Origin of the sequence: Thalassobaculum salexigens DSM 19539 (genome assembly GCF_000423805.1) — a bacterium.
Classification (GTDB): domain Bacteria; phylum Pseudomonadota; class Alphaproteobacteria; order Thalassobaculales; family Thalassobaculaceae; genus Thalassobaculum; species Thalassobaculum litoreum.
The window spans coordinates 11,316-126,658 of record NZ_KE384093.1 but is presented as its reverse complement, the minus strand read 5'-3'; the positions used below and the strand labels follow the sequence as shown (position 1 = coordinate 126,658).

Annotated in this window: 102 protein-coding genes (1 of these 102 only partly in view); 65 read left to right on the top strand and 37 right to left on the bottom strand. The window is 67.6% G+C overall.

What is annotated here, in order from left to right:
• From G578_RS24775 to def, 7 genes are all read right to left on the bottom strand, one after another.
• A protein-coding gene (locus tag G578_RS24775; RefSeq protein ID WP_051243990.1) for a GNAT family N-acetyltransferase crosses the window boundary here: on the bottom strand, positions 1-455 show its 5' portion. It extends 61 nt beyond the left edge of the window; only the first 455 of its 516 coding nucleotides appear in the window; the start codon lies at positions 453-455; the stop codon falls past the left edge of the window.
• Positions 445-1,179 (bottom strand): ABC transporter permease, encoded by a 735-nt coding sequence (locus tag G578_RS24770; RefSeq protein ID WP_051243987.1) that lies wholly within the window; start codon positions 1,177-1,179, stop codon positions 445-447. Before G578_RS24770 ends, G578_RS24775 begins: the two co-directional genes overlap by 11 nt.
• Before the next feature lie 3 nt (positions 1,180-1,182).
• A complete protein-coding gene (locus tag G578_RS0104830; protein ID WP_028793275.1) occupies positions 1,183-1,896 on the bottom strand; it encodes an ABC transporter permease in 714 nt (237 codons plus the stop codon).
• Between the two features lie 83 nt (positions 1,897-1,979).
• Entirely contained in the window at positions 1,980-2,837 is an 858-nt protein-coding gene (locus G578_RS0104825; protein ID WP_028793274.1) for a transporter substrate-binding domain-containing protein, read from the bottom strand.
• Positions 2,838-2,893: 56 nt separating this feature from the next.
• Positions 2,894-3,667, bottom strand: coding sequence for an ABC transporter ATP-binding protein (locus G578_RS0104820; protein WP_028793273.1), 774 nt, complete (start codon positions 3,665-3,667; stop codon positions 2,894-2,896).
• 165 nt (positions 3,668-3,832) lie between these two features.
• Entirely contained in the window at positions 3,833-4,513 is a 681-nt protein-coding gene (locus tag G578_RS24765) for a COQ9 family protein (RefSeq protein ID WP_051243984.1), read from the bottom strand.
• On the bottom strand, positions 4,510-5,106 hold the full coding sequence (gene def, locus G578_RS0104810) for a peptide deformylase (protein ID WP_028793272.1): 597 nt from the start codon (positions 5,104-5,106) through the stop codon (positions 4,510-4,512). Before def ends, G578_RS24765 begins: the two co-directional genes overlap by 4 nt.
• A gap of 169 nt (positions 5,107-5,275) precedes the next feature.
• Between def and rpsU the strand changes: the two genes are divergently transcribed.
• The 4 genes from rpsU to G578_RS0104790 all read left to right on the top strand — a co-directional run bounded on the left by rpsU (position 5,276) and on the right by G578_RS0104790 (position 7,571).
• On the top strand, positions 5,276-5,479 hold the full coding sequence (rpsU, locus tag G578_RS0104805) for a 30S ribosomal protein S21 (RefSeq protein WP_028793271.1): 204 nt from the start codon (positions 5,276-5,278) through the stop codon (positions 5,477-5,479).
• Between the two features lie 387 nt (positions 5,480-5,866).
• On the top strand, positions 5,867-6,532 hold the full coding sequence (gene nthA / locus G578_RS0104800; RefSeq protein ID WP_028793270.1) for a nitrile hydratase subunit alpha: 666 nt from the start codon (positions 5,867-5,869) through the stop codon (positions 6,530-6,532).
• Entirely contained in the window at positions 6,529-7,179 is a 651-nt protein-coding gene (gene nthB, locus G578_RS0104795; protein ID WP_028793269.1) for a nitrile hydratase subunit beta, read from the top strand. Before nthA ends, nthB begins: the two co-directional genes overlap by 4 nt.
• Positions 7,176-7,571 (top strand): nitrile hydratase accessory protein, encoded by a 396-nt coding sequence (locus tag G578_RS0104790; protein ID WP_245565562.1) that lies wholly within the window; start codon positions 7,176-7,178, stop codon positions 7,569-7,571. The genes nthB and G578_RS0104790 overlap by 4 nt, the downstream gene beginning before the upstream one ends.
• A 2-nt stretch (positions 7,572-7,573) precedes the next feature.
• Here the strand turns inward: G578_RS0104790 and G578_RS24760 are convergent, their stop codons facing one another.
• From G578_RS24760 to G578_RS24755, 3 genes are all read right to left on the bottom strand, one after another.
• The gene (locus G578_RS24760) at positions 7,574-8,320 is read right to left on the bottom strand and encodes a DUF1223 domain-containing protein (protein WP_038013633.1); all 747 of its coding nucleotides are present in this window, start codon (positions 8,318-8,320) and stop codon (positions 7,574-7,576) included.
• A 17-nt stretch (positions 8,321-8,337) separates the two neighbouring features.
• A complete protein-coding gene (locus G578_RS0104780; protein ID WP_028793267.1) occupies positions 8,338-8,973 on the bottom strand; it encodes a hypothetical protein in 636 nt (211 codons plus the stop codon).
• Positions 8,974-9,052: 79 nt separating this feature from the next.
• A complete protein-coding gene (locus G578_RS24755) occupies positions 9,053-9,682 on the bottom strand; it encodes a TetR/AcrR family transcriptional regulator (RefSeq protein WP_051243981.1) in 630 nt (209 codons plus the stop codon).
• Positions 9,683-9,800: 118 nt separating this feature from the next.
• Here G578_RS24755 and G578_RS0104770 point away from each other — a divergent pair, with 118 nt between their 5' ends.
• Entirely contained in the window at positions 9,801-10,610 is an 810-nt protein-coding gene (locus G578_RS0104770; RefSeq protein ID WP_028793266.1) for a MipA/OmpV family protein, read from the top strand.
• A 76-nt stretch (positions 10,611-10,686) separates the two neighbouring features.
• Here the strand turns inward: G578_RS0104770 and acnA are convergent, their stop codons facing one another.
• Positions 10,687-13,374, bottom strand: a complete 2,688-nt coding sequence (gene acnA / locus G578_RS0104765; RefSeq protein ID WP_028793265.1) for an aconitate hydratase AcnA — start codon at positions 13,372-13,374, stop codon at positions 10,687-10,689.
• A 231-nt stretch (positions 13,375-13,605) separates the two neighbouring features.
• On the opposite strand from acnA, the gene G578_RS0104760 reads away from it, so the two are divergent.
• The 11 genes from G578_RS0104760 to G578_RS0104710 all read left to right on the top strand — a co-directional run bounded on the left by G578_RS0104760 (position 13,606) and on the right by G578_RS0104710 (position 28,693).
• Positions 13,606-14,061 carry an HPr kinase/phosphorylase gene (locus tag G578_RS0104760; RefSeq protein WP_245565561.1) on the top strand — a complete coding sequence of 152 codons (456 nt, stop codon included), beginning with the start codon at positions 13,606-13,608 and terminating at the stop codon, positions 14,059-14,061.
• Positions 14,058-14,939, top strand: coding sequence for an RNase adapter RapZ (gene rapZ / locus G578_RS24750; protein ID WP_051243976.1), 882 nt, complete (start codon positions 14,058-14,060; stop codon positions 14,937-14,939). The genes G578_RS0104760 and rapZ overlap by 4 nt, the downstream gene beginning before the upstream one ends.
• A 22-nt stretch (positions 14,940-14,961) precedes the next feature.
• Positions 14,962-15,369 (top strand): PTS sugar transporter subunit IIA, encoded by a 408-nt coding sequence (locus G578_RS0104750; RefSeq protein WP_028793263.1) that lies wholly within the window; start codon positions 14,962-14,964, stop codon positions 15,367-15,369.
• 17 nt (positions 15,370-15,386) lie between these two features.
• Entirely contained in the window at positions 15,387-15,656 is a 270-nt protein-coding gene (locus tag G578_RS0104745) for an HPr family phosphocarrier protein (protein WP_028793262.1), read from the top strand.
• Complete coding sequence (gene ptsP, locus G578_RS0104740; protein WP_028793261.1) at positions 15,643-17,436, top strand: phosphoenolpyruvate--protein phosphotransferase; 1,794 nt, start codon at positions 15,643-15,645, stop codon at positions 17,434-17,436. The genes G578_RS0104745 and ptsP overlap by 14 nt, the downstream gene beginning before the upstream one ends.
• A gap of 5 nt (positions 17,437-17,441) precedes the next feature.
• Entirely contained in the window at positions 17,442-19,127 is a 1,686-nt protein-coding gene (locus G578_RS0104735; protein WP_038013629.1) for a tetratricopeptide repeat protein, read from the top strand.
• Positions 19,128-19,206: 79 nt separating this feature from the next.
• On the top strand, positions 19,207-20,379 hold the full coding sequence (locus G578_RS0104730; RefSeq protein ID WP_028793259.1) for an aminotransferase: 1,173 nt from the start codon (positions 19,207-19,209) through the stop codon (positions 20,377-20,379).
• 123 nt (positions 20,380-20,502) lie between these two features.
• Positions 20,503-23,811, top strand: coding sequence for a hypothetical protein (locus G578_RS24745; RefSeq protein WP_038013626.1), 3,309 nt, complete (start codon positions 20,503-20,505; stop codon positions 23,809-23,811).
• Positions 23,812-23,819: 8 nt separating this feature from the next.
• Positions 23,820-24,308, top strand: coding sequence for a GNAT family N-acetyltransferase (locus G578_RS24740; RefSeq protein WP_051243970.1), 489 nt, complete (start codon positions 23,820-23,822; stop codon positions 24,306-24,308).
• A gap of 160 nt (positions 24,309-24,468) precedes the next feature.
• Positions 24,469-25,764 (top strand): adenosylhomocysteinase, encoded by a 1,296-nt coding sequence (ahcY, locus tag G578_RS0104715; RefSeq protein WP_028793258.1) that lies wholly within the window; start codon positions 24,469-24,471, stop codon positions 25,762-25,764.
• Positions 25,765-26,164: 400 nt separating this feature from the next.
• Positions 26,165-28,693 (top strand): PAS domain S-box protein, encoded by a 2,529-nt coding sequence (locus G578_RS0104710; RefSeq protein WP_028793257.1) that lies wholly within the window; start codon positions 26,165-26,167, stop codon positions 28,691-28,693.
• 26 nt (positions 28,694-28,719) lie between these two features.
• Here the strand turns inward: G578_RS0104710 and G578_RS0104705 are convergent, their stop codons facing one another.
• The gene (locus G578_RS0104705) at positions 28,720-29,169 is read right to left on the bottom strand and encodes an Lrp/AsnC family transcriptional regulator (RefSeq protein ID WP_028793256.1); all 450 of its coding nucleotides are present in this window, start codon (positions 29,167-29,169) and stop codon (positions 28,720-28,722) included.
• Positions 29,170-29,433: 264 nt separating this feature from the next.
• On the opposite strand from G578_RS0104705, the gene cysG reads away from it, so the two are divergent.
• The 7 genes from cysG (at position 29,434) to G578_RS0104670 (ending at position 38,397) form a co-directional block, all read left to right on the top strand.
• On the top strand, positions 29,434-30,855 hold the full coding sequence (cysG, locus tag G578_RS24735; protein ID WP_084618691.1) for a siroheme synthase CysG: 1,422 nt from the start codon (positions 29,434-29,436) through the stop codon (positions 30,853-30,855).
• Between the two features lie 14 nt (positions 30,856-30,869).
• Positions 30,870-31,184: a DUF2849 domain-containing protein gene (locus tag G578_RS30140; RefSeq protein ID WP_028793255.1), complete on the top strand. Its 315-nt coding sequence runs from the start codon at positions 30,870-30,872 to the stop codon at positions 31,182-31,184.
• Positions 31,185-31,187: 3 nt separating this feature from the next.
• Complete coding sequence (locus tag G578_RS0104690) at positions 31,188-32,846, top strand: nitrite/sulfite reductase (RefSeq protein ID WP_028793254.1); 1,659 nt, start codon at positions 31,188-31,190, stop codon at positions 32,844-32,846.
• Positions 32,827-33,393: a DUF934 domain-containing protein gene (locus G578_RS24730; RefSeq protein WP_051243964.1), complete on the top strand. Its 567-nt coding sequence runs from the start codon at positions 32,827-32,829 to the stop codon at positions 33,391-33,393. The genes G578_RS0104690 and G578_RS24730 overlap by 20 nt, the downstream gene beginning before the upstream one ends.
• 186 nt (positions 33,394-33,579) lie before the next feature.
• Positions 33,580-34,587, top strand: coding sequence for a TAXI family TRAP transporter solute-binding subunit (locus G578_RS0104680; RefSeq protein ID WP_084618690.1), 1,008 nt, complete (start codon positions 33,580-33,582; stop codon positions 34,585-34,587).
• Between the two features lie 22 nt (positions 34,588-34,609).
• A complete protein-coding gene (locus G578_RS0104675) occupies positions 34,610-36,571 on the top strand; it encodes a TRAP transporter permease (protein WP_028793252.1) in 1,962 nt (653 codons plus the stop codon).
• A gap of 26 nt (positions 36,572-36,597) precedes the next feature.
• Positions 36,598-38,397 (top strand): gamma-glutamyltransferase family protein, encoded by a 1,800-nt coding sequence (locus tag G578_RS0104670; protein ID WP_028793251.1) that lies wholly within the window; start codon positions 36,598-36,600, stop codon positions 38,395-38,397.
• Positions 38,398-38,406: 9 nt separating this feature from the next.
• On the opposite strand, the gene amt is transcribed toward G578_RS0104670, so the two are convergent.
• Positions 38,407-40,458: an ammonium transporter gene (gene amt, locus G578_RS24725; RefSeq protein WP_051243961.1), complete on the bottom strand. Its 2,052-nt coding sequence runs from the start codon at positions 40,456-40,458 to the stop codon at positions 38,407-38,409.
• Between the two features lie 314 nt (positions 40,459-40,772).
• Here amt and G578_RS0104660 point away from each other — a divergent pair, with 314 nt between their 5' ends.
• The 9 genes from G578_RS0104660 (at position 40,773) to G578_RS30135 (ending at position 52,026) form a co-directional block, all read left to right on the top strand.
• Positions 40,773-41,207 (top strand): RICIN domain-containing protein, encoded by a 435-nt coding sequence (locus tag G578_RS0104660; protein ID WP_028793250.1) that lies wholly within the window; start codon positions 40,773-40,775, stop codon positions 41,205-41,207.
• Between the two features lie 257 nt (positions 41,208-41,464).
• Positions 41,465-42,556, top strand: coding sequence for an efflux RND transporter periplasmic adaptor subunit (locus tag G578_RS0104655; RefSeq protein ID WP_028793249.1), 1,092 nt, complete (start codon positions 41,465-41,467; stop codon positions 42,554-42,556).
• A gap of 1 nt (position 42,557) precedes the next feature.
• A complete protein-coding gene (locus G578_RS0104650) occupies positions 42,558-45,641 on the top strand; it encodes an efflux RND transporter permease subunit (protein ID WP_028793248.1) in 3,084 nt (1,027 codons plus the stop codon).
• Positions 45,642-45,717: 76 nt separating this feature from the next.
• Positions 45,718-46,797 carry a phosphotransferase family protein gene (locus G578_RS0104645; RefSeq protein ID WP_028793247.1) on the top strand — a complete coding sequence of 360 codons (1,080 nt, stop codon included), beginning with the start codon at positions 45,718-45,720 and terminating at the stop codon, positions 46,795-46,797.
• A gap of 39 nt (positions 46,798-46,836) precedes the next feature.
• Positions 46,837-48,018, top strand: coding sequence for an acyl-CoA dehydrogenase family protein (locus tag G578_RS0104640; protein WP_028793246.1), 1,182 nt, complete (start codon positions 46,837-46,839; stop codon positions 48,016-48,018).
• Positions 48,019-48,088: 70 nt separating this feature from the next.
• Positions 48,089-49,708: an acetate--CoA ligase gene (locus G578_RS24720; RefSeq protein WP_051243959.1), complete on the top strand. Its 1,620-nt coding sequence runs from the start codon at positions 48,089-48,091 to the stop codon at positions 49,706-49,708.
• Entirely contained in the window at positions 49,705-50,445 is a 741-nt protein-coding gene (locus tag G578_RS0104630; RefSeq protein ID WP_028793245.1) for a FadR/GntR family transcriptional regulator, read from the top strand. The genes G578_RS24720 and G578_RS0104630 overlap by 4 nt, the downstream gene beginning before the upstream one ends.
• 38 nt (positions 50,446-50,483) lie before the next feature.
• Positions 50,484-50,936: a DUF2946 family protein gene (locus G578_RS0104625; protein WP_028793244.1), complete on the top strand. Its 453-nt coding sequence runs from the start codon at positions 50,484-50,486 to the stop codon at positions 50,934-50,936.
• An 85-nt stretch (positions 50,937-51,021) separates the two neighbouring features.
• Complete coding sequence (locus G578_RS30135) at positions 51,022-52,026, top strand: DUF1775 domain-containing protein (RefSeq protein WP_028793243.1); 1,005 nt, start codon at positions 51,022-51,024, stop codon at positions 52,024-52,026.
• 52 nt (positions 52,027-52,078) lie between these two features.
• Here G578_RS30135 and metC read toward each other — a convergent pair whose 3' ends face one another.
• Both metC and G578_RS0104610 read right to left on the bottom strand, forming a co-directional pair.
• The gene (gene metC / locus G578_RS0104615; protein ID WP_028793242.1) at positions 52,079-53,242 is read right to left on the bottom strand and encodes a cystathionine beta-lyase; all 1,164 of its coding nucleotides are present in this window, start codon (positions 53,240-53,242) and stop codon (positions 52,079-52,081) included.
• Between the two features lie 99 nt (positions 53,243-53,341).
• A complete protein-coding gene (locus G578_RS0104610; RefSeq protein ID WP_028793241.1) occupies positions 53,342-54,217 on the bottom strand; it encodes a LysR substrate-binding domain-containing protein in 876 nt (291 codons plus the stop codon).
• A 129-nt stretch (positions 54,218-54,346) separates the two neighbouring features.
• On the opposite strand from G578_RS0104610, the gene G578_RS28975 reads away from it, so the two are divergent.
• From G578_RS28975 to G578_RS0104595, 3 genes are read left to right on the top strand one after another with little or no spacing between them, the layout of a single operon-like run.
• Positions 54,347-54,520 carry a CbtB domain-containing protein gene (locus G578_RS28975; protein ID WP_084618688.1) on the top strand — a complete coding sequence of 58 codons (174 nt, stop codon included), beginning with the start codon at positions 54,347-54,349 and terminating at the stop codon, positions 54,518-54,520.
• A 30-nt stretch (positions 54,521-54,550) separates the two neighbouring features.
• Positions 54,551-55,237, top strand: coding sequence for a CbtA family protein (locus G578_RS0104600; RefSeq protein WP_028793240.1), 687 nt, complete (start codon positions 54,551-54,553; stop codon positions 55,235-55,237).
• Positions 55,238-55,244: 7 nt separating this feature from the next.
• Positions 55,245-55,709: a hypothetical protein gene (locus G578_RS0104595; protein ID WP_028793239.1), complete on the top strand. Its 465-nt coding sequence runs from the start codon at positions 55,245-55,247 to the stop codon at positions 55,707-55,709.
• Here G578_RS0104595 and G578_RS0104590 read toward each other — a convergent pair.
• The 7 genes from G578_RS0104590 to G578_RS0104560 all read right to left on the bottom strand — a co-directional run bounded on the left by G578_RS0104590 (position 55,706) and on the right by G578_RS0104560 (position 63,256).
• Entirely contained in the window at positions 55,706-56,608 is a 903-nt protein-coding gene (locus G578_RS0104590) for a LysR family transcriptional regulator (RefSeq protein WP_028793238.1), read from the bottom strand. The two genes, G578_RS0104595 and G578_RS0104590, sit on opposite strands and share 4 nt — an antisense overlap.
• 7 nt (positions 56,609-56,615) lie before the next feature.
• Positions 56,616-57,551, bottom strand: coding sequence for a hydroxymethylglutaryl-CoA lyase (locus tag G578_RS0104585; protein ID WP_028793237.1), 936 nt, complete (start codon positions 57,549-57,551; stop codon positions 56,616-56,618).
• A complete protein-coding gene (locus G578_RS0104580) occupies positions 57,548-58,786 on the bottom strand; it encodes a CaiB/BaiF CoA transferase family protein (protein WP_028793236.1) in 1,239 nt (412 codons plus the stop codon). Before G578_RS0104580 ends, G578_RS0104585 begins: the two co-directional genes overlap by 4 nt.
• 123 nt (positions 58,787-58,909) lie before the next feature.
• Positions 58,910-59,752, bottom strand: coding sequence for a universal stress protein (locus G578_RS0104575; RefSeq protein ID WP_028793235.1), 843 nt, complete (start codon positions 59,750-59,752; stop codon positions 58,910-58,912).
• Positions 59,753-59,855: 103 nt separating this feature from the next.
• Positions 59,856-60,824 carry a response regulator gene (locus tag G578_RS28190; protein ID WP_051243953.1) on the bottom strand — a complete coding sequence of 323 codons (969 nt, stop codon included), beginning with the start codon at positions 60,822-60,824 and terminating at the stop codon, positions 59,856-59,858.
• Positions 60,825-60,837: 13 nt separating this feature from the next.
• Positions 60,838-62,733, bottom strand: coding sequence for an ATP-binding protein (locus G578_RS28185; RefSeq protein ID WP_028793234.1), 1,896 nt, complete (start codon positions 62,731-62,733; stop codon positions 60,838-60,840).
• A gap of 1 nt (position 62,734) precedes the next feature.
• Positions 62,735-63,256, bottom strand: a complete 522-nt coding sequence (locus tag G578_RS0104560; protein ID WP_051243950.1) for a putative pterin-binding protein — start codon at positions 63,254-63,256, stop codon at positions 62,735-62,737.
• 217 nt (positions 63,257-63,473) lie between these two features.
• On the opposite strand from G578_RS0104560, the gene G578_RS0104555 reads away from it, so the two are divergent.
• Positions 63,474-64,169: a response regulator transcription factor gene (locus G578_RS0104555; RefSeq protein ID WP_028793232.1), complete on the top strand. Its 696-nt coding sequence runs from the start codon at positions 63,474-63,476 to the stop codon at positions 64,167-64,169.
• A gap of 86 nt (positions 64,170-64,255) precedes the next feature.
• Here the strand turns inward: G578_RS0104555 and G578_RS24705 are convergent, their stop codons facing one another.
• Positions 64,256-65,413: an HDOD domain-containing protein gene (locus tag G578_RS24705; protein ID WP_051243947.1), complete on the bottom strand. Its 1,158-nt coding sequence runs from the start codon at positions 65,411-65,413 to the stop codon at positions 64,256-64,258.
• A gap of 150 nt (positions 65,414-65,563) precedes the next feature.
• Between G578_RS24705 and G578_RS0104545 the strand changes: the two genes are divergently transcribed.
• From G578_RS0104545 to G578_RS28180, 5 genes are all read left to right on the top strand, one after another.
• Positions 65,564-66,286: a winged helix-turn-helix domain-containing protein gene (locus tag G578_RS0104545; protein ID WP_028793231.1), complete on the top strand. Its 723-nt coding sequence runs from the start codon at positions 65,564-65,566 to the stop codon at positions 66,284-66,286.
• 188 nt (positions 66,287-66,474) lie between these two features.
• On the top strand, positions 66,475-67,290 hold the full coding sequence (locus tag G578_RS0104540; RefSeq protein WP_028793230.1) for a flagellin: 816 nt from the start codon (positions 66,475-66,477) through the stop codon (positions 67,288-67,290).
• Positions 67,291-67,370: 80 nt separating this feature from the next.
• Positions 67,371-67,769: a flagellar biosynthesis regulator FlaF gene (locus G578_RS0104535; RefSeq protein ID WP_028793229.1), complete on the top strand. Its 399-nt coding sequence runs from the start codon at positions 67,371-67,373 to the stop codon at positions 67,767-67,769.
• Positions 67,770-67,857: 88 nt separating this feature from the next.
• Entirely contained in the window at positions 67,858-68,868 is a 1,011-nt protein-coding gene (locus G578_RS0104530) for a DNA-binding response regulator (RefSeq protein WP_028793228.1), read from the top strand.
• A 194-nt stretch (positions 68,869-69,062) separates the two neighbouring features.
• Entirely contained in the window at positions 69,063-70,913 is a 1,851-nt protein-coding gene (locus tag G578_RS28180; protein ID WP_051243944.1) for a HAMP domain-containing sensor histidine kinase, read from the top strand.
• 59 nt (positions 70,914-70,972) lie between these two features.
• On the opposite strand, the gene G578_RS0104520 is transcribed toward G578_RS28180, so the two are convergent.
• Positions 70,973-73,429 (bottom strand): heavy metal translocating P-type ATPase, encoded by a 2,457-nt coding sequence (locus G578_RS0104520; RefSeq protein ID WP_028793227.1) that lies wholly within the window; start codon positions 73,427-73,429, stop codon positions 70,973-70,975.
• An 82-nt stretch (positions 73,430-73,511) separates the two neighbouring features.
• Positions 73,512-74,255, bottom strand: a complete 744-nt coding sequence (locus G578_RS0104515) for a MauE/DoxX family redox-associated membrane protein (RefSeq protein ID WP_028793226.1) — start codon at positions 74,253-74,255, stop codon at positions 73,512-73,514.
• Positions 74,256-74,399: 144 nt separating this feature from the next.
• On the opposite strand from G578_RS0104515, the gene cueR reads away from it, so the two are divergent.
• Positions 74,400-74,789, top strand: coding sequence for a Cu(I)-responsive transcriptional regulator (gene cueR, locus G578_RS0104510; RefSeq protein WP_028793225.1), 390 nt, complete (start codon positions 74,400-74,402; stop codon positions 74,787-74,789).
• A 320-nt stretch (positions 74,790-75,109) separates the two neighbouring features.
• Here cueR and G578_RS0104505 read toward each other — a convergent pair whose 3' ends face one another.
• The 8 genes from G578_RS0104505 to G578_RS0104470 all read right to left on the bottom strand — a co-directional run bounded on the left by G578_RS0104505 (position 75,110) and on the right by G578_RS0104470 (position 84,152).
• A complete protein-coding gene (locus G578_RS0104505; protein WP_028793224.1) occupies positions 75,110-76,555 on the bottom strand; it encodes an aldehyde dehydrogenase family protein in 1,446 nt (481 codons plus the stop codon).
• 145 nt (positions 76,556-76,700) lie between these two features.
• A complete protein-coding gene (locus tag G578_RS0104500) occupies positions 76,701-77,693 on the bottom strand; it encodes a hypothetical protein (RefSeq protein ID WP_028793223.1) in 993 nt (330 codons plus the stop codon).
• A gap of 82 nt (positions 77,694-77,775) precedes the next feature.
• On the bottom strand, positions 77,776-78,690 hold the full coding sequence (locus tag G578_RS24695; RefSeq protein WP_038013625.1) for a polysaccharide deacetylase family protein: 915 nt from the start codon (positions 78,688-78,690) through the stop codon (positions 77,776-77,778).
• A 23-nt stretch (positions 78,691-78,713) separates the two neighbouring features.
• A complete protein-coding gene (locus tag G578_RS0104490) occupies positions 78,714-79,808 on the bottom strand; it encodes an ABC transporter ATP-binding protein (RefSeq protein ID WP_156907206.1) in 1,095 nt (364 codons plus the stop codon).
• A 13-nt stretch (positions 79,809-79,821) separates the two neighbouring features.
• Positions 79,822-80,712, bottom strand: coding sequence for an ABC transporter permease (locus G578_RS0104485; RefSeq protein WP_038013624.1), 891 nt, complete (start codon positions 80,710-80,712; stop codon positions 79,822-79,824).
• Positions 80,713-80,723: 11 nt separating this feature from the next.
• Positions 80,724-81,638, bottom strand: coding sequence for an ABC transporter permease (locus tag G578_RS0104480; protein WP_051243940.1), 915 nt, complete (start codon positions 81,636-81,638; stop codon positions 80,724-80,726).
• A 6-nt stretch (positions 81,639-81,644) separates the two neighbouring features.
• The gene (locus G578_RS0104475) at positions 81,645-82,808 is read right to left on the bottom strand and encodes an ABC transporter substrate-binding protein (protein WP_028793219.1); all 1,164 of its coding nucleotides are present in this window, start codon (positions 82,806-82,808) and stop codon (positions 81,645-81,647) included.
• Between the two features lie 201 nt (positions 82,809-83,009).
• The gene (locus G578_RS0104470) at positions 83,010-84,152 is read right to left on the bottom strand and encodes a DUF3616 domain-containing protein (protein ID WP_169400821.1); all 1,143 of its coding nucleotides are present in this window, start codon (positions 84,150-84,152) and stop codon (positions 83,010-83,012) included.
• A 182-nt stretch (positions 84,153-84,334) separates the two neighbouring features.
• Between G578_RS0104470 and G578_RS0104465 the strand changes: the two genes are divergently transcribed.
• The 3 genes from G578_RS0104465 to G578_RS0104455 all read left to right on the top strand — a co-directional run bounded on the left by G578_RS0104465 (position 84,335) and on the right by G578_RS0104455 (position 86,935).
• Positions 84,335-85,000 (top strand): FAD-binding oxidoreductase, encoded by a 666-nt coding sequence (locus tag G578_RS0104465; RefSeq protein WP_028793217.1) that lies wholly within the window; start codon positions 84,335-84,337, stop codon positions 84,998-85,000.
• A gap of 91 nt (positions 85,001-85,091) precedes the next feature.
• Complete coding sequence (locus tag G578_RS30285) at positions 85,092-85,928, top strand: SH3 domain-containing protein (protein WP_051243937.1); 837 nt, start codon at positions 85,092-85,094, stop codon at positions 85,926-85,928.
• Complete coding sequence (locus G578_RS0104455) at positions 85,928-86,935, top strand: hypothetical protein (RefSeq protein ID WP_028793216.1); 1,008 nt, start codon at positions 85,928-85,930, stop codon at positions 86,933-86,935. The genes G578_RS30285 and G578_RS0104455 overlap by 1 nt, the downstream gene beginning before the upstream one ends.
• A gap of 75 nt (positions 86,936-87,010) precedes the next feature.
• Here G578_RS0104455 and G578_RS0104450 read toward each other — a convergent pair whose 3' ends face one another.
• From G578_RS0104450 to G578_RS0104435, 4 genes are read right to left on the bottom strand one after another with little or no spacing between them, the layout of a single operon-like run.
• Positions 87,011-88,129 (bottom strand): CaiB/BaiF CoA transferase family protein, encoded by a 1,119-nt coding sequence (locus G578_RS0104450; RefSeq protein WP_245565559.1) that lies wholly within the window; start codon positions 88,127-88,129, stop codon positions 87,011-87,013.
• Positions 88,129-89,286, bottom strand: coding sequence for an acyl-CoA dehydrogenase family protein (locus tag G578_RS0104445; RefSeq protein WP_028793214.1), 1,158 nt, complete (start codon positions 89,284-89,286; stop codon positions 88,129-88,131). The genes G578_RS0104450 and G578_RS0104445 overlap by 1 nt, the downstream gene beginning before the upstream one ends.
• A 40-nt stretch (positions 89,287-89,326) precedes the next feature.
• Positions 89,327-89,908, bottom strand: a complete 582-nt coding sequence (locus G578_RS0104440; RefSeq protein ID WP_028793213.1) for a thiamine pyrophosphate-dependent enzyme — start codon at positions 89,906-89,908, stop codon at positions 89,327-89,329.
• A 1-nt stretch (position 89,909) separates the two neighbouring features.
• Positions 89,910-90,449 (bottom strand): thiamine pyrophosphate-binding protein, encoded by a 540-nt coding sequence (locus tag G578_RS0104435; RefSeq protein WP_093149286.1) that lies wholly within the window; start codon positions 90,447-90,449, stop codon positions 89,910-89,912.
• Positions 90,450-90,556: 107 nt separating this feature from the next.
• Between G578_RS0104435 and G578_RS0104430 the strand changes: the two genes are divergently transcribed.
• The 20 genes from G578_RS0104430 (at position 90,557) to G578_RS0104335 (ending at position 115,194) form a co-directional block, all read left to right on the top strand.
• Entirely contained in the window at positions 90,557-91,504 is a 948-nt protein-coding gene (locus G578_RS0104430; RefSeq protein ID WP_028793211.1) for a LysR family transcriptional regulator, read from the top strand.
• Between the two features lie 34 nt (positions 91,505-91,538).
• The gene (locus G578_RS0104425; protein WP_028793210.1) at positions 91,539-92,507 is read left to right on the top strand and encodes a LysR family transcriptional regulator; all 969 of its coding nucleotides are present in this window, start codon (positions 91,539-91,541) and stop codon (positions 92,505-92,507) included.
• Between the two features lie 328 nt (positions 92,508-92,835).
• On the top strand, positions 92,836-94,332 hold the full coding sequence (locus G578_RS0104420) for an ABC transporter substrate-binding protein (protein WP_245565558.1): 1,497 nt from the start codon (positions 92,836-92,838) through the stop codon (positions 94,330-94,332).
• A 98-nt stretch (positions 94,333-94,430) separates the two neighbouring features.
• Positions 94,431-95,348 (top strand): ABC transporter permease, encoded by a 918-nt coding sequence (locus G578_RS0104415; RefSeq protein WP_028793208.1) that lies wholly within the window; start codon positions 94,431-94,433, stop codon positions 95,346-95,348.
• Between the two features lie 10 nt (positions 95,349-95,358).
• Entirely contained in the window at positions 95,359-96,255 is an 897-nt protein-coding gene (locus G578_RS0104410; protein ID WP_038014257.1) for an ABC transporter permease subunit, read from the top strand.
• A gap of 10 nt (positions 96,256-96,265) precedes the next feature.
• The gene (locus G578_RS24685; RefSeq protein WP_051243928.1) at positions 96,266-97,294 is read left to right on the top strand and encodes an ABC transporter ATP-binding protein; all 1,029 of its coding nucleotides are present in this window, start codon (positions 96,266-96,268) and stop codon (positions 97,292-97,294) included.
• The gene (locus G578_RS0104400) at positions 97,291-98,262 is read left to right on the top strand and encodes an ABC transporter ATP-binding protein (protein ID WP_051243924.1); all 972 of its coding nucleotides are present in this window, start codon (positions 97,291-97,293) and stop codon (positions 98,260-98,262) included. Before G578_RS24685 ends, G578_RS0104400 begins: the two co-directional genes overlap by 4 nt.
• 42 nt (positions 98,263-98,304) lie before the next feature.
• The gene (locus G578_RS24680) at positions 98,305-99,738 is read left to right on the top strand and encodes an amidase (RefSeq protein WP_051243921.1); all 1,434 of its coding nucleotides are present in this window, start codon (positions 98,305-98,307) and stop codon (positions 99,736-99,738) included.
• Between the two features lie 112 nt (positions 99,739-99,850).
• Positions 99,851-100,933 carry a TauD/TfdA family dioxygenase gene (locus G578_RS24675; RefSeq protein WP_051243918.1) on the top strand — a complete coding sequence of 361 codons (1,083 nt, stop codon included), beginning with the start codon at positions 99,851-99,853 and terminating at the stop codon, positions 100,931-100,933.
• Between the two features lie 355 nt (positions 100,934-101,288).
• Positions 101,289-102,290 carry an ABC transporter ATP-binding protein gene (locus tag G578_RS0104385; protein WP_028793205.1) on the top strand — a complete coding sequence of 334 codons (1,002 nt, stop codon included), beginning with the start codon at positions 101,289-101,291 and terminating at the stop codon, positions 102,288-102,290.
• 69 nt (positions 102,291-102,359) lie between these two features.
• Positions 102,360-103,325, top strand: a complete 966-nt coding sequence (locus G578_RS0104380; protein ID WP_028793204.1) for an ABC transporter ATP-binding protein — start codon at positions 102,360-102,362, stop codon at positions 103,323-103,325.
• 82 nt (positions 103,326-103,407) lie between these two features.
• Positions 103,408-104,955 (top strand): ABC transporter substrate-binding protein, encoded by a 1,548-nt coding sequence (locus tag G578_RS0104375; protein WP_028793203.1) that lies wholly within the window; start codon positions 103,408-103,410, stop codon positions 104,953-104,955.
• 76 nt (positions 104,956-105,031) lie between these two features.
• A complete protein-coding gene (locus tag G578_RS0104370; protein WP_028793202.1) occupies positions 105,032-105,979 on the top strand; it encodes an ABC transporter permease in 948 nt (315 codons plus the stop codon).
• Positions 105,980-106,027: 48 nt separating this feature from the next.
• Positions 106,028-106,942, top strand: a complete 915-nt coding sequence (locus tag G578_RS24670; RefSeq protein WP_084618685.1) for an ABC transporter permease — start codon at positions 106,028-106,030, stop codon at positions 106,940-106,942.
• 84 nt (positions 106,943-107,026) lie between these two features.
• Complete coding sequence (locus G578_RS0104360) at positions 107,027-109,225, top strand: N,N-dimethylformamidase beta subunit family domain-containing protein (protein WP_028793201.1); 2,199 nt, start codon at positions 107,027-107,029, stop codon at positions 109,223-109,225.
• Between the two features lie 34 nt (positions 109,226-109,259).
• Positions 109,260-110,864: a gamma-glutamyltransferase family protein gene (locus tag G578_RS0104355; protein WP_028793200.1), complete on the top strand. Its 1,605-nt coding sequence runs from the start codon at positions 109,260-109,262 to the stop codon at positions 110,862-110,864.
• 353 nt (positions 110,865-111,217) lie between these two features.
• The gene (locus tag G578_RS0104350; protein ID WP_028793199.1) at positions 111,218-112,360 is read left to right on the top strand and encodes a site-specific integrase; all 1,143 of its coding nucleotides are present in this window, start codon (positions 111,218-111,220) and stop codon (positions 112,358-112,360) included.
• 153 nt (positions 112,361-112,513) lie between these two features.
• Positions 112,514-113,338 carry a hypothetical protein gene (locus G578_RS0104345; RefSeq protein WP_028793198.1) on the top strand — a complete coding sequence of 275 codons (825 nt, stop codon included), beginning with the start codon at positions 112,514-112,516 and terminating at the stop codon, positions 113,336-113,338.
• A 178-nt stretch (positions 113,339-113,516) separates the two neighbouring features.
• Entirely contained in the window at positions 113,517-113,738 is a 222-nt protein-coding gene (locus G578_RS0104340; RefSeq protein ID WP_028793197.1) for a helix-turn-helix transcriptional regulator, read from the top strand.
• 307 nt (positions 113,739-114,045) lie between these two features.
• Entirely contained in the window at positions 114,046-115,194 is a 1,149-nt protein-coding gene (locus G578_RS0104335) for a hypothetical protein (RefSeq protein ID WP_028793196.1), read from the top strand.
• The last annotated feature ends 149 nt before the right edge of the window (positions 115,195-115,343 follow it).

Sequence of the window (115,343 nt, the reverse complement as noted above, 5' to 3'; positions counted from 1 at the left end):
TGGCGGCCGCGCTCGCGGTACCCGGCCTTCTGAAAGGCGATGATCGCCCCCCAATGGTCCGGATGCGGATCGGCCACGACCCGCTCGCAGCCCGCCTCGGCGAACAGCTTTGCGGTCAGGGCGCGGATCGCGGCGCGGCCGTGCTTGCGGTTCACCACGTCCTCCTCGCCGATCAGCAGGTCGATGCCCCGGGTGCCCGGCCCGACCCCGTCGACCTGCAGCCAGACATCGCCGTCCTTCAGCGCGTCATAGTCCTGGGCATAGCCGATCGGCCGGCCGTCCAGGTCGATCCGCCACGGCCGCAGCCAGTCCGGCACCGGGGTCCCGGCGTGGAACGCCTCCACCACCGGCGCGGTCCAGTGCGGCTTCCACCAGCGCTTCACATGCGGGGCGGCGAGCCAGGTCTCCAGCCGCGCCACCTCGTCGGCCGGATAGGGGACCAGTTCAATGGGCATTGGCGACGTCCTGGTCCGGCAGGGTCCGGCCGGTCTTGGCCTCGCGCAGATCCGGCGACAGCCGGTATTCCAGCCACATCACCCCCCGCGTCGCCAGGAAGTTGATCACCAGATAGAACGCCGCGGCGATGAACAGCGGCTCGATGCTGAACGTGGCCGAGGTCTCCTTGCGGGCGATCAGGGTCATGTCCAGGATGGTGATGGTGCTGGCCAGCGAGGTCGACTTGATCATCAGCACGATCTCGTTGCCGTAGCCCGGCAGGGCCTGGCGGATCGCCTGGGGGAAGATCACCCGTCGGAACCGCAGCCAGGTGCTCATACCGCAGGCCTTGGCCGCCTCCACCTGCCCCCAGGGCACGGCGAGCAGCCCGCCGCGGATGATCTCCGCGGTATAAGCGGTGGTGTTCAGGGTCAGCGCCAGGATGGCGCACCAGTGCGCCTCGCGCAGGAGCGGCCACAGGAAGCTCTGCTGCACCGCCTCGAACTGGCCGAGTCCGTAATAGATCAGGAAGATCTGCACCAGCAGCGGAGTGGAGCGGAACAGATAGACATAGGCATAGGCCAGCGCCTGCAGCGGCCGATACGGCGACAGCCGCACCAGGGCCAGACCGATCGCCAGGAAAAACCCGAGCGCCAGGGACGAGCCGGCGAGCGTCAGGGTCCAGGGCAGACCGTTGGCGATGAGCTCCCAGGTGTTGTCCGGCTGGTCGAACAGCTTGATCATCGCTCAGGCTCTCCGCACGCCGCGGTTGGCGAAGGCTTCCGCCCGGCCGAACACCTTGTTGGAGAGCGAGGTCAGCGCCAGGTAGAGCACGGCCGCCGACATGAAGAAGACGATCGGCTGCTTGGTCGAACCGGAGGCGACGAAGGCCTGACGCATGATCTCGGTCAGGCCGACGACGGAGATCAGCGAGGTGTCCTTCAGGGTGAGCTGCCAGACATTGCCCAGTCCCGGCAGGGCGTAGCGCGCCACCTGGGGCACCAGGATGCGACGGAACAGCACCCAGCGGCTCATGCCGCAGGCCTTGGCCGCCTCGATCTGCCCCTTGGGCACCGCCAGCACGGCGCCGCGGATCACCTCGGTGGAATAGGCGCCGGAGATGAATCCCAGCGCCAGAACGCCGGTGGTCAGCGCGTTGAACTCGATATAGCCGTTGTAGCCGAACAGCTTGGCCACGGCCATCACCGCCTGCCCGCCGCCGAAGAAGATGATGTAGATGGTGATCAGGTCGGGAATGCCGCGCACCAGGGTGGTGTAGACGTCGCCCAGCAGCGGCACCAGCGGCACCCGGGACAGCTTCACCGCCGCCCCGCCGGTGCCGAGCACGATGCCCAGCGCGAAGGCGATCACCGCCACCAGCAGCGTCCAGCCCGCACCCCGCACCATCTCGTCGCCCCAGCCCGAGTCGCCCCAGGCCAGCAGGCTCATCCACTCCGGCATGCGCCCGTCATCCCCCTGCTACCGAAATGCGGACGGGGACGGCGTGTCGGCAGTCCCCGCCCCGATGGATCACCCGGCGAAGGTCATTCCTTGGCCGAGGCGTCGAAGCCGAAATGCTCGATGGCGAGCTTGCTCAGGGTGCCGTCGGCGATGGCCTCGCCGATCGCCTTGGAGAACATGTCGGCCAGCGCCTGGTCCTCCTTGCGGATGCCGGCACCGACGCCATTACCGAACGGACCGCCGGTGAAGCCCGGGCCGACGATCTTCAGGCCCTTGCCCTCGTCCTTCTCCAGCAGCGGCTTCCAGTACGACATGGCGGCCAGGGCGGCGTCCACGCGGCCGGCCTGCAGGTCCAGATCCAGGTTCTCCTGGGTGTCGTAGGTCTTCACCGTCACGTCGCCGGCGATGAACTCGTTCAGGAAGTTCTCGTGGGTGGTGGCGATCTGCACGCCGATGGTCTTGCCGGCGAAAGCCTCCTTCACGGCGGCGATGGCGGCCTTCTCGGCGTCATCCAGCTCGGACATCGTCACCGCGTCCACGTCGGTCTTAAGGTCGGCGAACGGACCGTCGGACTTGACGACGAAAACACCCGGGGTGGCGGCGTAGGAGCGCGAGAAGGTGATGACCTCCATGCGCTTCTCGGTGATCGACATGCCGGCCATGATCGCGTCGTACTTGCCGGCCTGCAGCGCCGGGATGATGCCTTCCCAGGCCTGCTGCTGCAGGGTGCACTCGAGCTCCAGGCGGGCGCAGAGATCCTTGTAGAGATCGACCTCGAAGCCCACGAGGTTGCCCGAGGAATCGGTGTAGTTCCACGGCGCGTAGGCGCCCTCGGTGGCGATCCGCACCGATGAGCCCTTGCCCCAGTCGGCGGCCGAGGCGGCGGTGGCGACGCCGGTGGCGAGTGCCGCGACCGCCAGCAGCGTGGTCAGCTTTTTCATGTGAAGTCCTCCTGGTTGAACACGTCCCCATCCGGATTTTACCGGTTCTTGGGGGTCTACTGCCCCACGCCCATCCCTTCGGTGGTCGCGAGGAATTGGCGGCAACGCTCCGAGTCGGGATTGCCGAAGACCTGTGCCGGCGGACCCTGTTCCTCGATCCGGCCCTGGTGCAGGAAAACAACCTCGTCCGAGACCTCGCGGGCGAAGCGCATCTCGTGGGTGACGATGATCATCGTGCGCCCTTCCTCGGCGAGCTGGCGCATGACCCGCAGCACCTCGCCCACCAGTTCCGGGTCGAGGGCGGAGGTCGGCTCGTCGAACAGCATGACCCGCGGCTCCATGGCGAGCGCGCGGGCGATCGCGCAGCGCTGCTGCTGGCCGCCGGAGAGATGGGCCGGATACTGGTCCCGCTTGTCGGCGATGCCGACCTTGTCCAGCAGCACCATCGCCTGGTCGGTCGCCTCGCGCTTCGGCACGCCGAGCACGTGGACCGGCGCCTCGATCACGTTCTCCAGGACGGTCATGTGGGTCCACAGGTTGAAGCTCTGGAACACCATGGCGAGACGCGAGCGGATTCGGTCGACCTGCTTGACGTCGGCCGGCTTCAAGCCGCCATCGCGGCCGGGGACCATCCGGATCAGCTCGCCATCGACCCGAACCTCGCCGGCATTGGGGACCTCGAGCAGGTTGATGCAGCGCAGGAAGGTGGACTTGCCGGACCCCGACGCGCCGATCATCGAGATGACGTTGCTGTTGGCGGTCGAGAGCGAGACGCCCTTGAGGACTTCCAGCGAACCGAAGCGCTTGTGAAGGTCGGTGACCTCCAGCATCGGCGGAGAGGCGGTCGAACTGCCCGGTGTGCGGGCCTCGGCGGCGACTGGCAAAAAACCCACCTTTGCGCTGCAACAAAGATATAATTTCGCAGCATAACCGGCTGGTATGCGTCGGCAAGCGCAATCGGTGAAATTCCGGAGGTTTCCGCCCCGGTTCGGATGTCAGACCGACGAGCCGCGGGCCGCCCGCCAGGCGCGGGAGAACCGGCGCGGATTGGGCAGATACTCGCCCAGGGATTTCAGCCGGGCGGTGACCTTCGGGACCTTCATCACGTCGCCGATCCGGCGGTCGAGGAAGGCCCAGGTCTCGCCATGGCCTTCGGAGGTGTCGTCGAGCCAGTACAGCAGCGTGGAACTGAACACCGCCGCCAGCAGGCCGCGCTTGGAGTAGAAATTATAGTCGGTCGAGGTGTCGCCGCAGGTCCACCAGATCGTGTCGACCGTGCGGTACAGGCTGCGCGCGGCCATGCCGGTATTGCCGGGCAGCGCCAGGAACGACAGGGCGCGGCGCACCGCCTCCTTGTGCGGCTCCACCGCCTCCAGCCGCAGGCGCACGCCCAGGGCGACCTTCTCGCGGATCTTCAGCCCGTCCAGACCGTGGGCCTCCATGTCGGCGGCCATTCGCGTATCGGCCCGGGCCAGCCAGTAGCCGACCGCGTCGCGCACGCCGGCCGGAAAGGCGATGTCGACGTCCTCGGCCACCAGCCCGGCGGATCGCGCTCCGTCGGTCAGGCTGCGGCGGGTCCAGCCGTCGAACAGGACGTTGGGCAGGGCCGCGTCCAGAATGCGGTCGCGCAGGGTGTCCATCGGGTTGACTTGGGACGTGGTGCGATCGGTGCTCATGTCGCCGGCTCCTCTGTTGGATCGGGTGCTGCAGCGTCGCGCCCGGGCGATGGCGGCGGCACGTCGCGCATATCCGCCTCGATCAGCTCCTCGACATAGCCGAAACGGGTGAAATCGGTCATCCGGTCGAGATACAGAATGCCGTCCAGGTGATCGACCTCATGCTGCAGCACCCGGGCGCGCATGCCGGTCATCACGGTATCGACGCTCTCGCCCTCCGGCGTGACCGCCGTCAGCCGCACCCGGGTCCAGCGCGGAACCTCGCCGCGCAGGCCGGGGATCGACAGACAGCCTTCCATGCCCAGCGCCCGCTCGTCGTCGATCGGCGTCAGCGCCGGATTGACCAGGGCGGTCAGCGGCAGCGGGCCGTCCTCCGGGTCGTCGGTCCGGCGGGCGGCGGGCACGGAGACCAGGATCACCCGCTCGGACACGCCGATCTGCGGCGCGGCGAGGCCGATGCCGCCGGCCTCGGCCAGGCTGGCCTCCATCTCGCGGATCAGCTCCGCGACTTCCGGGGCACGGAGATCGGCCACCGGGGCCGCGATACGGCGCAGGACCGGGTCGCCCGCACGGACTATGGACTTCGCACTCATGATGAGGCATATAGCGCGCCCATCGGGGCCGGTCCAGCGGACGCGGCCCTGGAACGGCACGGCGTTTTGAGGTATACTCATCGTAAGTGCTGGCCGATTGATCCGATATCGGGTCCGTCGTGCTGGCGTTTATTTGTGCCGAGGCAATGAGGAAAGGAGTGCGAAACCCGTGCAAGTATCCGTTCGCGACAACAACGTCGACCAGGCCCTGCGCGCGCTGAAGAAGAAGATGCAGCGCGAGGGTGTCTTCCGCGAGATGAAGCTGCGCCGCAACTACGAAAAGCCGTCTGAGAAGAAGGCCCGCGAGCGCGCCGAGGCGGTGCGTCGCTATCGCAAGCTCATGCGCAAGCGCATGGAGCGCGAGGGCTACTAGTCTCCGGCCGGGCGGTTTCAGCAACCGCCCCGACATTGCCGACGCTGAGCCGCCCGGATGGGGCGGCTTTTTGCGTTTGTCCGACGTGTTCAGTCGGCTTCACGTCGGCGGGCCACGTCGGAGTAACGGTCCCGGTCTTGCCCCGGATCAAGCCCGGGGACAAACCGGGATGACGGGGAAGATAACAAAGAAAATATATAAAATGGCCGGGTACTTATAAAATCGGTCGTCATCCCGGACGACCCCGGACCCGATCCGGGGGCGGGCCGGGACCCGGCGGCCTGACGCCTGACGCGGCCGCTGCACCACCCCCGAGCCGCACCAAGCTCCCCGTTTCCTCCCCGGGCGATCTGATCTACCCTCCTGCGAAACGCCTGGGAGGATGGCATGAGCGGCCACGATCACCACCATCATCACGATCACGATCATCACCACGACCATGACCACGAGCACCCGCGGCTGAGCGAGCTTCAGCTGCGCGTGAAGGCGCTGGAATCCCTGCTGGTGGAGAAGGGGCTGGTCGATCCCGCCGCCCTCGACGTGTTCGTCGACACCTACGAGACCAAGGTCGGCCCGCGCAACGGTGCGGCGGTGGTGGCCAAGGCCTGGACCGATCCGGCCTTCAAGAAGCAGCTGCTGGAGGATCCCTCCACCACCATCAAGTCCTTCGGCTTCGAGGGCCGCCAGGGCGAGCACATGGTGGTCGTGGAGAACACCGACACGGTCCATAACCTGGTCGTCTGCACCCTGTGCTCCTGCTATCCCTGGCCGGTGCTGGGCCTGCCGCCGGTCTGGTACAAGTCGGCGCCCTACCGCTCGCGCGCGGTCAACGATCCGCGCGGCGTACTGGCCGATTTCGGCACCGCCCTGCCCGACGATGTCGAGATCCGCGTGTGGGACTCCACCGCCGAGATGCGCTACCTCGTCCTGCCCCAGCGCCCCGCCGGGACGGAAGACCTGAGCGAGGAGGAACTGGCCGACCTCGTGACCCGCAATTCCATGATCGGTGTGGAGACCGTCCAGTACCCGGCCCGCCAGGAGGCGGCAGAATGAACGGCGCGCACGACATGGGCGGGATGCACGGCTTCGGTCCGGTCGAGGACGAGCCGGTCCATCCCATCTTCCACGGCGACTGGGAGAAGAAGGCCTTCGCCCTGACGCTCGCCTGCGGCGGTCTCGGCCAGTGGTCGATCGACGAGGCGCGCTACGCCCGCGAACGCCAGCCCCCGGCGCAGTATCTCGACAACACCTACTACGAGCAGTGGCTGCACGGCGTGGAGACCATGCTGGTGGAAAAGGGTCTGGTCACGCCGGAGGAGCTGGAGACCGGAAAGGCCGCCGGACCGGGCACGGTTCCGGCCCTGCCGGCCGACCGGGTGTTCAAGGCGTTGCAGCAGGGCTCGCCCTATATCCGCGAGGTGCCGAACGCCCCGCTCTTCGCGGTGGGCAGCACGGTGCGGGTGAGAACCTTCCATCCGAGCGGACACACCCGCGCGCCGCGCTACCTGCGCGGCCATGTCGGCACGGTGGTGATGCATCACGGCGCCCATGTCTTCGCCGACACCAGCGCCACCGGCGACCACAAGACCGCCCACCACCTCTACAACGTGTCCTTCGCGGCCGACGAGCTGTGGGGACCGCAGAGCCAGGGCGGCGCCGTGCATGCCGATCTCTGGGAACCCTATCTGGAACCGGCATGACCGTGACCGCCATGACCACGACCGCCATGACCGCCGCCGTGAACCTGGAGAGCCTGCCCCGCATCCCCGTCGACCATGACGGGCCGGTGTTCCGCGAGCCATGGGAGGCGCAGGCCTTCGCCATCGCGGTGAAGCTGCACGAAACCGGGCTCTACACCTGGAACGAATGGGCCACCGCCCTGTCGAACGAGATCAAGGCGGCCCAGGAAGAGGGCGACCCGGATCTGGGCGACACCTACTATCAGCACTGGCTGAGAGCGCTGGAAGGCCTGGTCCTGGCCAAGACCGACCTGACGGTGGAACAGCTTCTCAAGCGCAAGAACGCCTGGGACCGCGCCGCCCAGCGCGCGCCCCACGGCGAGCCGATCCTGCTGCCCGAGGACGAGGAATAAGACTAAACCGTCAGCACCCGCGTCGCCCCCCAGATCGGGCCGTGCTCGGCGCCCTGCACCAGGATCGCGATCCCGCCCTCAACCTCGGTCCAGGGCTTGGCCGGCACGCTGAGGCTGCGGCCCGGACCGTGGAACTCGCCGATCTTGCGGATCGCGCGGACCACGTTGAAGTTCTCCAGGCTCAGCCCGGTATTCTCGCCCCGGCGGATCTGCGTCTTGTGATGGGCGTCATAGGCGACCGCCAGCACGTCGGCCGGGCCGGGCATGCCGGTGTCGTGGATCTCGGCCCGCAGCTCGCCGTGTGAGAGGGATGCTTCCACCCGCACCACGGGCCGGTCGTCGGACCCCGCCGCGAGCCGCTCGCGGATGATGCCGTCCACCGCCCGGCTGTCGGACCCCACCGCGTCCACCGCACCGTCGATCACCATCTGCGGCGTGTAGAGCGTCCGGTTGCCCAGCGCGTGCTGATAGGCCCGCTGGCGCGCGGTAAAGGCCGCATCGGCGAACGGATCGGGCCAGCCGATATAGTCCCAGTAGTCGATATGGTAGGCCAGCGCGATCACGTCGTCGCGCGCCGCCAGCCGGCCGAGATAGGCATCGGCGGGGGGGCATGAGCTGCAGCCCTGGCTGGTGAAGAGTTCCACGACCACCGGTCGCGGGGACAGGCCCACGGCGGCGCCTGAGCGCGGCAGTGCGGCGGCGGCGAGGCCGGCGGCGGCGATCGCGGAGAAGGACCGTCTGGTGATCATGCGGCCAAGACTAGCCGCTATCGGTAGGTCACCGGAATTGAAGAGGACGTGATCGTCGGCGTGCCGGGCGCCGCGGAATCGATCGGCCGGACGATGTCCCAGAAGTATTCGTTGCCGTAGAACACCGCGACATCGGTGACGAAGACGGTCCCCGCGAGCAGGGCCGCGGCCGGCGCGGTCGCGCCCAGACCATAGCCGAGCAGGAAAATCCGGCCGCTGTTCACCGACTGGAACAGCAGGGACTTCTTGACCAGCGTCACCTCGTCGGTCTCCGCCAGGGTCGGACCCTCCTGCTGCCACAGGTATTCGAAGCCGTAATAGAGTCCGGCCGCCGTCGCGGCATTGGCGACGACGAAGCCGCCCAGCACGAACGCATGTCCGCCGATCAGGGCGTCGAACAGCAGCAGGTCGGTCGCATTGGCCACCGCCTGGAAGGTGATGGTCTTGTAAAGCGTCCGTTGCCAGGGGGGCAGGTCGCCGCGCAGGTTGGGCAGCACGGCTACCGCCCCGTCGGTCCCTGGCGCCGTCGGTGCCGCCTGCGCCTGGACATGGCCCGGATTCTCGCGCCACTGGGCCGAGGCCGGTGCCGCGGCCAACAGCAGGACGGCGACGAGAACAAGCCTGACCGCGGGACGGTGCAGCAGACTGGTCATGAGCGACTCCCTCCCGGATCCTTCCCGATGCGGCGTATGCAGGAAATTACAATAGCACCTCGCCCGGCCCCGGCCCACCTCAACCCGTCGGGCCGCGGGCCGACGCGTCGCCGATCACGGTGGCGTCGCCGATCTCGAATTCGGGCATCGCCTCCTCGATCCCGGGCAGCCTGCCCATCGCCTCCTCCGGGCGGCGCAGGCGGTTGTTCACCGCCAGGGAGGCATAGCCGTGGACGTAGCTCCACACCATGGTCTCGACCACCGCCGGGGCAACCGGCACGCCGTTGATCCGCGGGACGATCGGGGCGCAGACGCGGCGGAGGATCGCGTAGGATTCGTCTGCCGCCCCCCGCCGTTCCGCATCGAACACCTCGGGCCGCGGCAGCGAGAACATCAGGCGGAACAGGTCGGGATGGTCCAGGGCGAACGCCAGATAGCCCTTGGCCGCGGCCACCAGCTGGGCGCGGGGGGACGGCTCGGCGTCGGCCATCTTGCCGAGCATCGCGACGCTCAGCCGGCGATGGCCCTCGGCGCCGATCGCGGCAATCAGGCGGTCGAGGTTGTGAAAATGGTTCTTCGGGGCCGAATGGGACACGCCGACCCGTGCCGCGCAGCCGCGCAGGGTGAGAGCCGAGATCCCCTCCTCGGCCAGGATGTCCAGTCCGGCCTGGACCAGGGCCTGCCGCAGATTGCCGTGATGATACGCCATTCCGCAGCCTATCTACGGAATATTTGCGCTGTCAATTTTGACGTTGACGCCTGCGCCGCAAGAGAATATTGACGACGTAAATATCGCTTTGAGAGAGGCTTCTATGGGTGAGACGCGGATGGCGTCCGGATATTTCGTCGCGGTGGCGCTCGGGCTCGCCCTTGCTCCGTCGGCGGTCCGGGCGGACGACAAACCTCAAGATTCCGGTCCGGAGTCACCGTGGCGGGTCACCCTCGGCGCGGGCGGGATCTATCACCCGGACTATCTGGGGTCCGACGAGTACGAAATCCAGCCCTTCCCCGTGCTCAAGGTCGAGTACGACAACCTGTATGTCGAGACCGACGGGCCCGGCGTGAAGGCGAACGTGCTGCCCCACGGCCTGTTCGAATTCGGCCCGATCGTCAAATACGGCGAAGGCCGCGACGATGTGGAGGACGACGTTGTCGACCGGCTGCCGGAGATCGACGACGAGCTCTGGGTGGGCCTGTTCGCCGGCTACACCGAGAAAGGAATCTTCGGCGACCGCGATTCCCTCGGCGTCGAGATCGAGGCCATGTGGGCGGCGACCGACGACAACGGCTCGACCGCGACCCTCGGCGTGACCTACGGGCTGCAGGCCACCCAGCGGCTGCAGCTGTCCATCGGCACCTCGGCGACCTATGCCGACAACGACTACGCCAGCACCTACTACTCGATCGACGCCGCCGGCGCCTCGGCCAGCGGGCTGTCGCAGTTTTCGGCCGGCGACGGGTTGCGCGATGTGGGGCTCAGGGTCTCGGCCCGCTATGCCATCACCCGGGCGATCGGCATCGGCGCGATGGCCGGCGTGTCGCGCCTGATGGACGACTTCGCAGACAGTCCGATCGTCGACGAGCGCGGCAGCGCCACCCAGGTCTTCGGCGGGATGTTCCTGACCTACAGCTTCTGACGACAACCACCGACGCAAAAGCGAACGGGCGCTCCCTTCGGAGCGCCCGTTCCTGTTTAGACCCTGCCGGACCCGCTTACGCGGCCTTGGTGAGGGTGCGCAGCACGTAGTGCAGGATGCCGCCGTGGTTGTAGTACTCGACCTCGTTGGCGGTATCGATCCGGCACAGCAGCTCGACCGTCTTGGTCGTGCCGTCCTTGTAGGTGATCGTCATCGGCACCGGCATCCGCGGCGTGATGCCCTCGGAGATCCCGGTGATGTCGAACGTCTCCTCGCCGGTCAGGCCCAGCGACTTGCGGTCGGTGCCTTCCGGGAACTGCAGCGGCAGCACGCCCATGCCGACCAGGTTCGAGCGGTGAATGCGCTCGAAGCTCTCGACGATGACCGCCTTCACGCCCAGCAGGCGGGTGCCCTTGGCCGCCCAGTCGCGGGACGAGCCCGTGCCGTACTCCTTGCCGCCGATCACGACCAGCGGGGTGCCGGCCTTGGCGTACTTCATGGCGGCGTCGTAGATCGGCATCTGCTCGCCGCTCGTCACCAGCTTGGTCATGCCGCCGGAGACGCCCGGGGTCATCTCGTTCTGGAGACGGATATTGGCGAAGGTGCCGCGCATCATGACTTCGTGGTTGCCGCGACGCGCGCCGTAGGAGTTGAAGTCCAGCGGGCGGATCTGCCGCTCCAGGAGATACTCGCCCCCCGGGCTGTCCTTCTTGATCGAGCCGGCCGGAGAGATGTGGTCGGTGGTGATCGAGTCGCCCAGCATCGCCAGCGCGCGGGCGCCCTTGATGTCGGTGATCTCGCCCGGCTCCTTGGACATGCCGACGAAGTAGGGCGGGTTCTGCACGTAGGTCGACCCGTCGTTCCAGTCGTAGGTCAGGCCGCCGGACACCGAGACGTTCTGCCACTCCTTGCCGCCGTGGAACACGTTGGCGTAGCGCGAGCGGTACATCTCGGGGGTCAGCTTGGCCTGGATGGTCGAGGCGATCTCGTGGTTCGACGGCCAGATGTCGCGCAGATAGACCGGGTTGCCGTCCTTGTCCTCGCCGAGCGAGTCGTTGTTGATGTCGACGAACATCGACCCGGCCAGGGCATAGGCGACGACCAGCGGCGGCGAGGCCAGATAGTTGGCCTTCACATGCGGGTTCACGCGGCCTTCGAAGTTACGGTTGCCCGACAGCACCGAGCAGACCGCCAGGTCGCCGGCCTCCACCGCCGCGGCGATCGGATCGCTGAGCGGACCGGAGTTGCCGATGCAGGTGGTGCAGCCGTAGCCGACCAGGTTGAAGCCGAGCTTGTCGAGCGGGTCCTGCAGGCCGGCGGCCTCCAGATAGTCGGTGACGACCTGGGAGCCCGGCGCGAGCGAGGTCTTCACCCACGGCTTCACGGTCAGGCCCTTCTCGACCGCCTTCTGGGCGATCAGGCCGGCGGCGATCAGCACGCTCGGGTTCGAGGTGTTGGTGCAGCTCGTGATCGCGGCGATCACCACGTCGCCGTCGTTCAGCTCGTAGTTCGCGTCCTCGACCGGCGCCGAGCGCTTGGTGCCGGAGCCGTCGCCGAGGGTGGACTTCAGAGCCGACTGGAAGTTGCCGGCGGCCTCGGTCAGCAGCACGCGGTCCTGCGGCCGCTTCGGGCCGGCCAGGGACGGCACCACCGTCGACATGTCGAGTTCCAGCGTGTCGGTGAACTCGGGATCCGGCGTGTCGTTCTCGCGCCACATGCCCTGGGCCCTGGCATAGGCCTCCACCAGCTTCACCCGGTCCTCGTCGCGGCCGGTGAAGCGCAGGTAGTTGATGGTCTCCTTGTCGATCGGGAAGAAGCCGCAGGTGGCGCCGTATTCCGGCGCCATGTTGGCGATGGTCGCCCGGTCCGCCAGCGGCAGGTCGGCGAGACCTGGGCCGTAGAATTCGACGAACTTGCCGACCACGCCCTTGGCGCGGAGCATCTGGGTGACGGTCAGCACCAGGTCGGTGGCGGTGGCGCCCTCCGGCATCTTGCCGGTCAGCTTGAAGCCGATGACCTCGGGCACCAGCATGGAGATCGGCTGGCCCAGCATGGAGGACTCGGCCTCGATGCCGCCCACGCCCCAGCCGAGCACGGCCAGGCCGTTGACCATGGTGGTGTGGCTGTCGGTGCCGACCAGGGTATCCGGATAGGCGAGGGTCTCGCCGTTCTCCTCCTTGGTCCACACGGTCTGCGCCAGGTATTCCAGGTTCACCTGGTGGCAGATGCCGGTTCCCGGCGGCACGACGCGGAAGTTGGAGAACGCCTCCTGACCCCACTTCAGGAACTCGTAGCGCTCCTTGTTGCGCTCGAACTCCAGCTCGACGTTCTTCTTGAAGCTCTCGGGATTGCCGAAATCGTCCACCATCACCGAGTGGTCGATGACCAGGTCGACCGGGGAGAGCGGGTTGATCTTGGTGGCGTCGCCGCCGAGCCCTTCCATCGCGTCGCGCATGGCGGCGAGGTCGACCACGGCCGGCACGCCGGTGAAGTCCTGCATCAGCACGCGCGCCGGGCGATAGGCGATCTCGCGGGCCGACTTGCGGGTCTTCGCCCAGTCGGCCATCGCGGTGATGTCTTCCTGGGTGACGGTGACCCCGTCCTCGTAGCGCAGCAGGTTCTCCAGCAGAACCTTCAGCGAATACGGCAGGCGCGCGATCTCGGGATGCGCGGCCTCCAGGGAGGTCAGGTCGTAATAGGTGAAGGTTTTCCCGGCGACGTCGAGGGTCGCCTTGGTTTTGAAGCTGTCCAGGCCTGCGGTCATTGTATGTTCTCTCCTCGATTTCTATGGCAGCAGCCAGTGGCGGCGAAGTCTCGCGACTGAAAAAGTCTCTCGACTGCGCGGCCGTCCGAGGTGCGCCTCGGCCCGGTCGGCTTGATGCGGGCAGGCGCCCGTCTTTGTTTGGCGCCGTTATATCGTCGCCATCGGCCGACGCAAAGGGATTCAAACGTCGCGCGACATCCGGCATCAGCCGCAGGCGGTACGGATCGGGGATTGCCTGGGCGCCCGGACGCACCCATTCTCCGCGCCATGGAGACGATCTGGGGGAATGTGGTGTCGATCGATGGCCGCGGCGTGTTGCTCCGCGGGCCGTCGGGCATTGGCAAGTCGGACCTGGCCCTGCGGCTGATCGATGCCGGCGCCTCGCTGGTCGCCGATGATCGGGTCGAGATCGCCCGGGAGGGCGACAGCCTGATCGCCCGCGCGCCGGAAGCCCTGTCGGGCCGCATGGAGGTGCGCGGGATCGGCATCGTCTCGGTCCAGGCGGTGCAGCGGGTCTCGCTGGTCCTGGTCATCGACCTCGTGCCCCTGGAGCAGGTGCCCCGCATGCCCGATCCCGGCCGCTGGACCCATCTGGGCATCTCCATGCCGGTGATCTCGCTCTATGCCCTGGAGGCCTCCGCCGCGGCGAAGGTCCGGCTCGCCGTGCGCCAGGTGAGCACGCAATGACCGCCCCCCTGTCCGTCGTCCTGGTCACCGGGCTGAGCGGGGCCGGGCGCACCTCGACGCTGAAAGTGCTGGAGGACCTCGGGTACGAGGCGGTGGATAACGTGCCCCTCGGACTGATGCCGGCGCTGCTCGCCCCCCGCGACGCGGCGGGACGGATTGCCGTCGGCGTCGATCCGCGGACGCGGGGTTTCGCCACCGACGCCCTCGCCGACACGATCTCGCAGCTGGAGGCCCGGGCCGACGTCGATCTGCGCGTGGTCTTCCTAGACTGCGACGACGACGTGCTGATCCGCCGCTTCACCGAGACCCGCCGGCGCCATCCGCTGGCCACCGACCGGCCGATCGCCGACGGCATCGCCATCGAGCGGCGGATGCTCGGGCCGGTGCGCGAGCTGGCGACCGCGGTGCTCGACACCAGTTCGTCCAACCTCGCGGAGTTCCGGGAGAACCTGATCTCGTCCCTGTCGCTGGATGCGCGACGGGCGATGACGGTGACCGTCGTGTCCTTCGCCTTCCGCAGCGGGTTGCCGCGCGAGGCCGACCTGGTCTTCGACGTCCGGTTCCTGGCCAATCCCCACTACGTGCCGGAGCTGCGCCCGCGCGACGGCCGCGACCCGGAAGTCGGCGCCTTCGTCGCCGGGGATCCGGGCTTCGCGCCGTTCTTCGACTCCCTCACCGGGCTGATCGGCCCCCTGCTGCCGCGCTACGCGCGCGAGGGCAAGAGCTACCTGACGGTCGCCATCGGCTGCACCGGTGGCAAGCACCGCTCGGTGCATGTGGCCGAGCGGCTGGCCGAGTGGTTGAAGAGCGCGGGAACTCCTGTCACGCTCCGCCATCGCGATTTGCCTCGCGAGGGGGGCGGCGCCCCGGCAATATGAGCAAAACAGCACGGACGACATCGTGATCGGCATTGTTCTGGTGACCCACGGGCGCCTCGCGGACGAACTCAAAGCGGTGATGGAGCACGTCGTCGGCCCGCAGACCGGTATGGCGACCGTCTGCATCGGTCCCGACGACGACATGGAGCAGCGCCGCAGCGAAATCATGGACCGGGCGAAGGAGATGGATGCCGGCGACGGCGTCATCGTCCTGACCGACATGTTCGGCGGCACGCCGTCCAACCTGGCGATCTCGATCATCGACCGTCCCGGGGTGGAGGTGATCGCCGGCGTCAACCTGCCGATGCTGATCAAGCTGGCGAGCGTGCGCTCGACCGCCTCCCTGGGCGAGGCGAGCGTCGCCGCGCGGGATGCCGGGCGAAAGTACATATCCATCGCCTCCGAAGTACTGGGGGCGACCGGTTCGTGATCGGCCGGGCGGTGTCGATGGAGCAACGCAAGCTGCTGATCACCAACAAACGCGGACTGCACGCCAGGGCTGCAGCCAAGTTCGTGAAGTGTGCCGGCGATTTCGAGGCGGATATCGAAGTGGAAAAGGACGGACAATCCGTTTCCGGACGGTCCATCATGGGACTGATGATGCTTGCTGCGGCACCGGGCTGTTCGATCCTGGTACGCGCGACGGGCTCGGATGCGGAGAAGGCGATGGACGCCATCGCCCATCTGGTGGAGTCCAAATTCGATGAAGACCACTAACCGAAAGGCACGGGCGCGCCAGGACAAGGGAGGCAAGCGCGGACTGTTGGAGGGGATCGGGGTTTCCGCCGGAATCGCCATCGGCCCCGCGCATGTGCTAGACGCCGGCGTGGTGCAGGTCCCCGAATATCAGGTCGCCTCCAGCCAGCTCGTCATGGAGGTCGAGCGCTTCGAAGCCGCCCTCGCCCGCGCCGACAAGCAGGTGCGCAAGCTGCGCCGCAAGGCGGAGGCGCTGCCGGCCGGGGTGCTCGACGAACTGGGGCCCCTGCTGGAGGCCCATGCGGCGATGCTCGGCTCCTCCCGTCTCGCCGGTGGGGTTTCGACCACGATCCGGGACCGGCGCATCAACGCCGAGGCGGCGGTGCAGTCGGTGGTCGGCGAGATGGTCCGCAGCCTGTCGGCGGTGAACGACGCCTATCTGGCCGCCCGCGCCCAGGACGTGCGCGAGGTCGGCGACCGCATCCTGCGTCAGCTCACCGAGACGCCCTACCACGCCTTCGCCCATGTGCCCGAGGGCGCGATCATCATCGCCGAGGAGCTGAGCCCGGCCGACACCGCCCTGCTCGACCCGGCGAAGATCGGCGGCTTCGTCACCGCCCTGGGCGGCACCGACAGCCACACCGCCATCATGGCCCGCTCCATGGGCCTGCCGGCGGTGCTGGGCGCCACCGTGGCGCCGAAGGCCATCCGCTCCGGCGAGACCATCATCGTCGACGGCGATACCGGCCGCATCGTGCTGGACCCGGACGAGGACTCGCTGGCCGAGTACCGGCGCCGGGCGGCGGCGCGGGAGCGCCTGGAACGGGAGCTGACCCGCCTGCGCTCGCTGCCGGCGATCACCCTGGACGGGGTGACGATCTCGCTGCTGGCCAATCTGGAGCTGCCGCGCGACCTGGATATCGCCACCGACCGAGGGGCGGAAGGGGTCGGCCTGTTCCGCACCGAGTTCATGTTCATGAACCGCGACGTGCTGCCCGACGAGGACGAGCAGTATGCCGCCCTGCGCCAGGTGGTGGAGGGGATGGCCGGCAAGCCGGTGACCATCCGCACCCTCGATGTCGGCGGCGAGAAGCTGGCGACGGCGCTGGGCGACCGCATCGCCCACAGCGCCAACCCGGCGCTGGGCCTGCGCGCCATCCGGCTGTCCCTGCGCGAGCCGAAGCTGCTGGAGACCCAGCTCTCCGCCATCCTGCGGGCCGGCGCCCATGGGCCGGTGCGCATCCTGCTGCCGATGATCTCCTCCACCGCCCAGGTGCGGGCGGTGCGCGCGATCCTGACCAAGGTCGTGCGCCGCCTGAAGCGCCGCAAGGTGCGGATCGCCGACCCGACCCCGCCGCTCGGCGCGATGATCGAGGTGCCGGCCGCCGCCCTGTCCGCCGACGCGCTGGCCATGGAATGCGATTTCCTGGCGCTCGGGACCAACGACCTGACCATGTACACGCTCGCCATCGACCGCGGCGACGAGCAGGTGGCCGACCTGTACAACCCGCTGCATCCGGCGGTCCTCAAGCTGATCCAGTTCTCCATCGATGCCGCCAACCGCCACGGGCTGCCGGTCAGCATCTGCGGCGAGATCGCCGGCGACCCGCGCTACGCGCCGCTGCTGATCGGCATGGGGGTGAAGGAGCTGTCCATGTCCGCCACCGCCCTGCCCCGGGTGAAGCAGCGCATCCGCCGCCTGTCCCTGGCCCCCGCGACCCAACGCGCCCGGGCGATCATGGACCAGCTCGACGAGGGACGGATCGCCGTCCTGCTCGACGACTTCAACGACGGACTCTGAGCGCCATGACCGAGATCGATCCGGCCTATCCGTTCGATCTCGGAACCTGGACGCGCCCGATAACGACCGGCTCGACGGACGCGCAGCTCTGGTTCGACCGCGGGCTCAACTGGCTGTTCGCCTATAACCACGAGGAAGCGGTGGCCTGTTTCCACCGGGCGCTGGCGGTCGATCCCGGCTGCGCCATGGCCTGGTGGGGCGTGGCCTATGCCAGCGGGCCGTTCTACAACCGCGCCTGGATCCGCTTCTCCGACGCCGAGATCGCCGCCACCCTGCCGGTCTGCCACGCCGCGGCCCTGGAGGCGGGCGCACACGCCGGATCGGCAAGCCCGGCGGAGAAGGCGCTGATCGACGCCGTCGCCCTGCGCTACCAGTCGCCGTCGGAGCGGGACCGTGCCGTCCTGAACCGCTGGCACCGGGAGTTCACCGACGCGATGCGCGGGGTTCACGCGGCCCATCCCGACGACCTCGACATCACCGCCCTGTTCGCCGAGGCCGCCGTCACCTGTACGCCGCGCATGCTGTTCGACCTGCGCACCGGCGCGCCCAGTCCGGCGAGCCTGACGCTGGAGGCGCTGGAGGTGCTGGAAACCGCGCTGGCCCGCTGCGCCCGCGACGGCATTGAGCATCCGGGTGTGCTGCACATGCATGTCCACGCCCTGGAAATGTCGGCCGAGCCGGAACGCGCGCTGGCCAGCGCCGACACCCTGCGCGGCATGGCGCCGGATGCCGGCCATCTGGAGCACATGCCGGCCCATATCTACGTGCTCTGCGGCGGCTACAGCGAGGCGGTGGAGCAGAGCCGGCGGGCGGTGGCGGCCGACGACAAGTACCTGGCCTTCGGCGGCGACACGAACTTCTACACCACCGCGCGCTGCCATGATCTGCACCTGTACATCTACGCCGCCATGCTGCTGGGCCAGTACCGCACGGCACTGCACGCCGCCGAGCGGATCCGGGCGATCGCCCACCGCGACCTGCTGGCCGCCAGCGCGCCGTTCATGCGCTCGATCCTCGACGGCTATTCCGGCATGCGCAGCCATGTGCAGGTGCGTTTCGGCAAGTGGCGGGAGCTGACGCTGGAGGCGCCGCCGGCCGATCCCGACCTGGCGCCGATCCGCGCGGCCATGTTCCACTACGCCAAGGGCGTGGCCCATGCCGCCTTGGGCGAGCTGGACGCAGCCGACCGCGAGACCGAGGCCTTCCACGCCGCCCGCGACGGTTTCTCCGAGGACGCGATCTTCCTCAGCAACACCGTGCGCGACACCCTGGGCGTCGGTGCGGCCATGCTGACCGGCGAGATCGCCTATCGCCGCGGTGCGTTCGACGCGGCGTTCGACGCCCTGCGCCAGGCGGTCGAGCGCAACGACGCGCTGAACTACACCGAGCCCTGGGCCTGGATGCACCCGCCGCGCCATGCGCTCGGCGCGCTGCTGGCCGAACAGGGGCACCATGCCGAGGCGGAGGCGGTCTACCGCGCCGATCTCGGCCTCGATCCCGCGGTGCCGCGCCCCTGCCGGCACCCGGACAATGTCTGGGCGCTGCACGGGCTGCTCGAATGCGTGGAGCGCCGTGGCGGGAATGCCGAGGCGGAGATCCTGCGCCAGCGTCTGACCCTCGCCCAGGCGCGTACCGATTTCCCGGTCACTGCCGCCTGCTGCTGCCGGGGCAAGCCGATCGCCGCCGCCTGAGGCCGAACCGCAGCCGCCCTCTTCGACAGAGGCATCCGCCGTGCTAAGGGATCGGGATCGCTGATCTGGACGCCCTGCCATGACCTTCACCGTCAATCCCGACGTCGTCTCCGTCGTCGAGCCGCCGATCGCCGAAGCCCGCGCCTGGGTCGACGGCCGCCCGCCGATCCCCGGCAAACCGCTGCTCGACTGCTGCCAGGCGGTGCCGAGCTATCCGCCCGACGAGGCCCTGCGCGCCCATCTGGCCGACCGCGCCCGGACCTTCGAAGCGGCGCAATACGCCCCGATCACCGGCACCCCGGCGCTGAAATCGGCGCTGGCGGAACATATGAGCGGATTCTACGGTGGCGAGGTCGCCCCGGCGAACGTGCAGATCACCGCCGGCTGCAACCAGGCCTACTGCCTTGCCATCATGGCCCTGGCCCGGCGCGGCGACGAGGTGATCCTGCCGCTGCCCTACTACTTCAATCACCAGATGTGGCTCGACTCCCTGGGCGTCACCGGCGTGCACCTGCCGTTCCGGGCCGACCGCGGCGGCGTGCCGGACCCGGAGGAGGCCGCTGCCCTGATCACCGAGCGCACCCGCGCCCTGGTGCTGGTCAGCCCGAACAATCCGACCGGCGCCGTCGTGCCGCCGGCGGTGATCGCCCGGTTCCGCGACCTCTGCGCAGAGCGCGGCATCGCCCTGGTGCTGGACGAGACCTATAAGGACTTCCTCGACCCGTCCGAACCGCGCCACACCCTGTTCAGCGACCCGGAATGGGGCGATACGGTCGTCCAGCTCTACAGCTTCTCCAAGGTCTTCAGCCTGACCGGCTACAGGGTCGGGTCGATCATCGCCGGCCCGCAGTTCATCGAACAGGTGGCCAAGCTGATGGACACCATGTCGATCTGCGCCGCCCGGATCGGCCAGGACGGCGCCCTATATGCCCTGAAACACCTGTGGGACTGGGCCGGGGAGAAGCGGGAGATGATGGCCGGCCGGCGCCAGGCGCTGCTGGACGTCTTCAACTCCGGCAACCTCGCCTTCGACCTCGTCTCCACCGGCGCCTATTTCGCCTATGTGCGCCATCCCTTCGACGGCGAGACCGCCCATGCGGTCGCCAGGCGCTTGGCCCAGGAGCACGGCGTGCTGGCCCTGCCGGGCACGGTGTTCGGCCCGGGTCAGGACCCATATCTGCGGCTCGCCTTCGCCAATCTGGAGGCCGAGCGCATGGGCGAGCTGGGCGACCGGCTGCGCGGGGCCGTCTAAACGCCAAGGTCGCGGAGAGGGCCGGGGGACCAGCATAAGAATTTACTCAATATCGCCCTCCCGCGATTGACACCCGGCGAGAGAACTGATGCCATTATTCTCTAAATAAGGGAGGGATGGCGAATGATCGGCAAACTAAAATTGTTAGCGGCGCTCGCTGCCCTCACCCTCACATCCGGGATGCTCCCGAGCACCCCGAAGGCCGATCCGGCGCCGCTTTCCGCCCTGCCGAGCACAATGCCGCTGCAGGACTACGAGGTGGAGGTTCTCTATCCCTGGCTCGTCGACCGGCGCTATGTCGGCCTGCCCGGCTGGAAGATCGACACGAAGGTCCGCGACACCGGACCGTTCATCCGGGGCGACTATTACGGCACCCACCCGGCGGTGCGCATCCACTATTCGCCCGAGGCGGTGACCTGGATCGACGGCGGTCGCGAGGGACCGGTGCCCCAGGGCGCGATCCTCATCAAGGAGATGTTCAACCCGCCGGCCGCGCTCTACGCCACCCTGGCCGAGACGCCCTACCTGAAGGCCAATCCAGGGATCCACGAGGCGCTGCTGGCCGATCTCCTGGTCGGCTGGACGGTCATGATCCAGGACAGCGGCGGAAACTCGAAGGATGGCTGGTTCTGGTCCGGTCCGTTCAAGGGGGCCTCCTTCGACAAGCCGGGCGGCGCGTCGAACGTGGACAATGGCGAGATGGTGCCGGTATCCGGCTTCGGCGTCGGCACCTGCATCCGCTGCCATGCCTCCGCCGCGAACGGCAATACCTTCGCCTCGGCGAAGAACTTCGAACCGGGAAAGATCCCGCTGCAGTTCAAGGTCGACAATTCCTGGCGGTCGAAGGATTACCTGACCAAGCACGCGACCGTCGGCGCGGTGGAGGACGGCGGCGCGTCGAAGACCGTCTGGGAGATCGTCGACACCCATCTGGCCGACGCGCCCGAGGCCGAGCGGAAGGCCCTGTTCGCCAAGCTCGACCTGCCGCAGCAGCAGCGTCCGTTCTTCACACCCGAGGAGGCCGCCCAGGCCCCGGTCAGGAACGAGCACAGGCCGGACACCGACCGTCTGCTCGGTTCCCCCCACGACAAGCCCCTGCCCAAGCCGAACACAGCGTTTCTGGAGGCGTTTCTCGATCTGTCGCTGCTGAAGCCCGATCCGGGGGCGACCGAGATCGCACGCTTCTCTCTGCCGTCGGAGTATTCCGACAACGTCTATCCGAGCACGGATCCGCAGCACTACCTCACCTCGTCGAACTGCATGGGCTGCCATGGCGGATTGGGCGGCGCGCCGTCCGGTGTGTCGATGTTCGTCTCGACCGGGCAGGCCTATGGCGACGGCTACAACGTCTCGCCCTATGGCGAATGGCGCTGGTCGCCGATGGGGCTCGCCGGCCGCGACCCGATCTTCCACGCCCAGCTCGAGAGCGAGATGATCATCCTGCTGGAGGAGAACGGCGCGCTGGACGGCGGCAAGCCCGGCCCGGAACCCATTCAGCAGACCCAGCAGGCCTTGGTGGATACCTGCCTGCGGTGCCACGGGGCGATGGGCCTGCGCCAGATGGGCCTGGACGAGAACGCCAAACGCATCGCCGACGGCAAGCAGAGCCTGCCCCATGGCGGTATTCTCGACCCGAACTTCAATCCGGAGATCTTCTACCTGACCGAGCCGCTGACGAAGGCACAGCAGGAGAACCCACCCTTCACACCGATCCCCGACCAGCCGATCCCGCCCACCGCGTTCCATCCGATCGCCGACGCGGAATACGGCGAGCTGGCCCGCGAGGGGATCAGCTGCACGGTCTGTCACCACATCGCCCCGGCCTCGAAGCAGCAGGTGGCGAGCTGGACCGAGAAGGTCGAGAAGGAGACACCGTCCTGGCTCGGTAGCCGGACCGACAATCTATGGTCCGACGCCTTCCTCTACTTCACGGCCAACAACAACACCGGCCTGTACGAGCGCTCCGAGGCGGACGAGCTCCTGGGTCCGCTGGCGGACGTCGTGCCCAAGCCGATGCTCCACGCCATGGGCATCACGCCGAAGGTCGCGCCGCCCATGACCGAGGGCAAGCCGCCCTTCACCAAGGATTCGGCGATGTGCGGCACCTGCCACACGATCAACCTGCCGAATATCGGGGCGACGGTGGACGAGTACCCGATTCTGACCGCGCTGGAGCCCAACAAGCACTTCCAGGGCATTCCCCACAGCATCGAGCAGGCGACCTATCTGGAATGGGTCAATTCCAAGTTCGGGCCCGGCAAGTTCAACAAGCAGGGGCCGGACTTCGCGAGCTGCCAGGACTGTCACATGCCCAACCGGTTCGTCACCGTGGACGCGGACGACAAGCTGACCGACGCGATCGACCCGCTGGTGAGCCAGATCGCCACGATCCAGGATTCCGACTACGCCGCCGCAGACCATCAACTGCCGGCGCAGGACATCAGCGTGCCGCACCGGGCCGACTACAGCCGCCATGAACTGGTCGGCCTGAACGGCTTCATGGTGGAGATGGTCAAGCAGTTCCCGGCGGTCCTGGGCGTCGACAGCTCGGACTACGAGACCGGGGCGGAAACCGGCGCCGACCTCGCCGTCAACGCCATGGCCGCCTCGATCCGCGAAGGCCGCGTCGGCTCCGTCGCGGTCCGCTCCGCCACCACCGACTCGGCCGGCGATCTCGTGGTCGACGTGACGGTGGCGAACACCACGGGACACCGCCTGCCGAGCGGCGTCGCCTTCCGCCGCGCCTGGGTCTCGCTGGAGGTCCGGGGCGAGGACGGCGCGCTGCTCTGGGCCTCGGGCCGGCCGAACAAGGGCGGGCTGATCACCGATACCGGAGGCACCGTGCTGGCCACGGAGCTGCTGCGCGGCACCGCCTACCAGCCGCATTACGAGCAGATCACCGAGGACGATCAGGTGCAGATCTACGAGGAGCTGGTGCAGAACGCCGACGGCGACTTCACCACGTCCTTCGTGCATCGGGTGAAACACATCAAGGACAACCGCCTGATGCCGGCGGGCTGGGTGACGGCGGCCGATTTCGCCGGTAAGAGCGAGAACTCCGGCATCGCCGACCAGGGCGACCTGCTGTACGAGTTCATGCAGGCCACCGAGCCCACGGGCACCGGCGAAGATCCGGATTTCGCGGCCAGCCCGAACAGCGGCACCGACAGCTTGCGCTACCGCATCGCCAGCGGGAAACTGGGCGGCAGGAAGGCGGCGTCGGTGACGGCCCGCTTCTACTACCAGTCGTTCCAGCCGTCCTGGTTCTACCAGCGCTTCGAGCTCGCCAACAAAGCCAAGCAGATGGGCTACAACACGCCGGAGACCGACCGGCTGTTCTATCTGGCCTCGCACCTGGATCTGGAAGGCACGATGATGGAGGGCTGGAAGATCGAGATCGGCGCTGACGAGAAGCCGCTGCGGGGGCAATAGGGACCGGCATGACGATACGGGTGGCGGCGGCCGCGCCGCAGGACCTTGCCGCCGCGGCCGCGGTCATCCACCGCGCCTTCTCCACCCTGGCCGGCCGGATCGACCCGCCCTCCGCTGCCCTGACCGAGACCCCGGACAGCCTCGCCGCCCGGTTCGGGCGGGGCGGCGCCGTCTTCGTCGCGCGTCTGGATGGGAATATCGTGGGTGCCGTCTGTGCCGATCCGAGGCCCGACGGATCGATCTATCTCGACCGGCTGGCGGTCGATCCGGCGAAGGCCGGGCACGGCATCGCCCGCGCGCTGGTGGCTGCGGTGGAAGATTTCGCCCGACGCGAGGGACACGACCGGGTCGCCCTCGGCGTTCGCCTGCTGCTGACCGACAACATCGCGATGTTCCGGCATCTCGGGTATCTCGAGACCGGCCGCAAGGCGCATCCGGGCTATACCGAACCGACCTCGATGAATCTGGCGAAGGCGCTGCGCCAGGCGGCGTCATAACCGCGAGACGGGGCGCGGCGGGCTCGGCCGGCTACCTTGCCGATCTCGCCGGGGCTTGTTATACGCAGCGCCGAGGCCGACATCGATGTGAGCGTGACGCTCGGGCGCGGGCACCAAAGCCGCCTGAGCACGCTCCAATAGACAGGAGACGAGGACATTCATGGCCGAGTTCACCGACTATAAGGTCGCCGACATTTCCCTGGCCAACTGGGGCCGGCGCGAGATCGCGATCGCCGAAACCGAAATGCCGGGCCTGATGGCGATCCGCGAGGAGTACGGCCCGTCGAAGCCGCTCAAGGGCGCGCGGATCACCGGCTGCCTGCACATGACCATTCAGACCGCCGTGCTGATCGAGACGCTGATCGCGCTCGGCGCGGAGATCCGCTGGTCGTCGTGCAACATCTTCTCGACCCAGGACCAGGCCGCCGCGGCCATCGCCGCCGCCGGCATCCCGGTCTTCGCCTGGAAGGGCGAGACGGAAGAGGAGTACGAGTGGTGCATCCGCCAGACCATCGAGGGTCCGGACGGCTGGCGCCCGAACATGCTGCTGGATGACGGCGGCGACCTCACGATCATGATGCACGAGGACTATCCCGAGCTCATGAAGGACGTGAAGGGCGTGTCGGAGGAGACTACCACCGGCGTGCACCGTCTCTACGAGATGGCCAAGAAGGGCAAGCTCCTGGTTCCGGCCATCAACGTGAACGACAGCGTCACCAAGTCGAAGTTCGACAACCTGTACGGCTGCCGCGAGAGCCTGGCCGACGGCATCCGCCGGGCCACCGACGTGATGTTCTCCGGCAAGATCGCCTGCGTCGCCGGTTACGGCGATGTCGGCAAGGGCTCGGCCCAGTCGCTGCGCAATGCCGGCGCCCGCGTCATCGTCACCGAAGTCGACCCGATCTGCGCGCTGCAGGCGGCGATGGAGGGCTACGAGGTCGTGACCATGGAGGAGGCCGCTCCGCGCGCCGACATCTTCGTCACCGCCACGGGCAACAAGGACATCATCACCGTCGACCACATGCGGGCGATGAAGGACCGGGCGATCGTCTGCAACATCGGTCACTTCGACAACGAGATCCAGGTCGACGGCCTGAAGAATCTCAAGTGGGAGAACGTGAAGCCGCAGGTCGACGAGATCGTGTTCCCGGACGACAAGCGCATCATCCTGCTGGCCGAGGGCCGGCTGGTGAACCTGGGCTGCGCCACCGGCCACCCCAGCTTCGTGATGAGCGCCTCGTTCTCGAACCAGACCCTGGCGCAGATCGAGCTCTGGAAGAACCACAGCAAGTACGACAAGCAGGTCTACGTCCTGCCGAAGAAGCTGGACGAGCGCGTGGCCGAGCTTCACCTGAAGAAGATCAACGCCAACCTGTCCACGCTGTCGGAAGATCAGGCCGCCTATATCGGCGTGACCACCAACGGCCCGTTCAAGCCGGAGGCGTACCGCTACTAAGCGGACCCGTCTTACCGAACAGTCAGGAAAACCGGGTCGGCGACGGCCCGGTTTTTTTCTTTGGAACCCCGGTCCCGGCGCAGACCAGAAATGGTTAACGCCGAAATGTGAGTTTCTTCACATTGACGACTCTTCCGGTAGCGCTCTCAATAGGTTGCACTTGTGCTGTTCATTGCTCGAATTTTCGGGCTTTTTTAACCAATTGAAAAGGAGTTGCTGAGTATCCTTGGTTCACGCGTCCCTCCGTTGTTCGGAGACGGGAGAGATCCATGGTCGCACGGTCCTCTGAGTTGATTGCCGGTTTCGGCACGCCATCGGCCTGCAAACGCGGCCAGTCTTTTCGCGCCCACCACCTCACCGACGGGTTGAAGCCTGCGGGCACCGGCCCACGGTGGACTCTATGATCGTCGCCCATTCAATTCTGCAGAATTTCGGGCTGCTCTGCCTCGGCGCCCTCATGATGCTGCTGCTGACCCGTCATGTGGATATCCTGGTTACGGGACAGCTGCGCAACCTCGTGTTCGGACTCATCCTCGGGGTGATCTCGGTCGTCGTCGTCGCCTCGCCGATCTTCGGACCGCACGGCTCCACCTTCGACACCCGCGCAGCCCCTCTCGCCCTGGCCGGGTATTTCGCCGGGCCCGTGGGCGGGGTGGTGGCAGCGAGCCTGGCTGCGATCGCTCGATACGAGGTCGGCGGCCCGTATATGATCAGCGGCATCCTCAGCGTCTTCATCTATGCCGCGGCCGGGGCCGTCTTCGCCGCGATCAGCCGGCGCAGGAACCGACGCCGTCAGGGTTTCCTGGGGTTCGTCGTCCTCGCGGTGGTTTCGACCCTGGCCTCACTGCCGGCCTTCTTCGTCAACCAGCCGTTCCAAGACGGCCTCGCGATCCTGTCGGATTTCTGGCCGATCATTCTCGTGAGCAACGTCGGCGGAATCCCGCTGCTCGGCCTGACCATAGAGTTCCTGCTTGAGATCTCCGACGAGCGCGACCGCTACCAGATCGGCCTGCAGACCTCCGCACTTGCCCGCCAGTCGGCGCGGATCGGCGTGTGGACCCACGATCTGTCCAGCGGGCAGGTCACCTGGGACAGTGTGCAGCACGAGGTGATGGGGCTGCCGCCGGGCAGCTTCGAGGGCACCCACGAAGCCTTCATCAGCCGGATCGTTCCGGCCGACCGGCCCCGGGTCGAGGAGGAGCTGCGCGCGGCCGAGGCAGCGTCGGCCCCCTTCCAGCTCCAGTTTCAGATCATGACGCCCGACGGCGAACTCAGGCATATCCGCGGCCACGGCCATTTCGTCGGAACCGACGGATCGACCGCGCCGGCGCGGATGATCGGCGTGAACTTCGATGTCACCCGCGAGCACGAACTGCAGGCCCAGGTCGAACTGAACAGCGCCGCCCTCGATTCCGCCGTCTGCGGCGTCATCATCGCCGAAGCCAAGGACGACCATCCGATCGTCTATGTGAACAGCGCCTTCACCGCGATCACCGGGTACACGTCCCGCGAGACCCTGGGCCGGAACTGCCGCTTCCTCAACAAGGGGCTCGGAGACCAACCGGAACTCGAGGTGATCCGGCGGTCCCTCGCCCGGGGCATGCCCTGCACCGTCACCCTGTCGAACCGGCGCAAGAACGGATCGACCTTCTGGAACACCCTCAATCTGTCGCCGATCCGCGATCGCAACGGCACCATCACGCACTTCATCGGCGTCCAGGAGGATGTAACGGAACAGGTCACCGCCCGCCAGGTGATCGCCGAGGGCCGAGACCAGCTGGAGGCGATTCTCGCGGCCACGCCCGACGCCATCCTGACGGTCGATTCCCGTCAGCGGATCACCAGCTTCAACGACGCGGCGGTCCGTCTGTTCGGCTGGCGACGAGACGAAATAATCGGCCGTTCGATCCACGAACTCGTGCCGGTCGGCGCGCGCAAGACCCATGTGGATCTGGTCCGCAACTACATCGCCGATCCGCACTCCGTACCCGGCCCCATGTCGGCGCTGCGGATCGTGCAGGCGCGCCGCAAGAACGGCAGCAGCTTTCCGGCCCTGATCTCGCTCGCACGCTACCAGGTCGGCGGGGAGCCGATGGTCACCGCGACCGCCCACGACATGTCGGAGATCGTCCAGGCGAACGAGGAACTCCAGCGCCTGTCGGACCGGCTGCGCGATCAGCTCGAGGAAGCCTACCGGGCGAACGAGGCCAAGGACCATTTCCTCGCCCATATGAGCCACGAGCTGCGCACGCCGCTGAACGCCATCATCGGCTTCTCGGAACTGATCACCTCGCTGGGCATGGAAAAGCTCGGTCCTGCTCGTGCCGACGAGTATGTCGGCGATATCAAGCGCAGCGGCGAGCATCTGCTGAGCCTGATCAACGAGATCCTGGATCTGTCCCGCCTCAAGGCCGGCCAGGTGGAGGCGACGATTGCCCCCGTCGAGGCCCAGGCGCTTCTGGAGGAGGCGCTGACCACCATCGCTCCGACGCTGGTGAAGAAGAGCATCGGCGCCATGACCGACGTGCGGGAGACCGGCCCGATCCTGTGCGATCGCCGGCTCACGTTGCAGTGCCTGCTGAACCTGCTGTCCAACGCGGCAAAGTTCTCGCCGGAAGGCAGCCGGGTCACGGCCCGGGTCTTCCACCAGGACAACGGCACGTGCATCGCCATCGAGGATCAGGGATCCGGCGTCCCGGACGACATTCTGGAGCGCGTGGGCGAACCGTTCCTGCGGCACGACGATCCGCTGACCTCCAACGGCGAAGGCTCGGGCCTCGGCCTGGCCATCACCAAGAGCCTGGTCGAAACACAGAACGGCCGGCTGCGGATCGCCAACGGCGCCAATGGTGGCACGGTGGCCACGATCTGGCTGCCGTCGCGCGACCGGGTGCGGAACGGCGAGAACAATTCCCTGGAGGTCTGCTGAGGCGTCGCGTCGGCTCCGCTGCCCGGTCAGACCGGCAGGGCGGTGGTCTGCTTGATCGTCTCCATCGAGAACCGCGACGTCACCTCGGTCAGCGGCGTGGTGTCGACCAGCCGCTTGTAGAAGGCGTCGAACGCCTTCATGTCGGCGACCACCACCTTCAGCATGTAGTCGATCTCGCCGGCCATGCGGTGGAACTCCTGCACCTCGGGCATGGCGCTGACGAACTCGGCGAAGTTGCGCAGCCATTCCCCGGAATGCTCGCCCGTGCTGATCGACATGAAGACCGTCAGCCCGTAGCCGAGCGCCTCCGGCTCCAGCACCGCGACCTGCTCGCGGATCACCCCCGACTCCTGAAGACGGTTGATCCGCTTCCAGCAGGGCGAGGCGGACAGCCCTACCTGACGGGCGACTTCCGAAACCGGCGCGCTGCAGTCGGCCTGAAGGATCCGAAGGATCCGGCGGTCTGTATCATCCATTCCGGTCTCCACCGTGTTTGGGAACGGTTTTTCTCATATCAGAACTCATTGAGACCGTCCCGTTCTATTTGAAGTCCTTCGTCTATCCAATCGGGAACGATCTTTTTATCTTCGCGCTGAAGGGGCCGATCCGGCACCAGCCCAGGGGCATTCGTCGTTCCGGGCCGCGGCGATTTGAAGGGCAGCTTGCGACCGCGTCACCAACCGCTAAAGCGCCACGGGTGATCGCCCGTGGGCCCAGGCTGGACCGAATGGAGATCGTCCGTGAGATATTTCCCCCTGTTTGCCGATCTTGAAGGCCGGCGCTGCGTCGTGATCGGCGGCGGCGTGGAGGCGACGCGCAAGATCCGCCTGCTGCGCAAGACCGGCGCCCGGCTTCTGGTCGTCGCCCCCCGCGCCGAGACCGAGATCGTCGAGGCCGCCGCGTCCGGCGCCCTGACTCTGGTCAACCGCCCCTTCGACCCGGAAGATCTGGACGGCGCCGCCCTGCTGGTGGTGTCGGATGACGGTAGCCAGGAGATCGACCCGATCCTCTCGGCCGCCCGCGCCACCGGCATTCCGATCAACGTCATCGACAATCCGTCCCGGTCCACCGTGATCGTCCCCGGCATCGTCGACCGCGACCCCATCCTGGTGGCCATCGGCAGCGCCGGGGCCGCGCCCGTCCTGGTGCGCCGGCTGCGCGAGAAGATCGAGGCCCTGCTGCCGTCGCGGCTCGGCGCCCTGGCGCGTTTCGCCGGACGATTCCGCGGCGCTGTCTCCGCCTCGATCACCGAAGGCGAGGGCCGCCGCCTGTTCTGGGAGAGCGTCTTCGACGGCCCGATCGCCGGGCGGGTCCTGGCCGGCGACGAGACCGGCGCCAGCGAGGCGATGCTGCGCGCGATCAACGACGACCGCCGTGCCGAGCGGGTCGGTTCCGTCGCCCTGATCGGTGCCGGGCCGGGCGATCCGGACCTGCTGACGGTCAAGGCGCTGCGCATGATGCAGGACGCCGACGTGGTGGTGCATGACGCGCTGCTGGGCGAGGGCATCCTCGACTGCGTGCGCCGCGACGCCGACCGCATCGATGTCGGCAAGCGCAAGGGCAAGCACAGCGTCAAACAGGACGAGATCAACGAGATTCTTCTGACCCACGCCCGCGCCGGCAAGCGGGTAGTCCGGCTCAAAGGCGGCGATCCGTTCGTCTTCGGGCGCGGCGGCGAGGAGCTCGCCCATCTGCGGCGCCACGGCATCGCCGTGGAGATCGTGCCCGGCGTCACCGCCGCCCTGGGGGCCGCGGCGAGCTGCGCGATCCCGCTGACCGACCGACGCCACGCCTCGTCAGTGACCTTCATCACCGGCCACGGCAAGGACGGCGCCCTGGACATCGAGCCCGCACTGCTGGCCGAGGGGCGCAACACGATCGTGGTCTATATGGGCGTGTCGGTCGCCGGCGGCATCGCCGCACGGGCCATCGCCGCCGGCCGCGCCGCGTCGACCCCGGTCGCCGTCATCGAGCGCGCCACCCAGCCCGATCAGCGCGTGCTGCGCGGCACGCTGGCCGGCCTCGGCGCCCTGGTCGAGGAGCAGGCGGTGCGCGGCCCGGCCCTGCTGGTGATCGGCGAGGTGACCGCCGCCGCCAATGCCCTTCCCTTCCCGCTTCCCCGCACGGCGCCGGCCCCGGTGCCCGAGCGGCTCGCCGTCTGAGATCGGAGCCACCGATGGCCACTGCCAGCCCCCCGAAAGTGATGACCGCCAACCGCCTGAGCGACGGGGCGGTGGTCTACCTGACCCTCGCCCATACCTGGTCCGACCGCTTCGCCGACGCCCATGCCAGCGCCGAGCCGGCGGAACTCGCCGGGTTCGAGGCGACGGCCCTGGAGGCCGTGCGCTCTCGGGTCGTGGTCGGCACCTACCTGTTCCCGGTGTCGGTCGAGGCGGACGGCAGCCTCGTGCCGCTGGGTCAGCGCGAACGCATCCGCTCCGCCGGGCCGACCGTCGGCACCGATCTTCCCGCTTCCGTCAAGGTGGCCTGAGCCATGTACCAGTACAACAATTTCGACCACGCCTTCGTGCGGGCCCGCTCGGCCGAGTTCCGCGAGCAGGTCGCCCGGCGCCTCGCCGGCGAGCTGACCGAGGACGAGTTCAAGCCGCTGCGGCTGATGAACGGGCTGTACCTGCAGCTCCACGCCTACATGCTGCGGGTCGCCATCCCCTACGGCACCCTGTCGTCACGGCAGATGCGCAAGCTGGCGGAGATCGCCCGGCGCTGGGACCGAGGCTACGGCCATTTCACCACCCGCCAGAACATCCAGTACAACTGGCCCAAGCTGGAGGACGTGCCCGACATCCTCGACTCGCTGGCCGAGGTCGAGATGCACGCGATCCAGACCTCCGGCAACTGCATCCGCAACGTCACCGCCGACCAGTTCGCCGGGGCGGCCGCCGACGAGATCGAGGATTCCCGCATCTGGGCCGAGATCATGCGGCAGTGGTCGACCCTGCACCCGGAATTCTCGTTCCTGCCGCGCAAGTTCAAGATCGCCATCACCGGGGCGGAGACCGACCGGGCGGCGGTGAAGTTCCACGACATCGGCCTGCGCATGCGGCGCAACGCCGAGGGCGCGGTCGGCTTCGAGGTGATCGTCGGCGGCGGCCAGGGCCGCACCCCGATCGTCGGCGAGACGATCCGGGAGTTCCTGCCCAAGGAGCACCTGCTGTCCTATCTGGAAGCCATCCTGCGGACCTATAACCTGCTGGGCCGGCGCGATAATCTCTACAAGGCGCGGATCAAGATCCTGCTGGCGCAGACTGGAGTCGAGGAGTTCACCCGGCTGGTCGAGGAGGAGTGGGAGCGCATCCGCGACGGCGCGCTGACCCTGACCGATGCCGAAATCCGACGGATCGAGCGGCACTTCGCGCCGCCGGCCCTGAAGCCGGCCAAGCCGGATGCCGGCTTCGCCGCCGCCAAGCTGGAGCACCGCGATTTCGCCCGCTGGTGCCGCACCAACCTGTTCCCGCACAAGGTGCCGGGCCACGTGCTGGTGACGGTGTCGCTGAAGCCGGCCGGCGGCATCCCGGGCGACGCCACGGCGGAGCAGATGGACGCCATCGCCGACCTGGCCGAGCGCTATTCGCTCGGAGACATCCGGGTCGCCCATGAGCAGAACCTGGTCCTGCCCCATGTCCGCGAGGCCGACCTGTTCGAGCTGTGGACCCTGTTGAAGGGCGACGGCCTGGCCGAAGGCAATATCGGGCTGATCACCGACATCATCGCCTGCCCCGGCCTGGACTACTGCAACCTGGCCAACGCAAGGGCGATCCCGGTGGCCCAGGCGCTGAGCCGGCGCTTCGCCGACAGCGAGCTGGCCAACGAGATCGGCCCGCTGACCCTGAACATCTCGGGCTGCATCAACGCCTGCGGCCATCACCATGTCGGCAATATCGGCATCCTCGGCGTCGATAAGAAGGGCGAGGAGTTCTACCAGATCACCCTCGGCGGCTCCGCCGGCGACGACGCGGCGGTCGGCTCCATCGTCGGCCCGGCCGTCCCGTTCGAGCGGGTGACCGAAACCGTCGAGCGCATCATCGAAACCTACCGGAGCGTCCGCGAGACGGGCGAGCCCTTCGTCGCCACCGTGCGGCGCACCGGTCTGACCCCGTTCAAGGAGGCTCTCTATGCCGATCGTCAAGCATGACTGCGTGATCGAGGACGTCTGGCGCCCGCTGAACGGCCGCGACCTGACGGAGATCTGCCCGAACGAAAGCGTGCTGCTCAGCCTCGAGGAATGGCGGTCGATCGGCCGCGCGGCCGCCGCCCGGTTCGAGCGGGTCGGCATCACGCTTGCACCGGACGAGGCGGTGGAGGACATCGTCGACGCCCTGCCGGGGCTGGATCTGGTCGCCCTGAGCTTCCCGAAGTTCAACGACGGGCGCGCCTTCTCCCAGGCCCGTCTGCTGCGCGAGCGGCTCGGCTTCATCGGCGAGATCCGGGCGACCGGCCACGTCATCCGCGACCTGTTCCTGTTCATGCAGCGCAGCGGCTTCGATGCCGTCGCCGTGGAGGACACCCGGGCGCTGACCCCCTGGCTCGCCGCCCGCCGACGTTTCACCGGCTTTTACCAGCCGGCGCTGGACCACGGGGACGAGCCGGACGAAGCACCGGCTCCCGCCACCGCCGGGTCCGGCACGGTGGGGCAGGTCGCGTGCGGCACGGAGAGCGTCGCCGCCCTCTGGGCCTACTGACGTCGCAGCGCGTCTCCAGGGAAAACGAACGGAGAAGAATAATCCCCTTCTCCGTTCAACCATTCATTCCTGTTTAGCTGGAAACCGACTTTCCCCGGGTTGCCGCATGCTGCGGTGCCCACTAACCTCCCTCGTCTGTCGCTGCCCGGCGGCAAACCAATCACTTCAGTGACCAGGGGGTTATTCATGTCCATTCTGACCAGAAGAACGCTTCTTCAGGGGATTGGCGGCGCGGCCGGTGCTGCGGCGATGACGCCGCTTCTCGGCGGCGGTGCGCAGGCGGCCGGCAAGATCTACCAGTGGGGCTCCTCGAGCCTGGGGTCGACCGGCTATCAGATCATCACCGTGCTCTCGGCCGCGGCCTCGAAATTCTCCGACGACCGCCACGCGTCCCTGTCGACGGCGGGCGGCGCCGAGAACATGGCGCTGATCGGCGAAGGCATCCTCGATTTCGGCCAGTCCACCACCACCGACTGGTACCCGGCGATCAACGGCCTCGGCCGCTACGAGGGCAATCCGGTCGACGCCGTGCAGATGTTCTCCTACACCGTGTGGCAGTGCACCCCGATGGTGCGCGCCGATTCCGGCATCGAGACGCTGGAGGATCTGGCGGGCAAGCGGGTCATGCCGGCGGCGGCCGGCGGTGCCACGACCGGCCTTTGGAACACCCTGTTCGAGGCCGCCGGCATCAAGGACAAGGTCGAGTGGACCTACGGCTCCTGGAGCGAGAGCTACGATGCCCTGGCCTCCGGCGCGGTGGACTGCATCCCGTCGCTGCTGACCGCCGGCAATCCGGCGGGCGTCATGCAGCGCCTGGAGACCACCCACGAGCTCAAGATCCTGCCGATCAGCCAGGAACTGATCGACAAGGCGGCGGAGATGAACCCGGGCGTGAAGAGCGCCATGGTCTCGCCGGACACCTGGGCCAGCCTGAAGGAGCCGACCCGCATGGTGTCCTTCGGCGGCGTGCTGGCCGCCAGCCCGAACATCTCCGAGGAGGTCGGCTACAACGTGACCAAGGCGGTCTACGAGAACGCCGAGTTCGTGCGCCAGCGCGGCGGTGTGAAGCTCAAGGACATCAATCCCGAGTTCGCCATGGAGTTCCTGATGCCCGCCTATCCGGTCAATGCCGGTGCCGCGAAGTATTTCAAGGAACAGGGCGTGTGGCGTGACGACCTGAAGATCCACGGCTGACACCTGCTCTGACGGGGACGCTTTGACACAAACGGACCAGACGCACCGGCGCCTCGAAGAGGTCGCCGGTGCCGCCGACACGCGGTCGCGCGCGGCCACGGGCCTCCTGCTCGTGGCCGCGCTCGTCATGCTCGGCATTCACTTCATGCAGATGGCGACCTTCACGCTGCCGTCGGGCCAGTTCCGGAACTTCCACCTCGGCTTCGCCATCATCATCGGCTTCCTGGCGCTGATCGAGCAGAGCGGTGCGGAGCAGAAGCTGCGCCGGGCGATGTTCTGGGGACTGACGGCCCTGACCGTCGTCCTGATGGCCTATATCCACGTCGAATACGAAGCGCTGACCCAGGTCCGCAGCTTCCTGCCGAACGCGCAGGACATGGCGGTCGCGGTGCTGCTGCTGGCGGCCGCGCTGATCCTGTCCGGCTTCCAGTGGGGCTGGACGATCCCGGCGCTGGCGCTGATCGGCATCGCCTACGGCCTGTGGGGCTACCTGATGCCCGGGGAGATCTTCTTCCACGGCGGCATCGCCCTGAAACGCCTGCTCGGCTACACTTCCATTCCGTATTTCCAGGGTCTGCTCGGCGGCCTGACCAGCCTGTCCGCCGGCACGATCTTCATGTTCATGCTGTTCGGCGGCGCGCTGAAGGCGACCGGTGCGGTCGATTTCATCGTCCAGCTCGGCTTCACCGTCGGGCGCAAGTCGCGGGCCGGGCCGGCCCTGGTCGCGGTGATCTCCAGCGGCCTGATGGGCACGGTCTCCGGCTCCACGGTCGCCAACGTCGCCTCCACCGGCGCGCTCACCATCCCGCTGATGAAGCGCTACGGCTTCAAGGGCGAGTTCGCCGGCGCGGTCGAAGCGGTCGCGTCGACCGGCGGCCAGCTCATGCCGCCGGTGATGGGCCTCGCCGCCTTCCTGATCGTCGGCATGACCGGCCTGCCCTACAACTCGATCATGATCGCCGCCATCGCGCCGGCGCTGATCTTCTACGCCTATCTGATGTTCTCGGTGCAGCTCCGCGCCATCAGCCTCGACCTCGACGCCCGCGAATCCGACGTGCTGGAGGGCGGCCCGACCCTGGCCGAGGCCGCCAAGCGCCAGTGGCACCTGGCGGTGTCGGTCTTCGTGCTGGTCTGGCTGCTGGTCGGCGGCATGCCGGCGGGAACGGCGGCGCTGATCTCGGTGCTGCTGCTGCTCGGCCTCGACTTTCTGATGACCGTCTTCCTCGGCCGCTTCAGCCTCGGTGCATTCCGCGAGGCGCTGGGGCGGGTGGTCAACGGGCTGGTCGAGGGTGCCCGCGCCGGTGCCGCCGTCGCCACCGTGATCGCGGTGATCGGCGTGCTGATCGAGCTGCTGACCGTGACCGGCTTCGCCCAGAAGCTGTCCTTCGCCATGCTCGACCTGTCGGACGGCTCGCTGTTCACCCTGTCGATCATCGTGGCAGTATCCTGCCTGGTCTTCGGCCTCGGCCTGCCGACCTCGGCGTCGTATTTCATCGTCGCCCTGTTCGGCGCGCCGGCGCTGGTGGAGACCGGGGTGCCGCTGCTGGCCGCCCACATGTTCGTGTTCTATTTCGCCAACCTTTCGGCGGTCACGCCACCGGTCGCGGTCGCAGCATTGGTCGGTGCCAACATCGCCAAGGCGAAGTTCTGGGGCACGGCCTTCAACGCCGTCCGCCTCGCCCTGCCCGGATTCCTGATGCCGTTCCTGTTCCTGTTCGAGCCCGAGATCCTCGGGATCGGCAGCGGCTTCGGCGCGCAGATCATGGCCGTCGCCCAGGCGCTCATCGCCACGGGTGCGCTGAACTGCGCCCTGGAGGGCCGGATCTTCCAGCGGATCTCGGTGGTCGAGCGGATCGTCCTCGCGGTCGCCGCGATCGGCCTGCTTTACTGGAACGTCCAGATCGAGCTCGTGTCGCTGGCCGTGGTGATCCTCCTCGCCGCCTGGAGCTGGTGGCGCAGCCGTGCTGCGCGAGCCGCCGCATAACCTGAACCGACCCTTCGGAGCCCCCCATGGCCAAGCTCGCCTTCACCACCCGCCCGGAACTCCAGGGCAAGTTCGGCATGGTGACCACCACCCACTGGCTTGCCTCGGCGGCCGGGATGGCGGTGCTGGAGAAGGGCGGCAACGCCTTCGACGCGGCGATCGCCGCCGGCTTCGCCCTGCAGGTGGCCGAGCCGCACCTGAACGGTCCGGGCGGCGAGCTGCCGGCGGTGTTCTTCGCCAACAAGGACGGAAAGCCGCGCGTGCTCTGCGCCCAGGGCTCCGCTCCCGCCGGCGCAACCATCGACGCCTTCCAGAAGCTCGGTCTCGACCTGATCCCGGGTTCGGGTCTGCTGCCGGCGGTGGTTCCGGGCGCCTTCGACGGCTGGCTGAAGCTGCTGGCCGACTACGGCACCCTGTCGCTCCGCGACGTTCTTTCCTACGCCATCGACTACGCCGAGCAGGGCGTGCCGGTGCTGCCGAAGATCGCCGAGTTCGCCAGCCGGGTCGCCCCGCTGTTCCGCGAGCACTGGCCGAGTTCGGCCGAGGTGTACCTGAAGGGCGGCAATCCGCCGGCCGTCGGCGAGTGGATGACCAACCGCACCCTGGCCGCCACCTACCGCCGCATCCTGGACGAGGCCGAGGCATCGTCGGGCGACCGGCTGCGGCAGATCGAGACGGCGCGCGACATCTGGTACAAGGGCTGGGTCGCCGACGCGATCGACCGGTTCTACCGCAACGAGACCCTGCTCGACTCCTCTGGCCGCGCCCATAGCGGGCTGATGACCGGCGACGACCTCGCCGCCTGGAGTGCCCGCTACGAGGATCCGGTCACCCTCGATTACGGCCGCTACACCGTGTGCAAATGCGGGTTCTGGAGCCAGGGCCCGGTCCTGCTGCAGCAGCTCGCCCTGCTGCGCGGCATGGGCCTGTCCGACATGGACGCCGCCGGCCCGGAATTCGTCCATACCGTGGTGGAAGCCGCCAAGCTCGCCTTCGCCGACCGCGAGGCCTGGTACGGCGACCCCGACTTCACCGACGTGCCGGCCGATGTGCTGCTGTCCGACGCCTATGCCAGGGAGCGGCGCGCGCTCATGGGCGACACCGCGTCGCTCGACCTGCGGCCGGGCAGCCCGTTGGGCCGCAACCCGAACATCGCCGCGGCGCTCGCCGCCGACGGCGATCCAGGCGAGATCGGCCATTACTGGAGCCTGGGCGAGCCGACCGTCACGCCGATGGGCGAGGCCCGCGGCGACACCGTGCATATCGACGTCATCGACCGCGACGGCAACATGATCTCCTGCACCCCGTCCGGCGGCTGGCTGCAAAGCGCGCCGGTGGTGCCGGAACTGGGCTTCTGCATGAGCGTGCGCGGCCAGATGTTCTGGCTCGACGGCGACGCCGCCACCTCGCTGGAGCCGGGCAAGCGCCCGCGCACCACCCTGTCTCCGTCGCTCGCCATGCGCGACGGCGAGCCCTACATGGTCTGGGGCACGCCGGGCGGCGACCAGCAAGACCAATGGTCGCTGCTGCTGTTCCTGCACCATGTCGAGCACGGCATGAACCTGCAGGAGGCGATCGACACCCCCGCCTTCCATTCCGAGCACTTCCCCGGCTCGTTCTGGCCGCGCGCCCGACATCCCGGAAAGCTCGCCGTTGAAGGTCGGTTCGACGCCCGCACCATCGACACCCTGAAGGCCCAGGGCCATAAGGTTCAGGTCGGCGGCGACTGGAGCGAGGGGCGGCTGACCGCGGCGGCGAAGGATGGCGACGTGCTCAAGGCCGCCGCCAACGCCCGCGGCATGCAGGGCTACGCCGCCGGCCGGTAAGGCTCCCGGTCAGGGCATTGTCCCCGTCCAGGGATTGGGGATGGAGACCTTCACCTCGGTGCCCTCGCCGAGCTTGCTGTCGATCGACAGCGTCCCGCCGTGGAGTTCGACCAGCATCTTCACGATGGACAGCCCCAGACCGACCCCGCCCTCCGCCAGATAGGGGTTGGTGGCCGAGGTGGCGAAGGCGTCGGTCAGGCGCGGCAGCCAGTCTGGCGCGATGCCCTCGCCGGTGTCGCGCACGTACAGAATGTGGAGATCGCCGACGATGCTGACCTCCACGGTGATCGAGCCGCCGCTGGGGGTGTGTCTGATGGCGTTGGACACCAGGTTCAGCACGATCTGACGCATGGCCCGGGGATCGGCCTCCAGCGGCGGGGCGTCGTTGTCGCCGATCACCACCAGCTTCAGGCTCTTCTCGCGCACCGACTGGCTGGCGACCCGGGCGCTTTCCCGGGCGATGGCCTTCAGATCGACCAGCGACTTGCTCAGGTTGTAGCCGCCCGACTCGATGGTGGAGATGTTCAGGATCTCGTTCACCAGATCCAGCAGGTGGGTGCTGCTGCGGTAGATCTCGCCGGCGTAGTCGTCGTATTTCGCCGACCCCAGATCGCCGAAGTATTTCTTCGTCATCATCTCGGAGAATCCGATGATGGCGTTCAGCGGCGTGCGCAGCTCGTGGCTCATGGAGGCGAGGAAGCGGGATTTGGTGGCGTTCGCCTGCTCCGCCTCCGCCTTGGCGGCGGAGAGCCGCTCCAGCACCAGGTTGTACTGCCGGGCGATGTCGCCGACCTCGGAATCCGCCTCCACCTCGATGGGCCGGGTGAAGTCGCCGGTACGCCGATGGCGATCCATCCGGCGAAGCAGGTCGAGCTGGTCGGTGGATTCGCCATGTTCGGAGACGTTGAGGCCGATGCGCTCCCACGCCTCCGGCACCCGCAGATGCACCACCCTGTCGGCCAGCCGCAGCAGGACGTAGCCCAGCCCGAAGGCCCAGACGGTCGCGGCGGTCACGCCGACACACTGGACGCCGAACTGCTCCAGCCGGCCGAGCCCGGTGCCGATCAGCTCCAGGTCGCCGAAGATCGCCACGCACAGGGTGCCCCAGACGCCGGAGACGCCGTGCACCGGGAAGGCGTTGACCGCGTCGTCGATCCCCATCTTCCGGATCGCCTCGCAGGCGAACAGGCACAGGATGCCGCCGATGAAGCTCAGCAGGGCGGCACTGGCCAGACCGACGCAATGGGCCGTCGGCGTGATCGCCACCAGGCCGGCGAGGCAGCCGTTGATCAGGTCCGCCACCTCGACCCGGCCGCCGCGCCAGTAGCCGACGACGATCGCGCCGAGCCCGCCCATGGAGCCGGCCACCATGGTGTTCAGGATGATCAGCGGCACCCGTTCGTCGGCGGTCAGCAGGCTGCCGCCGTTGAAGCCGATCCATCCGAACCAGATCAGGAACATGCCCAGCGTCGCCATCGGCAGGCTGTGGCTGCGGAACGCGACCCGGTTCGGCCCCATGCGACCGATCCGGGGGCCGATGATGATGACGGCCGCGAGGCTGACCCAGCCGGCCACGGAATGGACCACGGTGCCGCCGGCGAAATCGACGAAGCCGATCTCGGCGAGCCACCCCTGCCCCTCGGCGATCACCCCGGCCCAGGCCCAATGGCCGAAGATCGGGTAGATGATCAGCGACACCAGGGCGGAGACCAGGAGATAGGCCTTGAACGGCATGCGCTCGGCGACCGCGCCGGAGATGATGGTCGCCGCCGTCCCGCAGAACATGAGCTGGAACATGAAGAACGCCACGAGCTCGGCGCTGTGGGCGTTGAAGAACAGCAGGCTGCCGCCGAACAGGCCGTAATAGCTGTCGCCGAACATCAGACCGAAGCCGATCACGAGGTAGAAGAACGTGCAGATGATGAAGTCGGCCACGTTCTTGGTGGCGACGTTGATGCTGTTCTTGGACCGGGCGAGACCGCTCTCCAGGCAGGCGAAGCCGGGCTGCATGACGAAGACCAGCCCCGCGCAGAACACCAGCCAGATGACGTCTACGCTCATCCCCATCCCCGCCAAAGCCGCGCCAGACAGCTGCGTTGAACCGCTAAGGACCGGGACCTGCATCGCGATTCCGATCTGTCGCACCGCAACATTTCCAATGACCTTATTGTTATTCCGGGTTCATCGAAATCGTTTTTGAGGTCCGGGCGACCGGCGGACCGGCCGTGGACGGCGCAGCCTGCACATTTCGGCTTTTTTTCGGATGCCCATCAGGACGCCCGGCGCGGGCTCGAGCAGAGTGACCGGGTCAGGCACGGGCCCGACGCGAGGGACATCGAGGAAGAGGGCGCGACATGTCTTTATCGGATTTCTCCATGACCACGGGCCTGTCCGCCGCCCTGCCGGTCATGCTCCACAATGTCTTCACCGCCAATCTCGTCGCGCGCACCGCAGAATGGCCACACAACTACGGACTCTGTGCCTATTCGGGAACCGTCATCGGCGGACCGACCCGCTGGTTCTTCCTGCAGTATCAGGAGAATTACTTCAAGATCACGAACCAGAAGGCCAACACCTGCGTCATCGCCAATTCCGGAGGCGAGGTCCGCGCCCATGACGGCGGCGACTATCCGGACCAGTACTGGAGCCTCGAGCCGGTCGCCGGCGCCTCGAACGTCGTCCGGATCCTGAACCGGATGTACGGCGTGTATCTCTACGACCCCAACCCACCCGGCACGACGGGCACGCTGTCCTGCGGGCCGGTGAAGACAGCCAACGAGACGAGGTGGAACTGGAAACTCCTCGGCTAGACGACTGGCGGCGCCCGATCCCTAGGCGCCTGCCCGTCGACCGGGGGAGGGGGCATATCCCCACGCCGTCCCCTCCCCCGCGTTGACCATGGATGTCTCCCGACGACAGATCGCGTGCAGTCCGGCGCTCCATGCAGGGCCGCGCTCGGAACACCCGCTGATGAAGAAAAGAAGACCGCCGGTTTGTCGGCTTGCGGGTCTTTGAGATTCGGCTGTACCTTTTTTCGTAGGTTCTCCTAGGAAATTGGGTTGCCGCCATGGGCAGACGATCGTTCTGGATCGCGATGAGCGTTGCCGTGGTTGTGGCAGGTGCCGGTACGTACTGGCTCGTCGAAACCGGTCGGATCGACTTCGAGCCCGCCCCCGCCGCCAGGGCGCAGACCGCGACTCCCGAGCGGGCAACGACCGTGGAGGCCGCACCGGTCATCATCGATACGGTCGTCGATTCCATCCATGCGGTTGGTACCCTGCGCGCCAACGAGGCGGTCGTCGTCTCGCCGGAGATCGCCGGCCGGATAGACAGCTTCGCCTTCAGCGAAGGTGACCGGGTCAGCCAGGGCGACGTCCTGGTCGAGCTGGATTCCGAAATCCTGCGCGCCGAGATGGCCAAGGCCGAGTCCGACCTGACCCTGGCCGAGGCCAATCGGGAGCGGGCGATGACCCTTGCCAAGCAGGGGACCGGCACCCTGCGCGCCCGCGACGAGGCGGTGGCCGCCTTCAGGGTCGCCCAGGCGGACCGCGAACTGGCCCGCGCCCGCCTCGGCAAGGCGACGATCGCGGCCCCCTTCTCCGGAATCCTCGGCTTCCGCACCGTCAGTGTCGGCGCCTATGTGACGCCGGGGGACACGCTGGTGGGACTGGCCGATATCGACCCGATCAAGGTCGACTTCCGGGTGCCGGAACTGGTGCTGTCCGAGATCCGCCGCGGTCAGTCGATCCGCGTGCTGGTCGACGCGGTCCCCGGTGCCGCCTTCGACGGCACCGTCTATGCCATCGACCCGGTGGTGGACGAGAACGGCCGCGCGATCCGCATGCGCGCCGAAGTCCCCAACCCGGACGGCATCCTGTTTCCCGGCCTGTTCGCCCGGGTCCAGATCCTGGCCGCCCGGCGCGAGAACGCCGTGCTGGTCCCGGAATCCTCGGTCTTCGCGCGCGGCGGCGGCCAGTATGTCTTCCGCGTGGTCGACGGCAAGGCCGCCCTGACCCAGGTGAAGCTCGGCCAGCGCCGGCCGGGCGAGGTCGAGATCGTCGAGGGGCTCTCCGCCGGCGACGTCGTGATCACCGCCGGCCACGAGAAGGTCCGCGACAAGGGTGCCGTCGACGTCCTGACCACCGGGGGCACGAGCTGACATGGGCGCCTTCGAGTTCTTCATCCGCCGCCCGGTCTTCGCGACGGTCGTCAGCCTGATCGTCACCCTGGTCGGGTTGGTGTCCTACAACCAGCTCACCGTCCGCGAATATCCCAACATCGACGAACCCGTGGTCTCCGTGCGCACCGACTATCCGGGGGCGAGCGCGCAGATCATCGAGACCCAGGTCTCCCAGGTGCTGGAAGGCTCGATCGCCGGCATCGAGGGCATCGAGATCCTGACCTCGACCAGCAAGCCGGAGCAGAGCCAGATCACCGTCCGCTTCCGCCTCGGCGTCGATCCGGACGTGGCCGCCAGCGACGTGCGCGACCGGGTCTCCCGGGTGCGCGGACGGCTGCCCGACGAGGTGGAAGAGCCGGTCATCGCCAAGGTCGAGGCCGATGCCCAGGCGATCATCTATCTCGCCTTCACCAGCGACCGGCACTCGCCGATCCGGATCTCCGACTATGCCGACCGCTATGTGCGCGACCGGCTGCAGAACCTGCCCGGCGTGGCCGAGGTGCGGATCTTCGGCGAGCGGCGCTACGCCATGCGGATCTGGGTCGACCGCGAGCGGCTGGCCGCCTACCGGCTGACCACCCAGGACATCGAGGACGCCCTGCGCCAGCAGAACGTGGAGGTGCCCGCCGGCCGGATCGAGAGCATCGACCGGGAGTTCACCGTCCTGTCCGAGACCGGGCTGGTCACCCCGGAGCAGTTCGAGCGGATCGTGATCAAGGACGTGGACGGCTTCCCCGTGCGTATGCGCGACCTCGCCCGGGTCGAGCTCGGTCCGCAGGACGAGCGGCGGGTGACCCGGTTCAGCGGCGACAACGCCGTCATCCTCGGCATTGTCAAACAGGCGACGGCCAATCCGCTCGACGTGTCGAACGCCATGGCCGAGGTGATGCCCGCGCTGACCGACAGCCTGCCCCAGGGCATGGCGGTCAAGGTGGCCTACGACAAGTCGGTGTTCATCGACCGCTCCATCGACGCGGTCTACGAGACCATCATCGAGGCTATCGGCCTGGTGGTCATCGTGATCTTCTTCTTCCTGAGGTCCTTCCGCGCCACCCTGATCCCGCTGGTGACCATCCCGGTGTCGCTGATCGGCGCCTTCACGCTGATGAGCATCCTGGGCTTCTCGATCAACACCCTGACCCTGCTGGCCATGGTGCTGGCCATCGGCCTGGTGGTGGACGACGCCATCGTGGTGCTGGAGAACATCCACCGCCATGTGGAGAACGGCCTGAAGCCGGTGCGGGCCGCCATCGTCGGCATCAAGGAGATTTCCGGCGCGGTGGTGGCGATGACGCTGACGCTCGCCGCCGTCTATGTCCCGGTCGCCTTCACGCCCGGCCGCACCGGCACGCTGTTCGCCGAATTCGCCCTGACCCTGGCCGGCGCGGTGCTGGTGTCGGGGTTCGTCGCCCTGACGCTGAGCCCGATGATGTGCTCGCGGCTGCTGAAGAACCACGAGAAGCACGGCACCCTCTACAACGTGCTGGAACGCGGGCTGAACGGCTTGAACGAGGGCTATCGCCGGCTGCTGACCCTGACCCTGAAGGCACGGCCGCTGGTGATCCTGCTGGCTCTGGGCGTGGCGGGCTGCAGCTACGTGCTGCTGACCGGGCTGAAATCCGAGCTGGCGCCGATCGAGGACCGCGGCGTGCTGTTCACCGCCGGCAACGCGCCGGAAGGCTCCACCGTCACCTTCACCAGCCGCTACGCCGAGCAGTTCGAGGAGATGCTCAACGAGATCCCCGAGGTAGAGCATTACTTCGTCATCGTCGGCTCGCGGGCGGTCACCGAGCTGATCTCCTTCTCCCAGCTCACTCCCTGGGAGGAGCGCGAGCGCACCCAGATGGAGATCGTGCGCGACGTCCAGCCCGACCTGCGCAAGATCGCCGGCGTGCGCGCCTTCGCCAACAACCCCGGCTCGTTCGGCCAGAGCGCGCGCAGCAAGCCGATCGAGTTCGTGATCCAGACCTCCGACAGCTACGAGCAGCTCGACGAGTATGTCGGCGAGGTCATCGCCGAGGCGGAGAAATTCCCCGGCCTGATCAACCTGGACAGCGACCTGCGGCTGAACAAGCCCCAGCTTTCGGTCGAGATGGACCGCGAGCGGGTGGCCGATACCGGCGCCGGCGTGCTGACCGTCGGCCGCACCCTGGAGACCCTACTGGGCGGACGGCTGGTCACCCGCTTCAACCAGAACGGCGAGCAGTACGACGTCATCGTCCAGATGGCCCCGGACGACCGGCGCACGGTCAGCGACCTCAACGACATCTACGTCCACGGCCGCGGCGGCGCCGACATCCAGCTCTCCAACCTGGTCACCGTGCGCGAGACCGTGGCGCCGAAGGAGCTGAACCGCTTCAACCAGTTCCGCTCGGCCACCATCACCGGCAACCTGGCCCCCGGCTATTCGCTCGGCGAGGGGCTGGAGGTGCTGGAGGAGGCGGCGAAGAACGTGCTGCCGACCACCGTGCGCTACGACTTCGCCGGCGAGTCCCGCGAGTTCAAGCAGACCGGCAGCAACCTGGTCTTCGTCTTCATCCTGGCGCTGTGCTTCATCTTCCTGGTGCTGGCCGCCCAGTTCGAGAGCTTCGTCGACCCGATCATCATCATGGTCACCGTGCCGCTGTCGATGACCGGCGCCCTGCTGGCCCTGGAGCTCAGCGGCGGCACGTTGAACATCTACAGCCAGGTCGGGCTGGTCACGCTGATCGGGCTGATCAGCAAGCACGGCATTCTCATCGTGCAGTTCGCCAACCAGCTGCAGGACGAGGGCAGGCCCATGCACGAGGCGGTGGTCGAGGCCGCCGTCCTGCGGCTGCGGCCGATCCTGATGACCACGGGCGCCATGGTCTCCGGCGCGATCCCCCTGGCCCTGGCGCACGGCGCCGGCGCCGAAAGCCGCCAGGAGATCGGCTGGGTGATCGTCGGCGGCATGAGCCTGGGCACGATCCTGACCCTGTTCGTGGTGCCGGCGGTCTACACCCTGATGTCGCGCCGCCGGGTGGCCCGGCACGATGAGGCGCCCGCCAAGTCCGACAGCACGGCCGCCGCCCCGGCCGAATAGCCGATCGGCCGACACGGCCCGGCGATATCTCTGATTGGCTCTTGCGCCCGCGCGATGATCTGCGCAGATTTTCGGTATGACTGTCGGACAAAAAAACGAAGCCTCTTCCATCGCTGAAGAGTGGCCCTTCGCGCCCGAGCCCCTGGCGGCGTTCCTGGCGCGGGCGGGTCGGACGCTGGACCACGAGGTCCCGGCAACCCGCTTCTCCGGCGGGCTGGCCAACCTGAACTACCGGATCTCGGTCGACGGCCGACCGGCGGTGCTGCGCCGGGCGCCGTCGGGGCCGCTCCCGCCGGGCGCGCACGACATGGCGCGCGAGCATCGGGTGCTCTCCGCCCTGTCGCCGGCCTTCCCGCTGGCGCCGGACAGCCTCGCCCTGTGCGAAGATCCCGAGGTCCTGGGCGCGCCGTTCCAGATCCTGGAATACCGCGAAGGCCGCACGGTGCGCGGCGACGACCTCGGCGTTCTGCGCGAGGACGAGGATCTGCCCGGCGCCCTGTGCGACCTGCTCGCCCGGCCGCTCGCCGAGCTGCACGCGGTCGACCCGGACGCCTGCGGCCTTGGCGATCTCGGCCGGCCGGAAGGGTTCGTGGCGCGCAACGCGGCGCGCTGGTCAGCTCGGGGCGCGGAACTGGCCGAAGGTCGGCCGGAAGCGAGGCTCGCCGCCGACATCTCGGCCTGGCTGGACAGGAAGCTCGCCAGGTGGGACCGCGCCGAGGTCTCGCTGCTGCATTGCGATTTCAAATTGGACAACATGATCCTGGCCCCCGACCGGCTGGCGCCGGTGGGGATCGTCGACTGGGACATGGCGACGCGGGGGGAGCCGCTGTTCGACCTCGCCACCCTGCTGAGCTACTGGTCGCAGCCGGACGATCCGGAGTGCCTGCGCGAACTCGGCCAGATGCCCACCGCCCTGCCCGGCTTCCCGTCGCGCCGGGACATGGCGCAGGCCTACGCAAAGGCCAGCGGCCGCAGCCTGGACGGGCTGGACGACCTCTACGTGCTCTCCCTGTTCAAGCTCTCGGCGATCTTCCTGCAGCTTCACGCCCGCTGGAAGTCGGGCGCGATCGGGGACGACCGCTACGCCCGGTTCGAACGGCTGGGCTTCGATCTGATGACGCACACCTGGGATGTCGCGCGCGGCGCGGCGAAGTGATGCGGCCGCAAAGGCCGGCGCAGTAAGGGATGGAAACCGATGGACTTCTCGACACCCGACCACATCCAGGACCTGGTCAAACGGACCCGGACCTTCATCGCCGATGAGATCATCCCGTACGAAAAGGACCCGCGCTGGGGCGAGCACGGACCGAGCGAGGACCTGCGCGCCGAGATGAACGCCAAGGCCAAGGCGGCCGGGCTGTTCGCGCCGCACGCCCCGAAGGAGTTCGGCGGCCTCGGCCTGTCGCATCTGGAGCGTTCCTGGGTGTTCGAGGAGGCGGGATATTCCCTGCTCGGCCCGTCCGCCATGCATTGCGGCGCGCCGGACGAAGGCAACATCCACCTGCTGAACGAGGTCGCCAGCCCGGAGCAGCGCGAGAAATACCTAAAGCCGCTGTGCCAAGGCGCCCGCTCCTGCTTCGCCATGACCGAGCCGGACGGCGCCGGCGCCGACCCGACGATGCTCGCCGCCACCGCCAAGGTCGACGGCAACGGCTATGTGATCAACGGCAGGAAGTGGTTCATCACAGGGGCCAAGGACAGCACCTTCGTCATCATCATGGCGAAGATCGAGGGCGGCCCCCATGACGGCGAGGCGACCATGTTCCTCGCCCCGATGGACGATCCGGCCATCGTGCTGGAGAGCCAGATGGACACGCTGGACACCAGCTTCGCCGGCGGCCACTGGAACATGCGGTTCGACGACCTGCGGGTCGATGCCGACGCGGTGCTCGGCGCGCCTGGGGCCGGCTTCCGCTACGCCCAGGTCCGTCTGGCGCCGGCCCGGCTGACCCACTGCATGCGCTGGCTGGGATCGGCGCGGCGCGCCCACGACACCGCCTGCGACTACGCCAATACCCGCATGGCCTTCGGCCAGATCCTCGGCAAGCACGAGGGGGTGGGATTCATGCTGGCCGACAACGAGATGGACATGCGCACCGCCCGCCTCTCCCTGCAGCAGGCCTCCTGGCTGCTCGACCAGGGCGACCGCGCGGCGGAGGAAAGCTCCATGGCCAAGGTCCAGTGCTCGGAAGCGATCTGGCGGATCGTCGACAACTCCGTGCAGGTGCTCGGCGGTGCCGGGACCAGCGCCCATCTGCCGGTGGAACGGATCTTCCGCGAGGTGCGCGGCTTCCGGATCTATGACGGCCCGTCCGAGGTGCACCGCTGGTCGCTGGCCCGCAAGGCGTTGAAGCGGGCGGCGGCGCGCACCGCATGAGGCGCCGCTAGACAGCCGAGAACCGCCGACCAAGGCGGCACGGCATACCGGGGCGCAGAGGAGGAAACCGATGGCACAGGCAGAGCAGACCGATCAGGCACCCGACGGGTTCGACTGGGCGATCCCGGCGACCTTCAACTTCGCCACCGACGTGGTCGACCGCTGGGCGACCGACGGCGACCCGCTCGCGCTGATCTGGCAGAACGCCGCCGGCGACGCGCGCCGGTTCCGCTTCTCCGACATCTCCCGGCTGACCAAGCGGGTGGCCCATGCCATGACGGAAGCGGGCATCGGCAAGGGCGACCGGGTCCTGCTCGTCATGCCGCGCATTCCGGAATGGCAGATCGCCCTGGTCGCCGCCATGCGCCTCGGCGCGGTGCCGATCCCCTGCATCGAGATGCTGACCGCCCGCGAGATCGCCTATCGGGCGGAACATTCGGGCGCGGTCGCCGTGGTCTGCCGCGCCGGTCATGCGGAGAAGATCGAGCCGGGACTGGACGGGGTCGCCATCCGCTTCAGCGTCGGCCCCCGCGCCGGCTGGCGCGACCTGACCGAGGCCTATGAGCGGTCGCAGGAGGCCGAGGCCGCCACCGTCGCCGCCGAGGATCCGGCGATGATGTATTACACCTCGGGCTCCACCGGCTATCCCAAGGGGGTGGTCCACGCCGCCCGCGCCGTCTTCGGCTGGCGCTACGCCGCCCGGTTCTGGCTCGACCTGCGCCCGGGGGAACGGATCTGGTGCGGGGCCGATACCGGCTGGTCGAAGGCGGGCACGAGCGTGCTGATCGGTCCCTGGTCGGAGGGGGCGGCCAGCTTCCATTACGACGGACCGTTCGACCCGGCGGAGCGCCTGCGGCTGCTGGCCCGGCACCGCATCACGGTCTACTGCGCGCCCGCGACCGAGCTGTACCGCGTCGTGCAGGAGGATATCGCCGCACACGACCTCTCGGCCCTGCGCCGCACGGTGTCGGCGGGCGAGGCGATGAACCCGGTGGTCGCCGACCAATGGACCAGGGCGACCGGCGTGCCGGTGGCCGAAGCCTATGGCCAGACCGAGACCCTGATGACGGCGCTGACCACCACCGAGGTGACGCCGAAGCTCGGCTCCATGGGCATGGCCGCTCCCGGCTGCACCCTGGCGGTGATCGGCGACGACGGGCATCGGCTGCCCGATGGAGAGGTCGGCCATGTCGCCCTGCTCACCCCGTGTCCGACCATGATGCTCGGCTACTGGAACGATCCGGAGCGCACCGAACAGAGCCATGTGTCAGGGCCGGACGGCCGCTGGTTCCTCACCGGCGATCTCGCCTCGCGGGATGCCGACGGGTACTTCTGGTACGAGGGCCGTTCCGACGACGTGATCAACTCCGCCGGCTACCGTATCGGCCCGATCGAGGTGGAGAACGCCGTGCTGGAGCACGAGGCGGTCCAAGAATGCGCCGTCGTCGGCGCCCCGGACGATGAGCGCGGCGAGGTGGTGAAGGCCTATATCGTGCTGAAGCGTGGCGTCACGCCGGACGACGCCCTGGTCGCCGACATCCAGAACCACGTCAAGCGGGTCGCCTCGCCGTACAAGTATCCGCGCCGGATCGAGTTCCGCGACGACCTGCCGAAGGGCCATACCGGCAAGGTACTGCGCCGCGCCCTGCGCGATGAGGCCCGCACCCAGGCCCAGGCTGGGCGCGAATGACGTCCACCTTCTCCCTCGACCCGATCCAGACCGAGCCGGCCTACCGGGTCGCCGCCCGCGCCCTGCGCGAGAAGATCGTCAGCGGCGAGATCGAAGTCGGCAGCGTCCTGCCCTCGGAAATGGCCATGGCGGCGCTGCTCAGCGTCAACCGCTCCACCGTGCGCGAGGCGATCCGCTCGCTTGAGGAGACCGGCGTGGTGGCGCGTCGGCCGGGCGGCAAGAAGCTGTTCGTCACTGCCCCGCCGCCGGAAACCCTGAGCGACCGCATGACCACCGCCATGGTGCTGCACAAGGTGACGGTGGAGGAGCTGTGGCGCGCCATGCTGGTGCTGGAGCCAGGCACGGCCGCCCTGGCGGCACGGCACGCCACGGAGGCGCAGCTTGCGGCCCTGGAGGCCAACCTGGCGGCAACCCGCAGCCAAGGAGCCGACGCGGCGGCGATCGCGGCACTCGATCTCGCCTTCCACGACCTGATCGCCGAGGCCAGCGGCAACCGGGCGATCCAGCTTGCCCGCCAGCCGCTCGGCGCGCTGTTCTATCCGGCCTTCGAGCGGATCTTCCAGCACCTGGACGCCGGTTCCCGGATGTATGACGCCCACCGGGCCATCGTCGATGCGCTGAAGGCCCGCGACCCGGACACCGCGGAGGAGTGGATGCGCAAGCATATCGTCGACTTCCGCCGCGGCTGGAAACTGGCCGGCCTGGACCTGGCCGCACCGGTGACCGCGACCACCTGACCCTTGGACGGCACAATCGGATGCAGTAGGTTCCGGCCATGATCGGACGGACCCGAAAGCCCGGCCGCCGCCTATTGGCGAAGCGGCGATACGGATGGCGCGACATCGCCGCCGTCCTCGGCGTCTATGCGCTCGTCCTCCAGCTCGGTCTCGGCATCGTCGCGGGGCTGGCCGGCGAGTCGATCGCCCGCGAACAGCAGGCCGCCGGCGACGAGACCAGCGCGCTGGCGCTGCAGATCTGTTCCCCGGCCGGCCTGATCCTGCTGGCCAGCGACGACGACGGCGACCACGACGCCCGTCGTGGCGCCCCGGTCTGCCCGGGCTGCCTGTTCGCCCATGCCGGACCGATCCCACCGCAGACCACCGTCGCCGACCTGCCGGAACCGGCCCCCCTGGCCCCGATGCCGCCGGTATCGGGTGGCGATATCCCAGCACCACTGGAGCGCATCACGGACCTCAATCCGCGCGCGCCACCCCTGCTTTCCGCCTGACACCCCCGATCGCGCGCGGCACCCGCCATGCGCAAGGTTTCAGCGGCCCGCGACCACGTGCGCCGAATGACGGAAAGCGACCGACATGACCATCAAGACCACGATTGCCTCCCTCGCCCTACTGGGTACGGCCTTCTCCACCGCGCCGGCCTCGGCCCATTCCTCGCTGGAGACCGGGCAGGCCACCGCCGACAGCATGTACAAGGCGGTAATGCGCGTGCCGCATGGCTGCGACGGCAAACCGACCATCGCGCTGACCATCGACATTCCCGAAGGCGTCATCGCGACCAAGCCGATGCCGAAGCCCGGCTGGAAGCTCGAGACGGTGTGGGGTGCCTACAGCAAGACCTACGATTATTACGGCACGCCGATGAGCGAGGGCGTGACGCAGATCCGCTGGTCGGGTGGCGCGCTGCCGGACGATTTCTACGACGAGTTCGTGTTCCGCGCCCGGATCACCGGCGACCTTGCCGGCACCACGATCGCGTTCCCGACCACCCAGTTCTGCCCCGACGGTGCGCAGGTGGCCTGGACCGAGACCGCGGCCCCGGGGCAGGACCCGCATGACCTGCCGCACCCGGCTCCGAACCTGATGGTCGTCGCCCCCGCCGAAAAGAGCGGTCATGGCCACGGCCATGGCGGCATGCAGACGGCGATGGCCGACGGTGTCGCCGTGGAGGCGCCCTTCGCCCGCGCCACCGCCGGTCCGGCCCGGAACGGTGCGACCTTCCTGACCGTCAGGAACGCCGGGGCGGAAGCCGACCGTCTGATCGGCGCGAAGACTCCGGTCGCCGAGCGTGCCGAGCTGCACACGCACCTGCATGAGAACGGCGTGATGAAGATGCGCCCGGTCGAGGCGATTGCGGTGCCGGCCGGCGACGTGGCCACTCTGGAGCCGGGCGGCGACCACATCATGATGATGGGTCTGAAAGCGCCGCTGAAGGAAGGCGAGAGCTTCCCGCTGACCCTGATCTTCGAGAAGGCCGGCGAGGTGACCGTCGATGTCCCCATCGGCGGCGTCGGCGCCATGCAGGGCAGCGGCGACAGCAGCCATCACGGCACCCATGGCATGAAGATGAAGAGCAACTGAGCGCTCCTCCCACCCCCGGCTTCCCGGAATCATTCCGGGAAGCCGGTTTCATTCAGCCGCCGAACACCGCCAGCATCGCCTCCAGGTCGGCCCAGAGATCCTCGGGATCCTCCAGGCCTATATTGATGCGGATCAGGCCGCTCTCGTACGGCCAGGGCACCGCCACCCTGTCGGCCTTCACGTCGGCCGGGGCGATCAGGCTGCGGGTGCCGCCCCAGGACGCGCCGATGGCGAAGACCTTCAGCGCCGACAGCGCCGCCTCCATCCGCCCCTCCAGCCCCGGCTTCAGCACGATGCTGAACACGCTGGCCGACCCGGCGAAATCCCGTTTCCAAAACTCATGCCCCGGGCAGGACGGCAGCGCCGGGTGCAGCACGGTCTCCACCGCCGGATGACCGGCCAGGCGACGGGCGAACTCCTCCGACACCCGGCCCATATGGGCGAGGCGCACGGCCATGGTCTCCAGCCCGCGCAAGGCGAGCGACGCCTCGTCCGGCGACACGCCGATGCCGAGATCGCGCATCACCAGCTTGATCCGGTCGCGCAGGGCCACGTCGGCCACGGTGATCGAGCCCATGACCAGGTCGGAATGGCCGCCGACATATTTGGTCAGCGCCTCCACCGCCACATCCACCCCATGGGCCAGCGGCTTGAACAGCAGCGGCGTGGCCCAGGTATTGTCGCAGCCGACCGGCACGCCCCTCGCCTTCGCCGCGGCGGCGATGGCGGGGACGTCCTGCACCTCCATGGTGCCGGAGCCGGGGGATTCCACCCAGACCAGCCTGGTCTGCGGCCGGATCAGCGCGTCGATGCCGGCGCCGATCATCGGGTCGTAGATCGTGTGCTCGACCCCGCGCGGCGCCAGGTAATTGCGGCACAGGCTGCGCACCGGGCCATAAGCGTGGTCGGGGATCAGCACGTGGTCGCCCGGCTGCAGCAGGGTCAGCATCATCAGGCTGATCGCCGCCTGGCCCGAGGGCACGAGGATCGTGCGCGCGCCGCCATGCAAGGCGGTGAGCTGCGCCTCCAGCACCCGCGTGGTCGGCGTGCCGTGCATGCCGTAGGTGTAGTCGTCGAAACCCCTCGAATTGCGGGTCAGAAAGGACTGACCGTCCGGATAGACGATGGTAGACGCCCGATAGGTCGGCACGGCGAGGCTGGCGAAGCCGTCGAGCTTGGCGGGCGGGTGCTGGACGCAGCGGGTCTGGTCGCGCATGGGGATCTCCTCAATGGGTCCCCCGTGCTAGCGCGCCCGCCTCGTCAGGTACACTGACGCCGGCGCATGACTTCATACGTCAGGCTGATGGTCCGGCCGCTACCGCGCCGCCATCAAAGCGTCGATGAAGTCGCGCACGATCTCCGATTTCGGCCGGTCGGAGGGCAGGATGAGCAGGCTGCGGATCGGCACCGCCGGAGCAAAGGGCCGCAGCACCACCCGCGAACCGTCCAGCCCCTCGGCCGCCGCAGCGCTGATCAGGCCGACGCCCACCCCTTGCGCCACCAGGGCATGGAGGGTGGAGGCGTAGATCGTCTCCACCACGATCTCCGGCACCACATTCTCCGCCGCCAGCAGCGCGTCGAGCCGCTGGCGGCTGCGGTCCTCCGGCACATAGGCGACGAAGGGCATACCGTGCAGGTCGGCCGGCGTGACCACCGCGCGATCCGCCAGCGGATGGCCGACCGGAACGGCGCAGAGCGCGTCACGGGTGAGAAACGCCTGGTGGGTGACGCCGGTCACGTCGATCTCGTCGGCGGCGAGGCCGACATCGAACTGGCCGGAGGCGACCAGGTCGCGCACCTCCCGCGAGGACAGCACCAGCAGGGTCACCCGCACCGCCGGATGGGCCTTGCGGAACGCGGCGATGGCGCGCGGCACCAGCGAGCCGCCAAGCGCCGAGAGCGAGGCGACCCGCAGCTCCCCGGACCCCTGGTCGCGGATTCGCGCGGCCGAGGCGCGGATCGTGTCGATGCCCTGGAACGCCGCCTCCACATCCTGATACAGCAGCCGCGCCTCCGGTGTCGGCACCAGCCGGTTGCGGATGCGGGCGAACAGGGCGAAGCCGACCGATCGCTCCAATTCGGCGAGCGTGCGGCTGACCGCCGGCTGGGTCACCCCCAGGGTCTCGGCCGCCCGCGAGGCGGTGCCGCAGCGCATCACGGCGGCGAAGGTCTCGATCTGGCGCAGGTTCATGGCCTCTATATCCCGCCTGGCGGCACCGCCGTCGAGAGCGGTTTGCAAGGCCGCGCGGATTGCTTACTCTGCCCACAACGATGACCTGCGCCGGGACCGCACCCCGCGCACCGAGGGGAAGAGGCGACGATGAGCATGACGGATGTGGCCGCGCGCGGCCTGACGAAGTCCCGGATGATGCCGGCCCTGGTCGTCGCGTTGCTCGGCCTGTCGGTGCTGTTCGTCGCCGGCCATGCGCAGACCCAGACCCTGCACACCGCCGCCCACGACAGCCGCCACGCCAACGGCTTTCCCTGCCACTGATCTTTCCCTGCCACTGATCGTCTTCGGGCCATGTTCCAGCGTCTTCTGACCTGCGCCCTGCTGGCCGGCGCGGGGGCCGGGCTCGTTGCCGCCATCCTGCAGCTCTGGTTCGTGCAGCCAATGCTGCTGCATGCCGAACTGTACGAGCAGGGCACCCTCACCCATTTCGGCCCGGACGCCGTGTCCGCCCATCCGGAACTGGGACGGCTCGACCCGGTGCGCGACGGTCTCAGCGTGTTCTTCTCCATGCTGACCTATACCGGCTTCGCCCTGCTGCTGGTCGCGGCGATGGCGCTGGCGGAGGAGCGCGGGGCGGCCATCGACGACCGCAAGGGTCTGGTCTGGGGCCTCGCCGGTTTCGCGGTCCTGCACCTGGCGCCGGCCTTTTCCCTGGCACCGGAAGTGCCGGGCGCGGCCGCGGCCGATGTCACGCAACGGCAGATCTGGTGGTTCGCCACGGTCTCCGCCGCCGCCGTCGCGGCCGGACTGATCGCCTTCGGGAAGCACTGGATCGCCTGGGTGGCGGCCGTCATCCTCATCCTCGCCCCGCATGCGATCGGCGCACCCGAGCCGGACCGCTTCGCCGGCCCCACCCCGCCGGAACTGTCGGCCCTGTTCGCCGCCCGCAGCCTCGGCGTGGCGCTGGCCGGATGGCTGGTCCTGGGGCTTCTGGCGGGGCATGTCTGGTCCCGCGACGCAGCCGACGCGCCGGAGTGACCCGCCGATGACCCGCGCCATCGCCCTGTTTCTCATCGGCCTGGTCTTCGGCGGCGGCGCCGGCTTTCTCCTGGCCGCCTCCCAAGGCGTGACCCTGGACGGCCACGACCATGGCGACCCGGCCCAGCATTCGGACGCCACGCATCAGCATGGCACGAGCCTGGAGGTCGCCTCGGCGGCTCTGAGCATCGACCTGCGCGCCGACCCGATGGGCGGTTGGACCTTGCACATCCAGCCGACCGGCTTCCGCTTCGCGCCGGAGCATGCCAGCGGCCCGCATGTGCCGGGCGAGGGCCATGCCCATGTCTATGCGAACGGCGAGAAGATCGCCCGGGCCTACGGTCCCTGGCTGCACATCGCCAGCCTGCCGCCGGGCCGGGTGGCGGTCTCCGTCTCGCTGAACACCAACGACCACCGGCCGATCGCGGTCGACGGCGAGCCGCTGGAAGCCAAAGTCATCGTCCAGAACTAAGGGGTCGCACCGATCAGATAGGCGAGAAACGCCTCCGCCGAGGCGGACAGGGCGGACCGCTCCCGGACGCCGAGCAGGAACGGCCGGCGCGACCAGTCCTCCGACAGGGGGATGACGGCGATCCCGTCCACCGCCGCATAGGGGGCGGCCACCGCCTGGGGCAGGATGCCGACACCGAGCCCGGCCGCCGCCATCCGCCGCACCGCTTCGAAGCTGCGCACCCGGAAGGCCACGGTCAGCGGCCGGCCCGCCTCCTCCGCCCGCTGGCAGACCTGGGCGAACAGGGAACTCCCGTCCTCCAGCCCGATATGCGGCTCCTCCAGCAGGTCGCGCAGGGTGAGAGCGCCGGCCCCCGCCAGCCGGTGCCCGGCGGGCACCACGACGCAGAGCAAGTCGGCGCGGAACGGGAAGGCCTGCACCCCCTCATGGGGCACCGAGGCGGCGAAGATGCCGATATCCACATGGCCCTCCAGCACCTCGCGCACGATGTCGCCCGATACGCCCTCGCGCACCTCGAAGCGGATCTCCGGCGCAGCCTCCCGGAAGCGGGAGAACAGGTCTGGCAGGAACTGGTTCACGGCGGAAGGATTGGCTGCGACCCGCACCAGTCCGCGTGCGCCGTCGGAGAACTGCGCCATGTCCTCGCTCACCCGCTCGGCCAGGCGCAGCAGGTTGCGGGCATGGATGACCAGTATCTGGCCGGCGGGGGTAGGCTCGACCCCGCGCACGTCGCGGTGGAGCAGGCGGGTGCCGAACTGCTGCTCCAGATCAGCGATCCGCCGACTGACGGCGGAGATCGCGATATTGGCCTCGCTCGAAGCGGCGGAGAGCGAACCGAGCCGGACCGCCGCCTCGAACAGCCGCAGGGAGGTCAGACCGAGATCGGCCCGCGCTTTCACGAGCAGGTCAAGCAGCGGCCAGGGCGCGGTGGCGCGGCACCGTGCGCAGGTGGCCGCCGGTCTCCGCACCCGGCACCTCGGCCACCACCGTCGCCGCGTCCAGCAGCCGGTCGAGGTCGATGCCGGTGGCGATGCCCATGTTCTCGAAGGTGAAGACCAGGTCCTCGGTCGCCGTGTTGCCGGTGGCACCCGGCGCGAAGGGGCAGCCGCCCAGACCGGCCGCCGCGCTGTCGAACACCCGGATGCCCGCCTGATAGGCGTAGAGCGCGTTGGCCACGCCCAGACCGAAGGTGTCGTGGCCGTGATAGGCCCAGCCGATGCCGTCGCCGGAGAAGCGCTTCAGGACGGTGGCGCAGACCTCCGCCACCTGATCCGGGATCGCCCGGCCGGTGGTGTCGCACAGGCCGAACTCCACCGGCGCGCCGAAGCCCAGCACCGTCTCGATGGCGGCATAGACCGCGTCCGGGTCGGTGGTGCCCTCGAACGGGCAGTCGAACACGGTCGCCAAGTTGGCGCGCAGGCGGAAGCCCGGCACGTCGCGGCCCCGGGCGATCACCTCGCCGAGCTGGCCGATGGAAGCCTCCACCGGGCGACGGACATTGGCGTTGTTGTGGCTCTCGGAGATCGAGAACACGTAGACGATATCGGGAATGCCGGCGGCGAAGGCGTCCTGGGCGCCGCGCAGGTTCGGCACCAGGGTGGACAGCCGGACGTCGGATCCGACCTTGGCAAGCCGGTGAACTTCGGCGGTGTCGGCCATCTGCGGCACATGCACCGGGCTGACGAAGGCGCCGGTCTCGATGCGCGTCAGCCCCGCCTGGGCCAGCAGCTCGACCACCTTGACCTTGGTCTCGGTCGGGATCGGCTCCTTGATCACCTGGAATCCGTCGCGCGGGGCGACGTCGCAAATTTCGACCGGGTAAATCTCAACGGGGTCGCTCACAGCACACCCTCCTTCTTCAACGCGTCGATCTCGTCCGGCGCCATGCCGAGCAGCTCGGCCAGCACCTCGTCGGTATGGGCGCCGACATCCGGCCCGGCCCAGCGCACGCCGCCGGCCGGCCCGCCGGTCATCGCCGGCACCACGCCGGGATGCAGCACCTCGCCCAGGCGCGGGTCGGCGACCCGGCGCACCATGCCCCGGTCCAGGAACTGGGGATCGGCGGCGATATCGGCAATGTCGTAGATCCGCGAACAGGGCACGTCGGCCGCCTCCACCTGCGCCGCCACCTCGTCCAGGGTCAGGCCGGTGGTCCAGTGGGAGATCGCCGCGTCCAGCTCGGCCGCGTGCTTCACCCGGCTGGGATTGTCGGCGTAGCGCGGGTCGTCGGCCAGCTCCAGCCGGCCCATGGCGCCGCAGAGCCGGCGGAACAGGGCGTTGGAATTGGCCGCGATCAGAAACCAGCGTCCATCCGCCGTCGGATAGGCGTTGGACGGCGCGTTGGTCGGCAGGGTCGAGCCGGTCGGCTGACGGACCGCGCCGGTCGCGCCGTATTCCGGTAGGCAGCCCTCCAGCAGGCTGAGGATGCTCTCGGTCAGGGCCACGTCGATCCGGCGGCCTGGCGTCCCCCGTCCCTTGCCCTTCTCGAACAGGGCGGCGAGCAGGCCGATCGCGCCGTACAGCCCGGCCACGCTGTCGCCGATCGAGATGCCGGTGCGCACCGGCGGCAGCTCGCTGACCTCGGGCGGATAGCCCGTCAGGTGGCGCAGGCCGCCGACCGCCTCGCCGATCACCCCGAAGGCGGCCCGGTTATGGCCGGGGCCGGTCTGGCCGTAGCCGGAGACCTGCACCACGATCACGTCGGGATTGACCGCCGTCATGTCCCGCGGGCCCAGGCCCCAGGAGGCGAGCTGGCCCGGCTTGAAGTTCTCGACCACGGCGTCGACCTCGGCGATCAGCCGCTTCACCAGGGCGATGCCTTCCGGCTTCTTCAGGTCGGCAGTGATCGAGCGCTTGTTGCGGCCATGCACGGACCACCACACGGACGCCGTCTCGCCCTCGGGGATGATGCCCCAGGAGCGCACCGGATCGCCCCTGCCGGGCGGTTCGACCTTGATCACATCGGCGCCGAGATCCGCCAGCACGCGGGTGCAGAAGGGGGCGGCGATGAAATGGCCGAGTTCGAGAATGCGCAGACCGCTCAACGGCCCGCCCTGATCGTCAAGTGGTGTGTTCATGGCGTCCTCCATCTCGCGGAGGATACCCAGGTCAGCGATTTGCCAAAATGAGCAATATTCGAAAGATGCCTTCTGGTTTGGCGCAACCCCTCCGGCCCTCTTCGGGGCCTATGCCGCCGACCGTCAGTGCGAGACGAAGACCGGATATTTCGATAGGGTCAACATCCCAAGGGCATGCGATCCGAACCGCGTCATCGTCAGGAACTGGTGGTAGGACGACCCGACAATGAACAGCTCGGCCCCCACGCTGTGGCCATGATCCAACAGCGCCCGCACACGTTTGTCCGCCTTGGGCAGCGCGGCCGTCGTGACCTCATAGCCATGAAGCCTTGCGTAATCCGCCGCACCGCGCAGCAGGTCGGCCGGTGCTTCGCCGGATTTCGGATCGCCCACGGTCACGATATGCAACGGAATGTCGCCGAACGGCCGCATCTGAACGAAGTGCTTGAACGATTTCGCACTGTCGAGCGAACCGGACAGGCCGACCATGGCCTTGGCGGGCGTTCCCTCAAAGCCCTGGGGCACGACGAGCAAGGGACGCAGCCCCATGGCAACGAAGTGCAGGAGGGTTTCGGCATCGGCCGGCTCGTTCGAGCCCGGCTCCCAGACGTGGTCCGACAGCACGGTGAGGTCCTGAAACCGCCAGGCCTGCGCCAGGCTTTGGTCGCGGTCGCCGGTCGTCTCCTCGGCAAGGAAGGGGACATCGTTCGCTTCGCAGATCTTGCGGAGGCCGGAGACCGCCTCCTTGGCCGTGCTAAGGCCTCGGGCCACCCGATTCTTGATCATTTCGTAGCGGTAATGAAATCCGCCTAGAGGAGCCGGACCGATGTTGGACAGTTGATCCTTATCGACCGCAACGAACCCGGTTATCGAGGCCCCGTTGCGGCGGGCGATATCCAGTGCCACGCGCACATGGCTTGAGGTCTTCGGGTCTTCCGAGGCGACCAGGAGGATCTTTCGAATCATAGCGCTCTCACCTCTCGCAACAACACCGACGGCATGATAGCCGGCGACCTCGGACCAGAAAATGACATTCGGCGCACTCAAAGCTGCAGTCTCGCAGCATGGTTCAGGTCGATCCCGCCGCCTCTTCCCGCCGCACCCGCTCGACCGCCAGACGCAGCCGCTCGACCAGCATGTCGGTTTCGGAGGAGGTCTCCAGGATACCCTGGTCCAGGAGCAGGGCCAGGGCCTCCACATGGGTGCGCACCGCGCGCACCCGGCGACCGCCGGCCAGCGAGAGCACCGCCGGCGTCTTCAGCACCGGGCGCAGCAGGCGCTCCAGGCTGGCGCCGACGGCGGCGGCCGCCGTGTGGCCGAAGCTCGGCGCCTGACCGGAAATATCGTGGGCGATGCGAAAGATCCTGCGCCAGGGCTCCTCGGACGCAGGCGCTGTGGTCTCGACCTCCCCCAGCAGCGCGCGCAGCGTCACCACCTCGCCCTGCAGGATCTCGGAATAGTCCGGCAGGCCCTCGGTGGCCTGGCTGATCACCGCCTCCTCGTCGTCACCCTCCCAGGGCAGGTCGGCCATCCGGTCCGCCAGCCGCCGCCGCGGGCCGGTATAGGTCTGCTCCCGGGGCCGGCGCCGGTCGGGACCGGAATAGCCGGCGGTCTGGATCAGGCTGCGCGGCCGCGACAGGGCGGCGACCAGGCGCTGCTCGAGCTTCTGAGCCGAGATCGGCTTCACCAGGTACTCGGTCACGCCCTGGCCCCGCATCGCCAGCACCCGGGCCTTGTTGGCGACCGAGGTGACCATGATCACCGGCAGGCCGCAGCAGGCCGGGTCTCGGTGCCGGCGCAGGGCGCACACGAACTCCAGCCCGTCGGTCGGCTCCATCATCCAGTCGCAGATGGCCACGTCGTAGCGGTGGCGCTCGACCTGACGCAAGGCGGCCGATCCGTCCGCCGCCTCGTCGACCGCCGCGAAGCCGAACTGGCGCAGCAAAGAGCGCACAAGCTGGCGCATCAGCGGACTGTCGTCGATGACGAGGGCGGAGAGGCCCTGGAACAGGGCGTCGTTGGCGCCGGAAGTGCTCATTGCCGGTCGTTCCTCAATCGTCGTCCAGTTGCGCAACCAGGCCCAGCACCGCGGAGCGCTGGCGCTCCGTCAGTGACGCCGCGGCGCGGTGCTCGGTCGCCGGGGACAGCTTGTCGGGTTCGGACTGCATCGTCACGTCGCGCCCCAGCGCGGTGGCGATCACCCGGACCAGTTCGGCCTCGGCGATCGGCTTGGTGACGCAGCCGGCCATGCCGGCCACGGTGAAGGCGTCCACGTCCTCCGGCATCGCGCTGGCGGTCAGCGCGATCACCGGCGGCCGGTCAGCGCCGAGCACGCGGCCGATCTCCTGGAATGCGGTCATCCCGTCCATTTCCGGCATGTTGATATCCATCAGGATGGCATCGCAGCTCTCCTCGGCGGCCCGGGCCACCGCTTCGGCCCCATCGACGGCGAAGACGCAGGAGGCGCCCAGGCGCTCCAGCAGGCGCCGGATGACCTGACGGTTGGTGCCGTTGTCCTCGGCCACGAGCAGATGCAGGCCGGTCAGCGGCCGGACCGCCACCGGATCGGCGGCGGGGGCGTCCTCATGGACGCCGTCCTCCACCGGAACCTCGAACCAGAAGATGCTGCCCTGGCCCGGTGTGCTGGTCATCGCCATGCGGCCGCCGAGACGCTCGACGATGTCGCGGCTGATCGACAGGCCGAGGCCGATGCCTTCGCTCTCCGACTGCCCCGCCTGGTAGAAGCGCTGGAAGATCCGCTCCTGCTGGTCCTCGGCGATGCCGACGCCGGTGTCGCAGACGCTGACCCGCAGGCGCATCTGGCCGCGACCGACGAAGGCGATACGGGCGTGCACGTCGACCGAGCCGTCCCGGGTGAACTTCACGGCGTTGCCGATCAGGTTGACCAGCACCTGCTTGACCCGGGCGCGGTCGGCGCGAACCAGCCGGTCGCCGGTATCCGCCAGGTCGAGGGTCAGGAGGTTGTTGCGGTCGCGGGCGCGCTCGGCGAGCAGGTCGACCGCCTCGCGCAGCAGCGCGCCGACCTGGAACGAGGTCGGATTGACGCGGAACTTGCCGACCTCGACCCGGGCAGCGTCGATCACGTCGTCCACCAGTCCGCACAGCATGGCGGCCGAGGTCTGCGCCACCTCGACCATGCGGGCGATCTCCGGGTTGCGGGTCAGGTGGCCGATCTCGCGCAGCAGGCCGGAGACCGCATTCAGCGGCGTGCGCATCTCGTGGCTCATGCTGGCGACGAAGCGACTCTTGGCCTGGCTCGACCGCTCGGCCATCTCCAGCGCCTCGGTCAGCCGGCGGCGGCTGCCCGCCAGTTCGGCGATCTGCTTGATCGTCACCCCACCGAGCAGACCGCTGACCAGCAGCAACACCGCGAGGGAGACGATCAGATACAGCATCTCGTCGTGCATCCGGTCCCGCGCGGCGGAACGCACGGCGGCAGTGTAGGACACCACGTTGAGGGCGGCGGACTGCAGCGGGTCGGCGTAGGAGCCCAATCCCCGCTCGATCGATCGGGCCAGCGAGGCGACCCGGGGGTCCTCGCGGGCGATCAGGGCGTCGAGGGCGTCGACCTCCTCCGCGAGACGCGGCAGCAGGGCCTGCAGCGCCGGACTCTCGCGCAGCCCGGCATAGGCGTCGCCCTGCTGCACCGTCAGGATGCGGCTGACGAAAATCTCGTAACGCTCGCTCAGCATCTCATAGTCGGCCTCACCGGCCACCGCTTCGCGCGCCGCCTTCATCAGCTTCAGATGCTCGGCCTGAAGTTGGTAGACCGCCCATTGCCAGTTCTCGGTCGGCCGCTGGATCTGCCGTTCCAGCGAGACGTAGATCGACACCGCCAGCACCGCCGCCCCGATGGCCGTGACGATGGCCAGCAGGGCGAGCAGGCTGAGCTGGGTGGGTCTGAAGCGCGGCGCGCGGTGGGGCATCTCACTCGATCTCGATCGACTTCAGCTGCCAGATCGACCAGTTCAGGAAATCGTCGCCGGTCAGGCGCGGGTCACTGTCATAGGGAAAGATGATCCACAGCGGACCGCGCTCGCGGATCTTCATCAGGGCGCCGTTCTGGCGGATCGCGACGAAGGCGCCGGACTCCACCAGGTCCGCGATCGGCATGGTGACCGCGTAGTCGTTGATCGCCGTCGCGCGCACCGTGTCGCCCTTGGCGCCGACCAGATCGAACAGTGCCGCGATCGGGAAGCCGTCGAAGCGCTGCACGCCTTCGGTCCAGGGCGTTCTGGTCTCCAGTACCTGCGGCGCCAGCGCTTCGAGCTGGGCCCGGTCGAATTCCGCGGTCCCGCCGGCATTGGTGTTCTCGATCGCGCCGGCGACCACCAGAATGGGCCGGCCGGCCGGCGCGACGAGGGTGTCGGCCACGCTGTTCAGCGGACCGGTCAGCAGCACCGTCGCCATCGCGGCGACGGCGATCAGCCCATGGCTGAAAAGTTTCATGGGTCTCTCCGGGAATTTATCTGAAATTCCAAATATCCAGGCGTTCCGAGCCTCGACGGGCGGACCATGGCTTCCTTGAATTGAAATTTCGTTAACCGCTAACCAGAAGCTTTAAGCACGACCCTCTCCAAATGGGGACGGCGCCCGGCCGGCCGAGCGCGCATATCAGCGCCACGAACCTCGTCCAAGGACGGCACCCAGAACGGAGGCGCAGAAAATGGAAATCGCACGTGAGACCCGCACGATCGGCCTGGTCGGATCTTCCGGCACGGCGGACCGCCTTGCGGACGCCCTGGCCGCCACCGGCGTCGGCATCACCCGCTTCCCGACCGCCAGCTTTCCCGGCCGCCCGACGCAGAACTGCGGGCCCGACGCGCTGATCGTCGTCAGCGACGATATCGCAGACTGCGTCGCCACCCGCCGGCGCTGGAAAGCGCCCCCGATCATCGTCGTCAGCGACGATCGCCCGACCAAGGCCCGCGCCCTCTGCCTGTGCGCCGACGACGCGGTCGCCTGTGACGTGGAGATCGGGGAGATTGCGCTCCGCGTCACCGTCGCCATCCGCCGCGCCCAGCGGACCGATCCGTATGCGGAGCCGGAGCCGGCGACGCTTGGCGGCTTTCGGCTCGACGAGGACGGCAACGCGCTCTTCGTGCGAGACCAGCGCATCCGCCTGACCCCGCGTCAGGTCAGCATCATGTCGGTGCTGCGCAGCCATGTGGAGCACAACCCGATCCCGCTGAGCCGGATCTACCAGGCGGTCTGCTCGTCGGGCGACCGGCAACCGAACCACGAGACGATCCGCGTCCATATCAGCATGCTGAACAAGAAGCTGGCGAGCGTCGCCGGCGCCGGCGCCGGTGTCCGCATCCGCTGCAGTCAGGACGGCTACTACGTTCAGGCGGCGGCCTGACCCCGGAAGCCGCCCCGGCGCAGTCGCGGCCGCTCCGCCTGCCCCCACCGAATCCGGCCGACCCACCCGAGTATGACGGAGCCCGATCAGGGCGGCGCGCCCTCCCGGGCCACGGCGGTCCAGGCCGACACCGGCCACCGGACCTCCAGGGGCGACATGTCCTCTCCCAACATCAGCCGGCCGGCCAGCGCCACGATCTGGCCGGCGGTGGCAAGCGATCCGCACTGTCCGGTAGCCTGGTCGGCCACCCCGCCGGTCAGTGAGTCCGGCAGGCCCCAGGTCCCCAGCAGATAGGCGCCCACCAACGCGTGGTCGACGCCGAAGGCCGCGCGCTCGAGTCTGGCCAAGCCCTCCATCTGCAGCACACCGTCGACGATCCGGGGCTCGAATGTCTCCGGGAAGTTGTCGATCAGCACCAGCAGGCCGACATCCGACAGCAGGCCGACGGTCGCCACCAGTTCGCGCTCGGCCCGATCCCAGCCAAGGTCGCGGGCGATCCGCGCGGACAGGGCCGATTTCAGCAGCATGGTCTCGACGATCTGCTGGGCGACGGGCGCGCCGCCGATCCGGTCGTGCACCACCTGGCTGAGCACGCCGTAGGTGAGGACCAGCGACTTCAGCGTCTCCATCCCGAGGAACTGCACCGCGCCGCGCACCGTGGCGATCCGCTTGGGCGCGCCGAAATAGCTCGAATTCGCGACCTGAATCAGCCGGGTGGCGATGCCCGGGTCGCGGGCGACGATCTCGGCGATCGCCTCGGTATCCAGCGTGTCGCGGCGCAGCTGCTCGGTCAGCTCGCGATAGGAGCCGGGCAGGGCCGGGATCGCCGTCAGGCTGGCGACCAGGGCGACCACCGCCTTGCCGCCGAGCCGCTCGCGCAGATCGAGGGCGTTGTCGATCGCCGCGATCAGGGTCGGCCCGTCGGTCGGCTTCGACAGGAACTGATGGGCGATCCCCGCCGCCCGCAGCCCCGCCTCCGCCTCGCTCTGGCCGGAGAGCACGAATCGGATGGTCTGCGGGAACCGGTCGCGCAGCGCGTCCAGCAACGTCACCCCGTCCATCCCCGGCATCCGCAGATCGCAGACCACCACCGTCGCCGGCTCGGCCCCGCAGGCCACCAGGGCGCGGCGGGCATCCTCGAAGAACATCAGATCCCACGCCTCTCGGCGGCTGCGGAGCATGCGCCGCAAGCCATTGAGAACATGCGGTTCGTCATCGACGAAAAAGATGCGCGGTCGATCCATGTCACCCCCTGGGCACAGAATACATCCGAGAAACCCGGACGACCTTCCTAAATGGGGATACGAGCCGTCCGTCGGGTTGGGCAGTTTCCCAACGCACGCCGAAAGACGTGCCGTGAAGAACCGGAACCCCAGACAGAAGGATGGACTCCGATGGCGACAACAGCCTGCATCGCCCTCGTCGATGGCGATACCCGTTCCCGAGATACCCTGGCCGCCCAGCTCCGCGACAACCACTTCGCGGTCGATGCGGTCGCCTCCATGGGCGATTTGGACTCCCTGGCCGACGGCAACCGGCCCGACTGCGTGATCGTTGCCCTGTCCTCCGCCGGCCAGAGCGGCTTCGAGGACATTCGCACGTTCCGCAGCCGCGACGACCGTCCGATGATCGCGCTCACTGCGGCCAACCAGTCGGTCGATCGCATCATCGCCCTGGAACTCGGCGCCGACGACGTTGTCGAGCGCGACACCTCGCCGCGTGAAGTGTCGGCCCGAGTTCGCGCGATCATGCGCCGGATCCGCAGCATCGACAGCAGCAACGGCACCCCGCAGACGCTCACCGTCATGCGCTTCGGTCGCTGGTCGCTGGACGTGGTGCGCCGCCGCGTGTTCAACGAGACCGAGGGCGAGGTCGACATGACCAGCGGCGAGTTCGACATCCTGCGCTGCTTCGTCCAGAACCCGCTGCGGCCGCTGACCCGCCAGCAGATCCTGGACGAGACCCGCGGCGGTCGCTGCGAGGGATACGAACGGTCGATCGACGTGTTGATCGGTCGTATCCGGCGCAAGATCGAAGAGGATCAGTCCAACCCGCGCCTCATCCAGACCGTGCGCGGCATCGGGTATGTTTTCGCCGCCGCCGTCAACGCACAGTAATCAATTTCTTAAACCGCGCAGGATTTAAATTCTGGGCGGTTTTTATTTTACTAATTTTGTAAATGGCAATTGATATACTAAAGTATCATTGTTTTTTGTTCATGTTTGTTGTGTTTTTTATTTAGTAGCGACGAAGTACATCTCTCTCATCGCCAGTGAGAACACTGGTCCACACGAGGAGAACCACGATGCTTTCGATCAACACCAACTCCAGCGCCATGGCCGCTGTCCAGATGTACAACTCCGCCTCCAACGACCTGTCCCAGGTCCAGAAGCGGATTTCCACGGGCCTCAAGGTCGCCGACGGCTTCGACGACGCGTCGACCTTCGCCGTCGCCCAGCGCCTGCGTTCGGACATCAAGGCCTTCGACAAGATCGACCAGTCGATGAACGGCGTTAAGGGCTCGGTCGAGGTCGCCATGGCCGGCGCCACCGCGGTGAGCGATCTGACCGGCTCGATCCGCGAGAAGGTGACCCAACTCGCCGACGACAGCATCAGTGCCGAGACCCGCGCGAGCTACACCGAAGACCTGACCTCGATGCTGGCCCAGGTGGACTCGTTCATCGCCAATTCGAACTTCGACGGCTCGAACCTGCTGCAGACCGCCTCGACCGACCTCAGCTTCGTCGCGGCCGCCGACGGCACGACCATGACGGTCTCCGCCGCGGACATCGAGACCGCGAAGACGACCCTCGACGGTGCCGTCGACGTTTCCGATGCGGCCAACGCCCGCACCACCCTGGCCGCGCTCGACACGTTCGAGACCGCCGTGAACAGCGCGATCAGCTCGCTGGGCAGCGACGGCAAGGCGCTGGACATGCACAGCGACTTCATCGGCAAGCTGAGCGATGCCACCGAGAAGGGTCTGGGCAACATGGTCGACGCCGACCTGGCCCAGGAAGCCGCCAACCAGAGCGCGCTGCAGGTCAAGCAGCAGCTCGCGGTGCAGGCCCTGAGCTCCGCGGCCAGCGCCCCGATGAACATCCTGTCGCTGTTCCGCTGACCCCTACCGAGAGGGCTGCGCCGGATCCTCCCGGCGCGGCCCCTCCTGCCTTGCCCATCCTGTGAGGGAGTGCCTGTAAAATGCATGCGCACTACAACGCCTACCGCAAAACGCTGAACCACACCGGCGCCTCGCGCCACCGCGACGCCAGCGAGCTGGCCCGGGTGACCGTGGCGCTCCGGCATGCCGAGACCGGTCACGACCGGGCCCAGGCGATCGAGGAGACCCGGCAGATCTGGACCCGTTGCGGCGTCAATGCCTGTCACGACGAGACCGCCATGCCGGACGAGATCCGCCGGTCCATGCGCGACCTTGCCAGCGACATGATCCTGGCCTGCGCCAAGGCCGCGGCCGGCGATGTCGGATCGCTGCGCGCGCTGATCGAGGTCAACCAGAGCGTCGTGTCGGGCCTGAACCCGGCGATGCCCCGCAGTTTCCACGGCGACGCCTTCCACCCTCGCGTGCGCCAGGTGGCGTGACCGAAAACTCCGGAAAACGGGTGCGCGCTTGCTTGGATGCTATTGTGGCCGTATTGAGCGTGTATCGGGTCAATTTTTCGATGTGCGCATGTCCTCCGTCACACGCCCGCTCATCGCCTTCGTCGACGACGAACCGATGGTCCTCGACGCCCTGAAGCGCTCATTGCGGTCCCGGGCCAAGGACTGGGATATGATCTTCTTCCCCTCGGCCGAGGCATTCTGGGACGTGCGCAGCGACGACTGGCCCGACGTGGCGGTCCTCGACCTGACGATGCCCGGCTGGTCCGGCCTCGACCTCGCCACCCGGATGCGCGAGGCGGGGGCGCAGACCCGCTGCATCATGCTCACCGGCAATGCCAGCCTGAAGGACGCGATGGGCTTCATCAACGAGGCCTCGGTATTCCGCTACTACATGAAACCCTGCGCGCCCGAGGTGCTGGGTGCCGCGGTCGACGCCGCCCTGGCCGATGCCCGCGAACGCAGCGCGACGCCCGCCACGGACGGCCCGGCCAGGACCGACGCGGAATCCCTGCTGGCCGACCGGCTGTCGATCGGCACGGTGGTGCTCGACGCCGACCAGGGGGTGTCCTTCGTTAACAAGATCGGCCTGAAGATCCTCGGCGGCAGCGGCGCCCTGTCCCAGGACGGCGCCCGGCGGCTGCGCGCCGGCAGCCCGGACAGCGCCCGCGCCCTGGACGCCGCGATCCGGGCGGCGGCGGAGACCGGAGAGACCGGCTTCGTCGCCCTGCCCGACACCGCCGGCGGCAGCACCCTGCACGTGACGGTCTGCGGCGATCCGCAGAGCCTCGGCACCGCCGGCGTCACCCTGTTCATCAGCGACCCGGACCTGACCCGCTACCCGACGGCCGACACCCTGTCCCGACTGTTCGCGCTGACCGGCTCGGAAAGCCGGCTGGTGGAGCAGCTGGTGCGTGGCCTCAGCCTGGAAGAGGCGGCCGAGGCGAACGGGCTGAAGATCAGCTCGGCGCGCACCTACCTGAAGGCGATCTTCCAGAAGATGGGTGTGGTGCGCCAGGCCGAGCTGGTGCAGAAGGCCCTGACCACCTCGGCCTCGGTGGTGCGCGCCGACCAGGACTGACGAACCCTCCCCCGGACCGTTCCGGCCGGCGGGGTCGCCGCGCCAAGCGTGGGATCGGGGGCCTCGACCCATAGGGGAAGCGACACCATGCAGAGCCACCGACTATGCACCGCCGCCGACGGGGACTGGGAAAACGGGCGCGCGATCGCCCTGACCCCGGTTGAAACCGGTATCAGCCTGACCGGCGAGGCCCCGTGTCCTTCCGGCTGAAGACCATCCTGGGTGTGGCGCTGATCCAGGCCCTGCTGCTGGCCGCCATGGTGGTCAGCAGCCTCTACTATCTGCGCGCCTCCAACCAGACGCAGCTCGACGAACGGGCTCGCACCACCGCCAAGCTGATCGCCACGATGACCCGCGACAGCGTGGTCGCCACCGATCTCGCCACCCTCGACGCCCTGGTCGAGCAGGTGCTGACCAATCCGGATATCGACTACCTGCGGGTGCGCGGCGTCGGCGGCGAGGTTCTCGCCCAGGGTGGCGATCCCGACGCCCTGGGCGCTCCGTTCCAGGCCGACGATAGCCCTTGGGCCGTCCATGCGGACGGACGGATCGACATCGCCCAGCCGATCGACGTGGCCGGCCGCCGCTTCGGCATGATCGAACTCGGCCTGTCGATCACCGCCCTGCAGAACGTGCTCGACGACGCGGTGCCCTGGATGGGCGCGATGGTTCTGATCGAGCTTGCGCTGGTCGGCCTGCTCGGCCTTGTGCTGGGTCAGTATCTGATGCGGCAGCTCGGCTCGCTGCGCGACGGCGCCGGGCGGGTGGCCAGCGGCGATTTCGGCTACCAGATCGCCATCGGCGGCACCGACGAGCTGGCCCAGACCGCCCGCAGTTTCAACGCCATGTCCCAGGCGCTGGCCGGTTTCGCGGCCGAGCAGCGCGCCGCGCGCGACGCCGCCGAACGCAAATCCTACGAGGCCGAGGCGATCCTGACCGACGCGGTGGCCAGCATGGCGGAAGCGATCCTGATCGCCGACGACCACGGCCGGGTCCTGCGGGTGAACGATGCCTTCCGCCGGTTCTACCCCGCCGTCACCGACCAGATCCTCGCCGGCGGCTCGCTCCGCCAGATCCTCTCCGTGGCCGAGGAGCTGTACGGCCACCCGCTGAACGAACGGATCAAGGAGCTGGAGACCCGGGCGGCGACGGCCCGGCAGGTGTCGCTGTCCGACGGCCGCAGACTGCTGGTCGATCACCGGCCGACCGGCCTCGGTGGGGTCGTCATCGTTGCCAAGGACGTCACCGAACTCGCGCAGGCCCAGGAACGGACCCGCAGCCTCCAGCTCGAGCTGATGCAGAGCCAGAAGCTGGAGAGCCTGGGCACGCTCGCCGCCGGCATCGCCCACGAGATCAACACGCCGATGCAGTTCATCGGCGACAACCTGCGCTTCCTGGAGGAGGTGGTGGACGAGGTCCTGGCGCTGCGGACACCGATCGAGGCCCTGCCGGAGGATTTCGTGGACGAGGTGCCGTCGGCGATCCGCGACAGCCTGGCCGGCGTTGCCCGGGTCGGCCAGATCGTCGGCTCCATGCGCAGCTTCGCGCACCCCGATCCCCTGGCGCCGGAGCCCAACGACCTGAACGAGTGCGTGCGGGTGACCACCAACGTGTCGCGCAATCTGTGGAAGCAGGTGGCCAGGGTGGAACTGGAGCTGGACGAGGCGCTTCCGCGGGTGCCGTGCAAGCCGGGTGAGATCAACCAGGTGGTGCTGAACCTGATCTCCAACGCGGTCGATGCCATAGACGAGGCGCGGGCGCCGGGCACGGTCGGCACCATCACCATCCGCACCCTGGTCGACGGCGACATGGCCGAGATCCAGGTCCAGGACGACGGCCCCGGCATGCCGCCGGAGGTGCGTGCGCGGATCTTCGACATGTTCTACACGACCAAGCCGACGGGCAAGGGCACCGGCCAGGGCCTGGCCATCGTCGCCGCCATCCTGGCCGGCCACAAGGGCCGCATCCTGGTCGACAGCACGCCCGGCGAGGGCACGACGTTCCGGGTGCGCCTGCCGCTCAAACCGAACCGGGACGCGGGATAGGCATTTCCCGCTCCTTCACGCCCCGGAATAAATCCGGGGAGTGAGGACGGTGGGAGCGATCACCCGTCCAGCTTCGTCGCGCGCAGCCGCAGGGCGTTGCCGATCACCGAGACCGAGGACAGGCTCATCGCCGCCGCCGCGAAGATCGGCGACAGCAGCACCCCCAGCATCGGATACAGCACCCCCGCCGCGATCGGTACGCCGGCGGCGTTGTAGACGAAGGCGAAGAACAGGTTCTGTCGGATGTTCGCCATGGTCGCCTGGGCCAAAGTGCGGGCGCGCACGATGCCGGTCAGGTCGCCCTTCACCAGCGTGATCCCGGCACTCTCCACCGCCACGTCGGCACCGGTACCCATGGCGATGCCGACATCGGCGGCGGCCAGGGCCGGGGCGTCGTTCACCCCGTCGCCGGCCATCGCCACCTTGAGCCCCTGGGCCCGCAGCTCTTCCACCAGCGCGCCCTTGTCCTCAGGGCTGACATCGGCGCGGACCTCGTCGATGCCGAGGTCGCGGGCCACCGCCTCGGCCGTACGGCGGCTGTCGCCCGTCGCCATGACGATGCGCAGCCCGGCCTCATGCAGCGCGCGGATCGCCGCCGGGGTGGTCTCCTTCACCCGGTCGGCCACCGCGACCAGCCCCGCCGCCTTGCCGTCCACCGCCACGAACATGGCCGTGCGCCCCTCGCCCTGCAGCTTTTCGGCGGTCTCGGCCAGACCGCCGGGATCGATCCCGAGATCCTTCATCATCGCCCGGTTGCCCAGCGCCACCCGGCGCCCCTGCACGGTGCCGGACACGCCCTTGCCGGTGACCGCCTCGAAATCCATCGCCTCGGACAGGGAGGCACCGCGGTCTTCGGCACCGGCAACGATCGCCTCGGCCAGCGGATGCTCCGAGCCGCGCTCCAGGGAGGCGACCAGGGACAGCAGCTCCGTCTCGTCCATGCCTTCGGACGCGATGATGTCGGTCAGGGTCGGCTTACCCTCGGTCAGGGTGCCGGTCTTGTCGACGATCAGCACGTCGACCTTGGCGAAGCGCTCCAGCGCTTCGGCGTCGCGGATCAGCACGCCCGCCTGGGCGCCGCGTCCGGTCGCCACCATGATCGACATCGGCGTGGCAAGGCCGAGCGCGCAGGGGCAGGCGATGATCAGCACGCTGACGGCGGCCACGACGGCATAGGACAGCGCCGGGCTCGGCCCGAAGACCAGCCAGGCGGCGAACGCGACCAGCGCCGCGGCCACCACCGCCGGTACGAAGTATCCGGCCACCCGGTCGGCCAGCGCCTGGATCGGCGCGCGGCTGCGCTGGGCCTTGGCGACCATGTCGACGATACGCGACAGCACCGTGTCGGCGCCGACATTCTCCGCCGTCATGACGAAGCTGCCGGTCTTGTTCAGGGTGCCGCCGGTGACCGTATCGCCGACCGTCTTCTCCACCGGCACCGGCTCGCCGGTGATCATGCTCTCGTCCACCGAGGAGCGGCCCTCGGCCACCGCGCCGTCCACCGGCACGCTCTCGCCCGGCCGCACCCGCAAGCGGTCGCCCGCCCGGACCTCCTCCAGCGGCACGTCAGCCTCACCCTGGTCGGTGATCCGCCGGGCGGTCTTGGGCGCGAGGTTGAGCAGGGCGCGGATCGCGTCGCCGGTGCGCTCGCGGGCCGACAGCTCCATCACCTGGCCGACCAGGACCAGGATCAGGATCACCGCCGCCGCCTCGAAATAGACCGGGGCCTGGCCGTGCTGGTCCAGCATCGACGGCGGGAAGACGCCGGGCGCCAGCAGACCGACCAGACTGAACAGGTAGGCCGCCCCGGTCCCGAGCGCGATCAGCGTCCACATATTCGGACTGCGGTTCACGATGGAGGACCAGCCGCGCTTGAAGAACGGCTGGGCCAGCCAGACCACCACCGGGGTGGCCAGCAGGAACTGCAGCCAGACATGCAGGGTCGGGCCGAGCCAGTCGTGGAACGGGATGCCGATATGGCTGCCCATCTCGAGCACGAAGACCCCGGCGGCCAGCGGCGCGCCGATCCACAGGCGGCGGCGGAAATCGACCAGCTCCGGGTTCGGCCCGGCATCGGCACTCGGCGTCATCGGCTCCAGCGCCATGCCGCAGATCGGACAGTCGCCGGGCTCGTCGCGGACGATCTCCGGGTCCATCGGGCAGGTGTACTGGGTGCCGGCCGGCATCGGCTCCGGCGCGGGACGGTCGCCGAGATAGCTGTCGGGCGCGGCCTCGAACTTTTCCTGGCAGCGCGACGAGCAGAAGTAGAACCGCTCGCCCGCATGCTTGGCCATGTGCGCGGCGGTCGCCCGGTTCACCGTCATGCCGCAGACCGGGTCCTTCGCCTCGATATAGGCGTCCGGCTCGGCGGCGAACCTGTCGCGGCAGCGCGCGGCGCAGAAGTGATAGGTGTGGCCCGCGTGCTCGTGGGTCGGCTTGCCGGCATTCGGATCGACCGTCATCCCACAGACCGGGTCGCGGATGATCTCGGCACCTGCGTGACTCTGCGCGTTCATCTCTGCCTCGCATTTCTGGAGGCTGAGAGATGGGGCTTCCCGTCACTGGAAGGTCAAGGGCCGGTCTTTCAGACGGGCTACCTTACAGCAGGATCGCCTTGGCCCCCATCCACAGGCCCATGGCGATCATCATCAGGTTCTCGGTCAGCGACACGAAACCCAGCGGCACCGAGCTGTCGCCGCCGACGCAGGCACATTTCAGCGCGCGCTTGTCGACATAGACGGCCTTGAACACGCTGACCGCGCCGACCAGACCGATGAACAGCGCCACCGGCGCGGAGATCCAGGTCAGCACGCCCGCCAGCATCAGCACGCCGGCCCCGGCCTCCGCGAAGGGATAGATATAGCCGTACGGGACCCAGCGCTGGGCCAGCAGGTCGTAATTGAGGAACATGGTGGAGAAGCCCTCCACGTCCTTCAGCTTCTGCAGACCGAGCAGGATCATCGAGATCGCCACGAACCACTCCACCGTGCGCGGGATCAGCACCGTGCCGCTCAACAGCCAGGTCAACGCCAGGGCCATCAGCGCCGCAACGGCGAACAGGGCGATAATCGGCTGGTAGGTGGTGTCGTCGTCCGGGTCGTCGAGGCCGAAATGGACCCGAAGTTCGTCGTATCCGCCGATCCGGTCGCCGCCGATGAAGGTCTGCGGCGTGGTCTCCACCCCGTGTTCGGCCATGAAGGCGTCGACCTCGTCGCGGCTGGTGAGATGGTGGTCCTCCACGTCGTAGCCCTTGCGCTCCAACAGGAATTTCGACTTCCGGCCGAACGGGCAGAGGTGCTCCGACATGACCATCCGGTAGAGGCGGGCGGTTTGCGCAGCCATAGGGCTCTCCGTCGGTTGAGGGGTGCCTGTCCTGGTCAACGGATCGGCGGCGGGTCGGGTTCCGAGATCGGCCGCGCCGCTTGACCTTCCAGTAATGGGAAGGCCTACCTATCTGTTCCGACACCTTGCTGAAGGATGACGGCCATGAACATCGGAGAGGTTGCCGAGCAGAGCGGCCTGCCGGCCAAGACGATCCGCTATTACGAGGAGATCGGCCTGGTCCGGCCCGCGCGGGGGGAGAACGGCTACCGCGCGTTCGCAGCGGTGGACGTGCACAAGCTGGTCTTCCTGGCCCGCGCCCGGTCGCTCGGCTTCACGATCGAGGATTGCCGCGCCCTGCTGGCACTGTACGAGGACCGCGGCCGGGCGAGCGCCGACGTCAAGCGGGTGGCGCAGGAGCATCTCGGCAGCATCGAGCGCAAGGTCGCCGAGCTGCAGGCGATGCACGCGACCCTGTCGGACCTGGTGACCCGCTGCCACGGCGACGACCGCCCGGACTGCCCGATCCTGGAGGACCTGGCCGGGCGGGGGTGAGAGGCCCGAAATATCCCACTCAAACACTCCCCGGATTTATTCCGGGGGCCACGGGAAGGCCGCCTTGAGAGTGAGAGAACTATTGCCAACACTGAAACACGGGGAACCGTGGGCCCCGGAATAAATCCGGGGAGTGTGTAAAAAGGATTGTGAAGAAGAAAGATTTTCCAGATCCCCAATCCGTCTTCCCGGCCTTGCGCCGGGATCCAGGAGAGGGACCGCTGGAGCGCCTCCGACTAATCGGAAACGCTCCAGCAGGCATCACCCCGGGCCCCGGCGCGGGGCCGGGGAAGAGGGAGTTGGTGGCGGGGAAGCCCCTCTCAGCTCGTGGTGGTCCAGCCGGAGACGGCCTTCACTTCCAGGAACTCGGTGAGGCCGTACTGGCCGCCCTCGCGGCCGTTGCCGGACTGCTTGTAGCCGCCGAACGGGCTGCCCGGGGCGCGCGGAGCCCCGTTCGCCACCACCATACCGGCGCGGAGCTGGCGGGCGACGCGCTGGGTGCGCGCGCTGTCGCCGCTCTGCACGTAGTCGGTCAGGCCGTAGCTGGTGTCGTTGGAGATCTTCACCGCCTCGTCCTCGCCGTCGAACGGGATCATCGACAGCACCGGGCCGAAGATCTCCTCCCGCGCGATCCGCATGTCGTTGTTCACGTCGGCGAACACCGTCGGCCGCACGAAATAGCCGCGGTTGAAGCCTTCCGGACGGCCGGTGCCGCCGGCAACCAGACGCGCACCCTCGTCGATGCCGGCCTGGATCAGGTCCTGCACCTTGGTGAACTGCAGCTCGGAGACGAGCGGACCGATATGGTTGCCGTCCTCGCTCGGCAGACCGACCGAGGTGCTCTCGGCGGTCGCGCGGGCGACTTCCACCGCCTCGTCATAGACCGAGCGCTCGACCAGCATGCGGGTCGGGGCGTTGCAGGACTGGCCGGTGTTGTTGAAGCAGTGGATCGCGCCGCGCTTCACCGCCTTGGCGACGTCGGCATCGGCGAAGACGATGTTCGCCCCCTTGCCGCCAAGCTCCAGGGCCACGCGCTTGACCGTTTCGGCCGAGGCCTGAGTGACTGCGATGCCGGCGCGGGTCGAACCGGTGAAGCTCATCATGTCGATGTCCGGGTGGCGGCTCATCGCCTCGCCGACGGTCGGGCCGTCGCCGTTGACCAGGTTGAACACGCCCTTGGGGAAGCCGGCCTCGTCCATGAACTCGGCGAAGAGCAACGAGGACATCGGCGCGATCTCCGACGGCTTCAGCACCACCGTGCAGCCGACGCCGACCGCCGGGACGACCTTCAGGGTCACCTGGTTCATCGGCCAGTTCCACGGGGTGATCAGGCCGCAGACGCCGATCGCCTCGTGGATGATGAACTCGTCCGGCGTGTCATCGCGCAGCTTGTGCTCGAACTTGAAGTCCTTCAGCGCGCGGATGAACGCCTTGATATGCCCGAGACCGGCGGCGGCCTGGGCGGTGGTCGCCAGCTTCATCGGCGCGCCCATCTCGGTGGAGATCGCCTCGGCCATCTCGCCGGCGCGGCGCTCGTAGACCTCGGCCAGCTTCTCGACCTTGGCGATGCGGTCGGCGAGCGGGGTCTTGCTCCAGCCGTCGAACGCGGCGCGCGCGGCGGCGACCGCCTTGTCCACATCGGCCTTGGAACCGAGCGAGATCACCCCGAAGGCGGTCTCGTCGGCCGGATTGATGACGTCGAAATCCTTGGGCATGGTGGGCGGCACCCAGGCGCCGTCGATGTAGAAATCGGTCTTGCGGAGCATTATTTTTTTTCCTTTGGCGAGAAGTCGCGGGCGGGGCGGGCAGAGGGCCCGTGAACCGGATATGTGGGGTGGGCGACGCCGCAGTTAAACGAGCCTGCGGCAAAGCATCAATGCGAATGATTCGCAATAAGAGGTCGAATTTGGTTCAGGCCCCGGCCCGGATCTCCGCCCAGGTCTCGCGCATCCAGCCGACGCAGGCGATGGCCTGCTCGAACAGCGAGTATGTGCAGCCGCCGCCGTAATCCGGATTGGGGATGAACTCGGTGGAGATCTGGCCGAGTTTCGCCTTGGGGTCGCTTGCGTGGTGGCGCATCAGGATGCGGATGCCCTCCTTCCAGGGCTCCAGCAGGGTCTCGTCCCACTCGGCATGGTATTCGCCGGGTTTCGGCCGCTTGAACGGATACTGGATGCCGCGCCCGACGGAGCCGTCGGGGTGATGCGCCAGCGTGTTCTTCGGGTTGTTGGGGATCGCCGCCCGGGCATGGCAGTGCTTCACCCAACCCGACGTCACCCATTCCTCGATCACGTTGCCCGGCCTGAACGGGTTCAGCACCAACTCGCCGGAAGCCACCTTGGCGTCGGTGCCGAAGATCTTCTGTTCGTGGGGGTTGTCGATCTTGAAGATCACGTGGCTGTGGTCGAGGGTCATGTTGAATTCGACCCCGCGCGCCTCCACCATCCGGGCGACCGTGGCGACCCGGGGGAAGTCCTCCGACCACATGTTCACATGCACCTCGAAGCAGGGCATGCAGCCGTACCGGTCGCCCAGCTCGGCGGCGTCGAGATAGGCCGCCATCACCTCGTCGTCGGTGACCACATGGCCGTCGGCGTGACGCAGCTTGATCTGAGTGTTGTGGACCAGGGAGCCGAGTTCGGCGCCGAGCTTCACGTTTCGCTCCAGCAGCCCCTCGTCCCCGCCGAGCTCGTAGAACCAGCCGCCGGCGCGGATCGGCAGGCCGGTCTCCGCCGAGCCGGCCTTGAAATCTTCCACCTGGTCGGGATCCGGGGTCTTGTCGACATAGTCGAACACCTCCGCCTCCTTCACCATGCGGAAGCGGGTGCGCACATCCGGCATGGGGTCGGCATCGGCATGCTTGATGCCGTTGGTCTGGATGCCGAACAGCAGATCGTTGGCCATAAGTCCCTCCGAGGCCGCCGCTCCCCGCCCGGCGCGTTGCGGCCAGACTGTCGGGGTGGCGTTCCCGCCATCCTAGGGAACCTTACGGCAGGGGTGGAGCCTCATTCGGCAGGTCGGCGCCGCCGGTGCCGTCGGCTTCCACGAACCAGTCGCCCATCACCGAGGAGGTGACGAACACCGTGTCGTCGCGGGCCAGCAGCAGGTCCAGGGACCGCTCGAAGTGATGCGCCACATGGGGCACGCCGATCAGATGCGGGTGCAGGGCCAGCGTGACGACCCGCGGGTTCTGCGCCAGCTCCGGCTCCAGGGTGGCGACCGTCGCCTCCACCCGCTTGTAGAACTCGTCGGTGGACCCGTTCTGCACCGCGTAGATCGGCACGTCGTTCAGCTCCATCGTGTAGGGCAGGCCGACCATGGGGCCGTGGATCGTGCGCATCCAGACCGGCAGGTCGTCGACCACCCAGTCGTGCAGGAACTCGATCCCCTCCTCCTTCAGGATATCGACCGTGTCGAAGCTCTCGCCGATGCCGGGGCCGAGCCAGGCGCGCACCTTTTTGCCGCTGACCGCCTTCAGCCGGTCGAGGCTCTTGCGGATCACCGCCCGCTCGTCGTCGGCCTGCTTCAGCGATTGCTGGAACCAGCCATGACCGACCAGTTCCCACCCGGCCTCGACCACCGCGTCCATCAGGGCCGGATAGGCGTCGGCGACCTGGGCGTTGATCAGGGCGGAGGCGGGCAGGCCGCGCTCACGAAGCATCCGCATGATCCGCGGCATGCCGACCCGCAGCCCGTACTCGACCCAGGAGAAATTGGGCACGTCCGGCGGGGCGATCTGGGCGCCGTGGGGCGGCGGGATGATCCCGCGCGGCATCGGCCGGTCGATCGGCCAGTACTCGATGTTCATCGCCACGTGAACCATCAGCGGCTTGCCGTTCAGCGGCGCCAGCGTCCGGCGCTTGTCGGCCAGCTCGAAGGGAATGCGCGGATTGGGCCACATGGCGGCGGTCCTCCTGTCGGCGGTCAGTTGACGTGCAGGCGCAACGCACCCGGCTTCCACTGTACCCGGATCGCGGTGCCGGGGGCGGGATCGGGCGCGTCGGACTCGCCGACCACCCGCGACACGATCTCCGTGCCGTCGGCCAGGGCTGCCCGGTGCGACAGGGTGAGACCGAGATAGACGCTCTCGGCATAGGTCCCGGACAGCGAGCAGCCGTCGGCCGCCGCTGTGCCGTCGGCCGACACCATCTCCACCAGTTCCGAGCGGATCGACAGGGCGACCGTCTCGCCGGCGCGCACCGGCAGGTCGCGCCGGTCGACCGCCAGGGGCTGACCGCATACCTCGACCGTCACCGTATCGCCCTCCACCGCCGTGACGTTACCGGACAGCAGGTTGTTCTCGCCCACGAAGCTGGCGGTGAAGCGGCGCTGCGGCGTGCGGTAGATGTCGCGGGCCGCCCCCTGCTCCACCAGCTCGCCGTCGGCGATCAGGGCGATACGGTCGGCCACCGTCATCGCCTCTTCCTGATTGTGGGTGACGTGGATGAAGGTGATGCCGACCTTCTCCTGCAGGTGCTTCAGCTCCAGGCACATGTCCTTGCGGAGCTGGGCGTCCAGGGCGGCCAGCGGCTCGTCCAGCAGCAGAATGTTGCGGCCCAGCACCAGAGCGCGGGCAAGCTGCACCCGCTGCTGCTGGCCACCGGAGAGTTCGTGCGGACGCCGATTCTCGTAGCCGGACAACCCGACCATCTCCAGCATGGCCATGCTCTTGTCGCGCACCTCGGCCTTGGGCAGTTTGGCGAGGCTGAGGCCGTAGCCGACATTGCCCAGCACCGTCATGTGCGGAAACAGGGCATAGGCCTGGAACACCATGGAGGTCGGCCGCTTGTCCGGCGGCAGGTGCGAGACCTCCCGGCCGTTCAGCCAGACCTGGCCGCTGGACGGCTTGTGGAAGCCGCCGATAGTGCGCAGCAGGGTGGTCTTGCCGCCGCCCGACGGGCCGAGCAGCACGAAATACTCGCCGGCCGCGATCGACAGGTCGACGCCTTTCAGCGCCTGCACGCTGCCGTAATTCTTACAGAGCTGCCGGACCTGAACCGCGGGGGGGGTGGTGTTCATGTGCATTCTCTCATCAGGCAGGCACAGTGTTGGGTTCGGCGACCGGCTGCGCCCGGCGGGCGGCGGCTTCCGAGCGCAGCAGGGTGAAGACGATGATCCCGCCGATCAGCGCGATGGCGACGAAGCTGACGAAGCTCGACATGGCGTAGGACTGCTCCGACATGCCCTCGTTCAGCATCTGGCTGACCAGCACGGTGGTGAAGGTGTCGAACCCGCCCTTCAGCAGGCTGGTGCGGGTGTATTCGTTGAAGCAGAGAATCATCGTGAAGGCCGAGGCGCTGAACACGCCGGCGCGAATCTGCGGGAACTCGATATCCCAGAATGCCCGCCAGCCGGTCGCCCCGCAGGCGCGGGCGGCCTCCGTCTGCTCCTTGTTGTAGCGCCCCATGGTGATCAGGATCACCACGAAGGCGTAGGGGATCGTGTAGATGATCAGCCCGATCACCGTGGTGGTGAAGCCGAGCCGGAACCAGGCATCCATTAACGACACGCCGGCCAGGTCGCCGAGCCCCTGGAAGGACAGGTTGACGTTCTTGAAGAACACCAGCAGCGCCGCGCTCAGGATGTCGGGTGCGACAAAGAGCGGCGCCAGCAGCAGGAACACCACCGCCACCTTGGCCCGGGTCGCCTTGTAGAACTTGGCCGCCAGGAGCCCCATGGGAATGGTCAGCACCGTCGTGGTCACCGCCAGGCCCAGGGTCCAGCGCAGGGCGTCCATGAGCTGCCCGTCGGAGAAGATCAGCCCGTACCACCTGGTGGTGAAGACGTACTGGGCGGCGCCGAACCCGTTCTCATTGAACGAGATGTACATGACGTAGAAGACCGGGCTCATCAGAGTCGCCACGATCAGCAGCAGATAGGCCCATTTGGCGCGGTGCAGCCAGATATTCGCGTAGTCGTCCATGATCCCGCCCCTCAGTTCATCGGTGCCAGGATCTTGGTCAGGTCGAACAGCTTGTGGCCGACATAGAGCAGCCCCATCAGCGTCGCCATCATGATCGCGCTCACCGCCATCGCCAGCGGGAAGTCGAGGGCTGTGATCGCCTGGGTGGCGATCAGGCCGGCATTCACCGCGCCCGGCCCGCCCATGATGTTGGGGATCAGCGCCACGCCGAGGCCGTTGACGAAGATGAACACCGCGCCGGCGAAGATGCCGGGGGCGGCCAGCGGCAGGATCACGTCGGTGAACCGCCGCACCGGCCCCGCCCCCAGGTCGTCGCAGACCTCGAAGATGTATTTGGGCACCGCCTCCATGGCCAGAAAGCCGGAGAACACGATGAACGGCATGAAGGACAGCACCTCGCCGATGATCACGCCGGTATGGGTATAGAGCAGGGCGGTGATCGGCTCGTCGATCAGGCCGAGATTGAGCAGCGTCTCGTTCACCAGCCCGTTGCGCTGGAGCACCGGCCGCAGGGCGAAGATGCGGATGATCTCCGACACCATGAACGGCAGGATGAACAGCAGCACGACCCGGTGCTGGGCCGCCTGCGGCACCGACTTGCGCACGAACACCGCGATCGGAAAGCCGAGGCAGAACGACACCGCGACCGAGATCAGCGAATAGCCCATGGAGGCGAGGAAATTCTCCAGCCGGGCGGAGAAGAAGAAATTCTCGTAGGCCAGCAGGCTGAAGCCCGGCTCCATCCAGAACATGGTGCGCTCGAACACGCTGAACACCACGGTCAGCGCCATCGGCAGGGCGAAGAACAGCACCATGAAGACGATCGGGATATAGAACGCCCAGCCCGACATCCGCTCACGCAAAGTCGGCCGGAAAGGCTCGACGGGGGGAAGCCCGCCGAGCCCGGTATCGGTCGCGTCGGTCATCGGGTGTCAGGCAGCCTGAACCCGGGACCACCAGTCCTGATAGGCACGCATATTGGTCGGAAACACGTTCTGCCAGGAGTTGCCCGCGATCGCGATCCGGTCCTTCTTGCGGGCCAGACGGTCGTTGATCAGCGCCTTGGTTTCGGCGTCGAAGGTATCCGGATTGGCGTCCACGTATTCCAGCACGCCGGTCATCTGCGGCGTGAAGCCGAGGCCGGCGAGCGTGCGGGCGCCGAACCAGGGCGACAGGTACAGGTTCGCCAGCTTGTAGAACGTCTCGTCCATACCGCGCTCGCGGCCGCCGCGGGTCAGCATGACGATGTTGTTCCAGGTCTGGTGACCCTCCTTCATCGTGCCGTAGCGGATATCCTTGCCGGCCTTCTTGGCGGCGACGATCTGCACCGGCTCCCAGCACGAAGCGACCAGCACCTCTTCCGACGCCAGCAGGTCGACGCCGTTCTGGAACCCGTCCCAGAAGGTGCGGAACTGGCCGGCCTTCTTCTTCTCGATCAGGAACTGGCAGACGCCCTTCACCTCGTCCTCGGTCATGTCGGACGGGTTGTCGATGTCCTGCTTGCCCGATTGCTTGAGGTAGATCGCGGTGTTGGTCAGGGTCGGCCCGAAATCGTTCTGCAGAGCGGCGCGGCCCTTGAACTGCTCGTCGAACAGCACCTCCCAGGAGGTCAGTTCCTCGCCGATGACGTCGTGGTTGAAGGCCAGCGCGTCGGCGTTGGAGATGTAGGGAATGGCGAAGACCTTGCCCTCGTAGCGGATGGTGTCCGCCGCGTCGCCGCCGTCCAGGTAGCGCTTCTCGATGATCGACCAGTTCGGGATCTTCGAGGTGTCGATCTCGGCGATGGCGTTCTGGCTCGCCAGCGCGTCCTCCATGCCGCCGCCATTGTCGGTCATGGCGTCGTAGAGCGCGTTGCCGTCGCCGACCACCATCTTCTGGATCGACTCGTCGGCCCGGGCGCTCTTGGCGACGTTGACCAGCTTGATGCCGGCCTCCTTCTCCATCGAGCTCCAATCCTTCTCGCCGACCCGGGCGATGCCCGGCGCCCAGAACTTCAGGCCCTCATCCGCGCTGGCGACGCTCGGCAGCATCGCCGCAGTCGCGGCCGTTCCCATCAGCGCCATCATGTGGCGGCGGGTGAATTCAAACTGGTTCATGATCTTCGAAGCCCCCTAAAAGCTCGTCCCAGACTGCGGTGGCGCCACGCCTCCCATTTATCTGTCGGCCAGGGTTTCCCTGGCCTCGTTCGTAGCTATGACGCCGGTTGGGAGGTAGCTTGATCGGGCTCCGGTTCAATTGGCAAGACGTGAAAACTGAAAACTGTCGACAGATTTTGGCCGGGTGCCGTTCCGCCGGGGTCAGTCGATCGCGAACAGGTCGGCGCGGATCGCCGTCTCGTCCGACAACCGACCCTGGGCGGGGCTGTCATAGACCACCATCAGTTCGCGACCGCCGTCGCTGCGCTCGGTCAGGGCGATCCCCTCGGCATGGTCGGTGCCGTAGCCGTAGGGAAGATCGAGGACCCGCTCCAGCTTCTGGTAGGGGATCACCGCCTGCTTCAGCGCCGACGTTGTCCACGCACCGGGCCAGCGGATCAGCGCCACCGGGCCGTCGAGATCCATTGTCGGTCCCGCCAGGATCAGGAGGTCGTCGCCGTCGGCCTGCAGGTCTCGGATCCCCAGGCCCTCCAGGTCGATGAAATATTTGCGGTACCGCTCCCCGTCCGGCCCGATCCGGCGTGGCTTCAGGTGGCCGGATTTGGTCATCTTCATCCGCAGCTCCAGGATCACCGCCCAGCCGCGCAGGACGGGGCCGCGGAGGCCGAGCAGCACCCGGTCGCCCCGGGCGGCGATGCCCTCGATGTCGAAGCCGTTCTCCTTGCAGGGAATGTCCATGAACCGGCCGAGATGGATGTCCTTGGCCAGGCTCTTGGTGAAGGCCGTCCTGCCCTTGCGCAGGCGCACGCTGGACGGCCGCCTCCCGTCCTCGGTCTCGGTCAGGGACGGCATCCAGGTCCCGTTGCCGGCATCCACCAGCGGCAGTCGGCCGATCACCCGGCGGGCCACGTTGCTCTTCACCTCGGTCAGCCGGTTCATGGCCACCGCTGGGTCGTTCTCGTGCCATTTCGGCTTCTTGCGGGTCAGGCCGTGGGAGCCGGTGATCCACAGCCACCCGTCGTCGATCGCCAGCCCCTCGATGTCGATCTCGTCGCCCTCGTCGCCATGAAGGTCGAAGGCCTCGTGCAGATTGTGGGTCTGGTGATCGGACCACCGGGCGCCGCCGGTGCGGGTGAGCTGCTCGATGGTCGTGGTTTCGTCGCAGGCCAGCCACATGCTGCGGTCCAGGACCGCCAGCGCCGACAGATCCTGACGCACCGGGTCGAACACGGCATCGACGTCGGCATGGTGCTGGAAGTCGAGCCGGACCCGGCGCCGGGGCGTGGCGACCGTCGGCCATGGGGCGTCCGGATTGGCGGCGTCATTGGCGGCGTCTGCGGTCATTCGGGGCTCCTGCTGCCGGGGATGCATTTCAGCAAAACGACTGCCGGGCAGGCCCGGTTCCCCGAATTCACAGGGGCCTGTGAAACTCCGGCAAAACCGCCCCTTTTCTTCAGAAAACGGGTTGCGGAATCCGCAGAACCCCACACCTCGTTTTGTCGACGTGAGAGAAGGAGAAACATCCCATGGCACATAGCGTGGCCGTCCTGAGCACCGAGAACGTCACCCACAACGTGGTCCGCCTGACGGTGGAGAAGCCGGACGGGTACGACTACAAGCCCGGCCAGGCGACCGACGTCGCCCTCGACCGCGACGACTGGCGCGACGAGCAGCGGCCCTTCACCTTCACATCCCTGACCGACGCCGACCATCTGGAATTCACCATCAAGGTCTATCCGGACCATGACGGGGTCACCGAGCAGATCGGTAAGCTGAAGAAGGGCGACCGTCTGCTGATCGACGAGCCCTGGGGCGCGATCCAGTACAAGGGGCCGGGCGTCTTCGTCGCCGGCGGCGCCGGGGTCACCCCGTTCATCGCCATCCTGCGCGACCTGCAGCGCAAGGGCGCGTTGTCGGGTCAGACGCTGATCTTCTCCAACAGCACCGAGCGGGACATCATCCTGCGCGACGAGTTCGAGGCGATGGACGGGCTCGACTGCCTGTTCACCGTCACCGACCAGGACGACAGCCCGTTGGCCCGCGGCCTGGTCGACCGTGAGTTCCTGAAGACGCACGTCGCCGATTTCAGCCAGGACTTCTACGTCTGCGGCCCGCCGGAGATGATCGACGCCGTGACCGAAGACCTCAAGGCGCTGGGGGCCGACCCGGACTCCGTGGTGCTCGAGGACTGACCATTTTCGAAAGCTCTGGCGAATAAACCGACGGGAACCCCGGTCTGACTCGTTCGTTACCCAGCGATACGAAAAAAAAGGAGGCCCCGTCATGCGCCCCGATATCATGCGTCCCGATAGACGAAAGCGATACACGGCTCTCGCCCTTGCCGGCGCCCTGGCCGTGCAGCCCCTGGCCGCAGCACCGGCGTTTGCTCAGGACAGCAACAGCACCCTGGGCGTGTCCAACAAGAACATCGGCCGGGTTCTGGGCGGCATCGGCGGCGCGCTGCTCGGCTCGCAGATCGGTGGCGGCAGCGGAAAGTTGGTTGCCGTGGCCGCCGGTGCGATCGGCGGCCTGTTCCTGGGTGGCGAGGTGGCCGAATACCTCACCAAACGCGACCAGCAGGGCATTGCCGACACCTCCCAGCAGGCGCTGAACACCGGCCAGACCCAGACCTGGACCAACCCGGATACCGGCACCACGACCACCGCCCAGGTGCAGGAGGTGACCTACCGTCCGGCCCCGACCGCCACCGCGACGCAGGACAGCAGCAAGCTGGCCTGGCGCGTGCCCACCATGCATCTCGTCGGCGCCGACTACGCGGCGACCACCAAAACCAACGTGCGCGGCGGCCCCAGCACCGACTACGCGGTGATGGACCAGCTCGAAGCGGGCGAGACCGTGCGGGTGGTCGGCAAGGTCGCCAACGAGAACTGGTACATGATCTCGCGTAACGGCATCGGCAAAGGCTTCGTCTTCGGCGACCTCCTGCGCCGGGTCGATACCGGCACCTATACCGCCGAGCGCCCGCAGTCGGGTGCCACCCACGTGAACGCCCGCGAATGCTCGATCATCACCCAGCGGGTCGAGACCGCGAACGGCCGCACCGACACCCGCGAGGCGCAGGCCTGCCAGCGGGCCGACGGAACCTGGGAGCTGGTCTGATGCGCGCGACCTCCAAGAACACGATCCGCGCGGCCGGCCTCTCCCTGCTGATGGTGCCCGCCGCATTCGCCACCGCCACGGCCGCCGAACGGCTGGTGGTGCAGGAGCCGGACCTGCTGGTCGTGGTCGACCGTGAGGTCGGCTGCGGCGAGATCACCGAGTTGACCATGCGCTCTTCCGACCGGGACCTGTTCCGCAAGGACAGCCCGCGCATGCAGCGGGTGGTCGACGGCACCCGGGCGATCCTCGGCTTCGAATGCGCCCGGACCCCGGCCTTCAACATCACCGGCGAGGACAATCGCACCGGCGAGGTCGTGTTCCGCGGCACCGCCGGCGACCCGACCCAGTGGCTTGTCCGGTCGAGTGAGGCCCTCGCCGCCGCACCGTCGGGCACGGGCTCGACCGTCGGCAGCGGTTCGACCGCCGCGCCGACCTCCAACTCGGTCTCGCTCGGCAGCGATGCCGTCGGCGGGGTGCGCACCGGCATGACGGTGGCCGAGGCGTCCAACGCCGCCGGCGGCGACTTCCCGGGCAAGCCTGTCTATCGCCGCGACCTGCAGGCCCTGGTCGCCGGCGACGAGGATTGCGTCGGCCGTCTGCAGAGCAATACCCGCCTGATCGCCGGTCAGCGCTGCCTGGTCGGCCAGACCGTGGAGAGCGACCCGCCGCGGGTCTACCAGACAATCCTGCATCAGGCGGTGGACCAGGATCAGCGCGCGCAGATCGTCGCCCAGCTCGAGGAACGCTTCGGCCGCCCGGCCAAGCGCGAGCGCGGCGAACTGCCGGGGTCGAGCTCGAACAATGCCGGGAACAAGTACACCCTGCTGTCCTGGCGCGCACCGCTTGAGCGACCGATCGAGGCCTCGGCCCGGCCGAACGGCATCGACCCGGTGAGCCACGAGTTGGAGGCCCTGGTGGTCAGCTACGGCCAGACCACCGAGGTCACCCTGTGGTCGACCGACACCGCCCTGCTCGCCAGCAATCCGCAGATCAAGGCGAAGTTCTGAGCCGACGCTCCATAACGAACCTGCCGTCAGCCCCGGACGTGATCCGGGGCTGATCGCGTTTCCGGGAAGGGCTCCCTATCCCAGGTCCAGATCCTTGTGTTCCCCCACCGCCGGGACCGGGCCGTAGCTGCGGGTACGGCCGTCGACGATGGCCGCCGGCGCCGGGTAGGAGACCGGGCCGTTCGGCGTCTCCACCGTCACCCGGCGCACATGCGGATGGGCCGCCAACGCATCCATGTCATTGACCCGGGCGAAGGCGACATCCGCCTTGTCCAGCATCGCCTCCAGCGCGTCGGCGGTGTGCCGGGAGAAGACCTCGGCGACCAGACCGTCGGTCTGCGGCCGGTTGCGGACCCGCAGCACGTTGGTCTTGTACAGCTCGTGCACGGTCAGGCCCTCGTCCCCCAGCACATGGCGGGCGAGACTGGCCCATTCCCGCTCGCTCTGGATCGAGATCAGGATGAGGATGCCGTCCGACGAGGCGAAGGCGCCGTAAGGGGAGATGGACGGGTGGGCGAGGCCGATCCGCTTGGGCGACTTGCCGCCCTCGTGGTTCAGCAGCGGCACCGTCTCCCAGTCGGCCATGACGTCGAACATGGAGATCCGGATATCGGCGCCGTCGCCATGAATACCCCGGCCGATCAGCGCCTCCAGGATGGCGGCATGCGCGGTCGATCCGGTGGCGATATCGACCACGGAGATGCCGACCCGGGCCGGCCCGTCCGAGCCGCCGGTGATCGAGCACAAGCCGGACTCGGCCTGGATCAGCAGGTCGTAGGCCTTGCGCTTGGCCAGCGGGCCGCTGTCGCCGTAGCCGCTGATCGAACACAGGATCAGCTTCGGATGGTCCCTGCGGATCTGCTCCAGCGGGAAGCCGAGACGACCGATGGCGCCCGGTTTCAGGTTCTGCACCAGCACGTCGGCCTCGGCGATCAGCGTGCCGAGGGTCTGCTTGCCCGCGTCGCTCGCCAGGTCGAGCACCAGGGATTCCTTGCCCCGGTTGAGCCAGACGAAATAGCTGCTCTGCCCCTGGGCCACGTCGTCGTAGCCGCGGGCGAAATCGCCCTCCGGCCGCTCGATCTTGATCACCCGCGCGCCGGCATCGGCCAGCCGCGAGGTGCAGAACGGAGCCGCCACCGCCTGTTCCAGGGCGAGGACGGTCAGTCCCTCCAGGGGACGCATCTTGTCCGCCATCAGAATGACCGGGGCAGGCCGAGAACGTGCTCGGCCACGTAGCTGAGGATCAGGTTGGTGGAGATCGGCGCCACCTGATAGAGCCGGGTCTCGCGGAACTTGCGCTCCACGTCGTACTCGGTGGCGAAGCCGAAGCCGCCATGGAACTGGATGCAGGCATTCGCCGCCTCCCAGGACGCCTTGGCGGCTAGGTACTTGGCCATGTTGGCCTGGGCGCCGCAGGGCTGGTTGGCGTCGAACAGCCGGCAGGCCTCGAACCGCATCAGGCTCGCGGCCTCGATCTCGATATGACTCTCGGCGATCGGGAACTGCACGCCCTGGTTCTGGCCGATCGGCCGACCGAACACCACGCGCTCCTTGGCATAGGCGGTCACCTTGTCGATGAACCAGTGGCCGTCGCCGATGCACTCGGCGGCGATCAGGGCGCGCTCGGCGTTCAGCCCGTCGAGGATGTATTTGAAGCCCATCCCCTCCTCGCCGATCAGGTTCTCGGCCGGGATCTCCAGATTGTCGAAGAACAGCTCGTTGGTCTCGTGGTTGACCATGTTCTGGATCGGCTTGACCTCCATGCCGTTGCCGATCGCGTCCTTCAGATCGACGATGAAGATCGACATGCCGCGCGACTTCTTCTCGACCTCCTCCAGCGGCGTGGTGCGGGCCAGCAGGATCATCAGGTCGGAATGCTGGATCCGCGAGATCCAGACCTTCTGGCCGTTGATGACGTAGCGGTCGCCCTTGCGCTCGGCCTTGGTCTTGATCTTGGTGGTGTCGGTGCCGGTGGTCGGCTCGGTCACGCCCATGGACTGCAGCCGCAACTCACCCGACGCGATCTTCGGCAGATAATACTTTTTCTGTTCGTCCGAGCCGTGCCGCAGCAGCGTGCCCATGTTGTACATCTGGCCGTGGCAGGCGCCGGAATTGCCGCCGGAGCGGTTGATCTCCTCCATGATCACGGAGGCTTCGGTCAGGCCGAGGCCGGACCCGCCGAATTCCTCCGGGATCAGGGCGGCGAGCCAGCCGGCCTTGGTGAGCGCATCGACGAACTCCGCCGGATAGCCGCGCTTCTCGTCCACGCCCCTGTGATATTCGGGCGGGAACTCGGCGCAGAGCGCGCGCACGGCGTCACGAATGTCGGTGTAGTCGTCAGCAGGCGTCACCTGTTCCTCCGAAGCTGTCTGGTCTTTTTTACGGCTGCGGTCAGATTGTCGGATGACCGAGCGCGTTACGGAAGCGGTTCTTTACATAGACCCCGTCGCGCGGAGGCAAGACGCGATCGACCTCGCCGACATCGATCTTCACCGTGGCGAAGCTGGTCCCGGCGCGGGCATGGATGCGGTCGCGCAGCTCGGCGACGCCGTCCATGTCGTCGACCACCTTGGTCCAGGGGAAGTTCGCCGCCGCCGCCATGCGCGACAGTTCGAGGCCCCGGCCGGCATGGCTCTGCTGCATGCCGGTCTCGCCGTAATGCCCGTTGTCCAGCACAGCGAAGGTCAGGTTCGGCGGCAGCACCTGGCCGATGGTCGCCAAGGCACCGAGACCCATCAGCATCTCGCCGTCGCCGGTCAGCACCAGCACGGGCCGGCTGCGCTGGCTCATCGCCAGGCCGAGGCCGACGGTGGCGGCACTGCCCATGGCGGCCCAGAGGTAGTAGTTGTGGTCGTGGTCGCCGGCGGCCATGGCGTCGTAGCTGGGCGAGCCCAGGCCGGTGACGACCAGCAGGTCGCCGCGATCCTTCAGGAGTTCCGCCGTCACCGCGCGGCGGTCGAGCAATCCGGTCATATCACTTCACCCACTTCTTCTCGCCGATCAGCCGCTGGCCCAGCAGGACCGCGCAGCTCTCGTCGCCATTGAACGCCATGGTCGCGGCCCCCTGGATCAGCGGCGCCACCTCGTCGGGATGATCCGCGCGCCAGGTCCGCACGCCCATGAGCTGGAGTGCGGCCTCGGTCGCCTGGCCCATCGGGTTCTGCCACGGATTGAACTCCGCCCAGTCGCCGCGCATGGTCACCAGCATCAGCAGCGGAAACCGCGTCATCGCCTGCAGCGCCAGCGTGTTCAGGCAGTTGCCGACCCCGCTGGACTGCATCAGCAGCGCCCCACGCTCGCCACCGAGCCAGGCACCCGCGAGGTAGCCGATGCCCTCCTCCTCGGTGGTCAGGGCCAGGGAGGTGATCTCGTTGTCGGCCTCGGCCCCGCGGATCGCGGCGGCATGGCCGGCGTCGGGCACGTAGACCACGTGTCGGACGTCGAAGCTTCGCAGGATCGGCAGCACCTGATCCTGCCAGGTCTCTTGGCCCTTTAAGGCCGGCATTGCGGTCATCTCGCCTCCAGAATGCGCGTATCAGCGGCGCATACCGGGGTACCGGGGCCTGAAGCAGTATACGAGAAGCATATTTCTCAATCAGATATGCCGTGGTTAAATACCTGATGGATCTGAGGCAGCTGAAGACCTTCCTGCATGTGGCCGAACTGGGCAGCCTGAGCCGCGCGGCGGACCGGCTGAACACGGCCCAGCCGGCGCTCGGCCGGCAGATCCGGCTGCTGGAGGAGGAACTGGGCGGGGCGCTGTTCTCGCGCCACGGACGCGGCATGGTGCTGACCGACACCGGGTCGCTGCTGGTGGAGCGGGCGACGGCGATCCTGCGCATGGTGGAGGATACCCGCGAGGAACTGACCGCCTCCCTGGGTGCCGTCAGCGGGGCGGTCAGCCTGGGGGTGCCGCCGACGGCGGGTGAGGTGATCTCCGGCCGGCTGGTGGAGCGGTTCCTGCGCGACTATCCGCAGGTGACCGTCCGCATCGTGCCGGCCTTCAGCGGCTATCTGTCGGAGATGCTGCAGCGGGGCGAGATCGACCTGGCGGTGATGTACCAGACCTCGGCGATCCGGCACACTCCCGCCGAGCCACTGATTCAGGAGACGCTGTTTCTCGTCGGCGCCGCCGGATCCGAGCTGGATCTGGAGATCCCGCGCGACTTCGCCTCCCTGGCCGATCTGCCGCTGGTGCTGCCGGGACCGCGCCACGGGCTGCGGATCCTGCTGGAGAACGCCGCCCGGCAGGCCGGCATCGCCCTGCGGGTGACAGTGGAGGCGGACGCGCTGCAGACCCTGAAGGAACTCGCCGCCCGGGGCCTCGCCCACACGGTGCTGCCGCTGCCGGCGATCCACCCCGATCTGCGGGCAGGCACGTTGCGGGCAGCCCCGATCGCCAACCCGACCCTGGTTCGCCGGCTGGTGCTGGCCCGCTCCATCGTGCGCCCGGCGTCCCGCGCGGTGCGGGTCTTCGCCGATACCCTGTGGGCGGAAACCGCCGATATGGTGCGCGACGGCATCTGGCAGGGCGAGTTGCTGCTCGACCGGGCGCCCCGATCCGGGTAGCGATGAGGCGCAGGAGCCCAGGGAGGGACCGTCCATGACCAGCGACACACCCTCGGTTTACCGCGACGGCATCGCCAGCCGGCTGTTCCGCGACGTGCTGAAGATCCGCCACCTGCGGATCCTGGCCGCCCTCGACCAGATGCGGCAGATCACCAAGGTCGCCCGCGCCTTCAACGTCACCCAGCCGGCGATCTCCAAGCAGATCGCCGAGCTGGAACGCGAACTGGGCACCCCGATCATCGTGCGCCAGGGCAATTCGGTGGCCTTCACGCCGGCGGGCACGCTGCTGGTGCGCCACGCCAAGGACGTGCTGTCGCGGATCCAGCGCACCGAGTTCGATATCGAGGCGCTGCGCAAGGGGCTTGGCGGCAACGTGCGGATCGGGGTCGCGTCCAGCCTGATGCCGACCATCGTACCGGAAGCCATCCGGCTGATGATCCAGGCGGCCCCCTCCTGCGTCGTCACCGTGTCGGAAGGACATTTCGGTCAGATGCTGCCGCAGCTCTATGCCGGCGACCTTGACCTCCTGGTCATGCGGATCTGGAAACCCTTCACCGTCGAGGGGATAGAGCAACTCTCGCTGGGCCGCGAGCCGCTGGTGGTGGTCGCCGGCACCGACCACCCGCTCGCCCGACAGAAGGACATCGGATGGGAGACCGTCCTGGAATGGCCGTGGCTCAAGGCCGCGTCCGGGTCCCTGGCGGCGGACGGCATGAGCGAGTTCCTGGCGGAGAAGGGCCTCGGCCCGTTGCCGGGTCAGATCGAAGCCACCTCCATCGTGCTCAGTCTCAGCATGATGCGATTGATACCCTGCCTCGCCTTGTTCCCCGAACGGCTGGCCCGCTACCATTCGGCCCGCGGTGAGCTGGCGATCCTGTCGATCAGCACCGGCGGCTATCTGTCGGAGTCAAATTGCTTCTGGCTGACCAGCCAGACCGACGAAACGGTCAGCCTGCTGCGCGAATGCCTGGTTCAGGCGGCCCGGGATCTGTTCGAGAATTGACTTTCAAACATTACCGTTCTGTTATGTTGCACGCGCGAAATGTAATTTGTTGCGGTTGGAAGCGGCTGTTAGCGTTTCACCCGAGGGGAGAATTCGGGTCGCATCCACGCCGCGCCTAGCCGGCCTCAAGAGCCGGGTCGACATCACCATTTTCGCGGATGGAGAATGATCGCTTCTCCCAATTCGGGGGCGGTACCTGTCCGGCACGAGCGCCGGTGCGGGGATCGAAAATCACCCGCCGCATTCAATGGCGGGCCATGAGCAAACACGGAGGTAGACCACCATGACACCAAGGACGTCGCGACGCGTCGGCTTGAGGGGAGCGGCCGTGCTGGCCGCTCTGACCGCGGCCGCATGGCTGCCGACCCCGGCCGAGGCCGGCAAGGCGAACGACACGCTGAACATCGCCTGGGACCGCGAGCTCCCGAATGCCGACTACTATTTCAACAACTCGCGCGAAGGCATCGTCGTCAACCGGATGATCTGGGACAACCTGATCTACCGCGACCCGAACACCGGCGAGTTCAAGGGCCTGCTGGCCGAGAGCTTCGAGATCGTCGACGACACGACCTTCGAGTTCAAGCTGCGCAAGGGCGTGACGTTCCACAACGGTGAGGAGTTCGATGCCGGCGATGTCGTCGCGACGATCAATTTCCTCCTGAAGCCGGATACCGGCAAGCTCGCCCAGCAGGGCGTTGACTGGATCAAGGGCGCCGAGGCGATCGACGATTACACGGTGCGGATCTACGCGATCGAACCGAACCCGCTGGCGCTGCTGTACCTGGCCGGCGACGTGCCGATCTATCCGGAGAAGTACTACGCCGAGGTCGGCCCGAGCGGGATGGGTCAGGCGCCGGTCGGCACCGGTCCCTACAAGGTCGAGAAGCTGGTCCCCGGCAAGGAGATCGTGTTCAAGGCCAATGAGAACTACTACGCAGGGAGCCCGAAGGGTCAGCCGGCGATCGGGACGATCCATCAGCGCACCATTCCCGACGTGAACACCCAGATCGTCGAGCTGACTTCCGGTAAGCTGGACTGGATCTGGAAGGTTCCGCCGGATCAGGCCGAGAAGCTCGCCACCCTGCCGAGCCTTAACGTCGTCTCGGCCGGCACCATGCGCGTCGGCTACCTGACGTTCGATGTCACCGGCAAGTCCGGCGATAACCCGTTCCAGGACGTCCGCGTCCGTAAGGCGGTGTCCCATGCCATCGACCGCAAGGCGATTGTCGACAACATCGTGCGCGGCGCCTCCGAGGTGATTCACTCGGCCTGCTTCCCGGAGCAGTTCGGCTGCACCCAGGACGTGACCCAGTATGAGTACGACCCGGAGAAGGCGAAGGCCCTGCTGGCCGAAGCCGGCTATCCGGACGGCTTCCGCACGGAGTTCTACGCCTATCGCAACCGCGACTATCTCGAGCCGATGCTGGGCTTCCTGCAGCAGGTCGGTATCGAGACCGACCTGCGGTTCGGCAAGTACGCCGCGACCCGCGACGCGATCCGCTCCGGCAACGTGCCGCTGGCGTTCATGACCTGGGGCTCCGGCTCGGTGCCCGATGTCGACGCGATCGCCCCGGTGTTCTTCGGCGGCGGTCCGGACGATCTGGCCCAGGACCCCGAGGTTCATGAGGCCCTCAAGAAGGGCGGCGGGACCGTCGATCGGGACGTCCGCCTGGCGGCCTACGACAAGGCGCTGAACAAGATCGCGGCGGAGGCCTATTGGCTGCCCCTGTGGACGTTCAACACCAACTACGCGATGAGCCAGGACGTGGACTGGACGCCGACGGCGGACGAGATCCCGCGCTTCTTCCTCGCCGATTGGAAGTAAGCTAGCCCATCCCGCGACCGCCCCCGGTTCCGTCGCCCCAGAGGTGACGACGGCCGGGGGCGGCCGCACTTCCCATTCCTCCAGCTGATGGCGCTGCGATGCTTGTCTACACCGCAAAACGCTTGCTCCTGGCCATCCTTGTGAGCCTCACGGTCTCGGCCCTGGTGTTCAGCCTGCTGTACCTCAGCGGCGATCCCGCGACGGCCCTGGCCGGCGAGCGCGCCAACGAGGCGGACATCCAGGCGATCAAGGCGGCCTACGGCTTCGACCAGCCGGTCTATGTCCAGTACTTCAAATGGCTGGGCGGCGCGGTTCAGGGCGAGTTCGGCCAGTCGGTCTATTTCCGCATGCCGGTGATCGACCTGATCGTGGAACGCCTGCCGGTGACCATGATGCTCGGAGTCAGTGCGATGATCTTCGCCCTGGTGCTGGCAATCCCCCTCGGCGTGCTGGCGGCGATGTATCAGAACAGCCTGATCGACCGCGCCGCGCTGCTGCTGGCCGTCGTCGGCCAGGCGATGCCCAGCTTCTGGTTCGCACTGATGCTGATCGTCGTCTTCGCCTACTGGGTTCCCATACTGCCGGCCAGCGGGTCCGATTCCTGGGAGCATTTCGTGCTGCCGACCATCGTGCTCGGCTATTACGCGACCCCGGCCTTCATGCGCCTGACCCGCACCGGCCTGCTCGACGTGCTGTCGTCGGACTATGTCCGCACCGCCCGCGCCAAGGGCCTGAGCCCGGCCATGGTGCTGTTCAAGCACGCCCTGCGCAACGCCATCATCCCGGTGGTCAGCCTGGCCGCGGTGCAGTTCGGCTTCATGCTCACCGGCTCGATCATCATCGAGACGGTCTTCGCCCTGCACGGCGCCGGCTTCCTTGCCTGGGAGTCGATCTCGCGCTCGGACTTCCCCACGGTGCAGGCGGTACTGCTGCTGTTCTCGTGGTTCTACATCATCCTCACCTTCCTGGCGGATCTGCTGAACGCCTGGCTCAACCCCAGAATCCGGGTGGCTTGAGATGTCGATCATGACCCCCACCGCCCCCACCGCCGAGGTCATCCTGGCGCCGACCCCCGGCCAGATCCTGCGCCGCAGGATCTTCGGCCACCGGGGCATCGTCATCGGCGGCGGGATCTTCTTCGTCATCGTCCTGATGGCCCTGTTCGCGCCGCTGATCGCGCCCTACGATCCGTATCATCAGGACCTGATCGCCCGCATGGCGCCGCCGGTCTGGCAGGACAGGGGCACCTGGGAGCACATCCTGGGCACCGACCAAGTCGGCCGCGACTATCTCAGCCGGCTGATCTACGGCGCGCGGATCTCCCTGCTGATCGGCATCATGGCGGCGCTGATCTCCGGCATCATCGGCACCGTCATGGGCGTGGCCGCCGGTTATTTCGGCGGCAAGGTCGACCTCGTCGTCACCTTCCTGATCACCTGCCGGCTGTCCCTGCCGGTGATCCTGGTCAGCCTCGCGGTGGTCGCCATCGTCGGCGGCTCGCTGGAGATGGTGATTCTGGTGCTCGGCCTGCTGCTGTGGGACCGCTACGCCGTGGTGATGCGCTCCAGCACCCAGCAGATCCGCTCGCTTGACTATGTTGCCGCGGCCCAGGCCGCCGGCTGCTCGACGTGGTACATCCTGGCGCGCGAGATCCTGCCGAACGTGATGAACCAGCTCATCGTCGTGGCGACGCTGGAATTCGCCCACGCGGTGCTGCTGGAGGCGGCGCTCAGCTTCCTCGGCCTCGGCGTCCAGCCGCCGCTGCCGTCCTGGGGTCTGATGATCTCGGAGGGCCGCAACTACATCCTGTTCGACCCCTGGCTGATCGCCATTCCCGGCTCCGCACTGTTCCTGCTGCTGCTGGCCGTCAACCTGCTGGGCGACGGCGTGCGCGACGTCACCGTTCCCGAGAACCGGGCCTAGGAGACGCACGATGACGACAACCCTCAGCGTGGAGAATCTGCGCGTCTCCATCCCGCTCTCCGCCGGCGTGCTCCACGCGGTGCGGGGCATCAGCTTCGAGGTCGCCCGCGGCGAGACCCTGTGCCTGGTCGGCGAATCCGGCTGCGGCAAGTCGCTCACCTCGCTCGCCCTGATGAACCTGCTGCCGTCCCGCGCCAAGCGCGAGGCGGACCGGATCTCGTTCGACGGCACCGACCTGTTGAAGCTGGGCGAGCGCGGCATGGCCAAGGTGCGCGGCAACACCATGGCGATGATCTTCCAGGAGCCGATGACGTCGCTGAACCCGGCCTACACCATCGGCAACCAGCTCGAGGAAGGCATCCGCCTGCACAAGAACGTGTCGGCGAAGGAGGCCCGGGAGCGGGCGATCTACCTGCTGGAGAAGGTCGGCATCACCGCCGCGGCCAGCCGGCTCGGCCAGTATCCGCACCAGCTCTCCGGCGGCCTGCGCCAGCGCGTGATGATCGCCATGGCGCTGATGTGCGGCCCCGATCTGCTGATCTGCGACGAGCCGACCACCGCGCTCGACGTGACGATCCAGGCGCAGATCCTGCACCTGATCAAGGACCTGCAACGCGAGTTCGACATGGCGGTGATCCTGATCACCCACGACCTCGGCGTGGTCGCCCGCGTCGCCGACCGGGTGGCGGTGATGTATGCCGGCGAGATCATCGAGAGCGGGGTGGTCGGCGAGATCTTCAGCCGGCCGACCCATCCCTATACCCAGGGCCTGATGAACTGCATCCCGGTGCCGGGCAAGACCCGGCAGGGCGAGCGGCTCGGCACCATTCCGGGCATCGTGCCGTCGATGATCGGCGAGATGACCGGCTGCGCCTTCGCCAACCGCTGCGCCTATGCCCAGGACATCTGCCTGCAGCCGCTGACCACCCACGACATCGTGCCCGGCCACGCCGTGCGCTGCGCCCGCGCCGAGGAGGTTCTGGCGCTGACGGCGGGGAGTAATCAGGCGGGCACCATCCAGTCGGGGAGCCCGGCATGACCACCACACCGATCCTCGAGGCCCGCGACCTGTTCTGCACCTTCCAGGTCCGCCAGGGCATGTTCCAGCCCAAGCGGCCGCTGCACGCGGTCAACGGCGTCTCCCTCAGCATCGAGAAGGGCGGCGTGCTCGGCCTGGTCGGCGAGTCCGGCTGCGGCAAGAGCACCGTGGCCCGCATGCTGCTCGGCCTGCAGGAGCCCACATCCGGCACCCTGGCGATCGACGGCCAGCCGCTGGAGGAGATCGGCCGCAAGCAGCTCGCCAAGCGGGTCCAGCCGATCTTCCAGGACCCCTATTCGTCCCTGAACCCGCGCAAGACCATCGGCAACATCATCACCCTGCCGCTCTACATCCACAGCATCGGCGACAAGGCCGACTGGCGGCGCAAGGTCGAGGACATCATGGACCTCTGCGGCCTGCCGAAGCGGGCCTACGACATGTATCCCAGCCAGCTCTCCGGCGGCCAGCGCCAGCGCGTCGCCATCGCCCGCGCCCTGGTGATGCGCCCGGAGATCGTGATCTGCGACGAGCCGACCTCGGCCCTGGACGTCTCGGTCCAGGCGCAGATCCTGAACCTGCTGCTCGACCTGCAGAAGGAACTCGGGCTGACCTACGTGCTGATCAGCCACAACCTCGCCGTTGTCGAGCTGATCGCCACCAAGGTCGCCGTCATGTATCTCGGCCGCATCGTCGAGGAGGCCGAGGGCCAGGCGTTCTTCGCCAAGCAGCGTCACCCCTATTCCGAAGCGCTGCTCGCCTCGGTGCTGACGCCGCAGGCCGGGCTCGGCGTGCCGGACGCGCAGCTCGGCACCACCTTCCCGAACCCGATCGACCCGCCGCCGGGATGTGTGTTCCACCCGCGCTGCGTCCATGCCGGCGCGGTGTGCAAGACCACCGCGCCGAAGACCATTCGGGACGGCCGGGGCCTGGTGGAGTGCCATCTCTACGACGACGCCGTAACCGTCTGACCGATCCCGACCACCCGTATATGTGCAGCAAGGAGACCGACCGTGACTGAGCCGTGTGACCTCTCGGCCGTGGAGGCGCGTCGACTGATCGGCGCCAAGCAGCTCTCGCCGGTCGACCTCCTGGCCTCCTGCCGGGCGCGGATCGAGGCGGTCAACCCGACCCTGAACGCCATTCCGACCACCTGCTGGGACCGGGCCGAGGACGAGGCGAAGGCGGCCGAGGACGCGGTGATGCGCGGCGACGACCTGCCGACCCTGCACGGCCTGCCCCTGGGCGTGAAGGAGACCATGGTCAGCGGCGGGGTGCGCACCACCTTCGGCTCGCCGATCTTCGCCGACAACGTGCCGGAGAAGGACGAACGGCTGGTCGCCGCCGCCCGCAAGGCCGGCGCCGTCGCCGTGGGCAAGACCAACGTCCCGGAATTCGGGCTGGGCGCCAACTCCAACAACCCGGTCTTCGGGCCGACCGGCAACCCGTTCGACCCGACGCGGATCTGCGGCGGCTCGTCGGGCGGCTCCGCCGTGGCGCTGGCGACCAACATGGTCCCGATGGCGCTCGGCTCCGACACCGGCGGCTCGCTGCGCACGCCGGCCGCCTATTGCGGCGTGGTCGGCTACCGGCCGACCCCCGGCCTGGTGCCCATGTCCGGCCGGGCCACCGGCTGGAGCTGCCTCTCGGTGCAGGGGCCGATGGGGCGCGACGTGGCCGACACCGCCATGCTGCTGTCGGTGCTTGCCGGTTCCGACCCGGTCGATCCCCTGGCCTACCCGGTCGATCCGGCCAGCTTCCTGGATCTGCCGAAGGTCGACCTGTCCAGCCTGCGCGTCGCGGTATCGGAGGATCTGGGCTTCGCGCCGGTGGACAACGGCATCCGCGAGACCTTCCGCGCGGCGATCGGGGACATCCGGGGCGCCTTCGGCGAGGTTGTCGAGATCGACCCGCCGCTGAAGGATTCCGACGAGGTCTTCGCTATCCTGCGCTCGCTGCAGTTCATCGACCGGTTCCGGCCGCACTACGAGAACAAGCGCCACCTGCTCGGCCCGAACGCCATCGCCAATTACGAGGAGGCGCTCGGCTACACCTTCGCCGACGCCGCCTGGGCGCAGAACCAGCAGACCACGAACTACCGGAACTTCGTCGCCTTCATGGAGGATTACGACATCCTCCTGTCGCCGATGGCGGCGGTGCCGCCCTATCCGGTGGACCAGCTCTACCCGACCCATATCAACGGCGAGGAGCTGCGCAGCTACTTCCACTGGCTGGGCCTGTCCTACGGCATCACCAATACCGCCCATCCGGCGATCACCCTGCCCTGCGGGCTGGACCCGACCGGCACGCCCTTCGGCCTTCAGGTCAGCGGCAAGCGCTACGGCGACCATGCGCTGCTCGGCATCTCGGCGGCGCTGGAGGCCTATATGGCGACCATCCCGGCCCGCGCGCGGCCGCTGCCGGACATCGCGTCCCTGTCGGCCTGAACCCCGGCGAACCGAGGCCCCGCCGGCGGCGACGCGCGCCAGTCGGCGGCTTTACCGCCCCCGGGGCCGCCGATAGCATGACCCGATAACAAGCACATCATCGGGTAGGAACATGCCGCAGGAATTCGACACGTCGGCCGCGTGGCGCGCCGAGGATCTTGACCGCGACCGCCGCTGGACCTTCCCGCTGGCCGATGCCGACCGGGCGCGGATGGCCGACGCCGTCAAGGCCGCCCATGACCCGGACCGCCCGCTCCTGGACTATCGCCGCGAGGAGTTCGATCTCGGCCCCGGGCTGGATACGGTCAAGGCCGCCGCCCGCGAGGCCCATTTCGGCCTCGGCCTCGCCCTGGTGAAGGGCCTGCCGCGCGCCGGCATGAGCCCGGAGGAGTTCCGGCTGCTGAGCTGGGCCATCGGCCTGCATCTCGGCGTCGCCCGCCCCCAGGGAAAGGCCACCCACTACCTGTCCGAGGTCAAATCCGCCGGCATGGACTACCGTTCCGCCGGCGGACGTGGATACAATTCCAACGCCAAGCTCGACTTCCACGTCGACAGCTGCGACCTGGTCACGCTCGCCTGCTACAACAAGGCCAAGGCCGGCGGCCAGAGCATGGTCACCAGCAGCGTCTCCGCCTGGCAGACCCTGAGCGCCGAGCGTCCGGACCTGGCGGAGGTGGCGCGCCAGCCGTTCCATTTCAGCCGCAACCAGGAGGAGGCGCCGGACGAGGCGCCGTTCTACGGCCAACCGCTGTTCGACGTCGCCGGCGGCCGGCTGTTCTGCAAATGGAACCGCAATCGGGTGCGCACCGCCCAGGAACTGGAGGGCGTACCGCCGATGAGCGCGGCCCAGCACGAGACGGCCGACTACCTGGACGCCATCCTGCGCCGCCCCGATCTGATGTTCACCATGTGGCTGGAGCCCGGCGACCTGCAGATCATGAACAACCATGTGGCGCTGCACTCGCGCACCGAGTTCGAGGATTTCGAGGCGCCGGAGGAGAAGCGGCTGCTGCACCGGCTGTGGCTCGCCCCACCGGATTCCGTGCAGCTTCCCGAAAGCTGGCGGGTCTATTTCCGCGCCGTCGAGCCCGGTACCGTGCGCGGCGGCTTCCGCGGCCACTGCTACGACGAGACCCGGCATGCCTTCGAGCAGCGCCAGGCGGCCAGCCTCGGCATGCCCACCGCGATCGCCTGACACGGCACCGCCGGGGCGCTGCCGATCGTACGCAGCGCCCCGCCCCTATTCGCCAACGCTCCGGGCGGATCCGCCACCGGCGCGGCGGGCATCACGGACCGGCTTTAGAATTGTGCACAATTACGCGCCTTATGCCTATTCGACTCGCCCGTTTTGTAATCACCTCCGTCCAGTAGTCACTTAACTCGATTTCAATCGAGCGATTCAATGCATTGAAAACTCAAGTATTTTTATCGATGCTTAGTTTCGGTGCAGATTTTCGGGAAAACCGTATTGGACGTATTTACCTCCGTCGGAGCCGGCTTTAACGTTCGCTTGTGCACAATGTGCAGTCGCCGCCGGGGGATGGATACAAATGACCGGAACGCCGTCGCTGAACGTCGTTAATCTGAAGACGCATTTCTTCATCCGCGAGGGGGTCGTGCGCGCGGTCGACGGGGTCAGCTTCAGTGTCGATCAGGGCGAGGTTCTCGGAATCGTCGGGGAATCCGGCTGCGGCAAAAGCATCACCGCCCGCTCGATCCTGCGCCTGGTGCCCAATCCGCCGGGCCGTACCGTGGACGGGCGGATCGAGTTCGAGGGCAAGGACCTGCTCAAGCTGTCCGAAAGCGAGATGCGCAAGGTCCGCGGCAACCGGATCTCCATGATCTTCCAGGACCCGATGACCTATCTGAACCCGACGATGAAGGTCGGCGACCAGATCACCGAGGTCCTGCGCCTGCACCTGGACATGAAAGAGACCCAGGCACGCGCCCGGGCCCTGGAACTGTTCCGCGACGTCAACATCCCGGAACCGGAAGGCCGGCTCGACAACTATCCGCACGAATTCAGCGGCGGCATGCGCCAGCGGGTGATGATCGCCATGGCGCTGGCCTGCGAGCCGGGCCTGCTGATCGCCGACGAGCCGACCACCGCGCTCGACGTGACCGTGCAGGCGCAGATCCTCGACCTGCTGCGCCGCATCCGCGACGACCTGAACAGCGCCATCATCCTGATCACCCACGACCTCGGCGTGGTCGCCGAGATCTGCGACAAGGTCGTGGTCATGTATGCCGGCCAGGTGGTCGAGCAGGCGAATGTGTACGACCTGTTCGACGAGCCGAAGCATCCCTATACCCGCGGGCTGCTCGACTCCCTGCCCACACCCGAGCACCGGGTCGATCAGCTCAAGCCGATCCCCGGTCAGCCGCCGGATCTTCTGCGCATCCCGAAAGGCTGCAACTTCGCGCCGCGCTGCGCCTACTGCATGCAGAAATGCATCGACGAGGAGCCCCCGTTCCGGGAGGTGGCGCCCGGCCACATGAGCCGGTGCTGGCTCGACAGCGTCACCCAGACGGCGGTCGCCGCCGCCGAGTGACCGACAGGGGATGGGTCGGCGCCGCGTGCCGGGGCCGGCGGACTGACCGCATAACGAAGGGGACCATTCTTGGAGAAGTTGCTGGAAGTCGCGGGGCTCAAGAAATACTTCCCCATCCGCAAGGGGTCCCTGTTCTCCCGCGAGACCAAGTATGTCCGCGCCGTCGACGACGTGAGCTTCGACATCCACAAGGGCGAGGTCCTCGGGCTGGTCGGAGAGAGCGGCTCCGGCAAGACCACCACCGGCCGTCTGCTTGTCCGGCTGCTCAAGGCCACCGAAGGCGACATCGTCTTCGAGGGCAAGGACACCCAGGCGATGACCGACGCGCAGTTCCGGCCGCTGCGCCGCGACATGCAGTTCATCTTCCAGGATCCGTATTCGTCCCTGAACCCCCGCCTGACCGTGGCCCACGCCATCGCCGAGCCGATCCGGCTGCACGGGGTGGCGACCGGCAAGGAGGTCGAGGAGCGGGTCGGCGACCTGATGAACACCGTGGGCCTGAACCCGCGCATGGCCAGCCGCTACCCGCACGAATTCTCCGGCGGCCAGCGCCAGCGCATCGGCATCGCCCGCGCGCTCGCCCTGAACCCCAAGCTGATCATCGCCGACGAGCCGGTCTCCGCCCTGGACGTGTCGATCCAGGCCCAGGTGCTGAACCTGCTGCACAGGCTGCGCGACGAGTTCGGCCTGTCCTACCTGTTCATCGCCCACGACCTGAACGTGGTGCAGCACCTGTGCGAGCGCATCGCGGTCATGTATCTCGGCAAGCTGGTCGAGGTCGCCGACCGAGAGAGCCTCTACGCCGAGCCGCTGCACCCCTACACCCAGGCGCTGACCTCCGCGATTCCGGTCCCGAACCCGCGCGCCAAGCGCGACCGGGTGCTGCTGAAGGGCGAGATCCCGAGCCCGGTCAACCCGCCCTCGGGCTGCCATTTCCATCCCCGCTGCCAGTTCGCGACGGAACAGTGTCGCCAGGTGGTGCCCAAGCTGAAGAAGGTGAACGCGACCCGCTCGGTCGCGTGCCACCTGTACTGAGAGCCCGCGCACAACAGAAGACGCGGGAAATACCGGAGGTAACCAGGGTCAGATTCACAGGAAAAGAACGGGAGACTTCACCATGAAGCGTAGGGACTTTCTGAAGATTGCCGGCGCGGGCGCCGGTGCCTTCATCGCGAGCGATCTGCTCACGTCCAAGATTGCCCATGCGGCCGGCGGTCGGCTGACGGTCGCCATCAGCTCCGACGCCTGGAGCCTGGACGTACGGACGTCGAGCGACGTGACCAGCCTCAACGTCGACAAGCAGATCTACAACGGCCTCATGAACTATGACGCCGACTCGAACATGTTCCCCGATCTGGCCGTCGCCGCGCCGGAGCAGCCGGACGACCTGACCTACGTCTTCAAGCTCAAGGAAGGCGTGCAGTTCCACAAGGGCTACGGCGAGATGACCGCCGAGGACGTGGTCTACACCTACGACACCATCCGCGGCGCGATCGAGACCGGCCAGAACTTCTTCCTGTCGCTCTGGCTGAAGCCGCTGGCGAAGGTCGAGGCAGTCGACAAGTACACCGTCAAGTTCACCATGGCGGAGCCGTACCCGGACTTCCTCGACACATCCACCATGTGCAAGATCGTCAGCAAGAAGGCGGCCGAGGAGTTCGGCAAGGACTTCGCCCGCAACCCGATCGGCACCGGCCCGTTCGAGTTCGTCGAGTGGGTCAAGGACGACCACATCCTGCTGAAGAAGAACGAGGCCTACTTCACCGCCGGCGTGCCGAAGCTGGACGAGGTCTACTTCCAGATCATCCCCGACGACACGGTGAAGGTGACGAACCTGATCACCGGTCAGGTCGACATGATGAAGGAGATCCCGCCGCGCAACCTGGAACAGCTGAAGAGCGCGCCGGGCGTGGTGGTCGGCCAGGTGCCGGGCACCCAGACCGAGCAGCTGTATTTCAACACCAAGGCCGGACCGTTCCAGGACGTGAACCTGCGCCGGGCCGTGGCCTTCGGTATTAACCGCAAGGCGATCGCCGACAAGGTGTTCTACGGCATGGCCAAAATCGCCTATGCGCCGACGCCGGGCTGGCAGCTTCCGGCCGGCGACTATCCGGCCGACATGACGAAGATCGACTACGATCCGGACATGGCCAAGAAGTTCCTCAAGGAGAGCTCGAAGCCGGACAATTTCGAGTTCACCTGCATGACCACCGCCCAGGGCTGGTTCGTCGAGCAGCTCACGGTGATCCAGGCCAACCTCGCCGATATCGGCATCAAGATGAACATCGAACCGCTCGAGAAGAGCGTCATGTTCGGCAAGATGCGGGTCTGGGACTACGAGGCGTCCTACGAGGATCTGAACGCCGGATATTTCGGCTACAGCCCCGCCACCGCGCCGCTGTTCTATACCCCGCCGTCGCGCCAGCTCGGCTGGGAGGACGAACACGGCCTGAAGGCGTACGACCTGCTGAACAAGTTCCTGGTCACGGTGAACAAGGAAGAGCGCCAGCTCGTGTATGGCGACTTCCTCAAGATCCTGCACGACCAGGTGCCGTACACCCAGGTGGTCTATGTCGACAGCACCGACGCCTGGTCGGAGAGCGTCGCCAACTACAAGGTCGGCACGCCGAACGACAGCATGTTCTGGGAAACCGACCTCTCCTGAGCGGTCGCCAATCGGATATCCGGACGGGCACCGGCCGCGACGCCGGTGCCCGTCTCCCCCGCGCGGAGAACGGTAGATGAACTTCTGGGCCTATCTCGCGAAACGGCTTCTGCACGCCATCCCGGTCTATATCGGGATTTCCATCGTCATCTTCTCCCTGATCCACCTGATCCCGGGCGACCCGGCCCAGGCGGTGCTGGGAGACGCGGCGACCCCGGAGGCGATCCAGGCGCTGCGCGAACAGTGGAACCTGAACGAACCCCTGTGGGAGCAGTTCCTGATCTGGTTCTTCAACGTGCTGCAGGGCGATTTCGGCCGCTCGCTGCACACCAACCAGCCGGTCTCCGAGATCATCGCCTCGCGGCTGCCGGTGACCCTCACCCTGACGGTTTCCGCCCTGGTCTTCTCCCTGCTCATCGCCCTGCCGGTCGGCATCATCTCGGCGATCAAGCGCAACACCCTCACCGATCACGTCTCGCGGGTGATCGCGCTACTGGGCATCAGCATCCCCAACTTCTGGCTCGGCCTGGTCTTCATCATCGTCTTCGGCGTCTATCTGCGCTGGCTGCCGCCGGGCGGGTTCCACTTCAACAAGGGCTTCGTGCCCGGGGTGATGAGCCTGATCCTGCCGGCGGTGTCGCTGGGCGCATTCTTCGCGGCGATCTCCATGCGCATGGTGCGCTCCTCCATGCTGGAGGTGATGCGCAAGGAATACATCGAGACCGCCCGCGCCAAGGGCCTGGCGGAGCGGTGGGTGATCCGGAGCCACGCGATCAAGAACGCCTTCATCCCGGTGATCACGGTGATCGGGCTGCAGACCGGCACCCTGCTGGCCGGCGCGGTCCTGACCGAGACCATCTTCTTCATGCCGGGCATCGGGCGCGAGCTGATCACCGCCATGGCCAAGCGCGACTTCCCGATCATCCAGGGACTGATCCTGTTCTTCGCCACGGTCTATGTCGGGATCAACATCCTGGTCGACCTGAGCTACGCCTTCCTCAATCCCAAGATCGAATACAGCTGAGCCGCACGCAGACACTGACCGCGTGACCGGAATGGCGGGAGGACATCGATGACTACCCAGGACCACGCAATCGCGGTCGTCGCGGCCGACACCCAGGAGCCGCCCCCGCCACGCGGCCAGCTCCGGCTGTTCGTCGACGCCTTCGCGTCCAACAAGCTGGCGGTGGCGGGCCTGGTGGTCTTCGTGCTGGCGATCCTGGTGGCGCTGACCGCCGATGTGATCTCGCCCTACGATCCCAACGCCCAGGATCTGGCCGTGCGCCTGATGGGACCGTCCGCCGAACATTGGCTGGGCACCGATCAGTACGGCCGCGATCTGCTGAGCCGGGTGATCCACGGCACACAGATCTCCCTTATGGTCGGCATCGTCTCCATCACCATCGCCACCCTGTGCGGCGTGACGGCCGGCGCGCTGTCGGGCTATCTCGGCGGCTTCGTCGACGACATCATCATGCGTTGCATGGACGTCCTGCTGGCCTTCCCGGCCCTGATCCTGGCCATCGGCATCCTGGCGGTGCTCGGCCCGAGCATCCTCAACGTCGTGATCGTCATCGCCGTGGTCTCCACCCCGCAGATCGCCCGCATCACCCGCAGCGCGGTGCTGACCCAGAAGGAGGAGGAATATGTCCAGGCGGCGATCGTCATCGGCCTGCCGATGCATGTCCGCCTGTTCAAGCACGTGCTGCTGAACTGCCTGGCGCCGATCACCGTCCAGGCCACCCTGCTGGTCGCCAACGCGATCATCGTGGAGACCTCCCTCAGCTTCCTCGGCCTGGGCGTGCGACCGCCGACCCCGACCTGGGGTACCATCCTGTTCGAGGGCAAGGATTACATCCTGCTCGGCATGTGGTGGATGAGTGTGTTCCCTGGAATCGCTATCATCCTCGCGATGCTCGGCCTGAACCTTCTGGGCGACGGCCTGCGCGACGCGCTCGACCCGAGGATCCGCGGCGCCGACGCCTGATCGGCCCGCGCCTCACCGCCTGACCGCCCCGGTGCGCCCGCGCCGGGGAGCCCGCCGACCGACCCAGCTTGCAGAGGGACCGCCATGCTTCCGATCACCGGCTATCCGGACCGCATGTCCGCCACCCCCGGGGGCCGTATCGCGTTCAAGGTGTCGTCCACCTTCGAGGACGACTACACGATGGACGTGGTCCGCATCCGCCACGGCGATCCCAACCCGGCCGGTCCCGGCATCAAGCTGATCGACGTCCCGATGGCGTCGGGCATCTATCCGTCGCGCCTGCAGCCGGTGCATCTCGGCTCGTACGTCAGGATCGACAGCCACCCGCCGGCCGGCGCCATCGCCGGCTCCGTCACGATCGGCGCCACGGTCTGGCCGACCCTGCCGGCCAAGGGGGGTGTGCAGACCGTCATCTCGACCCTGGACGCGGTGGCGGGCGAAGGCTTCGCCCTCGACATGACCCCTGACGGCGCCACCCTGCGCATCGGCACCGGCAGCGGCACGGTGGAGACCCTGGCGCTCGGCAAGCGGCCGCGCGCCCGCTGCTGGTACCGGGTCTTCGCCAGTTTCGACGGCACCACCGGCGTCCTGTCGGTCACCCAGACCCCGATGACCCCGCAGGTGATGTCCGACGATAGCGGCACCGCCACCCTGCAGGTCTCGGGCACGCCGGTCCTGTCCAGCAGGAAACCATTGCTGATCGCCGCCGAACCGGGCCGCGTCGTCTGCAACCATTTCAACGGCAAGATCGAGGCTCCCTTCGTCGCCGCCCGGGTGCTGAGCGCCGAGGAGGTGACATCCGCCCTCGCCGGCACCGACGTCGCCGGACTGGTCGCCGCCTGGGATTTCGGCCAGGCGATCTCCGGCCAGAGCATCCGCGACACTGGCCCGTACGGGCTGCACGGCGCGACCGTCAACATGCCGACCCGGGCCATGAAAGGCTCCACCTGGACCGGCGAGGAGATGTCCTGGCGCCATGCGCCGGACCAGTACGCCGCCATCCATTTCCACGAGGACGACCTCTACGACTGCGGCTGGGAGACCGATTTCGTCATCGACATCCCGGCCGACGCCAAGAGCGGCCTGTACGGCGCCCGCCTGCGCTGCGGCGAGGCCGAAGACATCATCCCGTTCTATGTCCGCCCGAAGACAGGCACCAGGCAGGCCGATATCTGCTTCCTGGCCTCGACCTTCACCTATCAGGTCTACGGCAACCACGCGCGCGGCAACCTGGACCACGCGTTCCGCACCCGGATGCAGAACTGGGGTGCGTATCCCCATAACGCCGACGACGTGCCGGACTACGCCCATTCCACCTACAACTACCACCCGGACAGCAGCGGGGTGTGCTTCTCCTCCCGCCTGCGGCCGCTGGTGACGATGCGGCCGGGCTACCTGACCTTCAACGACGCCCGCGGCTCCGGCCTGCGCCACTTCCCGGCCGACACCCATCTGATCGACTGGCTGGAGGAGATGGGCCACGACTTCGACATCGTCACCGACGAGGACCTGGACGACGAGGGCGTGGACATCCTGAAGCCCTACAAGCTGGTGATCACCGGCTCGCACCCGGAATACCACACGCCGAGCACCCTGGACGGGCTGCAGGCCTTCGTCGATGGCGGCGGGCGGTTCATGTACATGGGCGGCAACGGCTTCTACTGGCGGGTCGCCCGCCACCCGGACATTCCGGGCATGATCGAGATCCGCCGGGCCGAGGGCGGCATCCGCGCCTGGGCGGCCGAGCCGGGCGAATACTTCAACCAGCTCGACGGCGGATATGGCGGGCTGTGGCGGCGCAACGACCGGCCGCCGCAAAAGCTGGCCGGCGTCGGCTTCTCCAGCCAGGGCGCCTTCGAGAGCTCCTACTTCAAACGCAAACCCGGCAGCGACAATCCCCGGGCCGCCTGGATCTTCGAAGGCGTGGACGACGCGGTGCTGGGGAACTTCGGGCTGTCCGGCGGCGGGGCGGCCGGGTTCGAGCTGGACCGCGCCGATATCCGCCTCGGCACCCCGGAGCACGCCATCGTGGTCGCGTCCTCGGAGAACCATCAGGAGAGCTTCATTCCGGTGCTGGAGGACCAGCTCTCCCAGCGGAACACGGCGACCGGCGTGACCCATGCCTCGCTGATCCGCGCCGACATGACCTATTTCGAGGCGCCGAACGGTGGGGCAGTCTTCTCCACCGGCTCCATCACTTTCTGCGGCAGCCTGTCCCACAACGGCTACCGCAACAACATCTCCAAGATCATCGACAACGTGGTGAAACGCTTCACGGCGTAACCCTCCCGGCACAGAAAAAGACGGAAAAACCGACATGGCAGACGTGACCTATATCGCGGGGCGCTCCCCGGTTCGCGGCGTGAGCGGCATGGTGGCCGCGGCCCACCCCTCGGCGGCGGCGGCCGGTGCCCAGGTGCTGCGCGAGGGCGGCAACGCGTTCGATGCCATCGTCGCCACCGCGGCGGCACTGAACGTCTGCGAGCCCTTCATGTCGGGCCTCGCCGGCAACGGACTCGCCACCATGTACATCGCCAAGGAGAAGCGGGTCCGCTCGCTCGACTTCACGCCGCCGGTGCCGCTCGAGTTCGACCCGAGTTCCACGACCAAGGACGAGATCGCCGCCGGGCCCAAGGCCCCGGGCGTGCCGGGCAACCTCGCCGGCTGGAACACGATCAACAAGACCTACGGCACCCGGCCGCTGGGCGAGCTGTTCAAGGAGGCCGTCCGCCTCGCCCGGGTCGGCGTGCCGGCCTCCGCCTTCTATGCCCGGCTGATGGATTTCTGCCTGGACCGCAACTACCCGGACCTCTGGCGCGAGACCTATCTCGATCCGCTCGGCAAGAAGGCCGCCGGGCAGGTGCTGCGCCAGCCGCTGCTGGCCGACACCCTGGAGGCGATCGGGTCGGAGGGGGCCGGCTATCTTTATGGCGGGCCGCTCGGCAGGACGATGACCGAGCACCTGCAGTCCATCGGCGGCGTGATCTCCCTGGAGGATCTGGAGCGGGTCGTTCCGCAGTTCATGGAGCCGATGCAGGTCGATTATCGCGGCATGACGATCCACACCGTGCCGCCGCCTGCTGAATCCTTCCAGATGCTGCTGTCCCTGGCGATGCTGTCGGAGACCGATATCGGCGCGATGGACCATCTGGGCCCGGACCATCTGGACACCGTGTTCCGCTCGATCCGCATCGCCTCGGAGATGCGCCTGACCTACAACAAGCGGCCGCGCGCCGAGGTCGAGGCCCTGTTCGAGCCGGCCGTCATGGACCGGCTGCGCACCCGTCTGACCGACGGCAAGCCGGTGATCGGCCGCACCGAGCAGTGGGGTGCGGGCCCGATGAGCGAGACCGACTGGACCAGGCAGCACACCACCTCGTTCTCCGCCGCCGATGCCGAGGGCAACCTGATCTGCATCACCCAGACCCTGGGCGGCATCTTCGGCTCCGGCGTGGTGATCCCGGGCACCGGCGTGTGCATGTCCAACTACCTGAACTGGGGCGACCTGGAGCCGGACTCGCCGAACTACCTGGCGCCGGGCAAGGCCTGGGCCTCGGTGGTGGCGCCCAGCATCGGCACGGTCGACGGCACCGGCGTGCTGGCGCTCGGCACCCCGGGCAGCTACGGCATCATGCAGACCCAGACCCAGGCCTATGTGCATTACCTCGACTACGGCCTCGACCTGCAGGCGGCCATCGAGGCGCCGCGGGCGCGGCTGTGGGACGGTGCCCGGGTCGAGCTGGAGAGCCGGGTGCCGGAGGCGACGGTGGCGGAACTGAAGAGGCGCGGCCATACGGTCGAGATGGCGGCCCCGCTGACCATGAACTGCGGCGGCATGCAGGCGGTGTCCTTCACGCCGGAGACCGGTGCGATGGTCGGCGCGGCGGATCCGAGACGAGACGGGTCCGCAGTGCCGGCATAGGGGGGCGCCACCGGGAGGACCGCACCTGCCGGAAACCGCAAAGACAGTGACCAGCGGCTTTCTGAACAGCGACAGGTTTGTGTGGCTGGCGTCAGGACAACAAAAAGCCCGCTATCCGGTTGGACTAGCGGGCGTAAATTTGGTTGCGGGGGCAGGATTTGAACCTGCGACCTTCAGGTTATGAGTTCGCTTCTGTTGTCTACGCCCGTTTCCGCCAGTTCGCGCTGGTAGACTATAATATATTGATTATACTGATTTAATGTTGACGCTCCCTACGCCAACTCCTACCTCTTGATCGCCGGCTCGCGCTTCCAACTGCTTCCATAGCGCTTCCACAGACGAGGGGCTCAGGTATGGCGAGACTGTCCAAACGGATTGTTGAAGGTGCTGCGATACAGTCGAGCGACTACTTCCTATGGGACGACGCCATGTCCGGTTTCGGCGTCCGCATCATGCCGTCCGGGCGCAAGTCCTACCTGATCCAGTACCGCAAGGCAGGCCGAACGCGGCGCGTCTCACTTGGGGCACACGGTAAGATCACCCTCGAACAGGCGCGTACCAAGGCCAAGCGGCTGTTCGGCGTCATTGCGGACGGCGGCGACCCGGCATCGGAGATAGAGGACCATCGGCGCGCGCCCTCAGTCGCTGCAATGTGTGACCGGTTCCTCAAAGAGTACGTTCCGGTCCACTGCAAGCCGAGCACGGCGCGGGAATATCAGCGCTCCGTCGATCTGTTCATCAAGCCGGCTATCGGCACATACAAGCTGCAGGACATTGAGCGCGCCCATATCGCCAAGCTGCATCACGACTTGCGGGACCGGCCCTACCAGGCGAACCGGACGCTTGGGGTGCTCTCCAAACTTTTCAATCTCGCTGAGGTCTGGGGACTACGCCCGGACGGGTCCAACCCCTGCCGGCATGTGAAGAAATACCGAGAGGAGAAACGGGAGCGATATCTATCGGCAGAGGAACGCCGACGGCTGTTGCGCGCGCTCGACAACGTGGTCGCCGATGGGACCGAGACCGAGCACGTAGCCGGTGCCTTTAAGCTGCTGCTGTTCACCGGCTGCCGGCTCGGGGAGATCCAGACCCTCAAATGGGACTACGTACGGGACAACCTGTATCTGCCCGACAGCAAGACCGGGGCTAAGACGGTCTTTCTGAACGATGCGGCACGGTCGGTGCTCGATGCCCTGCCTCGCATCGACGGCAACCCGTACGTGATCGCCGGTGCGGTCGAGGGTCAGCACGTCACCGACCTGCAGAAGCCGTGGCGCCGCATCCGAGCGCAAGCCGGATTGGAAGATGTCCGCATCCATGATCTGCGGCACTCGTTCGCATCGGCGGCCGTTGGCCTCGGGATGAGCCTTCCGCTGATCGGCAAGCTGCTGGGGCACACCACTCCGCAAACGACGGCGCGCTATGCCCACCTCGCGGACGATCCGATCCGCGCGGCAGCGGAATTGGTCGGTGGTGCGATGGCCGGCAAGGGCTGAGGGTTCCGTCCCTCCGCCCGCCCCGTTACGTTACGTACGTACGTAGGATCCGCCAGCACGGCGGGCGGTTTCGTTATGTACGTATATACGTAGGCGCCGCACGGCCGGGTATCGGGGCGGCTAGCCTATATAGATAGATATATTGTGCGTGACATGGCCCTGTCGGACGAACGCGTTTTCTATTTCCTCGAAGAAGCATTCGACCTGCTGGGACGGCACCTTTACGCCAGTGAGTGGGATGCGCAGGAGATCATTGCGCGACCTTGCCCGGATCCGGATGAGGGCGACGATCTGCGCGTGGAACTCGGTCAGCAGTTCTCCGCACTCACCGCGGAAATAGACGCTCTGAAATCAGCGATAGGCAAGACGACCAATGCGGCTGAAGTCAGCCGCCTGAAGGGTGAGAGCGCAGTCCTAGAAGAACGGCGGCAAGACGTAGCGCTCAAACGAGACGCACTCCCCATAGCTGGAAACCTGGAGCGAGCCCGGTACGCGCGATGGCAACGACGGGAAACGGCCGAGCGAGTGCTGATCGACGCCTTCAAGGCCGAGACGCTAAAGGCTTGGTCATCCCGTGGCCCATCGATGACTCAGATCACTCCGGACCTTTGGCGGGGCGAGGTCCACGGGTTCACTTGGTACTTGGACCTGTCGCTTGCCGTCCTGCCGCAGTCCATATCCAGCGTGCGGCGTGGCGTGATCAAGATTCAATCAGATGACTTTCACAAATGGCGGAGCACGGTTCCGCCAATCGCCACTGAAGCCCAAGCCGACCTGCCGCTTGAAGATCGGGCAACGCTCTGGTTTCGCCAGTTCGTCAGCGATCACCAGGGACCAGAGCCCAAACGGGATAGCGCAATCTGGAAGATCCGCGAGACATTCCCAAAACTCAGCGAGGCCGCCGGCAAGCGCATCTGGGCAAAGAACGCACCATCTGCTTGGAAGCGCCCTGGGCCGCGTCGGACACAAGTTCGGTGAGCCCACAACGATCAATCTGACCGATCTTAGATATTCACCATAACAGATTGATTATTATCAGATAATTCGAGGAGTTTTCGGGAATTTTGGCTCACCAATTTTCTAATCGGTGACGGATATTCACCGCCCTTCACTGCGCTCACCCTCACTGCGTTGAAACTGCAATGAGGGAAATCCAATGGCTATCGACTACCACCCCGACCAACTCCTGAACGAACAGGATGCCTGCGAACTGCTCGGCTACTCCGTCCGCACGCTTCAGAAATGGCGCGTCGTCGGGGGCGGCCCGAAGTTCATCAAGGTGTCGTCGCGGTCGATCCGCTACCGGGTTCAAGACCTTCTCAACTGGATCGCTGAGCGGACCGTCACGAGCACCTCGGATACCAGTTGCGCAGCCTAGCTGAGCGATGAGTTTTGCCCCGGCCGGGTTGGCAGCACGGTCGGGGATTTTGGGGGCGGACGCCAAGTGCGTTCCTTCAAAAGCCGGGGGAGGGCTCCGGCGCCAGCCGCAAGCCCTCCCCCGCCCTCCCCATCGGGCGGGCCATTGCCCGCCCCCAAAACAAATGCTGCCCCTGCGCGGAGCGCGCATCCCGCCGGCCGCGAAGCGGTCGGCCCCCTGACATTCGAGAAATCGACAAGGACGAAAGTCCAAGAGGGGGGTCCCTGTAGCACCCCCCTCTAGATCGACAAGGGAGTAGGAGAGAGCAATGAAGGTAATTTACAGCGGCTTTGACAATCTGGACGTGGCCTACCAGGGCCAGATCTCAGAGGGGTTCTTGGAGTGTCTCGAACAAGCGCAACAGCGCGCAATCAGTGCACGTGAACCCGCATTGATCGAGTATGGCGGCAAGAGACTTCACGTCACCGAAAGCGGCGCTCGTGGCGGTTATGCGTTTCGCTGCGATACCGGTCCGCTCGGCGCGACCTGGTTCTTCAAACGGCCGAACGCGAGCGATCCATGGGGTATCCGGATCTCGGCAAAGTCCCTGATGCTCGCGACCTATGGCCTACAAGGTGCGCGGGAGCGGATTGAAGATACCCTAAAGGCACTGGGGTGCTTACTTGCCGTCCGTCCGGAGAGCATTGGCCGCGTCGACTTCGCCGTCGATGTTCTGGCACCAGACTTTGACCTCCACCCCGATAACTTCGTCATGCATTCGCGATCGACGCGGGCCGATCACCGTGAAGTCGAGGTCGTCCGGTCGCACGGCCGTTCCGGTCGGTACACATCAGTCACAGTCGGCAAGATGCCGGGACGACAGGTGATCGTCTACGACAAGCGCCTGGAAGCATTCCAAAAGCCGGAGAAAAAGGTCTGGCTGGAAATTTGGCGCCGATCAATAGGGGAACGCGGGCTGCCTCCGATCGATTTCTCCGACCCGCTTACTTCCACGATTTGGCGGATCGAGACCCGTGCCGGCAAGAGTTGCCTGAAGGACCAGCACAAAGTGACGACATGGGAGGAACTCACGACGGCCGCACCGACAATCTTCGAGCAGGCACTCGATCGGACCCGCTACTGCACCCCTGCTACAGACACCAACCGCAGCCGGTGGCCCGAACACGCTCTATGGGCACTGGCCCGATCCGAAGTCGCCGCACTCGACTTACAGAGCGTTGGACCACTACCGGAAGAAATGGTGTCTGACGCTTGCCGACGCGCTCAGCTAGAGATCATCGACCAGCAATTGGTTGGCCTAGCAGCGACGCGGCTGGCTCTGGTTTCACCCCTATGCATGCCGACTGACCCTCTGCTCCAAGCTGTTCAACCTGTTCATCAAGCGTTCCAACGGGACCGCAAAAAATTTTCCGAACGTGTCGATCGTGCCCGCGATCGCTACGCGCATTTTGACTGAAGTTTCAATCAGCTGGTATCGCTGTTCAACTGTTGGAGGATTTGGCCGACATGCTCGACGAGATGTTGGGCATCAATCTCCGCGAAGATCTCTCGCGCGGCGGACAGGAACTCGATCGCCCGCCGCGCATCCCCGAGAGCCGCATGCGC

What these genes read in the sequence shown, in the direction of transcription:
- G578_RS24770 (WP_051243987.1), bottom strand. Translation starts at nt 1,179, where the DNA reads ATGATCAAGCTGTTCGACCAGCCGGACAACACCTGGGAGCTCATCGCC.
- G578_RS0104830 (WP_028793275.1), bottom strand. Translation starts at nt 1,896, where the DNA reads ATGCCGGAGTGGATGAGCCTGCTGGCCTGGGGCGACTCGGGCTGGGGC.
- G578_RS0104825 (WP_028793274.1), bottom strand. Translation starts at nt 2,837, where the DNA reads ATGAAAAAGCTGACCACGCTGCTGGCGGTCGCGGCACTCGCCACCGGC.
- G578_RS0104820 (WP_028793273.1), bottom strand. Translation starts at nt 3,667, where the DNA reads ATGCTGGAGGTCACCGACCTTCACAAGCGCTTCGGTTCGCTGGAAGTC.
- G578_RS24765 (WP_051243984.1), bottom strand. Translation starts at nt 4,513, where the DNA reads ATGAGCACCGATCGCACCACGTCCCAAGTCAACCCGATGGACACCCTG.
- def (WP_028793272.1), bottom strand. Translation starts at nt 5,106, where the DNA reads ATGAGTGCGAAGTCCATAGTCCGTGCGGGCGACCCGGTCCTGCGCCGT.
- nthA (WP_028793270.1), top strand. Translation starts at nt 5,867, where the DNA reads ATGAGCGGCCACGATCACCACCATCATCACGATCACGATCATCACCAC.
- nthB (WP_028793269.1), top strand. Translation starts at nt 6,529, where the DNA reads ATGAACGGCGCGCACGACATGGGCGGGATGCACGGCTTCGGTCCGGTC.
- G578_RS0104790 (WP_245565562.1), top strand. Translation starts at nt 7,176, where the DNA reads ATGACCGTGACCGCCATGACCACGACCGCCATGACCGCCGCCGTGAAC.
- G578_RS24760 (WP_038013633.1), bottom strand. Translation starts at nt 8,320, where the DNA reads ATGATCACCAGACGGTCCTTCTCCGCGATCGCCGCCGCCGGCCTCGCC.
- G578_RS0104780 (WP_028793267.1), bottom strand. Translation starts at nt 8,973, where the DNA reads ATGACCAGTCTGCTGCACCGTCCCGCGGTCAGGCTTGTTCTCGTCGCC.
- G578_RS24755 (WP_051243981.1), bottom strand. Translation starts at nt 9,682, where the DNA reads ATGGCGTATCATCACGGCAATCTGCGGCAGGCCCTGGTCCAGGCCGGA.
- G578_RS0104770 (WP_028793266.1), top strand. Translation starts at nt 9,801, where the DNA reads ATGGCGTCCGGATATTTCGTCGCGGTGGCGCTCGGGCTCGCCCTTGCT.
- acnA (WP_028793265.1), bottom strand. Translation starts at nt 13,374, where the DNA reads ATGACCGCAGGCCTGGACAGCTTCAAAACCAAGGCGACCCTCGACGTC.
- rapZ (WP_051243976.1), top strand. Translation starts at nt 14,058, where the DNA reads ATGACCGCCCCCCTGTCCGTCGTCCTGGTCACCGGGCTGAGCGGGGCC.
- G578_RS0104745 (WP_028793262.1), top strand. Translation starts at nt 15,387, where the DNA reads ATGGAGCAACGCAAGCTGCTGATCACCAACAAACGCGGACTGCACGCC.
- ptsP (WP_028793261.1), top strand. Translation starts at nt 15,643, where the DNA reads ATGAAGACCACTAACCGAAAGGCACGGGCGCGCCAGGACAAGGGAGGC.
- G578_RS0104735 (WP_038013629.1), top strand. Translation starts at nt 17,442, where the DNA reads ATGACCGAGATCGATCCGGCCTATCCGTTCGATCTCGGAACCTGGACG.
- G578_RS0104730 (WP_028793259.1), top strand. Translation starts at nt 19,207, where the DNA reads ATGACCTTCACCGTCAATCCCGACGTCGTCTCCGTCGTCGAGCCGCCG.
- G578_RS24745 (WP_038013626.1), top strand. Translation starts at nt 20,503, where the DNA reads ATGATCGGCAAACTAAAATTGTTAGCGGCGCTCGCTGCCCTCACCCTC.
- G578_RS24740 (WP_051243970.1), top strand. Translation starts at nt 23,820, where the DNA reads ATGACGATACGGGTGGCGGCGGCCGCGCCGCAGGACCTTGCCGCCGCG.
- ahcY (WP_028793258.1), top strand. Translation starts at nt 24,469, where the DNA reads ATGGCCGAGTTCACCGACTATAAGGTCGCCGACATTTCCCTGGCCAAC.
- G578_RS0104710 (WP_028793257.1), top strand. Translation starts at nt 26,165, where the DNA reads ATGATCGTCGCCCATTCAATTCTGCAGAATTTCGGGCTGCTCTGCCTC.
- G578_RS0104705 (WP_028793256.1), bottom strand. Translation starts at nt 29,169, where the DNA reads ATGGATGATACAGACCGCCGGATCCTTCGGATCCTTCAGGCCGACTGC.
- G578_RS30140 (WP_028793255.1), top strand. Translation starts at nt 30,870, where the DNA reads ATGGCCACTGCCAGCCCCCCGAAAGTGATGACCGCCAACCGCCTGAGC.
- G578_RS0104690 (WP_028793254.1), top strand. Translation starts at nt 31,188, where the DNA reads ATGTACCAGTACAACAATTTCGACCACGCCTTCGTGCGGGCCCGCTCG.
- G578_RS24730 (WP_051243964.1), top strand. Translation starts at nt 32,827, where the DNA reads ATGCCGATCGTCAAGCATGACTGCGTGATCGAGGACGTCTGGCGCCCG.
- G578_RS0104680 (WP_084618690.1), top strand. Translation starts at nt 33,580, where the DNA reads ATGTCCATTCTGACCAGAAGAACGCTTCTTCAGGGGATTGGCGGCGCG.
- G578_RS0104670 (WP_028793251.1), top strand. Translation starts at nt 36,598, where the DNA reads ATGGCCAAGCTCGCCTTCACCACCCGCCCGGAACTCCAGGGCAAGTTC.
- amt (WP_051243961.1), bottom strand. Translation starts at nt 40,458, where the DNA reads ATGAGCGTAGACGTCATCTGGCTGGTGTTCTGCGCGGGGCTGGTCTTC.
- G578_RS0104660 (WP_028793250.1), top strand. Translation starts at nt 40,773, where the DNA reads ATGACCACGGGCCTGTCCGCCGCCCTGCCGGTCATGCTCCACAATGTC.
- G578_RS0104655 (WP_028793249.1), top strand. Translation starts at nt 41,465, where the DNA reads ATGGGCAGACGATCGTTCTGGATCGCGATGAGCGTTGCCGTGGTTGTG.
- G578_RS0104650 (WP_028793248.1), top strand. Translation starts at nt 42,558, where the DNA reads ATGGGCGCCTTCGAGTTCTTCATCCGCCGCCCGGTCTTCGCGACGGTC.
- G578_RS0104645 (WP_028793247.1), top strand. Translation starts at nt 45,718, where the DNA reads ATGACTGTCGGACAAAAAAACGAAGCCTCTTCCATCGCTGAAGAGTGG.
- G578_RS0104640 (WP_028793246.1), top strand. Translation starts at nt 46,837, where the DNA reads ATGGACTTCTCGACACCCGACCACATCCAGGACCTGGTCAAACGGACC.
- G578_RS24720 (WP_051243959.1), top strand. Translation starts at nt 48,089, where the DNA reads ATGGCACAGGCAGAGCAGACCGATCAGGCACCCGACGGGTTCGACTGG.
- G578_RS0104630 (WP_028793245.1), top strand. Translation starts at nt 49,705, where the DNA reads ATGACGTCCACCTTCTCCCTCGACCCGATCCAGACCGAGCCGGCCTAC.
- G578_RS0104625 (WP_028793244.1), top strand. Translation starts at nt 50,484, where the DNA reads ATGATCGGACGGACCCGAAAGCCCGGCCGCCGCCTATTGGCGAAGCGG.
- G578_RS30135 (WP_028793243.1), top strand. Translation starts at nt 51,022, where the DNA reads ATGACCATCAAGACCACGATTGCCTCCCTCGCCCTACTGGGTACGGCC.
- metC (WP_028793242.1), bottom strand. Translation starts at nt 53,242, where the DNA reads ATGCGCGACCAGACCCGCTGCGTCCAGCACCCGCCCGCCAAGCTCGAC.
- G578_RS0104610 (WP_028793241.1), bottom strand. Translation starts at nt 54,217, where the DNA reads ATGAACCTGCGCCAGATCGAGACCTTCGCCGCCGTGATGCGCTGCGGC.
- G578_RS28975 (WP_084618688.1), top strand. Translation starts at nt 54,347, where the DNA reads ATGAGCATGACGGATGTGGCCGCGCGCGGCCTGACGAAGTCCCGGATG.
- G578_RS0104600 (WP_028793240.1), top strand. Translation starts at nt 54,551, where the DNA reads ATGTTCCAGCGTCTTCTGACCTGCGCCCTGCTGGCCGGCGCGGGGGCC.
- G578_RS0104595 (WP_028793239.1), top strand. Translation starts at nt 55,245, where the DNA reads ATGACCCGCGCCATCGCCCTGTTTCTCATCGGCCTGGTCTTCGGCGGC.
- G578_RS0104580 (WP_028793236.1), bottom strand. Translation starts at nt 58,786, where the DNA reads ATGAACACACCACTTGACGATCAGGGCGGGCCGTTGAGCGGTCTGCGC.
- G578_RS0104575 (WP_028793235.1), bottom strand. Translation starts at nt 59,752, where the DNA reads ATGATTCGAAAGATCCTCCTGGTCGCCTCGGAAGACCCGAAGACCTCA.
- G578_RS28190 (WP_051243953.1), bottom strand. Translation starts at nt 60,824, where the DNA reads ATGAGCACTTCCGGCGCCAACGACGCCCTGTTCCAGGGCCTCTCCGCC.
- G578_RS28185 (WP_028793234.1), bottom strand. Translation starts at nt 62,733, where the DNA reads ATGCCCCACCGCGCGCCGCGCTTCAGACCCACCCAGCTCAGCCTGCTC.
- G578_RS0104560 (WP_051243950.1), bottom strand. Translation starts at nt 63,256, where the DNA reads ATGAAACTTTTCAGCCATGGGCTGATCGCCGTCGCCGCGATGGCGACG.
- G578_RS0104555 (WP_028793232.1), top strand. Translation starts at nt 63,474, where the DNA reads ATGGAAATCGCACGTGAGACCCGCACGATCGGCCTGGTCGGATCTTCC.
- G578_RS24705 (WP_051243947.1), bottom strand. Translation starts at nt 65,413, where the DNA reads ATGGATCGACCGCGCATCTTTTTCGTCGATGACGAACCGCATGTTCTC.
- G578_RS0104545 (WP_028793231.1), top strand. Translation starts at nt 65,564, where the DNA reads ATGGCGACAACAGCCTGCATCGCCCTCGTCGATGGCGATACCCGTTCC.
- G578_RS0104540 (WP_028793230.1), top strand. Translation starts at nt 66,475, where the DNA reads ATGCTTTCGATCAACACCAACTCCAGCGCCATGGCCGCTGTCCAGATG.
- G578_RS0104535 (WP_028793229.1), top strand. Translation starts at nt 67,371, where the DNA reads ATGCATGCGCACTACAACGCCTACCGCAAAACGCTGAACCACACCGGC.
- G578_RS0104530 (WP_028793228.1), top strand. Translation starts at nt 67,858, where the DNA reads ATGTCCTCCGTCACACGCCCGCTCATCGCCTTCGTCGACGACGAACCG.
- G578_RS0104520 (WP_028793227.1), bottom strand. Translation starts at nt 73,429, where the DNA reads ATGAACGCGCAGAGTCACGCAGGTGCCGAGATCATCCGCGACCCGGTC.
- G578_RS0104515 (WP_028793226.1), bottom strand. Translation starts at nt 74,255, where the DNA reads ATGGCTGCGCAAACCGCCCGCCTCTACCGGATGGTCATGTCGGAGCAC.
- cueR (WP_028793225.1), top strand. Translation starts at nt 74,400, where the DNA reads ATGAACATCGGAGAGGTTGCCGAGCAGAGCGGCCTGCCGGCCAAGACG.
- G578_RS0104505 (WP_028793224.1), bottom strand. Translation starts at nt 76,555, where the DNA reads ATGCTCCGCAAGACCGATTTCTACATCGACGGCGCCTGGGTGCCGCCC.
- G578_RS0104500 (WP_028793223.1), bottom strand. Translation starts at nt 77,693, where the DNA reads ATGGCCAACGATCTGCTGTTCGGCATCCAGACCAACGGCATCAAGCAT.
- G578_RS24695 (WP_038013625.1), bottom strand. Translation starts at nt 78,690, where the DNA reads ATGTGGCCCAATCCGCGCATTCCCTTCGAGCTGGCCGACAAGCGCCGG.
- G578_RS0104490 (WP_156907206.1), bottom strand. Translation starts at nt 79,808, where the DNA reads ATGAACACCACCCCCCCCGCGGTTCAGGTCCGGCAGCTCTGTAAGAAT.
- G578_RS0104485 (WP_038013624.1), bottom strand. Translation starts at nt 80,712, where the DNA reads ATGGACGACTACGCGAATATCTGGCTGCACCGCGCCAAATGGGCCTAT.
- G578_RS0104480 (WP_051243940.1), bottom strand. Translation starts at nt 81,638, where the DNA reads ATGACCGACGCGACCGATACCGGGCTCGGCGGGCTTCCCCCCGTCGAG.
- G578_RS0104475 (WP_028793219.1), bottom strand. Translation starts at nt 82,808, where the DNA reads ATGAACCAGTTTGAATTCACCCGCCGCCACATGATGGCGCTGATGGGA.
- G578_RS0104470 (WP_169400821.1), bottom strand. Translation starts at nt 84,152, where the DNA reads ATGACCGCAGACGCCGCCAATGACGCCGCCAATCCGGACGCCCCATGG.
- G578_RS0104465 (WP_028793217.1), top strand. Translation starts at nt 84,335, where the DNA reads ATGGCACATAGCGTGGCCGTCCTGAGCACCGAGAACGTCACCCACAAC.
- G578_RS30285 (WP_051243937.1), top strand. Translation starts at nt 85,092, where the DNA reads ATGCGCCCCGATATCATGCGTCCCGATAGACGAAAGCGATACACGGCT.
- G578_RS0104455 (WP_028793216.1), top strand. Translation starts at nt 85,928, where the DNA reads ATGCGCGCGACCTCCAAGAACACGATCCGCGCGGCCGGCCTCTCCCTG.
- G578_RS0104450 (WP_245565559.1), bottom strand. Translation starts at nt 88,129, where the DNA reads ATGGCGGACAAGATGCGTCCCCTGGAGGGACTGACCGTCCTCGCCCTG.
- G578_RS0104440 (WP_028793213.1), bottom strand. Translation starts at nt 89,908, where the DNA reads ATGACCGGATTGCTCGACCGCCGCGCGGTGACGGCGGAACTCCTGAAG.
- G578_RS0104435 (WP_093149286.1), bottom strand. Translation starts at nt 90,449, where the DNA reads ATGACCGCAATGCCGGCCTTAAAGGGCCAAGAGACCTGGCAGGATCAG.
- G578_RS0104430 (WP_028793211.1), top strand. Translation starts at nt 90,557, where the DNA reads ATGGATCTGAGGCAGCTGAAGACCTTCCTGCATGTGGCCGAACTGGGC.
- G578_RS0104425 (WP_028793210.1), top strand. Translation starts at nt 91,539, where the DNA reads ATGACCAGCGACACACCCTCGGTTTACCGCGACGGCATCGCCAGCCGG.
- G578_RS0104415 (WP_028793208.1), top strand. Translation starts at nt 94,431, where the DNA reads ATGCTTGTCTACACCGCAAAACGCTTGCTCCTGGCCATCCTTGTGAGC.
- G578_RS0104410 (WP_038014257.1), top strand. Translation starts at nt 95,359, where the DNA reads ATGACCCCCACCGCCCCCACCGCCGAGGTCATCCTGGCGCCGACCCCC.
- G578_RS24685 (WP_051243928.1), top strand. Translation starts at nt 96,266, where the DNA reads ATGACGACAACCCTCAGCGTGGAGAATCTGCGCGTCTCCATCCCGCTC.
- G578_RS0104400 (WP_051243924.1), top strand. Translation starts at nt 97,291, where the DNA reads ATGACCACCACACCGATCCTCGAGGCCCGCGACCTGTTCTGCACCTTC.
- G578_RS24675 (WP_051243918.1), top strand. Translation starts at nt 99,851, where the DNA reads ATGCCGCAGGAATTCGACACGTCGGCCGCGTGGCGCGCCGAGGATCTT.
- G578_RS0104385 (WP_028793205.1), top strand. Translation starts at nt 101,289, where the DNA reads ATGACCGGAACGCCGTCGCTGAACGTCGTTAATCTGAAGACGCATTTC.
- G578_RS0104375 (WP_028793203.1), top strand. Translation starts at nt 103,408, where the DNA reads ATGAAGCGTAGGGACTTTCTGAAGATTGCCGGCGCGGGCGCCGGTGCC.
- G578_RS0104370 (WP_028793202.1), top strand. Translation starts at nt 105,032, where the DNA reads ATGAACTTCTGGGCCTATCTCGCGAAACGGCTTCTGCACGCCATCCCG.
- G578_RS24670 (WP_084618685.1), top strand. Translation starts at nt 106,028, where the DNA reads ATGACTACCCAGGACCACGCAATCGCGGTCGTCGCGGCCGACACCCAG.
- G578_RS0104360 (WP_028793201.1), top strand. Translation starts at nt 107,027, where the DNA reads ATGCTTCCGATCACCGGCTATCCGGACCGCATGTCCGCCACCCCCGGG.
- G578_RS0104355 (WP_028793200.1), top strand. Translation starts at nt 109,260, where the DNA reads ATGGCAGACGTGACCTATATCGCGGGGCGCTCCCCGGTTCGCGGCGTG.
- G578_RS0104350 (WP_028793199.1), top strand. Translation starts at nt 111,218, where the DNA reads ATGGCGAGACTGTCCAAACGGATTGTTGAAGGTGCTGCGATACAGTCG.
- G578_RS0104345 (WP_028793198.1), top strand. Translation starts at nt 112,514, where the DNA reads ATGGCCCTGTCGGACGAACGCGTTTTCTATTTCCTCGAAGAAGCATTC.
- G578_RS0104340 (WP_028793197.1), top strand. Translation starts at nt 113,517, where the DNA reads ATGGCTATCGACTACCACCCCGACCAACTCCTGAACGAACAGGATGCC.
- G578_RS0104335 (WP_028793196.1), top strand. Translation starts at nt 114,046, where the DNA reads ATGAAGGTAATTTACAGCGGCTTTGACAATCTGGACGTGGCCTACCAG.